Source organism: Haloferula rosea, from assembly GCF_016595525.1.
Classification (GTDB): domain Bacteria; phylum Verrucomicrobiota; class Verrucomicrobiia; order Verrucomicrobiales; family Akkermansiaceae; genus Haloferula; species Haloferula rosea.
Genome location: NZ_JAENII010000009.1, coordinates 57,672 through 173,014, shown reverse-complemented (window position 1 = coordinate 173,014; position 115,343 = coordinate 57,672). Strand labels below are relative to the sequence as shown.

Annotated in this window: 93 protein-coding genes and 1 pseudogene (2 of these 94 cut by a window edge); 22 read left to right on the top strand and 72 right to left on the bottom strand. The window is 59.8% G+C overall.

What is annotated here, in order from left to right; genetic code table 11:
- Positions 1-276 carry the final stretch of a hypothetical protein gene (locus JIN81_RS12720; RefSeq protein WP_200280158.1) on the top strand. The gene continues 570 nt to the left of window position 1, outside the view, so 276 of the gene's 846 nt are visible here — the last part of the coding sequence; its start codon lies off the left edge, out of view; its stop codon occupies positions 274-276.
- A gap of 145 nt (positions 277-421) precedes the next feature.
- Here JIN81_RS12720 and JIN81_RS12715 read toward each other — a convergent pair whose 3' ends face one another.
- From JIN81_RS12715 to JIN81_RS19585, 3 genes and pseudogenes are all read right to left on the bottom strand, one after another.
- Complete coding sequence (locus JIN81_RS12715) at positions 422-1,225, bottom strand: MBL fold metallo-hydrolase (RefSeq protein WP_200280155.1); 804 nt, start codon at positions 1,223-1,225, stop codon at positions 422-424.
- Between the two features lie 143 nt (positions 1,226-1,368).
- Positions 1,369-2,805, bottom strand: a complete 1,437-nt coding sequence (gene aspA / locus JIN81_RS12710; RefSeq protein WP_343217937.1) for an aspartate ammonia-lyase — start codon at positions 2,803-2,805, stop codon at positions 1,369-1,371.
- Positions 2,806-2,916: 111 nt separating this feature from the next.
- Positions 2,917-3,252 (bottom strand): annotated as a pseudogene (locus JIN81_RS19585) (cyclic nucleotide-binding domain-containing protein); the annotation flags it as partial.
- A gap of 320 nt (positions 3,253-3,572) precedes the next feature.
- Here JIN81_RS19585 and JIN81_RS12705 point away from each other — a divergent pair.
- From JIN81_RS12705 to JIN81_RS12680, 6 genes are all read left to right on the top strand, one after another.
- On the top strand, positions 3,573-4,487 hold the full coding sequence (locus JIN81_RS12705; RefSeq protein ID WP_200280149.1) for a helix-turn-helix domain-containing protein: 915 nt from the start codon (positions 3,573-3,575) through the stop codon (positions 4,485-4,487).
- Positions 4,488-4,547: 60 nt separating this feature from the next.
- On the top strand, positions 4,548-7,148 hold the full coding sequence (locus JIN81_RS12700; RefSeq protein ID WP_200280146.1) for a serine/threonine-protein kinase: 2,601 nt from the start codon (positions 4,548-4,550) through the stop codon (positions 7,146-7,148).
- A gap of 153 nt (positions 7,149-7,301) precedes the next feature.
- Positions 7,302-8,594 (top strand): serine--tRNA ligase, encoded by a 1,293-nt coding sequence (gene serS, locus JIN81_RS12695; RefSeq protein WP_200280143.1) that lies wholly within the window; start codon positions 7,302-7,304, stop codon positions 8,592-8,594.
- Positions 8,591-8,911: a hypothetical protein gene (locus tag JIN81_RS12690; protein WP_200280141.1), complete on the top strand. Its 321-nt coding sequence runs from the start codon at positions 8,591-8,593 to the stop codon at positions 8,909-8,911. The genes serS and JIN81_RS12690 overlap by 4 nt, the downstream gene beginning before the upstream one ends.
- Positions 8,912-9,050: 139 nt before the next feature.
- On the top strand, positions 9,051-10,493 hold the full coding sequence (locus JIN81_RS12685) for a hypothetical protein (RefSeq protein WP_200280138.1): 1,443 nt from the start codon (positions 9,051-9,053) through the stop codon (positions 10,491-10,493).
- Positions 10,490-11,779, top strand: a complete 1,290-nt coding sequence (locus JIN81_RS12680) for a hypothetical protein (RefSeq protein ID WP_200280135.1) — start codon at positions 10,490-10,492, stop codon at positions 11,777-11,779. The genes JIN81_RS12685 and JIN81_RS12680 overlap by 4 nt, the downstream gene beginning before the upstream one ends.
- A 21-nt stretch (positions 11,780-11,800) precedes the next feature.
- On the opposite strand, the gene JIN81_RS12675 is transcribed toward JIN81_RS12680, so the two are convergent.
- From JIN81_RS12675 to lepB, 6 genes are all read right to left on the bottom strand, one after another.
- On the bottom strand, positions 11,801-13,204 hold the full coding sequence (locus JIN81_RS12675; protein ID WP_234044856.1) for an exosortase/archaeosortase family protein: 1,404 nt from the start codon (positions 13,202-13,204) through the stop codon (positions 11,801-11,803).
- Positions 13,204-15,249, bottom strand: a complete 2,046-nt coding sequence (locus JIN81_RS12670; RefSeq protein WP_200280129.1) for a VIT and vWA domain-containing protein — start codon at positions 15,247-15,249, stop codon at positions 13,204-13,206. The genes JIN81_RS12675 and JIN81_RS12670 overlap by 1 nt, the downstream gene beginning before the upstream one ends.
- A 136-nt stretch (positions 15,250-15,385) precedes the next feature.
- Positions 15,386-16,171, bottom strand: a complete 786-nt coding sequence (gene rph, locus JIN81_RS12665; RefSeq protein WP_200280126.1) for a ribonuclease PH — start codon at positions 16,169-16,171, stop codon at positions 15,386-15,388.
- Between the two features lie 122 nt (positions 16,172-16,293).
- Positions 16,294-16,749 (bottom strand): hypothetical protein, encoded by a 456-nt coding sequence (locus JIN81_RS12660; protein ID WP_200280123.1) that lies wholly within the window; start codon positions 16,747-16,749, stop codon positions 16,294-16,296.
- A gap of 43 nt (positions 16,750-16,792) precedes the next feature.
- Positions 16,793-17,617: a phytoene/squalene synthase family protein gene (locus JIN81_RS12655; RefSeq protein WP_200280120.1), complete on the bottom strand. Its 825-nt coding sequence runs from the start codon at positions 17,615-17,617 to the stop codon at positions 16,793-16,795.
- A gap of 22 nt (positions 17,618-17,639) precedes the next feature.
- Positions 17,640-18,887 carry a signal peptidase I gene (lepB, locus tag JIN81_RS12650; RefSeq protein WP_200280117.1) on the bottom strand — a complete coding sequence of 416 codons (1,248 nt, stop codon included), beginning with the start codon at positions 18,885-18,887 and terminating at the stop codon, positions 17,640-17,642.
- Positions 18,888-18,962: 75 nt separating this feature from the next.
- On the opposite strand from lepB, the gene JIN81_RS12645 reads away from it, so the two are divergent.
- Entirely contained in the window at positions 18,963-19,340 is a 378-nt protein-coding gene (locus JIN81_RS12645; protein ID WP_200280114.1) for a hypothetical protein, read from the top strand.
- On the opposite strand, the gene JIN81_RS12640 is transcribed toward JIN81_RS12645, so the two are convergent.
- Positions 19,334-20,146, bottom strand: coding sequence for a hypothetical protein (locus JIN81_RS12640; RefSeq protein ID WP_200280111.1), 813 nt, complete (start codon positions 20,144-20,146; stop codon positions 19,334-19,336). The two genes, JIN81_RS12645 and JIN81_RS12640, sit on opposite strands and share 7 nt — an antisense overlap.
- A gap of 80 nt (positions 20,147-20,226) precedes the next feature.
- On the opposite strand from JIN81_RS12640, the gene miaB reads away from it, so the two are divergent.
- Positions 20,227-21,597 carry a tRNA (N6-isopentenyl adenosine(37)-C2)-methylthiotransferase MiaB gene (gene miaB, locus JIN81_RS12635; RefSeq protein ID WP_200280109.1) on the top strand — a complete coding sequence of 457 codons (1,371 nt, stop codon included), beginning with the start codon at positions 20,227-20,229 and terminating at the stop codon, positions 21,595-21,597.
- An 18-nt stretch (positions 21,598-21,615) separates the two neighbouring features.
- Here miaB and JIN81_RS12630 read toward each other — a convergent pair whose 3' ends face one another.
- Positions 21,616-23,901 carry a glycosyl hydrolase family 95 catalytic domain-containing protein gene (locus tag JIN81_RS12630; RefSeq protein ID WP_234044849.1) on the bottom strand — a complete coding sequence of 762 codons (2,286 nt, stop codon included), beginning with the start codon at positions 23,899-23,901 and terminating at the stop codon, positions 21,616-21,618.
- A 205-nt stretch (positions 23,902-24,106) separates the two neighbouring features.
- Here JIN81_RS12630 and JIN81_RS12625 point away from each other — a divergent pair, with 205 nt between their 5' ends.
- From JIN81_RS12625 to JIN81_RS12615, 3 genes are read left to right on the top strand one after another with little or no spacing between them, the layout of a single operon-like run.
- Complete coding sequence (locus tag JIN81_RS12625) at positions 24,107-25,735, top strand: sulfatase (RefSeq protein ID WP_234044848.1); 1,629 nt, start codon at positions 24,107-24,109, stop codon at positions 25,733-25,735.
- Complete coding sequence (locus JIN81_RS12620; RefSeq protein WP_200280101.1) at positions 25,732-27,243, top strand: sulfatase family protein; 1,512 nt, start codon at positions 25,732-25,734, stop codon at positions 27,241-27,243. The genes JIN81_RS12625 and JIN81_RS12620 overlap by 4 nt, the downstream gene beginning before the upstream one ends.
- 23 nt (positions 27,244-27,266) lie before the next feature.
- Complete coding sequence (locus JIN81_RS12615) at positions 27,267-29,708, top strand: DUF6288 domain-containing protein (protein WP_200280098.1); 2,442 nt, start codon at positions 27,267-27,269, stop codon at positions 29,706-29,708.
- Between the two features lie 94 nt (positions 29,709-29,802).
- Here the strand turns inward: JIN81_RS12615 and JIN81_RS12610 are convergent, their stop codons facing one another.
- Together JIN81_RS12610 and JIN81_RS12605 are read right to left on the bottom strand one after the other, a co-directional pair.
- Positions 29,803-30,960, bottom strand: a complete 1,158-nt coding sequence (locus tag JIN81_RS12610) for a M24 family metallopeptidase (protein ID WP_234044845.1) — start codon at positions 30,958-30,960, stop codon at positions 29,803-29,805.
- A gap of 77 nt (positions 30,961-31,037) precedes the next feature.
- The gene (locus JIN81_RS12605) at positions 31,038-32,033 is read right to left on the bottom strand and encodes a hypothetical protein (protein WP_200280092.1); all 996 of its coding nucleotides are present in this window, start codon (positions 32,031-32,033) and stop codon (positions 31,038-31,040) included.
- Between the two features lie 97 nt (positions 32,034-32,130).
- On the opposite strand from JIN81_RS12605, the gene JIN81_RS12600 reads away from it, so the two are divergent.
- Positions 32,131-32,742 (top strand): RNA polymerase sigma factor, encoded by a 612-nt coding sequence (locus tag JIN81_RS12600; protein ID WP_234044844.1) that lies wholly within the window; start codon positions 32,131-32,133, stop codon positions 32,740-32,742.
- Positions 32,739-34,823, top strand: a complete 2,085-nt coding sequence (locus tag JIN81_RS12595; RefSeq protein ID WP_200280086.1) for a serine/threonine protein kinase — start codon at positions 32,739-32,741, stop codon at positions 34,821-34,823. Before JIN81_RS12600 ends, JIN81_RS12595 begins: the two co-directional genes overlap by 4 nt.
- On the opposite strand, the gene JIN81_RS12590 is transcribed toward JIN81_RS12595, so the two are convergent.
- A complete protein-coding gene (locus JIN81_RS12590) occupies positions 34,791-37,346 on the bottom strand; it encodes a glycoside hydrolase family 2 TIM barrel-domain containing protein (RefSeq protein WP_200280083.1) in 2,556 nt (851 codons plus the stop codon). The genes JIN81_RS12595 and JIN81_RS12590 overlap by 33 nt on opposite strands.
- A 254-nt stretch (positions 37,347-37,600) precedes the next feature.
- On the opposite strand from JIN81_RS12590, the gene JIN81_RS12585 reads away from it, so the two are divergent.
- Both JIN81_RS12585 and JIN81_RS12580 read left to right on the top strand, forming a co-directional pair.
- Entirely contained in the window at positions 37,601-39,094 is a 1,494-nt protein-coding gene (locus tag JIN81_RS12585) for a sialate O-acetylesterase (RefSeq protein ID WP_200280080.1), read from the top strand.
- 20 nt (positions 39,095-39,114) lie between these two features.
- A complete protein-coding gene (locus JIN81_RS12580) occupies positions 39,115-40,290 on the top strand; it encodes an aminopeptidase (protein WP_200280077.1) in 1,176 nt (391 codons plus the stop codon).
- 18 nt (positions 40,291-40,308) lie between these two features.
- Here JIN81_RS12580 and JIN81_RS12575 read toward each other — a convergent pair whose 3' ends face one another.
- From JIN81_RS12575 to JIN81_RS12545, 7 genes are all read right to left on the bottom strand, one after another.
- Positions 40,309-43,662, bottom strand: a complete 3,354-nt coding sequence (locus JIN81_RS12575; protein ID WP_200280074.1) for a sialate O-acetylesterase — start codon at positions 43,660-43,662, stop codon at positions 40,309-40,311.
- Between the two features lie 71 nt (positions 43,663-43,733).
- A complete protein-coding gene (locus JIN81_RS12570) occupies positions 43,734-47,012 on the bottom strand; it encodes a sulfatase-like hydrolase/transferase (protein WP_200280071.1) in 3,279 nt (1,092 codons plus the stop codon).
- 206 nt (positions 47,013-47,218) lie between these two features.
- Complete coding sequence (locus JIN81_RS12565) at positions 47,219-49,474, bottom strand: LamG-like jellyroll fold domain-containing protein (RefSeq protein WP_200280068.1); 2,256 nt, start codon at positions 49,472-49,474, stop codon at positions 47,219-47,221.
- 250 nt (positions 49,475-49,724) lie between these two features.
- On the bottom strand, positions 49,725-51,203 hold the full coding sequence (locus JIN81_RS12560) for a DUF7133 domain-containing protein (RefSeq protein WP_200280065.1): 1,479 nt from the start codon (positions 51,201-51,203) through the stop codon (positions 49,725-49,727).
- Positions 51,200-53,452 (bottom strand): cytochrome c family protein, encoded by a 2,253-nt coding sequence (locus JIN81_RS12555; RefSeq protein WP_200280062.1) that lies wholly within the window; start codon positions 53,450-53,452, stop codon positions 51,200-51,202. The genes JIN81_RS12560 and JIN81_RS12555 overlap by 4 nt, the downstream gene beginning before the upstream one ends.
- Positions 53,453-53,567: 115 nt before the next feature.
- A complete protein-coding gene (locus tag JIN81_RS12550) occupies positions 53,568-54,278 on the bottom strand; it encodes a hypothetical protein (protein WP_200280059.1) in 711 nt (236 codons plus the stop codon).
- A 13-nt stretch (positions 54,279-54,291) separates the two neighbouring features.
- Positions 54,292-57,711, bottom strand: a complete 3,420-nt coding sequence (locus JIN81_RS12545; RefSeq protein WP_234044843.1) for a hypothetical protein — start codon at positions 57,709-57,711, stop codon at positions 54,292-54,294.
- 448 nt (positions 57,712-58,159) lie between these two features.
- On the opposite strand from JIN81_RS12545, the gene JIN81_RS12540 reads away from it, so the two are divergent.
- Positions 58,160-58,936 carry a VC0807 family protein gene (locus JIN81_RS12540; protein WP_200280054.1) on the top strand — a complete coding sequence of 259 codons (777 nt, stop codon included), beginning with the start codon at positions 58,160-58,162 and terminating at the stop codon, positions 58,934-58,936.
- 61 nt (positions 58,937-58,997) lie between these two features.
- On the opposite strand, the gene JIN81_RS12535 is transcribed toward JIN81_RS12540, so the two are convergent.
- Complete coding sequence (locus JIN81_RS12535; RefSeq protein WP_200280051.1) at positions 58,998-59,282, bottom strand: 4a-hydroxytetrahydrobiopterin dehydratase; 285 nt, start codon at positions 59,280-59,282, stop codon at positions 58,998-59,000.
- Positions 59,283-59,393: 111 nt separating this feature from the next.
- Here JIN81_RS12535 and JIN81_RS12530 point away from each other — a divergent pair, with 111 nt between their 5' ends.
- A complete protein-coding gene (locus JIN81_RS12530; RefSeq protein WP_200280048.1) occupies positions 59,394-59,834 on the top strand; it encodes a hypothetical protein in 441 nt (146 codons plus the stop codon).
- A gap of 69 nt (positions 59,835-59,903) precedes the next feature.
- Positions 59,904-60,575: a L,D-transpeptidase gene (locus JIN81_RS12525; RefSeq protein WP_200280045.1), complete on the top strand. Its 672-nt coding sequence runs from the start codon at positions 59,904-59,906 to the stop codon at positions 60,573-60,575.
- Positions 60,576-60,601: 26 nt separating this feature from the next.
- Here JIN81_RS12525 and JIN81_RS12520 read toward each other — a convergent pair whose 3' ends face one another.
- The 7 genes from JIN81_RS12520 to JIN81_RS12490 form a co-directional block, all read right to left on the bottom strand.
- Complete coding sequence (locus JIN81_RS12520) at positions 60,602-61,228, bottom strand: LysE family translocator (protein WP_200280042.1); 627 nt, start codon at positions 61,226-61,228, stop codon at positions 60,602-60,604.
- 12 nt (positions 61,229-61,240) lie between these two features.
- Entirely contained in the window at positions 61,241-61,549 is a 309-nt protein-coding gene (locus JIN81_RS12515; protein ID WP_234044841.1) for a c-type cytochrome, read from the bottom strand.
- 142 nt (positions 61,550-61,691) lie between these two features.
- Positions 61,692-62,162 (bottom strand): single-stranded DNA-binding protein, encoded by a 471-nt coding sequence (locus tag JIN81_RS12510; protein ID WP_200280038.1) that lies wholly within the window; start codon positions 62,160-62,162, stop codon positions 61,692-61,694.
- A gap of 73 nt (positions 62,163-62,235) precedes the next feature.
- The gene (rpsF, locus tag JIN81_RS12505; protein ID WP_200280036.1) at positions 62,236-62,520 is read right to left on the bottom strand and encodes a 30S ribosomal protein S6; all 285 of its coding nucleotides are present in this window, start codon (positions 62,518-62,520) and stop codon (positions 62,236-62,238) included.
- On the bottom strand, positions 62,471-63,106 hold the full coding sequence (pth, locus tag JIN81_RS12500) for an aminoacyl-tRNA hydrolase (RefSeq protein WP_200280034.1): 636 nt from the start codon (positions 63,104-63,106) through the stop codon (positions 62,471-62,473). Before pth ends, rpsF begins: the two co-directional genes overlap by 50 nt.
- 142 nt (positions 63,107-63,248) lie before the next feature.
- Entirely contained in the window at positions 63,249-63,890 is a 642-nt protein-coding gene (locus tag JIN81_RS12495; protein WP_200280032.1) for a 50S ribosomal protein L25, read from the bottom strand.
- A 170-nt stretch (positions 63,891-64,060) separates the two neighbouring features.
- Positions 64,061-64,990 (bottom strand): ribose-phosphate diphosphokinase, encoded by a 930-nt coding sequence (locus JIN81_RS12490; RefSeq protein WP_200280030.1) that lies wholly within the window; start codon positions 64,988-64,990, stop codon positions 64,061-64,063.
- Between the two features lie 63 nt (positions 64,991-65,053).
- Between JIN81_RS12490 and JIN81_RS12485 the strand changes: the two genes are divergently transcribed.
- Both JIN81_RS12485 and JIN81_RS12480 read left to right on the top strand, forming a co-directional pair.
- Positions 65,054-66,031, top strand: a complete 978-nt coding sequence (locus JIN81_RS12485) for an exosortase/archaeosortase family protein (RefSeq protein WP_200280028.1) — start codon at positions 65,054-65,056, stop codon at positions 66,029-66,031.
- Positions 66,032-66,035: 4 nt separating this feature from the next.
- Positions 66,036-66,770 carry an exosortase-associated EpsI family protein gene (locus tag JIN81_RS12480; RefSeq protein ID WP_200280025.1) on the top strand — a complete coding sequence of 245 codons (735 nt, stop codon included), beginning with the start codon at positions 66,036-66,038 and terminating at the stop codon, positions 66,768-66,770.
- 12 nt (positions 66,771-66,782) lie between these two features.
- On the opposite strand, the gene JIN81_RS12475 is transcribed toward JIN81_RS12480, so the two are convergent.
- The 3 genes from JIN81_RS12475 to JIN81_RS19660 form a co-directional block, all read right to left on the bottom strand.
- Positions 66,783-68,726: an O-antigen ligase family protein gene (locus JIN81_RS12475; RefSeq protein WP_200280023.1), complete on the bottom strand. Its 1,944-nt coding sequence runs from the start codon at positions 68,724-68,726 to the stop codon at positions 66,783-66,785.
- Positions 68,727-68,781: 55 nt separating this feature from the next.
- Complete coding sequence (locus JIN81_RS12470; RefSeq protein WP_200280021.1) at positions 68,782-70,188, bottom strand: sugar transferase; 1,407 nt, start codon at positions 70,186-70,188, stop codon at positions 68,782-68,784.
- A 77-nt stretch (positions 70,189-70,265) separates the two neighbouring features.
- Complete coding sequence (locus JIN81_RS19660; protein WP_425498590.1) at positions 70,266-71,285, bottom strand: glycosyltransferase family 4 protein; 1,020 nt, start codon at positions 71,283-71,285, stop codon at positions 70,266-70,268.
- Between the two features lie 288 nt (positions 71,286-71,573).
- Between JIN81_RS19660 and JIN81_RS12460 the strand changes: the two genes are divergently transcribed.
- The gene (locus JIN81_RS12460; protein ID WP_234044839.1) at positions 71,574-72,623 is read left to right on the top strand and encodes a hypothetical protein; all 1,050 of its coding nucleotides are present in this window, start codon (positions 71,574-71,576) and stop codon (positions 72,621-72,623) included.
- On the opposite strand, the gene JIN81_RS12455 is transcribed toward JIN81_RS12460, so the two are convergent.
- The 40 genes from JIN81_RS12455 to JIN81_RS12260 form a co-directional block, all read right to left on the bottom strand.
- On the bottom strand, positions 72,598-73,560 hold the full coding sequence (locus JIN81_RS12455) for a glycosyltransferase (RefSeq protein ID WP_200280011.1): 963 nt from the start codon (positions 73,558-73,560) through the stop codon (positions 72,598-72,600). The genes JIN81_RS12460 and JIN81_RS12455 overlap by 26 nt on opposite strands.
- A gap of 31 nt (positions 73,561-73,591) precedes the next feature.
- Positions 73,592-74,392 (bottom strand): glycosyltransferase family 2 protein, encoded by an 801-nt coding sequence (locus JIN81_RS12450; protein WP_200280009.1) that lies wholly within the window; start codon positions 74,390-74,392, stop codon positions 73,592-73,594.
- 143 nt (positions 74,393-74,535) lie between these two features.
- A complete protein-coding gene (locus tag JIN81_RS12445; protein WP_234044833.1) occupies positions 74,536-75,114 on the bottom strand; it encodes an alpha-1,2-fucosyltransferase in 579 nt (192 codons plus the stop codon).
- Between the two features lie 302 nt (positions 75,115-75,416).
- Positions 75,417-77,813: a hypothetical protein gene (locus JIN81_RS12440; RefSeq protein ID WP_200280003.1), complete on the bottom strand. Its 2,397-nt coding sequence runs from the start codon at positions 77,811-77,813 to the stop codon at positions 75,417-75,419.
- A gap of 38 nt (positions 77,814-77,851) precedes the next feature.
- The gene (locus tag JIN81_RS12435; protein WP_200280000.1) at positions 77,852-78,793 is read right to left on the bottom strand and encodes a glycosyltransferase; all 942 of its coding nucleotides are present in this window, start codon (positions 78,791-78,793) and stop codon (positions 77,852-77,854) included.
- A complete protein-coding gene (locus JIN81_RS12430) occupies positions 78,790-79,533 on the bottom strand; it encodes a class I SAM-dependent methyltransferase (protein ID WP_200279997.1) in 744 nt (247 codons plus the stop codon). The genes JIN81_RS12435 and JIN81_RS12430 overlap by 4 nt, the downstream gene beginning before the upstream one ends.
- A 10-nt stretch (positions 79,534-79,543) precedes the next feature.
- Positions 79,544-79,948, bottom strand: a complete 405-nt coding sequence (locus tag JIN81_RS19065; RefSeq protein ID WP_234044832.1) for a DUF268 domain-containing protein — start codon at positions 79,946-79,948, stop codon at positions 79,544-79,546.
- Positions 79,949-80,359: 411 nt separating this feature from the next.
- Complete coding sequence (locus JIN81_RS12420) at positions 80,360-81,208, bottom strand: hypothetical protein (RefSeq protein ID WP_200279991.1); 849 nt, start codon at positions 81,206-81,208, stop codon at positions 80,360-80,362.
- Between the two features lie 3 nt (positions 81,209-81,211).
- Positions 81,212-82,699 (bottom strand): MBOAT family O-acyltransferase, encoded by a 1,488-nt coding sequence (locus JIN81_RS12415; RefSeq protein ID WP_200279988.1) that lies wholly within the window; start codon positions 82,697-82,699, stop codon positions 81,212-81,214.
- A gap of 109 nt (positions 82,700-82,808) precedes the next feature.
- The gene (locus JIN81_RS12410) at positions 82,809-83,636 is read right to left on the bottom strand and encodes an O-fucosyltransferase family protein (RefSeq protein ID WP_200279985.1); all 828 of its coding nucleotides are present in this window, start codon (positions 83,634-83,636) and stop codon (positions 82,809-82,811) included.
- A gap of 235 nt (positions 83,637-83,871) precedes the next feature.
- Positions 83,872-84,714 (bottom strand): glycosyltransferase family 2 protein, encoded by an 843-nt coding sequence (locus tag JIN81_RS12405; RefSeq protein ID WP_200279982.1) that lies wholly within the window; start codon positions 84,712-84,714, stop codon positions 83,872-83,874.
- A complete protein-coding gene (locus tag JIN81_RS12400; RefSeq protein ID WP_234044830.1) occupies positions 84,714-87,086 on the bottom strand; it encodes a glycosyltransferase family 4 protein in 2,373 nt (790 codons plus the stop codon). Before JIN81_RS12400 ends, JIN81_RS12405 begins: the two co-directional genes overlap by 1 nt.
- Positions 87,079-88,221 (bottom strand): glycosyltransferase family 4 protein, encoded by a 1,143-nt coding sequence (locus JIN81_RS12395; protein WP_200279976.1) that lies wholly within the window; start codon positions 88,219-88,221, stop codon positions 87,079-87,081. Before JIN81_RS12395 ends, JIN81_RS12400 begins: the two co-directional genes overlap by 8 nt.
- 12 nt (positions 88,222-88,233) lie before the next feature.
- The gene (locus tag JIN81_RS12390) at positions 88,234-88,944 is read right to left on the bottom strand and encodes an FkbM family methyltransferase (RefSeq protein ID WP_200279973.1); all 711 of its coding nucleotides are present in this window, start codon (positions 88,942-88,944) and stop codon (positions 88,234-88,236) included.
- Positions 88,941-90,209 carry a glycosyltransferase family 4 protein gene (locus JIN81_RS12385; RefSeq protein ID WP_200279970.1) on the bottom strand — a complete coding sequence of 423 codons (1,269 nt, stop codon included), beginning with the start codon at positions 90,207-90,209 and terminating at the stop codon, positions 88,941-88,943. The genes JIN81_RS12390 and JIN81_RS12385 overlap by 4 nt, the downstream gene beginning before the upstream one ends.
- Positions 90,210-90,263: 54 nt before the next feature.
- A complete protein-coding gene (locus tag JIN81_RS19495; protein WP_325100885.1) occupies positions 90,264-90,860 on the bottom strand; it encodes an acyltransferase in 597 nt (198 codons plus the stop codon).
- Between the two features lie 43 nt (positions 90,861-90,903).
- On the bottom strand, positions 90,904-91,617 hold the full coding sequence (locus JIN81_RS12375; RefSeq protein WP_234044827.1) for an FkbM family methyltransferase: 714 nt from the start codon (positions 91,615-91,617) through the stop codon (positions 90,904-90,906).
- 64 nt (positions 91,618-91,681) lie between these two features.
- Positions 91,682-92,317, bottom strand: a complete 636-nt coding sequence (locus JIN81_RS12370; protein ID WP_200279964.1) for a class I SAM-dependent methyltransferase — start codon at positions 92,315-92,317, stop codon at positions 91,682-91,684.
- 9 nt (positions 92,318-92,326) lie between these two features.
- The gene (locus JIN81_RS12365; RefSeq protein WP_200279961.1) at positions 92,327-93,196 is read right to left on the bottom strand and encodes a sulfotransferase; all 870 of its coding nucleotides are present in this window, start codon (positions 93,194-93,196) and stop codon (positions 92,327-92,329) included.
- A gap of 4 nt (positions 93,197-93,200) precedes the next feature.
- On the bottom strand, positions 93,201-94,106 hold the full coding sequence (locus JIN81_RS12360; RefSeq protein ID WP_200279958.1) for a hypothetical protein: 906 nt from the start codon (positions 94,104-94,106) through the stop codon (positions 93,201-93,203).
- A gap of 16 nt (positions 94,107-94,122) precedes the next feature.
- The gene (locus JIN81_RS12355) at positions 94,123-94,857 is read right to left on the bottom strand and encodes a sulfotransferase family 2 domain-containing protein (RefSeq protein WP_234044865.1); all 735 of its coding nucleotides are present in this window, start codon (positions 94,855-94,857) and stop codon (positions 94,123-94,125) included.
- A 65-nt stretch (positions 94,858-94,922) separates the two neighbouring features.
- Positions 94,923-95,543, bottom strand: a complete 621-nt coding sequence (locus JIN81_RS12350; protein ID WP_200279952.1) for a class I SAM-dependent methyltransferase — start codon at positions 95,541-95,543, stop codon at positions 94,923-94,925.
- Between the two features lie 517 nt (positions 95,544-96,060).
- Complete coding sequence (locus JIN81_RS12345; protein ID WP_200279949.1) at positions 96,061-97,200, bottom strand: glycosyltransferase family 4 protein; 1,140 nt, start codon at positions 97,198-97,200, stop codon at positions 96,061-96,063.
- 42 nt (positions 97,201-97,242) lie between these two features.
- Entirely contained in the window at positions 97,243-98,157 is a 915-nt protein-coding gene (locus JIN81_RS12340; RefSeq protein ID WP_200279946.1) for a sulfotransferase family protein, read from the bottom strand.
- A 9-nt stretch (positions 98,158-98,166) separates the two neighbouring features.
- Positions 98,167-99,234 carry a polysaccharide pyruvyl transferase family protein gene (locus JIN81_RS12335; RefSeq protein ID WP_267908008.1) on the bottom strand — a complete coding sequence of 356 codons (1,068 nt, stop codon included), beginning with the start codon at positions 99,232-99,234 and terminating at the stop codon, positions 98,167-98,169.
- A 13-nt stretch (positions 99,235-99,247) separates the two neighbouring features.
- Complete coding sequence (locus JIN81_RS12330; protein WP_200279940.1) at positions 99,248-100,225, bottom strand: nitroreductase family protein; 978 nt, start codon at positions 100,223-100,225, stop codon at positions 99,248-99,250.
- Between the two features lie 34 nt (positions 100,226-100,259).
- A complete protein-coding gene (locus JIN81_RS12325; RefSeq protein ID WP_200279937.1) occupies positions 100,260-101,630 on the bottom strand; it encodes a glycosyltransferase family 4 protein in 1,371 nt (456 codons plus the stop codon).
- Positions 101,567-103,120 carry an oligosaccharide flippase family protein gene (locus JIN81_RS12320; RefSeq protein WP_200279934.1) on the bottom strand — a complete coding sequence of 518 codons (1,554 nt, stop codon included), beginning with the start codon at positions 103,118-103,120 and terminating at the stop codon, positions 101,567-101,569. The genes JIN81_RS12325 and JIN81_RS12320 overlap by 64 nt, the downstream gene beginning before the upstream one ends.
- 87 nt (positions 103,121-103,207) lie before the next feature.
- Complete coding sequence (locus JIN81_RS12315; RefSeq protein WP_200279931.1) at positions 103,208-104,809, bottom strand: hypothetical protein; 1,602 nt, start codon at positions 104,807-104,809, stop codon at positions 103,208-103,210.
- A gap of 84 nt (positions 104,810-104,893) precedes the next feature.
- Positions 104,894-106,030 carry a glycosyltransferase family 4 protein gene (locus JIN81_RS12310; RefSeq protein ID WP_200279929.1) on the bottom strand — a complete coding sequence of 379 codons (1,137 nt, stop codon included), beginning with the start codon at positions 106,028-106,030 and terminating at the stop codon, positions 104,894-104,896.
- A 122-nt stretch (positions 106,031-106,152) separates the two neighbouring features.
- On the bottom strand, positions 106,153-106,872 hold the full coding sequence (locus tag JIN81_RS12305; RefSeq protein WP_325100884.1) for a hypothetical protein: 720 nt from the start codon (positions 106,870-106,872) through the stop codon (positions 106,153-106,155).
- A gap of 159 nt (positions 106,873-107,031) precedes the next feature.
- Complete coding sequence (locus tag JIN81_RS12300; protein WP_200279923.1) at positions 107,032-107,988, bottom strand: hypothetical protein; 957 nt, start codon at positions 107,986-107,988, stop codon at positions 107,032-107,034.
- 161 nt (positions 107,989-108,149) lie between these two features.
- The gene (gene cysN / locus JIN81_RS12295; RefSeq protein ID WP_200279920.1) at positions 108,150-109,394 is read right to left on the bottom strand and encodes a sulfate adenylyltransferase subunit CysN; all 1,245 of its coding nucleotides are present in this window, start codon (positions 109,392-109,394) and stop codon (positions 108,150-108,152) included.
- A gap of 86 nt (positions 109,395-109,480) precedes the next feature.
- Complete coding sequence (cysD, locus tag JIN81_RS12290; protein ID WP_200279916.1) at positions 109,481-110,386, bottom strand: sulfate adenylyltransferase subunit CysD; 906 nt, start codon at positions 110,384-110,386, stop codon at positions 109,481-109,483.
- A 120-nt stretch (positions 110,387-110,506) separates the two neighbouring features.
- Positions 110,507-111,100 carry an adenylyl-sulfate kinase gene (cysC, locus tag JIN81_RS12285; RefSeq protein ID WP_200279913.1) on the bottom strand — a complete coding sequence of 198 codons (594 nt, stop codon included), beginning with the start codon at positions 111,098-111,100 and terminating at the stop codon, positions 110,507-110,509.
- 64 nt (positions 111,101-111,164) lie between these two features.
- Positions 111,165-111,926, bottom strand: a complete 762-nt coding sequence (locus tag JIN81_RS12280; protein WP_200279910.1) for a WecB/TagA/CpsF family glycosyltransferase — start codon at positions 111,924-111,926, stop codon at positions 111,165-111,167.
- A gap of 11 nt (positions 111,927-111,937) precedes the next feature.
- On the bottom strand, positions 111,938-113,017 hold the full coding sequence (locus JIN81_RS12275; protein ID WP_200279907.1) for an FAD synthase family protein: 1,080 nt from the start codon (positions 113,015-113,017) through the stop codon (positions 111,938-111,940).
- A 64-nt stretch (positions 113,018-113,081) separates the two neighbouring features.
- Positions 113,082-114,197 (bottom strand): GDP-mannose 4,6-dehydratase, encoded by a 1,116-nt coding sequence (gene gmd, locus JIN81_RS12270; RefSeq protein WP_200279904.1) that lies wholly within the window; start codon positions 114,195-114,197, stop codon positions 113,082-113,084.
- A 70-nt stretch (positions 114,198-114,267) separates the two neighbouring features.
- Entirely contained in the window at positions 114,268-115,206 is a 939-nt protein-coding gene (locus JIN81_RS12265; protein WP_200279901.1) for a GDP-L-fucose synthase family protein, read from the bottom strand.
- A 76-nt stretch (positions 115,207-115,282) separates the two neighbouring features.
- Positions 115,283-115,343: the end of a nucleotide sugar dehydrogenase gene (locus tag JIN81_RS12260; RefSeq protein ID WP_200279898.1), read on the bottom strand. It continues 1,244 nt past the right edge of the window; 61 of the gene's 1,305 nt are visible here — the last part of the coding sequence; its start codon lies off the right edge, out of view; it ends in the stop codon at positions 115,283-115,285.

The window sequence follows — 115,343 nt, the reverse complement described above, 5'->3', positions numbered from 1 at the left end:
TACAAAGCCCATTTAAAATATCCAACGCAGAAGAAGCGGATTTCCCTTGGCTACACGATTCCCCCAGAGGGTTCCGTGATTCAAGTCACGGGCCGTGAGAACTTCATGGATTTCCGCGAGACTTATGTTTGGCAGGAGTATCGATTCGATGGAACGCGTTTCGTATCTACCACCCATGAAGAACGGGATGGAGCCGGCCAATCCGCCCGCCCTCCGGTCCCGAAGCCGGATGGCAGCGAAACCCGCCAACCCGACTCGAAGGAACCTCCCCGATAGCGGGAGCCACCACCCCGACGAACCGAAGTGCGAAGGTTGCTCCGTAGCTGGAAATCTCCGGCGGGCATTGATGAGGTGATCCCCCGCATCCATGACCGGAACACACATCTCCCCCGATGATGGGGCGACCCCTAACAGTCGACCTTCACCCTCCGAACAACTCGTCGCTGGCAAAGGCGATGTCGCAGGGAGGCGCCGGGGTCTCGTGCCAGCCACTGGGTTCATCCTGGATGGCACAGGCGACATGAACACCGGGGCAGCTCACCGCATCAATCGCCACGTCGGGGGTGTTGCAATCGCGGCTGAGATGACCCAGCACCACGCGTTCCAAGCTGCCTGCGGCAAGCTCCGCCACCAGGGCCGCGGTCTGGGCGTTCGATAGGTGGCCGTGTCGTGAAGCGATTCGCTGCTTCGTCGACCAGGGGCGCCGCTGGTCGGCTTCGAGCAGGGCATCATCGTAGTTGGCTTCCACGAAGAGCACCTGGGTCTCGCGCAAACGCTCGAGGATGGCAGGCGTGACGTGACCGCTGTCACTGACGATCCCCAGCACCTGCTCGGCACGGCGAAATACGAAGCCGACCGGTTCGACCGCATCGTGCGGCACGAGAAAAGATTCGATCTCCACCTCCCCGATCTCGAAACGTCGACCGCTCTCAAAGATCCGCCAGTTCACAGCCCCGAGGTTCTCCGCCACCACCTGACGGGTCGCGGGTGTCGCATACACCGGCAGGTCGAAGTTCTTGAGGAACACGCGGAGACCACTGATGTGATCGCCGTGTTCGTGGGTGAGCAGGATGCCATCGAGCGAGTCGGGCGCAATCCCCATGGCTTCGAGGCGGAGGCGGATCTGCTTGGCGGACAACCCGGCATCGACGAGCAAGCGGGTGCCGCCGGCATCAATGACCGCCGCATTCCCCCCACTGCCGCTTCCAAGCACCGCCAAACGCATGCCCCGCACCATGCACTGTGCCGGCCCGGACGGAAAAGCCGAATCCGACCTGACACCCGGAATTCCCACGACTCATTGAAGCTCAACCGCAGCTCGGGGCTGCCAGCCACGGCAAACCACGACCGCCCCGTTTCCGCCCGCATTCACTCGTCGGGCTCCGTCACTCCATCGGGCATCAAGGGATTGGCCATCTTTTGCGGCTGCAGGAGATCATCGAGTTGCTCTTTCGTCATCCAGCCCTTCTCCATCGCCAGGTCATAGACGCTGCGACCGGTCTTCAGGGCTTCCTTGGCAATCGATGCCGACCGCTCGTATCCGAGCACCGGATTCAGCGCGGTGACGATCCCGATGGAGTTCTTCACGTAGTCGGCGCAACGCTCGCGGTTGGCGGTGATGCCGTCGATGCAGCGCGTCGACAGCGCGATGGCGGCATTCTTCAGCAGCATCAGCGTGCTGAGCAGGTTGTAGGCGATGATGGGCTCGGCCATGTTCAGCTCGAACTCGCTGGCCTCCGCCGCCATCGACACCGTGAGGTCGGATCCGATGATCTGGTAACAGATCTGGTTGACCACCTCCGGCATCACCGGATTAACCTTCCCCGGCATGATGGATGACCCCGGCTGAAGCGGTGGGAGGTTGATTTCATTCAGCCCGCAGCGGGGGCCCGACGACGCCCAGCGGAGGTCGTTACAGATCTTGGAAATTTGCAGCGCCGCGGTCTTGAGCGCCCCGCTCATGACGGCGAAGTCGGCGGCATCCTGAGTCGCCTCGACCAAGTTGCCCGCCAGTTCGAGCTCCACCCCACTGAACTCGGACAAGCGCTTGGTGCAGAGTTCGGCGTAGCCGGGAGGGCTATTCAGGCCGGTGCCGATGGCAGTCGCGCCCATGTTGATCACGCAGAGGTCACCGCTGGCGCGTTCGAGGCGCCGGATGCCATCGCCAACCATCACGGCATACGCGGAGAATTCCTGACCCAGCGTCATCGGCACGGCATCCTGGTTCTCCGTCCGCCCCATCTTGATCACATCATCGAATTCCACCGCCTTCGCCTCGAAGGACTTCCTCAACACCTTCAGGGCCGACAGGGTTTCCTTCAATGACGCCACCACCGCCAACTTCACCGCCGTGGGATAGGCATCGTTGGTCGACTGCGAGCAGTTCACATGGTCGTTCGGGTGGACGAACTCATACTCGCCCTTCCGATGACCAAGGATCTCGAGGGCGACATTCGCGATCACCTCGTTGGCATTCATGTTCGTCGAGGTGCCCGCGCCTCCCTGCACCACGTCGACGACGAAGTGCTGGTGGAATTCGCCCGCAATGATCCGGTCGCACGCTTGGACGATGGCCTTCGAAATTTCCGGATCCAGCGCACCCAGTTCCGCATTGGCGACCGCCGCCGCTTTCTTCACCAGCGCGAGCGCATTGACGAAATGCTGGTAGTGAGACAGCCGGATCCCGGAGAAGGGGAAGTTGTCCACCGCCCGTGAGGTCTGGATTCCGAAATAGTGACTGTTGGAGATCTCCCGATCACCCAGCGAATCGTGCTCACGACGGAAGCCCGTGACCTCGACCCGCATCTGCTCCGAGTTGGCGAAGCGCGACGTCGTCTCACGCAGGCGCGCGCCGATCCGCCGCGCCGCCCGGCTGACCATCCGGTAATAAACTTCGGGGTGGGCCTCGCGGAAGTCCATGACCACGTCGCGACCGATCGTCCAGATTTTCACCTCCCCCACCGCCACGCCGGAGACGCTGTGGGCCAGTTCATCCATCAGGATGCTTTCATTGATGATCGCACCCTCGCCGAGACAGCCGACCGAGACATGCCGTCCCGATAGTCCGCTGAGCAAGTCGACCTTTCCCTCCATGACGATCCCGAACCACCTTCGCGGCGCCGATTCGTGGAAAAGGTAGTCCCCGGCCTGGTAGACTTTCTGGCGGCCCAGGCCGACGAATGACTGAAGTTCCTCGACGCTGATGCCGATGTCCTTGGCGTACCGCTTGATGCGTTCCGGGGTGAGTTTCATGGGTTGTATGGGAAATGCGGCGCATTCGATCGCCCGCTCCACCGGAGATGCTCGCCACTCCTCACACTTAGCCATTCCGCGGATACTTCGACAGGGGAAATCATCCGATTTTCGGCATCCAGCGGACGATGAGGCAGGAGCACCCTGGACCAGGCCGCCCCCCATCCCGCTGCAGGAGCCCGGCAAGAGGCCCGACACCCCCACTTTCCTGCTAAAATCATCCGTTCCGTCCGCTGCAGCCGTCCATTTTCCAGCCGCGAATCGTCCTCCTCCGCAAAGTGTTGATCTTCCCAGTCACGGATCCTAGAGTTCAGCGCCCTATGACGAATGCGGTAAAAGGATTTGAGGCCAACCTCCACGAGCGGCTCAAAAGGTCGGACACCTTCAAGGTCTACCAAGAGGCCTTTCGCACAGCGACGGGACTGCCCCTCAGATTGGTCGGGGCCGACCCCGACAACTGGTGCCTCGACGACGAAGCGGTCAACCGCAGCCCCTTCTGCGAACACATCAACCTGTGCAAGAGCGCCTGCACCGCCTGCGTGGAAACCAACCGCACCCTCCTGACCCAAGCGGAAGCCACCGGCCCGAGCACCTGCCACTGCTTCGCCGGCCTCACCTCGACCGCCGTGCCCATCCGCATGGGAGCCACCACCGTCGGCTTCCTCCGCACCGGCCAGATCTTTTCCCGCATCCCCGGTGAAGACGACTTCGACAGCCTGCTGGGCAAGATCGGACGCAAGCAGCTCGACGCCGAGTCCGAGCAAGTCCTGCGCAAGGCCTACTTCCAGACCCGCACGATCGAGCCCGATCGCTACGCCAGCATGGTCACCCTGTTGGAGAGCTTCGCCCACCAACTCGGCAACCACGCCGAGTCCCTCGCCATCATCGAGGAAGGCAGCGAGCCCGCCGCGATCGCCAAGGCCCGGAAATACATCCATCAGGAACTCGATTCGCCGCTGCCACTCGGAGCCGTCGCACGGGTGGCCGGACTCAGTGAGTCGCATTTCTGCCGACTTTTCAAAGAAGCAACCGGCCTGACCCTGACCGACTACGTGAACCGTTGTCGCGTCGAGTGGGCGAAGAAGGAGTTGCTCAAACCAGACCAGCGTGTGTCGGAAATCGCTTTCCACGTAGGCTATCAATCGCTCTCGCAGTTCAACCGCTGCTTTGCGCGCATCGTGGGGTGCTCGCCCACCCGGTGGAGAAGCGAGCAAATTCAGGACGCGGCATCTTAGGGCATACGCGATTCTTCATTGCGTCACGCCGTCTGCCGCGTCACTTGTGTCTCCTAGTCCATGGCACAGGAACGTTACGAGATCAGGGAGAAACTCGGCCAAGGAGGCTTGGGCACCGTCCACGCCGCCTGGGACAAGAACCTGAACCGCGAAGTCGCCATCAAGCGCATTCGGCGTTCCCAGGACGACGACAAACTTGAGGACGAGGCGACTCGTCAAATGACTCAGGAAACAGGCGCCCTCGCCGCCCTCCAACATCCGCAGATCGTCACCATCTACGACGTCGGCAATGACGAGGAAGGCCCCTTCGTCGTCATGGAGTTGCTCAAGGGCGAAACCATCGACGCCATCGTCGAGAAGGCTCCGCTGACCACCGAGGATTTCCGCGAGTTCGCCCTCCAGGTCCAGGAAGGCCTCATCGCCGCGCAAGACCTCGGACTCGTCCACCGCGACCTGAAACCATCCAACGTGATGGTCAGCTGGCTCCCCTCGGGGAAATTCCAAGTCAAGCTGGTCGACTTCGGCCTCGCCAAGTTCGCACCGGAGCCCGAGGAGCAGACCGTCGACCAGAACGACTCCGTCTATGGGTCCATCTTCTTCATGGCCCCCGAGCAATTCGAGCGCGGCCCACTGGACGCACGCACCGACATGTATGCCATCGGCTGCGTCTACTACTACGCCCTGACCGGCATGACCCCGTTTCAGGGCGACACCGGTCCGCAGGTAATGGCTGCACATTTGCAACATCGTGTCGTTGCCCTTGCAGAGAGGCGCCCGGATGTCCCAAGCTGGCTCGCCGACTGGATCATGTGGCACATCAACCGCATGCCCGACGACCGGCCCGCCAACGCCCGCGAGGCATTACGAAACTTCATCGAACTCGATATCCCCAGCACACAAGCCATGAGCACTGGACCCACCGAGCCGGCCCCCGAGGCCCCGAAACGCCCCCGCCTCATCATCCCAGGCGCCGCCCCCTCAGAACCCCAGGCCGCCCAGCCCGCGCCGGCCCCGGCTCCCGCTGCGCAACCGGCACCCGCGCCGGCTCCAGCCGCCCAGCCGGTCCCCGTCGTGCCCACTCCGCCGGCACCCGCCGCCCAACCGGCACCCGCTCCGGCCCCGACTCCCGCACCTGCCGCCGAAGAGCGTCCCGAGCCGGTGCAAACCCAGACCGCCCCGCAACCCCTTTCTCCTCCGGCTGGCGCACCACCGAGTGTCCACACCACCGGTCAACAAGCACCCGCTGCCTCCGCTGAAACCGCACCCAACGCGCCACCTCCAGCCCCCGCAGTCGTGCCAGCCGCCCCGACCCCGGCACCGGCACCCGCTCCGGCGCCTGCTCCAGCCCCGGCACCCGCCCCAGCCGCCGTTCCCATTCCTGCAGCGCCAGCCCCGGCAGCCGTGGTTCCCACCGCCAAGGTGGCGAGCCCCGCGACTTCGACCGTCCAACTCGCCGGCCGTCCCGCTCCAGCATCCGGATCGACCATGGCCGCCCAGCCTCCCGCCGGAGCCACCCCTCCCGCGAGCGGCATCCAGACTCCCCAGGCCAAACAAGGCATGGGCAACGGCGCCAAGGTCGCGATCGCCAGTGTCCTCGGAGTCTTCGTCATCGGACTCGGCATCATGCTCGTCCAGATGATGAGCGGAAACAACCAAGCCGAGGTCTACAACGCACTCGTCGCCGAGGCCGCCAAGCCGGAGACCACCGAGATCGCCGTCGATTCCGAAAAGCTCAACATCCTCCTGAATTCGACCCGCGCCGGCAGCAACAAGAGCCGCGAGACGGTTTACAAGGCACTCTCCATCGCGAAGGCCACCGATGGCACCGACATCGACTCGAGGATCGCCGAGTTCGCCACCACCGAGACCCTGCCCGTCGACATCCGCGTGTCCCTGCTGAGCCGCGTCCTGCGCAAGCGCGCCAACCCGGCCATCAAACCCTACTTGCTCGACTTCGCCCGCAAGACCGATGACGAGCAGGCCGCCGCCGCCGCGCTCACCGCCGTCATCGAAGTGGGGGGTGAAGAAGAATTCGACGACTTCCTCGACGTCATTCAGTTCAGCCCCTCCGCCGCCGTCCGTCGCGCCGCAGAGAAGGCCACCGCCGAAGTCATCAAGGACTCCGACAAGAAAGAGCAGTTCGGGTCGACCCTCGCCACCGCATCCAAGAATGTGAACGATGACAACCGCCGGACCATGATCCGCCTCATGGGCTACACCGGCAGCAAGTCCGCCGAAGAAGTCATCACCGCCGCCCTCGAAGGCGACGACAACCTCGACAAGCTCGCCGCAATCGAAGCGCTCAAGAACTGGGCCGACGAGTCCATGTTCGAAACCCTGATGGAGTTCCTTGAAGAACAGACAGACGAGCAGCTCCGCCCGAAGGCCTTCGACGCCGGCTACCAGTTCCTGATGTCCGACGACCGTGAACTCGATGACCTGGACGCCGAGGACTACTGGAAAATGCTCGCCCGCCAGGCCAAGACCGAGCGCGAACAGAACACCATCATCGGTGGACTCGCCAAGAACGAGACCTCCGACTGGGCACTCGCCGTGATCGAATACTTCGCCGACGAATCCGAAAGCGACCGCGTGATCGACCGCGCCGAAAAGGCACTGAGCCACATCCGCGAGCGCCAGCGCGTCAAAGGCGACAACTGATCACCGCTTCCGGAACCTTTCCCACCCCGACTCCCTGCCCCCAGGAGTCGGGGTTTTTCGTGTCCACCCCGCCACCTCACCCGCCTCCGCCCGGCAAACATTCGATGTTCAAGGTTGGACCTTCGCGGTCCGATGTTCTAAAGCCCCCCCGCCATGCTCGACATCCGCGAGATCCGTGAAAACCCCGACGCCGTCCGTGAGCGCCTCAAGGCGCGCGGTGGCGACCATTGGACCCTCATCGACGAAGTCCTCGCCTGCGACGAATCCCGCCGCAAGGCCGAGACCGAAAAGCAGGCGCTGCAATCCCAGCGCAAACAGATTTCCAAGCAGATCGGCATGCTCAAGTCCAAGGGCGAGGACAGCTCGGCGGTCGAAGCCGAAGTGCGCGACATCAAAGGCAAGATCGAAGCACTCGATGCGGAAGGCGAAGCCGCCGGCACCCGCCAGTCCGACCTGCTGCTCAACATCCCGAATCTCCCCCACAGCGACTGCCCGGTCGGCGCCGACGAAACCGCCAATCCCGAAGTGCGCACCTGGGGTGAGAAGCCCGATATCTCCGAGCCCAAGGACCACCTCGATCTCGCGGAAGCGCTCGGCATCATTTCCATCGACGACGCCACCCGCATCGCCGGTTCCGGCTTCGCCGTCTACCGCGGCAAGGGAGCCCGTCTCGAACGCGCACTCATCTCCTTCCTGCTCGATCTCCAATCGGGTGAACATGGATACGAGGAAGTCAACGTGCCCCACGTCGTGCGCCGCGAGTGCATGGAGGGCACCGGCCAGCTGCCGAAGTTCGAGGACGACATGTATGGCACCGACGCCGGTGAAGACGGTCGCAACCAGATGTTCCTCGCGCCGACGGCCGAAGTCCCCGTCACCAACCTGTTCCGCGACACCCTGCTGTCGGAAGACAAGCTTCCCCAGCGCCTCTGCGCCCACACCCCCTGCTTCCGCCGGGAAGCCGGCAGCGCCGGGCGTGACAACCGCGGCATCATCCGCATGCACCAGTTCGACAAGGTCGAGCTCGTCCAGGTCGTCCATCCGGATACGTCATTTGCCGTACTTGAGGAACTGACCGGTCACGCCGAAGCCGCCCTGCAGAAACTCGGCCTCCACTACCGCACCATCGAACTGTGCACCGGCGACCTCGGGTTCTCCGCAGCCAAGACCTACGACATCGAAGTCTGGGCACCCGGGCAGGGGAAATACCTCGAGGTCTCAAGCTGCTCGTGCTTCGGCGACTACCAGGCACGCCGCATGAAGCTGCGCTTCAAGGACAGCGACGGGAAGAACCGCTTCTGCCACACGCTGAACGGCTCCGGCACCGCGCTTCCCCGCCTCTACGTCGCCCTGCTCGAGCAGTATCAGCAGCCCGATGGCTCGATCCGCATCCCGGAGGCACTCGTTCCCTACTTCGGCTCTGAAGAGATCAGCGCCGGACAATGAAGCGCCTCAAGGCCTTCACCAAGCCACTCGAATCCACCGTGATCGGGTGGCTGGTCTTCGCCTTCCTTCTTCCCTGCCTTGCCCTCTGGAACGGCACCGGTGGACTGGCCACGGGTGAGATCCACATCCGCGGTGCCGACGTCGTCGGCCTCCCTGCCCGACTCTACGGTGCAGGGATGATCTGCTTCGGGATTGGAACCCTCGCGCTGCCCCGCTTTCACGAGGAATACTCCACCTTCCACGCCACCCGCATACTGGCGGGTGGCATCCTCTTCGTCATCTTCCTCCTCGCAGGCACCATCAGCCTGTTCGCCTGAAGATCGCTCCGGCCCCTTCCCCGAAGGCATCTACCAGACCGAGAAGCCGCCTCACCGTCGGCCCGATTTCGACTCCAGACATCGCCGTGGACTGCCGGATTGACTTGGGAAACCACGACCTCAATAGTCACCTATCATCATGAAAGCTTGGAAATACTGGCTACCTCCATGCGTCGCTTTCGGGGTCGGCTTCCTGGCAACCCAGCAGTGGGCCAAGCATGACCAGCCGACCGGCAGCACCGCGGGCGGCAAGGACCTGCGACTCTACGGTCGTCCCTCGAAGCCCGAATCCTCCCCCGAACCCGACTTCGAGGATGCCGCGCCTTCGACGGGTGAGCTGTTAAAATCACCCTTCTCAGAGTCGCTGCCAGGCTTGATCCGGACGCTTTCCACGGAGCCAAACTCCGACTGGTTCCGCCTGACGGATGCCATGGTCGGCGCACTCAAGACCGACCAAGAAGCTGCGGTCGATGCGATCCCGCCGATTGCCGAACTCCCTTCACCTGCCATTGCGGCCCTTGCAGAAGCATTCGTGTCACATGGCGAAACCCTCCCACGCGAAGCCCTGCTGGAGCTGGCCCTCCTTCCCGTCACCCGCAACTTGTCCGATGCCCAAGGACAACTGCTTGATCAACTGGCCGAGATGAGCTGGCAGGATGGACTCGAAACCATCGAGGCCACCCTCGAAAAACTCGATTTCTCCGCCGCCCAGGCGTTCATGACCCACGCCACACGGCGCTGCCCGGACGAACACAGCCGGGCATGGGCCGAACTCATGATTGGCACCGGCCAGTTCCATCAGATCCTGAACATCCCTGCCGCTCAAGGAGACGACGCCCTGACCTGGCTGGATGGGCTGATGACCGACCATCCCGAAACGAGGCCATTCATCGAGGGATCCAGACAGTTCTGGCAGTCACGCTACGCCGCACCCATCGAAACCGATCTCAAGACCAGGCTCGATGCCCTGGTCCAGTCGAGTTCATCGAAAAAGGCACCGGAAGAAGTCCGAAGGGATGAGTTGCAGCAGTTACTCCGGGTCAAGGTGGAGGAAGTTCGTTCCGCATGGCTGGAAGAAGATCCTTCACCGCTGACCCTCGTCTCCAAGGGAGAGCTGAACATGGACGCACTCCTCGAAGCCCTTCCGCCCGACATCAACAAACTTCTCGAGGAAGAACCCATGGAGACCAAGCGCCACCTGTTCACCCACCTGGCTGCTGCGGACCCTCAAGCAGCCGTGGGCTGGCTCGCCGACCTGCCTGCCGAGGATGCCCACACCGTCATCATGACTGGCGCCAGCAACCTGGCTAGAGACCCCAAGCGCCTGATGGAACTCTTCAACGCCTACCCCTACAACCCGTCCCAAGGGCCACTCCAGCAACGCTTCATGCGCTGGACCGGCGCCACGCTCGGCGCCTACAGGACATACGGTGAATCCTATGCCGAGTGGTTGATCCAGTTGCCTACCAGCGTGGATCGGGACATGGGTCTCGGAGCCCTTTCCCACGACCTGCGCAGTCAGGATCCGGAATTGGCCACCCGCCTGTTCAAGGCGAAGAACTTCGTCCCTCCCGGAAAATGAGAACCGCCATCATCAGCCTGATCTGCCTGCTCGCCGGGGCCGCCCTCGCATGGATGGTTCGCCCTCAACCGACGTCCACCAGCCCGCAGGGGACGGCTGAAGCAGGACGAACCGCACAGAGCCCATCCAGCGGCACCGCCCGCGCCGACAGCAGACCCGTACCACTGAGCGAGCGCCTGAACATCGCCAAGCTTGCAGCGACCCGGAGCGGGCAGTGGAACGCCCTCGAAGCCCTCACCGACCTCGGACTCGAGGAAAGACATCAGGCGAGACTGGAACTACTACGTGAATGGTACGAGGAGGATCCCGCCGCGGCGCTCAGGGCCGCGATCGACACGATGGTCACCGAACAATTCTTCACCGGAAAAAGCCTGCTTTCCGCCTTCGACGAGGGCATCGCAAATGATCCCGAGACCTTCTTCAATCTTGTCCAGGGTGAGTCCTTCGGCCTGATGACCGGCACCGCCCGCCTGCATTGGATCCAGGTCGTCTCACAGAGCCAGCCGGGGGCCCTGATTGCCTACCTCCCCCAGCTTGGTGCCTTCGATACCGACATGGTCGCCAAGAAACTGCTGGGGCCGGACCATGTGAACCATCCCGATCGCCAAGCCTGGATTTCCGATCTGGCCTCCCTTCCGGACACTCCGGAGAACAAGCGTGTCTTCGAACAACTCGGTGCCGAGTTCGCCGATCAGTCATTCATCGATCTGATCAACGGTGCGAAAGCCTCTGAAGGTGGTCTCGCGAAGATCTACGAAAGTGCCATCATTGCCCGATTCAAGTCGTCCAACAGCCGGGACCAGGTATTCGACCAACTGCAACTCGTCCCCCCTTCCATGAGGTCCGAGGTGGTCGACGGAGCGATCAAGCAGATCGACAACAATCCACTGGCCTTCACCGCACTGATCGACAGCGTCATTCAGGCGGGCGACTGGGATCGCTACCACAAGGAATTGCCCTACCGGCTCCACAACCAGTTGGTCCACGCCAAGGATCCCATCGCCCTCGCCACCTGGGCCACCACCATCCCGGCCCAGCAACGATACGAGGACATCTATCGCGTCGGCATTCGCACCTACATCCACCACTCTCCCGATGAGGCACTGGAATGGATCGGAGATCTGCCGCCCGGCTGGCATCGTGACAACAGCCTGTCCGAATTCTCCCTGAGTTCGCTTCACGCCCGCAACAACGAGAAAGCCGCGCTGGATGCGATCGATCGGATTCAGAACCCGCGGATTCAGAAGGACGCACGATCCAACCATACCCGCTGGCAGAACCGGTAACGCCGCGATACGGGATTGCCCTCAGCGTTTCCCGAGGACTGCCACGGATCCGGAAGCGGGCATGAGCACGGTGGTCGCCGTCCACGGACCGTCTTCCGGGTGCAGCACCGCCTTCCAATACCAGGCGGAAGCATCAAGCGATGCCTCACCAGCGGAGCCGACATAGCGCTCGTGCACGTCCCATTGCCTGCCGTCCCGCCGCGCGGTCGAAGCACCCCACCAGCGGCCGTCGCCATCGAGGAAGACGGGCTCACTTTCCACACGATAGCCCGCAGCCCGAAGGCAGTCGCCACTCGGATGCATCATGCGCGTCGCCCGGTCCGTTCGCCGCATGATCACCTCCCCGTCGCCCCATTGAAACCGGGCGATCTGACCGGGAAACGAACGCGCGAAGCGGACCTCCATCGGCCCCAGTTGAAGCGGGACCAGCGGGATCCCATCCAAGGTCGCGGGCCACTGCACCTCCCCTTCGACCACTGCCTTCGGTGGATGCCTCCCCACCACCCGCGAGCCGCCAAGCACCAGCAGCATGGCCACGACAACCACAGCCGCGCGCCGACTCCATGGAAGCGGCCTCACCTGCGTGTCCTGCATTCCTCGGGCATCCAGCCGCGAAGCCAGCCCGAACAGGGCAGCCAACACCCCTCCGTGGACCACCAAACCGACGGCCGAATGCAGCGATTCCGGCCACTCCACCCGTCCGGACTCCGGGAGAAAGACTAAAGCGGCACGCACCCCATTGCCGATGACCACACAGACGACCGCCAAGGACATCAACCCCACCGTCTGCGTCCAACCCAGTCGCATCCGGGCTGCTAGAAAAGCAGCCACGAAGGACGCAGTCCACAGCATGCGAATCCCCGCGCACGGTGGGTCGATGCCCACCAAACGCCCGCCGTCGATCAACATCACCCCCGCCCGCTCGACCTCAATGCCCGCAACCGTCAGCAAGCCATGGGAAATCTCTGCCGCCACCACTCGCAGCGGGTAGCCTGCGTAGAAATCCAACGACGCCATGACCGGCATGGAAAGAACCAGCAGTGCCACCAAGCCGGCCTTTCCACGCTTCATCGACACCGAAAGCGAGATCACCGCCACCGCCAGCATCGCGATGGCCAGAGGATACCGGACGAGGTCGCTGTTCTGGATCACCCCGAGGACGAGGGCACCCAGCAGCAGTCGACAAGGATGAAGCTGGATGCGATTCGGGCCACCCCCACAAACGCCGAGCGCGCCGAGCACCACTGCCGCCACGAGGGCGATCACCCCCAGTGGCTCGTCGGACCCATCCATCGCCCGCCGCACATACCAACCCAGCACCGGGAGCAGCGTGATCAGAAACCCCACACCTGCCACAACCGAAACCCATCGAGGCGCCGGGTGGAGCCTTTCCTTCATCGACATCATCGAGATGGGGAAATGCATCAGCCCTGCACGCGATGGCGACGCATCAGCAGACCGATTGCCGTCACCAGGATCAAACCGATGGCCCCCGGCTCAGGAGCTGCGCCGGTGAGCCCTGAAGCACTCGCGCTCACACCAACCGACACCTGACCTCCGCCCAAGGCCGAGTTCCCTACACCCTGGGGCAGCGGCAAGGGCTGCTGGACCGACCGCAATTTCTCAAGCACCTCGCGCGGCGTTTCATCGACCGCGACAAATGAGGTGTAGTCCGTGAGCAATCCATAGGTGAGCCCCAGCGAAGTGATCTCCCGCTTCGATTCCTCGTCGACCCCACCACGGCGGCCGGACGAACCGACCATCGAATTGTCAGCCAGTACCCGGACCCGCTCCCTCGCCCACAGCGGCCGAAGCGCCGGGTTCTCAAGTCCCGACCCCGCCCCGGTCGACACCTCGAAAACCTGCTCATACGGCCCTCCCCCACCATGCCCCGTCACGATGATCCGACCCTTGGCATTCCCCTTCCACTTGCCGACGATCTCGATCGGGCGGTCGGCGAAAACATCCGGCACACTCTGCGGCTGGGTGTCATACGCCTTGAATCCCTCATAGCGGATCCGGATTCCCGTCAGGACCGGCGAGCTGATGTAGTCGCGGAATCGCTCAGCGGTCCGGCTCGCCTCGCCCGGCTGGAGAACGAAGAACGGCTCACCCATGCCCGCCCGGGCCATGCCCTCGATCAGCCACCGGTTGACCGAGCTGCCGATACCGAAGGCAAAGAGGTTCGCCTTGCCCCGTTCTCTGCGGATCAGGTCAAACGCCTCCCTCTCGATGTCGACGAATCCATCGGTGACCACCACGATGCTGCGCGACGTATCCTCATCCTGAGGCAAGGCGAGGGCACGCTTCAACGCCGGCAGCAACTCCGTGCCACCGCCACCCCGGGCCAATCCTGTTAGATCCGTGCCTCGACGGATGTTGTCCGCCGTGGCTGGCAGCGACTGCTTGGAAAGCATCCGGTTCTCGCCCGCGAACAGCATGACATTGAAGGTGTCGGTGGACTGCAGACCACCCAGCAGATCACGCATCAGCATCCTCGCCGTATCCAAGGGGAAGCCATTCATGCTGCCACTGACATCCAGCACGAAGACATACTCCCTAGCCGGCACCTGTTCGGGACGCACCCGTTCCGGTGGCTCCACGTTCAGAAGGAAGAAATTCTCCTCTTCCCCGCAATGCAGAAGCAACCCGCTCTCCACCTCGGAGTCCGCCAGCCTGTAACGAAGGACGAAATCGCGATTCGCAGCCTCCCCACTGGCGGGCAGTACCACCAGGGCGCGCTTTTCATCCTTGAAGGAAATCTCGGGTTGGTGACTTGCCGAGCTCAGCTTCTGAATCGGCAGCCCGCTCTGCAACTTGATCTTCGCCGCGAAGGTTGCCGGCGTATCCACCCCCTCTTCCAGATACGGGTTTCCCACCCACGTCTCCCTCGCCGTCGCTGCTCCCGAGTAGCGGGGCCCCACCACCGTCGGATAGACGAACTCATAGACCCGCTCGGTCGCCGTCAGCTTTTCGCTGAATGTTAGGGTGACCTTCACCTCGTCGCCGGGGAGGATGTTTGCCACGCTCATCCTGAAGACATTCGGGCGTTCCTGATCCAGGAGGGATGCCGTCTTGTTGGCGCGTTTCGCCTCCTCATAGACCTTCTTTGCCTCTTCCTTCTCCTTGATCTTCGCCACCACCCGGCGCTCACCGATCCGCATTTCCACCCCGTGGACCGCCGCCCGGGTACTCGCCGGGAATACATAGGTCGCCTCGATGGGGGTGTCCCCGGTGTTCGCATACGTTTGCTCCACCTTCACCTCGGCGATCACCCCCGAGATCCGCGCCTCCAAGTTCGTCGACTTCAGCGGGAAGCGCTCGGTGTTCTCTTCGCCGCCCGCGATCTCGAAGTGCGGTGCTTCCGACCGATCATCGTGGCCGGCAATGTCCTGCTGATTGGCGAAGCCCAGTGGGCAAAGGCTCAGCGCCAGGGCGCCGATGGTGGGATGAATCGGTAAGATGTGCATGGTGGAGGTGGTTGGAATTGACCCAACCTCCATCCGTCACGAGACAAGCTCATGAACCCACGGTGAAACCGCCGTGAAACATCCAGCCCCAAGGGCTCATGCTGGAGTCGCCCGATCCGACGACCCTCGCCCTCGGTCACTTCCCGAAGGATCCTGCCAAACTGGCAAGCGCATCACCGTCCGGCCGATCCGCTTCAAGGATCGCCGCCTTCTGCAGGGTGAAAAGCTCACTCGTTCCCTTCTTCGCGAGGTCCAGCATTGAAGTCATCTCCTCGCTGGTGAAGACGGCTTCCTCGCCGCTGCCCTGCACCTCCACGAACTCCCCGCGCTCGGTCATCACCGCATTGAAATCCACCGTCGCATCGCGGTCTTCCGGATAGTTGAGATCGAGGACAGGCTCGCCCTGATAGACACCCGTCGAGATCGCGGCCACCAGCTGCTTGAGCGGGAAATCGTTCAGCTTGCCCTCACCCATCAGGCGATTGAGTGCAATCGCCATCGCGACACACCCACCCGTGATCGATGCGGTCCGCGTGCCGCCATCCGCCTGCAGCACGTCACAGTCCACCCACACCGTGCGTTGGCCCAGCTTCTTCAAATCCACCACCGCACGCAGCGACCGCCCGATAAGGCGCTGGATCTCCGACGAGCGTCCGTCGAGCTTGCCACGCGAAATGTCACGCGCCTTCCGATCGTGCGTCGAGTAAGGGAGCATCGAGTATTCTGCCGTCACCCAACCGCCAGCGACCTTCTGATACTTCATCCAGCGTGGGACGTCATTTTCGATGGTCGCCGCACAAATCACCCGCGTGTTCCCGAACGACACCAACACCGAACCATCGGCATGGGGGGCGACTCCGGGAGCGAAGGAAACCGTGCGAAGCTGATCCAATTGGCGGCCATCTGGGCGGGTGATCGACATGCCGCGGAGTCAATGACAGCCCTGCCCAACATGCAAAGCCCAATCCTCATCCGGCACCCGAACGCCGACCGCAAACACCCCATTCCCGCATGAACGCCCTTACCCCATGCCGGGCAACAGGCTCAGGGAATGCGGAAAATCTTCTGGTTCTTCGGGTCGCGCGCCAGTTGCCCCGACTTGAAACCCTCCACATTGATCCGGTGGTGAGGTGGATACGGGCTCAGAACTTCGTTCGGATCGCTGGTCCGCTGCGCCACGGGATACTCGGTCGATTCCTGCTTCGGAGGCGGTGGCGCCCCTCCGGAACCACCCGCAGGCGGATTGTCCTCCGGTGCGGGAATGCCATAGCGGGCGTAATCCCGCTTGCGCACATGGTTCTCATGCACCGCCGCCGCGCCGGCACCCAGCGCTGCACCCGCCGCCGCACCCGCGATCACATCCTGTGAATCATCACCAAAAGCGGCACCCGCAGCCGCGCCGGCGACACCACCAATCAAGCCCGCCTGCTGTTGATAGGTCGTGCACGAGGCCATCCCCATGATTGCCAACCCCAAGGCTGCATACTGCTTCACATTCATCTGATTCTGAAACGCCTTTCAGGCGAACTTATTCATCAAAGCGTCACCGCGCGAGCAGGCGCTTGGAAAAAATCGTCATCTTTCTCGCCTTCGAGAGCCGATAGCGACGATCGAACACCCGGAAGCCATCCTTCCGCATCTTCTTCAAAAGCGTGTGGTAGATCTCACGCATGACCTCCGCAGCCACCAGCGAACTGCGATCGGTTTCCGGCAGCAGATCCTCCGCCTCCTTGAAATAGGCCTCCGCCCGGTCCGCCTGGTAGGCCATCATCGCGACAAAGCGCCCATCATAGACCTTACCGATGAGATCGCGCTCGGAATACTGGAACCGCGCGAAGTCCGCCAGCGGAAGATAGATCCTCACGCCATTGTCGAGGTCCTCGCCGACATCGCGCAGGATGTTCGTGATCTGCAGGGCGTGGCCAAGCGCCACCGCATACTTCTCGGTCGCCGGGTCCGTCGCTCCGAAGATGCGGATCGAAACGAGACCGACCGCACATGCGACCTTCCACGTGTACTTCGAAAGATCCTCCCACGTGCCGAAACGCTGCGGCCTCAGGTCCATCCGACAACCGTCGATCACCGCGACCAGCAGTTGCGTGGGAATCCCCAAGCGCTCCCTCAGCGCCAGCACGTCCTGCTGGAGGGCATCGGGGTTATCGAAACCGTGTTCCAGCCCGTGCTTCCACTCGCCCAGCGCCCGTTCGCGTTCCTCCTCGGGCACCTCGAGATCATCCGCGAGATCATCGATGACCCGGCAGTAGGCGTAGAAGATCACCGCATCGTCCCGCCGCTCTTTCGGCAGGATGTGAAGTGCGAACGCGAGGTTCGACTTCGCTTGGCGGGTGATGTCCGAAGCGTGACTCATGGATCAAGCGGAGAAAATTGGATCAGCGGATGAACCCCCAATGTCCGGTGCCGAACGGCCACAGCGAAAACCATCCCGGCCCCGCCAGATTGAACTCATGCACCGCACCCCAGTAGCGGGAATCCAATGAGTTGTTCGTATTGTCACCGAGGGCGGCATACTCACGCATGCCCACCTCATCGGAGTCCTTCAGCTTGAATACCGAACCCGGCTGCACCAACGGCGCCTTCCGAAACTTCTCGGCATTGCGCGCATCGGCCAGCACGTAACCCGGATGGGTCGGGCCACCGTATTCGCCCTCCCGCTCCATCACCCGTCGAATCCAGGGCTCTTGGGCGATCTTGCCGTTCACGATCAGGTTCGGCTCCTCGATCTGAAGTTCGTCGCCGGGCACGCCGCACAGCCGTTTGATGTAGTGCGAGCCTCCCGTCTGGTCGCGCAGCTCCCGGCTGGTGTCGCCACTGGTCGTGATCGCCCGCGTGTCGAAGACGAAGACCTCACCCCGCTTCGGCTTGCGGAAGTGGTAGGATATCTTGTCGACAAGTACGAGATCCCCCGTATCAATCCAGCCGTTGAAGATCGTCTCGCCCTGCTGGAACGAGGTCTTGAACCCGCCGTCGCGCATGAAGATCTTCGCCGACTCGTTCGATTCCGCCGGCACCTTGATGGTGCTGCCGTCCGTGAAGTCATACGCCGTGCGCGTGAACAGGAACCACGAAGCCGGCCTGCCGGGGGCATAGCCGGGGCGACGGCGCAGCTCCATGTCATTCTCCGCCACGTAGGTCAGGTGCCGGCGACCGTGCCAGATCAGATCGAAGGCCTGCCTGCCGATCCATGGCTTCTTCTGGTCGTCCGGAGCACGGTGGACGGTGATCCCGTTCAAGGTCGGCTGCATCGATCCCGTCGGGATCCGGAATGGCTGGAGCACATACGCACGTAGCCCGAGTGCCACCACCAGAGCCACGAAAAGCACCTCTACGTTCTCCTCCCACCACGTTTGCTGCAGGTGGGACGAAAGCGACTGCTCACAGGTGGCCCGAAGCTGTTTGCCCGCCTCTTCCGCTGCCTCGCGGTCCTTTTTCCGTACGGCATCACTCAGGTCGGCACGCCGGGACTCGATCTCGGCAATGCGATCGGGCTTCAGCAAATCGCGTTTGTAATGGATGAACTTTTTCGCCCCTTTCAGCAAATGCTTGGCCTCCTTCTTCCACTTGGGCTGGAAGTAGGAAAGGGGCCAGAAATCCATCACGTCGAACATGCGGCGGAGCATCGACCCCGATGGCCGACCATGCAAGCCTCGGAAATCCGGGATGGTCGCCCCCTGCGTGAGTGATATCTTCCAAAGATGATCCGGCTTGGAGAAGAGTACCGCGCTCAACTCGTCCTTTGCGCCCTGCAATGCGCCCTGATCGTCGGAGGCACCTTCCTCGTCGGCGCATTCGCGAAAGTCACCCTCAACATGGGCGTCAACAGCCGGGCGCTCCCGATGGCCTCGGTCCACTTTATCCGCTACTTCGGCATCTCTCTGCTGCTCATGCCACTCGCATGGACCATCTTCACCATTCTCGCTGAACGCTCGGAGCTCTGGTGGGCCACACGCCGCTTCACGCTCGCAACCGGCATCCTCCTGCTCTGCATTCTGGCCGCCTTCTTCTTCTGGGTGGTCCACACCGCAGCGGTGCAGCCCTACCAGGATATCGGGCCGATCCAGCCCGCCTATTGAGCCTTCTCCGGCGACTTCAGCGTTCGCCCGTCCGCCTTCAACCCGGTCATCCACCACTCGTGGGCCTTCACGAGCACCGGCCGCTGCACCAACTCGACAAACCTTCCCGGCCAGACAGAACTGTCTGCCGCCGTCCAGAATTCGGAAAAGGTCACGTCCACATCCGCCCCCCGCGTGCTCTCCAAGCCATCAATCGTGAACTGAAGGCGCCGCAGCAGACCACTCTCCTCATCGATCCACGCAATGAAGCGATCCTCCTCGGAAAACCCGAACCCCGGCGTCAATCGACCCTGCACGCGGAGGCAACGCTGCCCATCGAGGGACACCGGTGAGAGCACCGCCAGATCTCGCCCGTTCTCCGCCAGCCAGGACGAGCCGAAAAGGAATGCCGTGTAGGCATCCGCCACCAGCGCCGAGGCATCACGTCTCGGCTCATCCCCGATCGGCGTCCCATTGTAACTTACCTTCACGCCCTCCTTCGTCCGTTCCACGCGTTTGCTGCCACCGGGTCCACGGTGCTCTTGTATCACCACGGCCTGACGGGGCTTGTAGGTTTCCACGGAGGTCTTGCGGAAATCCGCATCCACCAGCTCCGGCTGCAGTCTCTTGACCACCCCGGTCCACTCGCCGGCATAGAACACCTCGACCACCCGGTAGCTCCCCACCGGGTCCCCATGCGCCGCAGCCGACCGGGCCAGGATGCCCGACGCCTCCCGCGCACCCGCTGTGGGCTTGCCCTCGCCGGGCACCGTCAGAGAGGAACATGACGCCAGTGCGACAACCAAAAGCGGAATCCACCATTTCATGTCTCCCCCATCGACCCGGACGGCGATTTCGAAAATTGAAATTTGATCATTGGGGATTTCCCCCTAGACCTTGCCGCCCGATGCCCAAGGTCCACATTCGCACCTACGGTTGCCAAATGAACGAGCGCGACTCCGAGCAGGTCGCCGAAATGTTCCGTGATGGCGGCTACACCGTGACGCCCACCGAGGCGGAGGCCGACGCCATTCTGATCAATACCTGCTCGGTGCGGGACCAGGCGGAGCAGAAGGCACTGGGCAAGATGGGCATCATGGGCCGCCACCGGAAGCAGAAGCCCCACGTCGTCTACGGCTTCATGGGCTGCATGGCCCAATCCCGCGGCGAAGAACTCTTCGAGCGCATCCCCCACCTCGATGTCGTCGTGGGCACCCAGAAATACCACAAGGTTTTCCAGTACGTGGACTCCATCCTCCAAGGCCGGCTCGAGCGCCGGATGGACGAGGTGGAGCTCTCCCTGACCGGCGAATCCGTCTGCGACCTCGAGGAGGAATCCGGCTCGCAGAACACCATCCGCGATCACACGCCTAAGGAGCACCAGGCCACCGCCTTCGTCTCCATCATGCAGGGCTGCAACATGCGCTGCTCATTCTGCATCGTCCCGGACACACGCGGCAAGGAGCGCGGCCGCCCCATCCCCGAAGTCGTCGAGGAGGTCGAGCGACTCGTCGATGGCGGTGTGAAGGAAGTCACCCTGCTCGGCCAGATCGTGAATCTCTACGGCCGCACGGAATTCGAAAAGGTCGACGGCAAATCCCCCTTCGTCCAGCTGCTCGAGGCCGTGCATGAGGTGAAAGGACTGGAGCGCATCCGCTTCACCTCACCCCACCCGATCGGCTACCGCGACGACCTCGTGGCCGCCTTCACCTATCTGCCGAAGCTCTGCTCGCACATCCACTTCCCGATGCAGAGTGGCTCCGACCGCATCCTCAAGGCGATGCGCCGGCCCTACAAGCACGCCAAGTTCGTGGAGATCTGCGAAAAGATGCGTGGCGCCCGTCCCGACCTCGCGATCACCACCGACATCATCGTCGGTTTCCCGACCGAGACCGAGGAGGACTTCCAGGCCACCGTCGATACCGTCAACCAACTGCAATTCGACAACGCCTTCGTGTTCCGCTACTCGAAACGCAAGGACACCCCGGCTGCCGAGATGGACGGCCAACTCCCCGAGCGCGTGAAGGAAGAGCGCAACCAGATCCTCCTCGATGCTGTCAACCGCATCGCCAAGGCCAAGAACGAGGCCGTCGTCGGCACGGTCCAGAAGGTCCTCTGCGAAGGTCCTTCCAAGAACAACAAGGAGACGCTCTCGGGGCGCACCAGCCAGAACAAGATCCTCATCTTCGAAGGTGACCCACACAAGCTGACCGGCGAGATCCTCGACATCCAAGTCAAGGAATCCACTGGCTTCACGCTCTACGGAGACGTCGTCTGAGCTCGGGTCCGCGCCCCGCTACTCCGGCTTCGCAGCCAGCTCACGGTATCCCTTTGGCAGACCGAAGCGGTGAACCGCTCCCCTCGCGCGAACCGGCGAGACTTCCATGGCCGGGCGCTCCGTCCCTTCCGGCCAGAACATCGCCATGCCGCCTTTCGGTGCGTCGATGCGATACACGCCCGGGCTCAGCTTGCTTACCTTCGTCCCCTCCGTGGTCACCCATGCGGCATCATTAAGCTGGGGCTCGACCTCCACCACACCACCGACCTCGGACTCCACCAGCACCCACTTCGTCGAGCCACCCCCACGCCGGGCAGAAACCAAAAACGCCCCCTCACCCCGCAGCTGAGAGAACTGCACGTCCGGCCACGTCCCCGGCACCGCGGGAAGGACGCGCAAGCGTCCCCCCCAACTCTGCAAGAGCATCTCCTGAATGGCCGTGGCCCCATGCAGCGGCGTCTCCATCACCGGCAGACCAATCTCGGAATACAGCGTGCTCGGCTTGAGGTACGACTTCAGCTGATTGAGATACGTCAGCGCCCCCTCACCATCTCCAAGCAGGGAAGACATGCAGGAAGCGCCGGTGAAGGCATAGCCCGCGATCCCGCGCCCGAAGCTGTGCCAGCGCTTCAGGCTCTTTTCGATGAGCTCCCGGTCTTTCTTGTCTTCAGGAGTCAGGGTCCTCAGCGGATAGATGGCCATCAGGTGGGACCAATGTCGGTGCCCGCCATTCAAGGGAGCATTCTTGCCGAGCATCCGCCCGGTCTCGTTGACATGCGTCGGGACCAGCTTCTCCTCGATCTCCCTCCACTTTGGAATCAGCGGTTCATCAGCCGCGGAAAGCCCGCGCTCATCGGCAATCTCAAGCAACCTGCCCACCCCCCACCTGAGGAGATCGAGGTCGTAGCTGCAGTCCTCCGCATTGCGGAACTCCGGGCTGTGCGTATTCGGGATGTGCAGAAGCCCGTCATCCTCCTCAACAAGGAAGTGGCAGTAGTAGTTCACCGCTCCGACAAGGAGCGGAAAGAGCACCCGGTCACGAAGTTCCGCATCCTGCCAGTATCGCACCTCAAGGTCCACATTGTGCAGACCCCAGAGGAGGTTCGCGCACTCCCGCCCGATGTTTCTGTCCATCGGTTCACGGCCACCCGGTTGTCCGGCGTGCCCCAGCAGATCCCACCCCGACACCGTCCGGCCGATCGCGTAGGAGTCCTCCCGATAAGGCTCCGCCACATTGAGCCTCAGGTTCGCCCGGTTGATGTCGAGCCGATGACTCAGGGCCGAAGCCATGCCTCGCCGGTTGGCCTGGTAGGTTCCCGAGTGCGACAGCTGCACGTTGAGGTTCCACCAGGTCGCGTTCCACGCCGTCGGCTGCAACCACGGGCCCTGGTTGTCGATGATCCACCCCTTGTCCCGGGTGGCGCAGGCCAGCTTGTACTGCTGGATCCAGTAAAAGGAGTCCCAGTAAGGGTCACCCGTCGAAACGAAGCTGGCCGGGTAGTAGTCGTGCCACCATGCCCGGTGGGCGTCGGTCCACGCACTCTGATCCGTCGCCGCAGCCGTCCTGACCGCCTTCACCGCCGCGGCTTCCGCTTCCTTCCCGGGAAAACTGTGCTGAACGCTCAGCCACAGCGACCTCTTACCGCCGTCATTCCTTTCGAGGTAGGCGACCGCCGTTTGCCCCCCCGCCCACAAATGCTGCACCGAAGTCCTCACTCCATCCGGAAGGGTTCCAGATACCGCATCGGGATTGGCAGGCTTCCTCAGTGACTTGGCCCGCACCGCCCTCGCACTGCGCGCCTTCTCAGGCACATACACGAACTTCGCATCGGCGAGCGAACCCGATGGCGTCATCTCGAACTTCATCACCGGCTCACGCGCATGCACCAGCGTCCGCCATGACAACTCCCCGCCCTTCGCTTCTACCGTTCCCCTCGCTTCCGCATTCCACAGATCCAGGCGTGCCTGACCACCCGTCATGTCTTCGGGCAACTCGACACGCAGATGACCAATGAAGTGTCTCCCCCGGTTCAACACCGCCACCCCCTTCTCGCTCAGGTCATCCTTCTCAAAAGGACGGTGGTCGTGCGCCGCTGAGCAACCCACATCCCAACGCAGGCTCCTCCGATTGATCTCGTACATCAGGGTCCCCTGTTCCCCGTTCCCGAGGAATGGTGCCTGATCCCACCGCTTGGGCATCGATCCCCAGACCAGATCATGCCGACCCAGCATCTCCGCCCAGCCGACCCGGTCGACCAGCGGGGCCGGCATCGCGGAGGCGGACGCAACGAAAACGGCGGCCATGGCCATCGCCACCACCTGACATCGGGCTCTTGGTCGGGTTTTCATCATAGGCATCCAGACAGATCAAACACCCCCGGAGAAGCAGGGCCAACCCCCGCCTTCCGAACTCCGCCCGAATTATCACATGGGGGATGAATCCCACGACTTGGGACACAAATTCTCGAGAATCTTCAAGTCCTTCAAAGATGAGTCAATCGGGTGGAATATGCCTTGCTATAAGGGAGTATGTTCATTCTGTCTGGTGTCGGTTTTCGTGCTCCCTTGCCGCCATGTCGGCCCTGAAGAGCACCACCCCGACCGCATCTCCCTACCCATCATGTGGCCTTCCTTCGACCTCCTTCGTCCGGCACTTGCACTGATCGCAGCGATCAGTTGCCTGCCTGCATCCGAGGTCACTGCGAGACCGCCCAACGTGCTGTTCATTTCCATCGATGACCTCAACGACTGGATCGAACCCCTCGGAGGCCACCCACAGGCAAAGACGCCCCACCTCAATCGATTGGCGAAGGAAGGCGTCAATTTCTCCAGGAACTACTGCCCGTCGCCCGGATGCAACCCGTCCCGATCCGCGGTGATGACCGGATACCACCCGACCACCTCGGGCATGTATTCCAACTATCAGGATTGGAGGAAGGCCATGCCGGATGCCGTGACCCTCGGCGAGTACTTCCGCAACCACGGCTACTTCTCAGCCGGCGCCGGCAAGATCTTCCACTATACCCAGGTCGCTCCGGAGTGCTGGGACGACTACTATCCGTCCATCGAGCAGCCGATGCCGGACTTCCACTATCCCAAACCCGGGACCACAGTAAGCATGCCGGGCTTCGACGGAATGTATGGCGACTTCGACTGGGCGCCCATCCCCCTCACGGACGAGGAGACCGGGGACGGCAAATGCGTCGACTGGGTCTCGAAACAACTGGCCCGCACTCACGACAAGCCCTTCTTTCTCGCCTGCGGAATCTACCGCCCGCACCTGCCATGGTACGTCCCCCGGTCCTATTTCGACCTCTACCCCTTGGAGTCCGTTCAGCTTCCGAAGATCCTGAAGGACGACGCCGACGACCTCGGCGACCGCGCGCATGACATCATCGCGCGCGGCGGCGGCTACCACGAGCATGTCATCGAGGCCGGCCAGTGGCGCGAGGCCGTGCAGGGATACCTCGCTTCCGTCACCTTTGCCGATGCCATGCTCGGCCGACTGCTGGACGCGCTCGAGAAAAGCCCGCATGCCGACAACACCATCGTGGTCGTCTGGTCAGACCACGGCTGGCAATTGGGTGAGAAGCAGCACTGGCGCAAGTTCGCCCTCTGGGAAAACGTCGCCCGCTGCGTCATGATGATCAAGGTCCCGCCCGGCACCACGGCCCTGCCCGAAGGCTCGAGGGCCGGAGGCGATTGCCAGCGGGTCACCTCGTTGATGGACATCTACCCGACACTGGTCGACCTTTGTTCGCTACCCGAAAAGAAGGATCTCGATGGAAACAGCCTCGTCCCGCTGCTTCGGGACCCGGCCCATCCTTGGGACCACCCGGCCATCACCACCTACGATCACTCCGAGTATTCCGTGCGCACCGAGAGGTGGCGGTACATCCGCTACATCGATGACTCCGAAGAACTCTACGACCACACAAGCGACCCCGAGGAGTGGCACAACCTCGCCGGCATGGAACAACACGCCGCCACCAAACGGAGACTTGCCGCCATGATTCCCAAGTCACCCGCACCCCTTCGTTCGGACACCCTCATCGAACTCCAACCGCACCACATTCCTCCGTATCAGTCGAAGAAGGACTACCAGAACCGGAAGAAGGCCAAATCCACCGAACCATGAGCATGGGCACATTCCACAAGACCGGTCGCATCCCGAACCTCATCCGGCAGGCACTCGCCTCACTCCTGATCCTTGCACCCGCACTGTCGGCCGCGAAGCCACCGAACATCATCATCTTCCTCGCCGATGACCTCGGCTACGGCGACCTAGGATGCTACGGCCACCCCATCATTCAGACCCCGCACCTCGACTCACTGGCAAACGAAGGGGTCCGGCTCACCGATTGCCACTCGGCGGGCACCGTCTGCTCGCCCTCACGCGCCGGACTGCTCACCGGACGCACACCCTACCGCAGCGGCTTCTACTCGATCGCCGGCCAGCCAAGGGGAAGCCACCTACTCAAAGAGGAAATCACCCTGCCCACCCTGCTCAAGCAGAAGGGCTACGACACCTGCTTCGTCGGCAAGTGGCACCTCGGCAAATTCACCGGCCAACCCGACCCGGGAGCCCACGGCTTCGACCACTGGTTCGCCACGGAAGTGAATGCCTTCGATGGCCCCGAAAGCCCGTCGAAGTTCGTCCGCAATGGCGACAAGGTCGGCGAGGTCAGCCAGTGGTATTGCGATGCCATCGTCAAGGAGGCCATCGACTGGATGGCGGCCCGCCCCGACCCGGAGAAACCCTTCTTCCTTCTCGTTTCCTACCACGAACCCCACACGCCCATCCTGCCCCCGGAGTCCTACTCGAAGCGCTACGATAATCCTCGTACTGACACCCTCGAGTCCGCCATCGACTACGGCCAGGTCCACCGCCCGCTTGGACGCCCGATCGAGGAAAACAAGAAATACTACTACGGCACGGTCACCCAGCTCGATGACTCGGTCGGCCGCCTGCTGGAGTCGCTCGAGGCCCAGGGCAAGACCGAGGAGAGCATCGTCGTCTTCACCAGCGACAACGGACCCGAAACCCCCGTTACCTTCGAAGAATCCGGCAATCAGTGGGAGGACCCGATCCGCGACCGCTGCTTCGGCACACCCGGACCCTGGCACGGCATGAAGCGCTACGTGCTGGAAGGCGGCCACCGCGTGCCCGGCATCGTCCGCTGGCCCGGTGAGATCGAAGCCGGAAGCATCTCGAAGGAACTCGTCAATGGCACCGACTGGCTCCCGACCTTCTGCCACGCGGTGGGAGTCGACGCTCCGAGCGACCGCATCATCGATGGCGTCAACGCCCTGCCCGCCCTGAAAGGCCGGGAAGTCGAACGCCCCATCCCCGCCTGCTGGATGTATCCGGCCAACTACGATTCCCGCTACCTTCCCAACATGGCCATGCGGGATGGCGATCAGGTCCTCATCGGATGGTTTGCGCCCAAGGGAGACAAGCAGGCCACCTCCGAGTGGATCCGCTCGACCAAGCTCGAACGCTTCACCCTCTATGATCTTGGGATCGATCGCTCGCAGGCCTACGAACTCAACGACAAGCTCCCCGACGAACTCAAGCGGATGAAATCCAAGATGAATACCCTCTGGAGCAGCATCCAGAAGGAAGCGCCCGACTGGGCGAACTGAAGCCTCAAGAAACAAGCCACACCATGAACCCAACCCCATCCCAGCGGGCACTCCGATCGATGCCCGCCATCGCCTGCCTCGTCATGCTCTGCCTTGGCGCATGGCTGCACGCCGCTCCCGCCATCGAAACGACCCCAGAGCCACCCGACCTGACCGCCGGTGGAAAACGGGATCAGCACCACGACTGGAACCTCGGCCCGACCGGCGCTCGCGGATGGATCCATGCCCACCAGGTCGACACCTCCCGATCACGCCAGATCCTGATCACCGCCGTCGCACCGAATTCACCTGCCTCCAAGGTCCTCAAGAAGGGCGATGTCATCCTCGGCACCTTCGGCAAGCCCTTCGACTCCGACGCACGCACGGCCTTCGGCAAGGCCATCTCCGCAGCTGAGGCCGAGACCGGCGAACTTCCCATCACACGCTGGAGGGCTGGCGCCGTGGAGGAGGTGAAGATCACCCTGCCCGTGCTGGGCACCTACTCGGCCACCGCTCCCTACGACTGTCCCAAGTCCAAGGCCATCTTCGAGCGCGGATGCGAAGCGCTCGCCAAGCAGATGCGCTCCTCCAACAAACGCGGCAACGCCATCATTCGTTCGTTGAACGCCCTCGCCCTGCTCGCCAGCGGAGAAGAGAAATACATGGACCTCGTCGCGGAAGAGGCCAAGTGGGCGGCCAACTACAAGATCACCGAACTGAAGGGTTTCCAATCATGGTACTACGGCTATGCCAACCTCCTGCTCACCGAGTACTACCTCGCCACCGGTGACCGTTCGGTCCTGCCCGGCATCAAGCGCATCACCCTCGAGATCGCGAATGGCCAGAGCATCGTCGGCACCTGGGGCCACACCTTCGCCCGCAAGTCGGATCACATCCTGATGGGCTACGGCGCCATGAATGCCCCCGCCCTCAGTCTGACCATGTCCCTCGTCCTCGCCAAGGAGGCAGGAGTGTCCGATCCCGCTCTCGATCGCGCGATTCAGAAGAGCCACCTCATCCTCTCCTTCTACTCGGGCAAGGGTGCCATTCCGTATGGCGATCACGAACCGTGGGTCGAGACGCACGACGACAACGGCAAGTGCAGCGCCGCGGCAGTGATGTTCGATTTGATGGGCGACAAGAAGCACACCGCCTTCTTCTCCCGGATGGCCACGGCTTCGCACAATGCCGAACGCGACGGTGGGCACACCGGCAACTACCTCAACATCCTGTGGGCTCTTCCCGGTGTCTCCCGCCTCGGCCCCCATGCCACCGGCGCATGGATGGAGGAATTCGGCTGGTACCTGGACCTCGCAAGGCGCCACGACGGCACCTACCTCTATCAGGGAAACCCCGGACGGACGAAGAAGGACAACTCCTTCGCCGGCTGGGACAGCACGGGTGCCTACCTGTTGAGCTACGCCTTGCATCGTAGGTCGCTCCGCCTGACCGGCAAGAAGCCGAGCTGCATCCCCCCCGCCGATGAATCCGAGGCCACCCTCGTCATCGCCGCAGGAAAAGACTGGAGCCGCCGCGACGGCATGAAGCGCTACAAGCGCTATGACGTCGAGACCCTCACCCAGGGACTTGGAAGCTGGTCACCCACACTCCGCCTGCGCTGCGCCAAGGAGCTGGCATCGCGAAAGGCGGACGTGGTTCCGCAGTTGATCACCATGCTCGAGTCCGGCACCTACGAGGAACAACTGGGGGCCTGCGCGGCGATCCGGAAGTTCGGAGCTCGCGCAAGTTCAGCAGTCCCTCTGCTGCGTAAGAAACTGAAGTCGGATGACATGTGGTTGCGGATTCAGGCCGCTGAGGCCCTGGCTGCCGTCGGCCCCGCCGGAAGGGTCGCCATTCCTGACCTGCTGAAGCTCGCATCGGGGCAGTCGAAGGATGACCCGCGCAACATGACCCAGCGCTACCTCGCCTTCTCGCTCTTCCAGAAACCCATGGCCGGCAGATCCACCGGCATGATCTCGAAGTCACTCGATGGAATCGATCGGGACGACCTCCAGGATGCGGTCGAGGCCATCCTCCAGAATCAGGACGGCCGCGCACGCGGAACCATCACCAGCATCTTCAACAACCTCACTTACGAGGAAATTGAACCGCTCCTGCCTGCCATCTACGAGGCCGTCGAGAAGCAGGCGCCGAGCGGCATCATGTTCGGCGACCTCATTCGCCTCAACGGCCTGAACTACCTCGCCAAGCATCACATCAAGGAAGGCATTCCCCTGTGCCTGAAAGTGCTCGAACCCGGACGCTGGGGGCTGGCGCGCCGATGGGCACCATGCCTGAAAGCCCTCCAACTCTACGGCAAGGAAGCCCAATCCCAGCTTCCCGAACTGCGGAAAATCGAGCAGATGCTCGTCGACAAGAACAAGGGCAAGGCGACCCCTGACAAGAACCTGGCGCTGGTCCGGGAAACGATCACCAAGATCGAGAACGCCGACCATTCACCCAAACTCCGAAGCCTGCCCAGGTGATCCTGGTCATTGCGGGCGGAAGGTCCTCGACGCATCGAGGGTCTGCGCACGCGACACCGCCCGGACCATCACGGCTCCGATCGAAAAGAGGATCTCAGGCGATCTGCCACTTGTAGGGAGCCCTTGAGATCAGCTCGTTGCCGCCCGGCACGAGGTGGACCATGTCCTCAATCCGCACACCGCCGAGACCCCGGTAATACAACCCGGGTTCGGTGGTCACCACCATCCCCTTCTTGAATCGCCAGTCCGCCTTGGCGTGCAGCACCGGGCTCTCATGAACCTGCAACCCGATCCCATGCCCCAAGGCGTGGAAGAACCCCTTCAGATCATTGCTGTCCTTCGTCGTCTCGTAACCTTCCTTGGCGAAGAAGTCTTCCACCGCCCGGTGGACCTTCCCGCCCGAAGCACCCGGCTTGATCATCTCCAGCGACAGCGCATGGGCCTTCTTGACCGTCCGCACCAGGCGCTTCTGCTCGTCGCTTGCCTCCCCCTTGAGAAAGGTGCGCGTCATGTCCCCCCAGTAGCCATCAGCGGGTCGACGCGGGAAGATGTCGACCACGATCAACTCGCCCGGCCGGATCGGACCATGGCCGGCATTGTGACAGTCGACCGCCTGATCTCCCGGAGCCGTGATCGTATGAAGCGCGATGGCTCCCTTCTCCATCGATGCCTGGGCGATGAGTTCACGCAAACGCTCCGCCGTCAGCGTGCGCCCCTGATGAACGAGCCTGCCGCGCCGCACCTTCGATTCGGCAAGGGCCTTTGAGACCGCCCGGAATCCGGCTGCGCTCGCCTGGTTGCCCTTCCGCAGCGCTTCCACTTCCTCCGCAGTCTTGATCACCCGCTCGGGGAACACCCCTTCATCGCCCGCCACCTCGATCTTCAGCCCCGCATCCTTCAACTCGAAGGCCAACCCTGCCGGAAAGCGGGAACTCACACGGAAGGTCCGGATGCCATGAAGCTTGGCCAGATGCCGGATCAACTGAGGAATGCTTGGTGCTTTGCCCTTCGGCACCTTGAACCGCCGGGCAGCGCCTTTCCGAATCTCGGAGAGCAGCAGAATCTCATCAAAGGCCGACTCCTTCACCATCCGCCCGAACTCCATGTCCGGTGCCACGCCAAACCTCTTTTTCCCGATCGAAAATGCCAGGTAGGGATCGAAGGCATCAAACCGACTCAGGTAGAGCATGTCCGGATCGCCGGAATCAGAATGGAAGAGAACGGAGACGGGCTGGCGGGAACGTTTCGGCATGGGGAGATCGTCGTAGCACAAAAACACCGGTGTCTCAATCGAGACACCGGTTCGTGAATTCAAGATGCAGCAACCATTCAATCACGCCGGCGGCGAAGCAGGCCGAAGAGACCCAAACCGCCCAAGAGAGCCACCGATGGTTCAGGGACGCCCTGCACGGAAAAGCTGATTCCACGGGAACTGGCACCACCATAGGCGCCGTCCACAATGGAAAGACGTCCTCCATTCGTGTTTTCGTCGTATCCGAAACGATCAGGCCCGGTAGCCGTTGAAGAACCTTCCTCAAACACCCACCCCACCGTGTACTCAGTGTCGTCATCCACAGTCACAGGGCTGGCAAACTCAAAGGTCACGAAATCCGCACCGGTGATCAGGCCAACCAGAGAGAAGACCTCTTGGACCTGAAGGACCATGCCGGTATCGACCAAGTAGTTCGTGCCGTCATCCGCGGTGTTGTGTCCGGTGCCATTCGCCCACTCGGTTGCTCCTCCCGTCGCGATGAACACAGTCATGGTGTCACCGGCCTCAAAGGTCTGATTCCCATTCTTGGCCAAGGTCACCGAGGTGATGTCAAATGTTCCACTCGGGGATGTCCCAAGGGTGAAGCTGTCTGCCCGACCATGGTTGCTGTTGACGTCCTCATCGAGCATGTTCGAGTTGATCGCTCCGGCAATGGAGTTGTGGATAACATTGGTCGTTGGCGCAGCGCCCACGATCAATGCAGCACTTGCGTTGGTTGCCAGCACCATTGCGAGTCCTGCGGTGGCCAGGTAGGGGGTCAATGTTGGTTTCATATCGTTTCGTAGCTCAGTTTCCGTGCTGACCCGCGAGACGCCTTTCGGGCGATCGCGAATATCGGCAAGCAATGGATTCAGTAGGGGGTAGACATTCATTCTCCGCCGACAGGTGATCTCCAGAGCCAGCTCCAAACGGAACAACTTGAGATCAACAACTCGACCTTCAAGCACTGTGCGAACCCAGGAGACAAATTGGGACAGACACATGAAAAATTTATGAACTCCCGGACCGAGACGGCCTGATTGAATCATCAAAGACACTGAAAACAGCTTCAACCGACTTCTCCAACCATACCTTCGTCGGGCAGAACCCGCGCACGCCAATCCCAAATCCCCTCGCCATCTGGCCCGGCAACCGCTAGCAAAGGCAGGAATGAGCGAGCGAGATGCCACCATGCACACCCTGATCCGGCGGGCTTGCAACCCGCAGGATGAAGGCGCGTGGAGGGATTTCGTCGAACAATACCGACGGTTCATTCTCTACATTCTCCAGGAGATGAATGTCGCGACGGACGAGATCGAAGACCTCAGCCAGCAGATCCTCGTTACCCTGACCCGTGATTTGCCGGGCTACGACCGGAGCAAAGGCCGATTCCGCAGTTGGCTGAGCGCCGTCATCCGGCACGCCGCGCTTTCCCACCTGTCGAAGCAGCGCTACCGCAAGAAACGGATGGCCGACTACATCGAGGACCGCGAGGTCGATTGGCTCAATGGCCGCGATGCCTCCGAGATCACCCAGATGATCGAGGACGAGTGGGCCGGATACATCGGCAAGCTGGCCATGGACCGCGTGCGCCCCGCTTTCCGGGGCAATGCCATGGAAGCTTACGAGCTCTTCCTTGATGGACACTCCGCGGCCGAGATCGCCAGCATCACGAAGCTCACGGTCTCCTCCGTTTACACTCTGCGAAAGCGCGTCAAGAGGCGCCTCTATCTCGAGATCCGCGCCATCACCGCTGAACTCGAGCCGCCCGCCGCAGGATGAAACCCGATACCTCCCGGCGTCTCAGCGACCCGCGGCTGGTCGCTGCCTACCACGAAGCCAACCAACTCGACGAGGCCGCCATCGAGGCCATCTGCCCGCTCTACCTCGAGCTCTCGGAAACGGAGACCCGCTACCGTGAGGAATCGTTTCTGGCCCGAGGCGGATCCAAGGAAGTCTCCAAGGTCTTCGACAGCCGGACCAAGAAGTGGCTCGCGCTGGCCAGACCCCGCCCCGACCTCGGACCCGAGCACCTTGACCGCTTCGTGCATGAGGCATGGCTGACGTCTTCCCTCGTCCACCCGAACATCATCAACATCTACGATGCGGGAGTGGATGCCGAGGGCAGGCCCTACTTTACCATGGACCTGAAGTCCGACAGGACGCTTGCCAGTCATGTGGTTCCAGGCCGGGCCCCGGCAAACTGGCAGCCCGCCAACGATCGGGAGTTGCTCGAGATCTTCGTGAAGATCTGCCATGCTCTGGCCTACGCCCATTCCCGCAGCACCCTCCATCTCGACCTCAAGCCCGAGAACATCCAGGTCGACCGATTCGGTGAGGTTCTGGTCTGCGACTGGGGAATGGGCAAACGCATCGGTGAGGAAACCACTTGGGACATCGGCCCCGTCACCCCCGAGATCGCCGACCGGGTTGGGCTTACCCTCAGCGGGGAAATCAAGGGCACCCCCGGGTTCATGGCACCCGAGCAGGCCGATCCCGACGAGGTGAAGGACGAACGGACCGACGTCTTCGCGCTCGGCTGCATCCTCTACACCATCCTCACCAAGGTCCCGGTTTTCACCGCTGATTCGGCCGAGGAAATCCTCTCGCAGACCTGCAAGGGTGAGATCATCCCGCCCTTGGTGCGCTGCCCGGACCGCAAGATCCCACCCAGCCTCGACGCCGTCGTGATGAAGGCCGTCGCTCTTGATCCGAACGACCGCTACCAGAGCGTCGATGAACTGAGACAGGAAATTTCACGCTACCTCACCGGCTACACCACCACCGCCGAGAACCCCGGATTCCGTCGCGAAATCGTAAGCTTCGTGCAGCGCAACCAACTCGCCTCCGCAGTCTCGGTGGTCGCCCTGATCGGCCTGACCGTCATCAGCGTCCTTTTCATCCAGGGCGTCCAGAGACATCGGGAACTCGCATCCTTGGAACGCAAGCGAGCCGAAGAACTTCGCACGAAGGCACAATCCTTGGAGGAAACCGCCGAGAACCTGACCGCGCAGATCGACTCCCTCGATGGCGCACGGGTGAAACTCGCGGAGGACCTGGCGAGTTCCTGCATGGATCTCAACCACAGCTTTCTCCGTGGCACCGCTCCCCTGGAAACCCATCAACAGGTTTCACAGCTTGCGGACGTGGCCATGGCGATGAATCCCGAGAGCCTGACCACCCAGCGCCTCCAGTTCAGGCTGGCCTGTCACGAGATGAACTTCGCGGCCGCGAACGCACTGCTCCCCGTCGTCGGTGAGCATGTTCCGCCGAATCAGGCATGGATTGCCCAGCGCTTCAAGGACTACGAATTCAACCGGAACTCACGTCCCGACACCGACGTCCTGATCTCGTTCATGAAGATTGTGGATGAGAAGACAAGGCCCACGCGCGAGGACACCGAGCCCTCGGCCTTCATCGACACGATGCTTGCCTACGACGTGCTTGCCCGTAGCGACCCGGGAAACTACGGGCCGGTCATCCAGACATTCCTCAAGTTCATCAATCCCGGCTGGAACCCCGAGGGGTTCATCTACAACCAGGAGGATGCCTCACTCACCGTACGCTTCGAGCCACCCTTCCGCTTCGACACCTATGATCAGGCCTTTTCGGTACTCCGTCACCTCAACCTCAAGTCGCTCCGGCTCGAGAGCAACGGCCCGGTCGATCTCCTCAGCCTCGACGGATTGATGATCCAGTCACTCGACCTGCGGGCATGCCCCCTCGATCTGACACGGACCGTCAACCTGCCGGAACTCCTCGAGCTTCGTGTCGAAGCCGGGCAAATCACCTCCAGCGAACTGCGGGCGAAGATCCGGTCGGACAAACCGCTATCGATTGTCGAGCACACGATCGGCAGCTGACAGCTCGGACGGAGCGCTTGGCTCTTCCACCGCAATCCTCACCTGTTCGGTCGCCATTCCCTCAGCGGAGGCACGCAGGATGATCTCCCCCGATTCCCCCGTCGCAGCAACGATCGCCAGCGCGAGCCCGTTGAATGAAGTCACGGTGCTGCCTTGGAAATCTTCATGGCTCAGTGGATCCCCACTGCCAACCCCAACCAGGCGACCGGGCCCTTCGACCTGCAACCCGACCGATACCGCCGCCTTCGGCACGAAGTTCCCGTGTTCATCTTCAATGCGGATGGTCACGTAGGAAAGTTGACGGTCCTCGAAACTCAGGACCGATCGATCCGCCGAAAGATTCATTCTTGATGGTTCCGCAGCCGTGGTGGTGCGCGACACCGCGACCTCCTTGCCGTCCTTCACCGCCACCGCCTTCAGTTCGCCGGCTTGATAAGGCACCATCCATTGCAGGTGCATGTCCTGATCCGCGGTGAACTCACGCCGTCCCAGTGACTCGCCATTGAGGAACAGCTCTACGCTGTCACAGTTCGAATAGCACCAGACCGGGATCTCGACGCCCTCCTTGCCCGGCCATGTCCAGTGCGGGAGAAGATGCACCATCGGTTCATCCGTCCACTGACTCTGATAAAAGTAGTAGGTATCCTTCGGAAAGTTGCAAATGTCGATGATCCCGAAGTTCCCGATCACCCTGGGCCAGCCGCCGGATTCACCGAGGTAGTCGAACCCCGTCCATCGGAACTCGCCACCCACGAAGGGAAGGTCCCTTGTCAGACGCCAGGAATCCCGCGAACTGATCCTCACTCCGGCATTGTCGTAGGACGACTCGTAGCGGGGATGGGTTTCAGGAAAGACCTCCTCCTCGGTCAGGTGGGCCGGTTGATGCTCCGGCTCGCGATAGCGTGAGCGGGTCCGGTATTCACCGCGGGTCTGCAGGGAATGCGGCACCTCGGAGGCATAGATGAAGCGCTCGGGAAAGCGCTCGTGGTCCTCCTCATACTGGAAGCAGGACCCTCCCCCGCCATTGTAGCCGACCAGATCGAGCAGGCCCGCGAACCCACTCTCGTTGGCCCCGGCGATGAAGTTGCACCCGACCGTCATCGGCCGACTTGGATCCAGATCATGGCACAAAGCCTTCAGCCACTTCAGCGTGTCGAGCTCACCGTGCTTCTGCGCCTCAGGCACCTCGTTGCCGACGCTCCACATGATGACCGAGGGGTGGTTCCGGTCCCGCTTGATGTGGTCCGTCAAATCACGCTCGGCCCAATCATCGAAGAGTCTGTTGTAGCCATACTTCGCCTTCCCCTTGTTGGACTTGCTGGAAACCAGCTTGCCATCTTCGAACGCCCATCCCCGGCGCCACTCGTCGAAGGTTTCATTGACCACCAGGAAACCAAGCTTGTCACAAAGGTGCAGGAGCTCCGGGCTCGATGGATTGTGGGCGGTCCGGATGGCATTGCAGCCCATCTCCTTCAACATCAGCAGACGACGCTCGAGCGCATCATCCCACAACGCCGCACCCAGCGGGCCCAGATCGTGGTGGTTGCACACCCCACGCATGATGATGCCTTCTCCATTGAGAATCACACCACGGTCAGGATCAAACTTCACCTCACGAACTCCCAGCGGCGAGACATACCGGTCGATCAGCCGCTCGCCCTGACGTAGCTCGGTTCGAACCTGATAGAGATTCGGAGCATCCGGCGACCACAGACGGGGATGTTTCAGGACCAGCTGCTGGGAGATCTCCCGCCGCTCGCCGGCACTGAGTTCGACCGACGACGAGACGCTTCCGCGCGCCGTGCCTTCAGCGTCGATCACGGTCTGCACGAGCTCGAACCCGCGACCTTCTTCATGTCCGTTGACCACCGCCGTTTGGATCACCACATCCGCACGCTCCTTTGCCACCTTCGGAGTGGTGACCCGGGTGCCCCAACGTTCCACGCGCAAGAGATCCGTGGAGGTCAGCCACACGTGCCGGTAGATCCCCGAACCCGTGTACCACCGGGATGCCGGTTGCAGCGAGTTGTCGACCCTCACGGCGAGCAGATTCTCTTTTCCGAAATCCAAATGCTCGGTGAGATCAAAACCGAAGCCAAGGTAGCCGTAGGGTCGTTTGCCAAGCAGGTGCCCATTGATCCAGACCTCCCCATTCATGTGGATGCCGTCGAAATCGATGAAGATCCTTCGCCCCTCATCTCCCTCCGGAACATGAAACACCTTGCGATACCATCCCGTCCCGCATGGCAGGTATCCGCCGGACGGCCCACTCGGGTTGTCCTTGTCGAAGGGCCCTTCGATGCTCCAGTCGTGCGGCAAGTCCACGCGACGCCAGGCCGAGTCATCAAACCCCGGTTGCGCCCCCCCCTTCGGGTCCCCTTTCAAGAAGAGCCAGCCTTCGTCGAAGTTCAGACGTTCCCGCCCCGATGCCTCAGCCGCCATGAGGTCAGCTCCGAACAGGGCCACACACGTCATGACCAGACCGGCCCACACGGGTTTGATACGTTGAAAATGCTTCCTCATGAGTTCCTGTGATGGGCTCCTGCCACGGGCTTCCTTCTGAAGTTCTCCTTCGCCTCCCGGTAGGGTCAAACACCAGCCAGATTCCACCTCTCGTTCAATAGGTGTGGTTGTCATGCGTAGGGATTCGGGACACCTAAATCATAGAATTCATCAATAAGTTCATTTCAGGCGCATCACGGTCGATATTGCTTGTTCCCCCTTCCCTGATTCCCTTTACCGGGGCCCTTGAATCCGCGAATTCCATCATCAAAACCATGAGCACCAGAACCTTCTCCCTCGTCCTCGGGGTCCTCGCCAACCTGCTGCTCACCGGCCATGCCGAGCCAGAGAAGAAAGCCCCGAAACCAAGTTTGAAGGTCGCCGGCATTTTCGCGGACCACATGGTCCTGCAGCAACAAGCCAAGGCGCCCATCTGGGGAACCGCGACGGCCAAGGCAGAAGTCACCATCACCACCTCCTGGAATCAGGAAACAACGACCACCACCACAGGCCATGACGGCCGCTGGAAGACCACCCTCGACACCCCTTCCGCAGGAGGGCCGTTCCAAATCCAAATCACATCCGGCTCTTCGAAAATCCAGCTCAAGAATGTCCTCATCGGGGAAGTCTGGATCTGCTCGGGACAGTCGAACATGCAGTGGAAGATGAGGGGGTTCGGGCTCGATCACTGGAAGGATGACGTTGCGAAAGCGAAGCATCCCGGGATCCGCTTCTGCCAGGTCCCTCAGGTCCTCGCTCTTGAGACTCAGGACGACATGCGCGCCAACTGGTCGGCATGCACCCCGCAGACCGTACTGAATTTCAGCGCCGTGGCCTACTTCTTCGGATCGCGACTTCACCAGGAACTGGATGTTCCGATCGGTCTGATCTCGACCAACTGGGGCGGCTCCTCTGCAGAAGCATGGATCAGCCCGGAGAAACTCGGCCGCGAGTTCCCCGAGTTCGACAAGACGCTCGCCGGCTACCCGGCCATCGCCGAGTCGTCAGGAGCCCTGTACGCGGGTAAAAAGGGCGTTCCAAAGGGCCTCAACCAGCGGAGTCCCGCCGTTCTCTACAACTCCATGATCCACCCCCTGATCCCCTACGCCTTCCGTGGAGTCATCTGGTATCAGGGAGAATCAAACGTCCGCAACCCATCACAATACGCCCGCCTCTTCCCCGCCCTCATCGAGGACTGGCGCACGCGTTGGGGAGCCGGCGACTTCCCGTTCTACTTCGTCCAGATCGCCCCGTTCCACTACAAACAGGAGCCCATCCCCGTCGCCTTCCTCAGGGAGGCACAAATGAAGACACTCTCGCTTCCCAGAACGGGCATGGCCGTGACGATGGATGTCGGGGATGCCACCAACATCCACCCGAAGAAGAAGAAGCCCGTCGCCGAGCGGCTTGCCCTCATGGCCTTGGCGAGGGACTACGGTCGCTCCGACCTCGTCGACTCCGGCCCGCTCTATCAGGACCACGAAGTCCAGGCAGGGTCGATCCGGATCAAGTGCACCGGAACCGGCAGCGGACTGGCCAGCTCCGACGGAGAGCCATTGAGCCACTTCACCATCGCCGGCAAGGACCGCAAATTCGTTCCGGCCGAAGCCACGATCGATGGCGACACCCTCATCGTCTCAAGCGACAAGGTCCGCACTCCCGTCGCCGTCCGCTTCGCGTGGGGAAATGCCGACGCCCCGAACTTTGCCAACAAGGAAGGCCTTCCCGCATCTTCCTTCCGGACCGACGCCTGGCCGATCCAACCCTGAGCCTCCTCCAACCTCCCCTCATGCTCACCCAACTTCACCTCGACCGCTGGGCCGACGTCCTCGTCCGTCACGCCACGGACATTCGACCGGGCAAGATCGTGCGCATCACCGCACAGCCCGCCGCCACCCCCTTGTTGGAAGCCGTCCATCGCCGGGTGCTCCAAGCCGGAGGCATGCCCATCGTGAACTGCAGGCCCGAGTCGCTCAACGAAGCCTTCTTCGAGCTCGCCAAACCCGATCAACTGGATTGGGAAAACCCCGTCACCCGGCTCGAGACCGAAATCGTGGATGCCACCATCAACCTCGGTGCCAGCACGAACCTTCGGGCCATGGACAAGTTCGACCCCGCCATTACCCAGCGGGCCGCGCGGGCCAACCAGAAGAGCCGCGAGTTGTTCTTCAAGCGGGCCGCCGCCGCGGATGACCCGGGGTTGGCTGCAGAGCACACGCCACTCCTCTGGTCCACCACCCTGTTCCCGACCGATGCCTATGCGCAGGACGCCGGCATGAGCCTGCGCGACTACCAGCAATTCGTCATCCGTGCTTGCCAGCTGAATCAGCAGGACCCGGTGGGCTTCTGGCAGGATCTCGATCGCTGGCAATGCCAACTGGCCGAAGAGTTGATGACCGGACGCTCCTTGCACTTCCAGACTCCCGCCGGCACCGACCTCACCGTCGACATCAGCGGGATGCGTTGGCTTTCAAGCCCGGGGCGGAAGAACTTCCCCGACGGAGAAGTCTACTCCGGGCCCAACCTCGATGCTCCCAACGGAGGAGCCGAGGGCGTCGTGTTCTTCGACAAACGATGCGTCTATCAAGGCCATGCCGTACGCAACGCCCGCATCGTCATGGAGAGCGGCCGGGCCACCGAAGTGACTGCCGACGAGGGTGAGGACTTCCTCATTGCCATGCTCGATCAGGACGATGGTGCCCGCCGGATCGGCGAAGTCGCATTCGGCACGAATCGTGCCATCAACAAGCCGACCGGCCAGATCCTCTTCGACGAGAAGATGGGTGGTTCCTTCCACCTTGCCTTCGGCGCCGGCTATCCCGAAACCGGCAATCACAACAAGAGCGCCCTGCACTGGGACCTGATCGCCAGCCTGACCGGAGGCTCACGCGTCACCCTCGACGGACGCCCCCTCTGCATCGATGGAGAGTTCGTGACGATGCCTCCTGAAGTTCCCTGGCTCTGAATGGCTCACGCCCCCGGATCAAGGCTCCGAGACCCTCAAGCGGACGAACAACCGACCGTTGACCCCCTCGCTGGAGGGAATCAATACAGGCATCGAGGACCCGCTCGTGATCGAGGCAAAAGCCGGATCACTCCAAGTCACCAAATCGGGCGAAAGTAGTACTTCGTAGAGCACCCCCTCCCGGCCGTTGTTGAAATCATAAACAAAATCCGCACCTGCCGGGGTCAGGGTCGGCAGACCGGAAACATCCGACACCAACGGATCAAGCATCAGTGCGTATTCCATCAGGTTCGCCACGCCATCGAGATCCGGATCGCCCGTCTCCGTCTCATCATCACCCGGACTCCATGCCATGCCCGAACGCCATGTGTAGTAGCCGGTCTGGATGCCGGTGACCGTGATGGTCACGGTCGCACTGCCGGAAGTCAGCGCCCCGTCCGAGCACTCGTAGGTGAAGCTGTCCGTGCCGGCGAATCCGCTGTGCGGGATGTAGCTGAAGGATCCGTCAGGCTGCAGACTCAGGGTGCCGTCACTGACATCCGAAAGCAGCGTTGCCGTGAGGACATCCCGGTTGAGGTCGATGTCGTTGGCCAGCACTCCGACCGCGCCGACATTCAGCGTGCCATTCTGGGCCACCTCGTAGTCATCGTCGATGCTCTGGGGCGCCTCAGCTCCGAGGCCCGGCAACGGAAACGAATCGGTCCTGAATGGGGTGGCGGGGAGGCCGTCACCATTCTCGAGGGTCGTCAGTGCGTTGGGCACCGGGATCCAGGCATACCGGACCTCCACGGGATCCGGCACCGAGGTCGAACTGATGGTCAACTGATTCCCACTCACGGAAATGCTATCCGCCTCATGAAAGGTCGGGTTGCTCCCCGGACCCGCGATCTGGAAAAGCCCGGCCGACACGTCCGAGTTCAGCCCCGATCCATTCGCGAAGGTGATCGTCACCTCATCTCCCGCGATCGACATCGAATCAAACCGGGGGCCATCGGCCACGATGGATTCACCGAGTTGGTACTTCCGCGCAAGCAGGGACAAACGGATGCCAATCGGCTCCTTGTCCGTCGGGTGGATGTTGCCGAAGGTTCCGGTGTCGATGGTCACCGCGACATGCCCATTCGGAATCGTCTCCAACCGGGCTTGAGCTTCACGGAACCATGGCCAATTCGCGGCGGAGTTTCCATTCGTGTCATAGGAAGGAAGCTGCACACCGAGGAAAGGAAGGTCTCCCTGGCCAAACCTCTCGCGGTACTCCGTCACCATGTCCGGCAGGGAGAACCCGTACTGGGCGGCATTGATCGCCGTGCCCGCATTCGCCTCCCCCTGGTACCAGATGAAGCCGGAGATCCCCATGCAACGGATCGGATGAACCATCTTGTTATACAGGATGTTCGGCCGGGTCCGCATGAAGATGTCATCATTCGTCGATGACCAGCCGTTTGCGGTGAGACCGGCGATGCCCTCCTCATTCGTCGTGTAGGGCGCCGGCAATCGCGTCGAGGTCGTCTGGCCGTTCCGGTACTCACTGATGCTTTGATACAGCTGCATCATCTCCGCAAAATAGGGCTGCCGCTCGGTCATCTCGAGGGGCATCCACCCTTCGATGGAACTGCTCCCCCAGGCGGCCCAGACAATCCCCACCGGGACTCCCGTGGCAGCATTCAACTGATGCGCGAACACCGAACCCACCGCCGTCCAGGAGCCCGCCGTGGAGTTGTCCAACCAATTCATTCCAGCCTCCTCCTCTTCGTCCAGCGACCCATCCTGATCGATCTTCAGGCAGCGGATGTTGTCATTGGCGATGATGTCATTCTCGTAGGCCGTGTGCCACGCCGCCATCTGATTGAGGGTATAGACCATGTTCGATTGGCCGAAACAAAACCAGACGTCCCCGACCAGCACGTCGTTGACGGTGACCGTCTCCCCGCCGCTGGTAACGGCCAACTCGTAAGGGCCACCGCTCGCCAACGCCGGAAGCTCGATCTTCCAGTCGCCATTGGCGTCAGAGGTCCCGACCGCGTTGGTCCCATTGATGCTGACCGACACCGAAGTCGACGGAAGCCCCTCCCCCCAGATGTTGATGGGCTTGTCCCGCTGCAGGATCATCCTGTCCTGGAAGGGTGAGCCCAGCGTGAGGATCACGGGAGCCGTGCCCGTGGGCACACCGATCACGAAGTGATTCATGCTCCGGGAAGAAGTGTTGTGGGAAACCTGATCGATGGAGATCCGACCTCCATTCGACGCTTCCAGATGTCCGAACGCCGTCGCCGATCCGCCGACCTGATCATAGGTGAAGAAGAAACCGTAATCTTCGTTCTCATCGAGCTCAATGGGGAGCGCCAGCTCGAAGGTGATGAATTCGTCTGCCGCATAGGTTCCATTCAAGGTGAACTCCTCGGTGTGGATCGGGGTGACCGTGGTCCCTCCGTAGTAGTTGGGGCTGGTATCGATGTGTCCGGTTCCCGAGTTCCACTGGGCCTCGGTTCCCTTGAACACATGCAGGGTCATCGTGTCGTTCACGAATGACTGGGCCACGCTTTTCTGGATGGTCACCGCGCGCATCTCAAAAGCAGAGCCACTGCCATCGCCCAGCGAGAACAACTGGCCACGCGCATGATTGGAGTTCGCCGCATACGTGAACAGGTTGGTCCCCGTGGCACCCAAAGCCTTCGTGGCAAGGATATCCGCGGTCGGAGCTGAAGCCGAGGCCGTGACGGTCCCACTCGGAGTGACCTCCGATCCCTGCACGAAAAAAACGACCCTTCTCGACCCTGACGTGCCATGACTCGTGGTGGTGATGGAAATGCGTCCGCCACCGCTGCCCGCCTCCCGATGACGGAAGCGGTCCTCCGTGCCGCCACCCTGATCGTAGGTCATGAAAAATCCGAAGTCCGAGTCCTCATTGACGACGATCGGAGTCGCGAGTTGGAAGGTCACGTAATGGTTGTCCGTGATTGCCGTGTTGAGATTGAACGACTCGGTATGAATCAAGGTAACCTCCGTATCGACGAGGTAGTCACTCCCATCCGTCGCCGTGGAGTGACCGGTCCCGGCGTTCCACTCGCTCTCCGTTCCCTCGAAGATCCTCAGCGTCAGGGTGTCGTTGACGTAGGTCTGCGTCTGGCTCTTCTTCACCGTGATCGCCGTGATCTCGTACGCCGATCCTCCTCCGTCAGGCAGATTGAAAAGCTGGCCACGCGCATGATTCGCATTGGCATCCTCATCGAACAACGCGGTATCAGTGCCGCCCGAGGGGGAAGACGAGATCAGATCAACGGTGGGCGCCGAGGCAGATGTGCTTACGGTCCCGGCAAATACGGGACTGGCCACCGCGACGATGGCGGCAACGAGTTTCTTGGAATCAATCATGAACGTGGGTCGGTATGTTTATCACTGGAGACGGGAAAAATATCGAAGGGTTCCTTCTTTTGGGCCGGCCATCATTCCGTGAGGGCACGAAGAAAGATCTTCTTGTGATTTCGAGGCAGAAGACTGTCCGACGGAAGATACCATGAACCTTGGATCTGCCCCTGAGAATTGGTCGATCGGGTATCGATCAAACCCGGAGGGTCGTCATGCCAATGAATGAGGTCCGTGCTGTACTGCGTGCTCGCTGACTGCCCCGGGGTGAAGGGAAGGACATACCTTGCCCGGATCGCGCCAGCCCCCTTCGCAATACGCACAGCCCCGGCGCCGGAACCGCCGACCTGCCAGTGGGGACGGCTGACCTCGACGACTTGAGTTTCCACCTCGTAGCCCCAGAAACGGAGTGGTGAAACCTGGGTGCCCAAGTCGAAAAGAAGCACGGTCGACCCCACCACCACCTGTCCCGACCCGGACACCGGATCTAGGCTCATCGTACACTCAGCCCTGTCGGCAGGCATGTCCTCCGCGGCCAGTGTGGTGCTCGCAGCCGCGACACCACCATGACTCACCACGAGGTCCCTGGTGGTTGCATGGATCCGGACGGAGAGACACAACGAAGGGTCATTGGTACCACCCAACAGGAGCGAAGCGGCTCCTCCCGAGGGAAACTGCATCGTCCAGCTGAACACCGCGTTCTCATTCACGCCGGAGCTGAACGGAAGGTAGTTGAAGCAACTGCCCGTTCCGCTTGGATTCAAGCGGTATCCATTCTCGGCACCGCCGCCATCAGGGACTCCGATCTGGAAAGCAGTTGCGGCCAGATTCGTCTGGGTAAAGAACTCGTCATCCGGTTTGAAATACCGCGAATCCGATACCTCGTGCGTTCCCTCCACGAGTGGAATGAGACGGGCAAGGATGTCGGGCTCGGATCCGGATAGATCCGTCGTCTCATACGGGTCGATGGCAAGATCGAACAGCTCGTAGGTTGGCGGGCTGCCATTGTTCGCGCGGTCGCGCACAAGCTTCCAATCACCTGACCGCACTGCCCGCCAGCGCCGGTTCAGCCCGTTGCTGGTCTCACGAAAGCTCCAGTAATGGTAATCGCGGTGCTGCAGGTCACTTTCCAAACCACCCTGAAGGACGGGAAGGATTGAGCGCCCGGTGACCTGAGTGGGAGTGGCGGCTCCGCCGATGTCGGCAAAAGTCGGCAGCAGGTCAGCAAAAGTCCCGATCACCCCACTCGTCGTGTTCGGACTGATCGTCCCCGGCCACCAGGCGATGAACGGCGAGCGGATCCCACCCTCGTAGGTGTCCTTCTTCGCACCGCGGAGGTCGAAGTAGCCGGGCTTCAGATGTTCTTCCGTGAGGAAAATGGCGCTGTCGCCCGACTCCCCATTGTCCGAGGAAAAGATCACCAGGGTTTTGTTTTCGATCCCGAGCTCGACAAGCTTGTCCATGATCCGCCCGGTATCGCGATCGGTGACCGACATCATGGAGGCATGGGTGTGCGCCTCATACTCCGGCAAACCCGGATGGGTGGTCGACTCGCCGAAAGGCATGCCGGGATAAACTTCATTGATCAGGGTCTGATCGAGATCCGTGGGGTCGTAAACCAAGCCATCCTCATCGGTGAGGGCGGCAAGAGTCGCGGCCGGGTAGTTGTGGGCGTGCGGTGGCGTCCACGCACAGTAGAGGAAGAACGGCTTGTCGGCGTTGTCCTCGATGAACTGCAGCCCCTCAGCCACCACGACATCATGCGAAGCGACATTTCCAAATGGATCATCCCAGTCCTGGAGAGCCACATTGGGATTGTCCGCACCCGGAACGTAGAGGGAATCGCCCGGGCCCAGTTGATCCGTGTTGAAATAGATCCTCTGGTCGTTCTTCCACAGATACTTCGGAAACGCATCGTGAGCCTGCACCTGGCCAAGATAGCCACAGAAGAAGTCAAACCCCTGATTCCAAGGAGCACCCGTCGTGGTGGGACCACCCAACCCCCATTTGCCGACACAGCCGGTGACGTAGCCCACCTGCTGCAGGACCTCACCGATCGTCACCCGTTCGGCAGCAAGTGGAACCTGATAGCCGCTTCCGTCACCATTGTTGTACCGATCCTGCGACCGGCGGGAGTCCTGACCGGTCATCAGGCAGGAGCGACAGGAATGACAAACCGGACTCGCTGTGTAGTAATCGGTGAAAAGCATGCCCTGCGTCGCCATCGTATCCACGCGGGGCGTCTTCAAGCTCGCCTGCCCGTATGCCCCCACCTGGCGAACGTCGGCATCGTCGATCATGATGAAGATGATGTTGGGCTGACCGGTGGGCAGATCGGAGCCGTCGGTAGGGTCCGTGCCAAGGCGGAGCTCCATCCCATCCGCCACTCCGTCGTGGTCCGAGTCCTTCAGCATCGGGTCCGTCCCGGTGTCTGCGGTCGATACAAAGGTGCCCGTTCCGGATTCGGCACCATCCCGCAGTGAATCATCATCGCTGTCCGGATCAAGAGGGTCCGTTGGGCCGGCAAGCTCGACATCATCATCGAGCCCATCCTTGTCGCTGTCGCGTTCGTTCGGATCAGTTCCCGCGGTCTCCTCGGCCTCGTTGTTGACTCCGTCACCATCAGGGTCACCCGTTCCAATCTCGTCCAGATCCTTGAAGTGCAGCTCTTCCCAGATGTCAGAAAGCCCGTCGTTGTCGGTGTCGGCATCAATGGGATGGCCACTGATGAGATAACGAATGTGTCGACTGGAAACTCGGTGATCACTTGTCGTGATGGAGATCCGGCCGCCGGTGCTTCCCTCGTTGTATCTGAAGAAATCGGGACTCGTTCCTCCTTCGCCATCCGTCGATTCATCATAGGTCATGAGAAACCCGAAGTCGGAGTCCTCGTTGACGATCACCGGTGTGGCGAACTCGAACGTTACATACTCACCATCGTTGATCGTTCCATTGAGGGTAAATGCTTCGGTGTGAATCGGGGTCACGGTCGCATCAACGTAGTAGTTGCTGCCGTCGGTGGCCGTATCGTGACCGGTCCCGGAGTCCCACTGCGCCTGCGTGCCTTCGAAGACCCTCATCGTGAGGGTATCATTGGAAAACGTTTGGTTGCCATGCTTGTTCACGGTGATCGCCGTGATTTCGTATCCACCCGCCACGCCATCAGGCAGACTGAACAACTGTCCGCGGGCGTGATCTTCGCTCCGGTCCTCATCAAAGAGGTTCGTCCAGATGCCCCCGGAGTCATTCGATGACAAGATGTCATCGCCCGGTGCCGTCGACGACACGGTGACATCGGCAGAGGACGGCTGGACCGCAGTCATCGTGACGATGACCGGGATGACGACTTGGGGTTTCATGGTTTTCGCTGGGTTCGGGAGGGAAACACTACGCCATCATCCTGTCGGCGCGATGGAATGATGATGGGGAAGATTGGGCTCACATTCATGGCCATGGAGGGAACGATCTCTGGTCCGGGACCACCCACACGGACCGAAAGCGTCCTGCCCATAAACGGGCAGGACGCTGAAAAGGCCGGAAGTTGGACGCCCTCCGTAGCGCAGGATCATGGGGTTTCCACTCGATAAAACTCAGCGGGACCGAAGCCTTCGAAGGTGATGCTCCCATCTCCATTGATGTCCGTATCAATCGTTCCCACATTGGTCGGGAAGCCATCGGCAAGGTCCGCTGAAGCCTGGACATCGTAGCTGAACTCCGGTGCCCCCTTGATGACGAGGGTCACCATGGGCGGCGTCGAATCATCGACGGAAATCGAGACGATGCTCGGCGGAGCCGGTGGAGCAAGCACGGTCACGGAGACATCACGGGTCACGCCGTCCACATTGATCGTGTAGGTGGTGTCTGCCGTCGGGCTGAATGACATGGTGTAGACTCCTCCGGCTGCGCCTCCGTCAACGGGCGTGCCATTGATGGTGACGACGGATGCCTGATCCGAGGTTTTCCAAGTCAACAACACCGAGTCACCCGAAGTGATCTCCGCGGTATCGGAAATGAACCCGAGAAGCGGGTCTGCCGCGGACAGGAAGGCCGTGCCGTGGGCGGCAATCTGAACGTCCGACAGAGCCGCATCAAAAATCGCCGTTTCATCGATGAATCCCACATGGCTCTGGGAACCGAGATTCTTGTTCGAGCAAAGAACCCATTCGCCGAAGTTTGCAGGAAATACCGGCAGCGCCACAGGTGATCCATAAGGCTGTCCATTGACATAAAAGCGGACTTCCTGGTCGTCGGTGCCCGGATCCGCGTCGGGATCGGCATCATAAACCATGTGAATCAGGCAGCTTGTCTGCGGCAGCACCGCATTGACGTCCGTCACACTGACCGCCGAACCACTGATGAAGGTGGTGAAGCCACCATTGCCATAGTAGAGGATCGAGCGACCCACGCCGCCACTTCCATCATTCGCCATGGCAAGCAGGTTGCGAAGTGCTCCCCCTTCGAAGCTGTCCACGTTGATGACTGATGCGAAAGTGAACGAGTCGCTCATTTCCGAAGCCGCCGGCACTGTGATCGCCCCGGTCAGATCGGATCGGGCGGCCAACTGCATCCCACCCGGGCTTTCACCTTGGACGATGGCCCCCACGAGACCGCTCGTATGATTTCCATTGCCGGAGGAATCCAGCAGGAACCCGGTACCCGCCGCCTCTTCGAACCGATAGTAGAAGAGTGGTGAATCTCCCTTGATTGCGGTGCTGAACGCATTGTCGGATGGCTCCGCGGAGGGATCCACCACGAGCACTTCCACATTCGCGGTTCCATCGGGGAATCCGGATTTGGTGGAGGTCACCACGTAGTCGAAGGCGCTGGTCGGAGAATCGGTCACCGACACCTCCCCGTCTCCGGCCACCGGATCACCATTCGTGATGCCGTCGTCGAGCGCGACCAGGTCCACCGAACCACTCGGAATCGTCAAGATCGCGGTGTCGACACTTGGATCAAAGGTGATGTCGAGATCCACCGAGTTGCCCAACTCGATCAGAGTGTCCGAGGCCACGATGGACGGAGCGGAAGGCGCACCGGAAACGACGCCTTGGATGAAGTAGTTCAGGTCACGTGTGGTTGAAGATCCATTCGCTCCCGTTCCCAGACCGGCATCACTCGGGTTGGTATTCAACAAGGTGCCGGCAGGATTACCGGAAGCATTGAGGTCCGCATTGAAAGCGATCGTGACGTCCGCTCCGAGACCTGTGACATCATCGAGGACATACTGCATGAAAAAGCCATAGGCCTTGTCATCGTCCAGTTGGAGTTCGCCCGGATCGAACGCAAAACTCAGCAGGCTGTTGCCATTGAACGAGGTGCCGGCCGGAACCTCAAAAGAGCCGCTGAAGACCACGGTCCCCGATGTGCCACCCGTTTTGGTGCGCCAATCGGACCCGTCGTCCGTATCGTTCGCCTGATCCGCGGCAGTCGCCCCTGTGCCGACAAACTCAAAGACGGTGAGCAACAGATCACCATCCGGCCGGATGGCCGTGCCAGCACCGCCGGCAAGCGCCACGCTGAGCCCCGAAATGTCGTAGGTGGCTCCCGGTGCCGAATTGATGACGAAGGATTGCCCACGGCCACGGGTCCCCTCTGTGTTGGCGGCGTCGGCATTGCGGTAGCCGAAAGTCGCCTGGCTGGACCCTCCGCCGCTGCCCGCCTCATCCCCCCGAGCGAGGAGAATGTCCGTCGTGGGAATGTCAGGGATCTGGCTCATGGTGGCGGCATGAGTGATTCCGTAGGTCGAGAGCAGGAGGCTTGCGCTCAAGCCGGTCAGCAATGCCCGGTTTCGAATCGGGATGGAATGGTAAGTCTTCATTGGTTCTTTTTTTGGGATCAAGGCAGAGGACAATTCCCCTGACATGGCTCTCCGGAATGGCATCGGTCAGACCGGAGGCCATGGGTTCCAGATTACAGAGCCCTGATCGCTGGGAGATTGGGACAGTTGGCCCGTTGTTTTTTGCGGTGGACTGCGGCCCACCCCGGAATGCGGCGCCTGAAACCTCCCATTTGCCCCGAAAAATGCCCCAGCACCCCCTGCTCAACCGCAGCGCTCCGCTGGATGCCCCCTACTCCAATGGGAGCTCGTTCAGGGTGTAGTAGGCATCGCGGTGAAGCGGTTCCTCTCCTTCGCCGGACCTGATGGCGGCGACGTCGAACTCATGGACGTGACCCTTGACCATCCCATCGACCCGCAGCCGCACCTCAAGTCCATCGTCCGACACCTCCGCCGAGCGAACGACCGGAGTCGTCTGGTCCACCTCGGGACTCCCGTAGCCGGACTGGTAAATGTGGGTGAAGGTGCCGAGAACGTAGCTGGCCGGGTCGGCGCCAAGCGCTCGATCGACTGGTTTGGTGAAGGACAGCTGGAATCCATCCGACCTCACCTGGATTTCCTTCAACTCGAATGGGGTCTTGCCCGTCCAGTCGATGCGCTCCAGCAGGTTCTCCTCGGATCCACGGACGGGCCACCCGCGGTTCGTCCCGCCCGTGAGAAGTTGGCCGCCCGGGGTGAAATGGCAATTGAGGATGCCGGTCGAGAGCCCCTCCCGAAACGGATAACACGCGCCCTGCCAGACTCCGTTGACCTCCTCCATGGTAGCCCTCATGACGACACTCAGCGTGTATTCACCAATGAAGATCTGGCCGCCGAAGGGGCCGAATTTTCCATCCGTCTCATCGATCACGAATCCGGAAATCGACCGCCCCATCCGCCGGAATGGAAACACCACGGCGTAGGGGACGAGTTCCTTCACGCGCTCGCGCTCGATCTCAAGCCGCGACGGGCTGTTGGGGACCACGGGGGTTGGCCCCATGTTCGGAGCCAGTTCATACCAGTTGTAGCTCACCGGGTGGCCCATGAAGCCACCGGGCTTCAGATGCTTCAACGAGCACGCTCCATTCCACGGTCCTTGGCTCTCCGCGTAGATCATGGCTCCCTTCCCATTCGGTCCCACACCCAGAGGACTCCTGAGCCCGCTGCACACTGGGATGGCCTCGCCATCGGGCGTGATCTTCAGCGCCCATCCCCGGAAGGGGGCCCATGAATGGTAGGACTTCGACAACCCGAGCGTGATCCAGATGTTGCCGTCGGGATCGGGATCCGAGCCCATGGCATACTCGTGATAATTCGCGAAGCCCCAATCATCGCTCACCGTGTCGTATTGGTCCGCCCGGTCATCCCCGTCGGTGTCGGTCAATCGGGTGAGCTCCGCAGCCTGGGTGGCATAGAGCGATCCATCCTTCCAACTGAGCCCGAGCAACTCGTCCATTCCTGCCGCGAACCGATGGAAGACCGGCTCGGGACGAGCCTCGGATAGCCCGTCGATGAGGAAGACGTCACCCCGCCGCGTGCCGACGGCCACCCTTCCATCTGGCAGGGTCGCGAAGCACCCCGCTTCGACGAAGAGCGGCTCGGGAATCCGAATCCGCGTGATCTTGTAATACTCCGCCTCACGCTCCCCGGTGCCCCAGCTGGAGCCAAGCGATTCGGCAAAAGAAGACAGACTGCAAAGCGCCAGCAAAGCGGAAAACATGTAGGCTCTCATGGCGAAATAAATCGATAGGTGATCCCAAGGCTCTTCAATTCCACGAGGGGAACCAACAATTCACTCTGTCCGGCAGACTTTCTCAGCAGGCCGTCCGAGGACAGCTGCAACTCCAGCCGTTCACCCAGACGGAAAACGCGCTTGCCGGATTCACCGGCCCGCAACTTGCCCGCCGCCACGCGGAAATACAAAGCCTCCGGCGCATCACGGTCGAAGCGAAGCTCTCGTGTCAGCGAAGGCCCGTCCGCATCGTCCAAAAACTGATCGTCGATCTGCAGCCCCGAGAAGGAGTAACGGAAGGTCGGACGCTGAGCTTCATCGAGGGCGTATCCCTGAAACTGGAACCCCTCTGCCTTCACGGCCTCTTCCAGCACCGGCCACGGCGCTTCCAGCGATGCGAGCGTCGCAAAGGCGGGGCCCACCGGAAACCTCAGCACATCCTTGCCGCCCTCGTGGACATTGCCCGATCCCTGACCCCGCCACACGCCTGACATCTCGGCAAACGGGCCCGCCCAGATTGACCCTAGCCGGCACTGCGCCGCATCGAATGCCAGGTTGACGCCCTCGGGATAACCCACACCGATCCCCCGTTTGCCAATCCCCCGGTACTGACGCCGCAGCATTACCGCTTCTCCATGCTGCGGGCCGTAGTGGATCGGCTCAGGCCTGATGCCCGACGGGATGCGCGCTCCCCTCCCGGCCTGAAGGTATTCCCAGATCGCATCGATCTGTTTGCCACTGTCCCCATCCAGAATCTCCGGCCTCACCGGTTTCCCACCCGGCCAGAAGTTCGGCATGATGGTGGTCTCATGAAACTCCTGCGGGTTTCGCAGGTAGAGGTGGAACCAGTTCTCCGTGAGGCGATCCGCCATCGAGTTCAGATCGATCGCATTCAAGGTGGTGGTCGAGTCACCATTGAAGGTATGGCAGGCAACGCAGGAGAGATACTTGTCCCCGACCAGGGCATGACCTGATTCACGAGCCTTCTTCCGGTCGGTCACCCGCTCGAACTCGGCCTTGGGAAGTTCATCGTTCTCCGAAAGCAGTTCGAACAGGCGCTGGGTGTTCCGATAGCCGAATGCCGGCATCCTCGCATGGAGGTAGGGCCGATGAATGCGATCCCCCGCCAGGATCCGGCGCAGAGCCTGGGGCTTCAACTTCGCTCCGACATCCGTGAGGTCAGGAGGAATCCGGGCCTGCTCGCCGAGGTTCAGATTCTCGGTCGTGAAGTACGGATCACGTGCCGCGGAAGGTCCACCGATGTAATCCCTCTGGTGGCACGCGATGCAATTGAGACGAGCCATTTCGACAAGCACCTCCTCCGCCGGGTCAAGCTTCCGGTCCAGGGCATCCAGCGCGGCGGAGATCCATCCCTGCTGTTCCTCGGACAAGGGATACTGCGCCGTCGTGCACGACTTCCCGGAATCCAGATCCTTCAAGGCGGCAGCACCGGACTGGCTTGGTTCGTGGCACTGGGCACATTGAAGCGAATCGAACCAACGCTTCCCCGCCCCGGTGGGCTCACGATCCGACGCCACCGTCCGCCGAGGATTCGCGTCCCGAAGGAGGTAACTCGCCAGATGCTCCGCCTCCGCATGCGTGAGAGCAAACTTCGGCATCCGCCCGCCCGGCCTCACCGCCAGTGGATCCTCCAGAAATGCCACCAGACTCGCGATGGTGAATTTTTCACCCAACCGATGAAGCGGCACCGAGCCCTCGATGGCCTCGTCTTCCGGAGCATGGCAGGCCACACAGCCGATCTTGTGGAAGAGCCCGGCTCCTCGTTTCACGGAATCCGGGGCCGGTTCGGTGGCGGGTTCGGGCGCAGGTCCCTTGATGCCAAGAATGTGATCGACGAGCAGATCGGCCACCTTCCCGCGTTCCGCTTCAGCCACCTTTCCCAGCATCGAGGGCATGGTCGTTCCCGGCTTGGCCTCGTGGGGAGACAGGATGAATTCCTTCAGATACCCGGGATCGATGCGGGCTCCGGCATCCGCCAGATCAGGGGCTCCTCTGGAAACCGAAATCCCATCGTGGCACCGCGTGCAGTTGAGCTCCGAAAGAAGCACCCTTCCCGCAAGCACCGGATCAAGATCCTCATGGGCTCCTGCTACGATCGGGCTCGCTGACAACTCGAAGAGTCCCGCGCCACCGCAGCCAAGCCACATCAAACCCGCCATCAGGTGCCTCATCCGCCCACCAGTCCTGAAGTTCGGATGACCGGCGGCTTGGGAAATGGGAATGGTCATCGACTTGATTTCTGGCTGATTTTCCGTGGCAACCACCACTTCCACTACGCAACTAGTAGATGACCTCCGGGGAAGTCAGCCATCGCATCGTCCTCCGCAGATCGATGGAGGGAATTCACGAGCGATCTCGCATGAGCAACTTGTCGTCAAAGCCACGCAAGGTCAAACGCTTGGTCCGCGGGTCCAGATAGACGACCTGCAACGAGCGGGTCTTTTCATGGCTGGTCCAATATCCGGTGCTCAAGCGGTTCCACACCCCCCCTTCGTGGTGCTGCGCCACGTAGGGAAACCGGCCGTCTTCCCTGACACCACCGATTTCGTCCATCACCTTGACCGCACCCGGACCGACTTCGATCGGGCGGGCTCCCAGCGCGAACCTCAGTCGACTTGGACTCAGATTGACAAAGCGGAAGGCACCCGCGGGAAAGGCCTTCGCTTCGTCCGGAAGCACCAGGCACCGATACACTTTCCCCTCCTTCTCGCCGGACGGAACGAGCAGCAGCAGGAACTGCGAACCAGACGATGGGAGCTTCGCCTCGGCCATCGCATTCAGAACCGGCTTGCCGTCATCGGTCGTTCCCATCTCCCCGAGGCGCACGGTATTCCCCGTCAGGAGCAGGTTGGTCTGCTCGGAGGAAAGGCGACGACTCAAAGCCACATCCTCACGATTCGCCAGAGTCGGATCACCACTCACCACGACATCACGGGGAGCCTGAGGCACCATTTCAAAGCACAGGGTCCGAACCTTGATGGCACGGCCCTTGTCCTGGGCATGCAGCCAGGGGAGACAAACGAATGCTGCGACAAGGAACTGGAGGATTCTCATGAGGAGGAAGGATTCAAACTTCATTGCGGGTCAACCAGCGGAAAGAGACCACCTGATAGCGGCGACCGAAACGGGCATTGACCGAGTCTGGGGCCGGGACGACCTCCGGATTGTCCGAAGAGTCGACGAATTCCGGCACCCGCTGGACGATGGCTTCACACCATGCCTCAGCCTTCGAACCGTCCTGCCCGGCCGTGCCGTAGCTGCGAATGCGCAGCGTGTCGCTGTGCGTGGTGAGGAAGGCTCCGATCTGATGCAGCACATCTCCCTGGAGCAGCTCCGCCGGCGAGCCTTCAGCCGTATTGCCCTCGAGGGCAGCCGTGTTCGCCACGGTGTCCGTGAGAAGGATGGGATCTCCGTCCTCGAGTGAGAACAACTGGGCCTCCTGATTGGCTTCATCGATGGCCGTCTGCAACAAACCGCGGACCGCATGCAGGTCGGTGGAGGATCCCGGGCGACGATTGACGAACTCCCCGAGAGTCAGAATAGGAGCTTCATCTTCCTGACCCCGCTTCTTGATCTCATCCACGATCTTGCGCGCCAGGACTTCGATCTGGTTGTCGTCGAGTCGATGCATCCCGACCCATCTTGAGGCTCGAGCGGCTTCCAGACCGCCATTGCCCGCACCGCCACCCACGGCGAGTGCCTCGTCGTTCTGGCTGACAGCCGGAATGATCCGCCCGAAGGGCGTTTGGTCATCGGAGCTTCGCTCACCGCCTTCACGGGTCGGAATCTCGCGGCCCTTGAGACCAGACAACACCGCCTTCCAAGCCTCGACGCTGGTCGAGTTGACATTGAACACACCGCGCACCAACTGATGGGACGCCACACGCAGACCCCGCTCGGACGGGTCGCCTCCCTCGATCCGCGCCAAGGCATCCCCGTCAGTCATGCCGCCGGGCTTGTGGAAGATCATGCGGGGATTCAGGGGGGATTCGCCATCGACGAAGGAGGCCGCATCCACAGGCGCATCCTGCGACAGGGAGGAGAAATAGAAGCTGTCCCACAGACGCCAGTTGAGCCCGTAGCTATGGTCGAACATCCGGCTCTGCATCACCCGGTCGGACGGGATCAAGGGGTGGGCATGGGAATTCCCCACCGGATAGTTGAAGTGCGGGAGGGCATTCGAAGCGAGGATATTGGCACTCTGGAACTGTGCGATGGAAACCATCGGTTCGCGCGGCAGACTGAACATTGTTGCCGCGGTGAGCCCATACTGACTGGTCTGCCCCGGACCAAAGAACCCCCGCGTCCCCGTGGCGATGTCGACGTCGACCATCGGGAACGAATTCGAGCCGAAGACTTCAAGGAAGCTCATCTCATAGCTCTGGGCCGAGTAGGGCGCCTGGCTCTCGTCGACGGTGAGGTTCGCCGTCGCCGGGTTGCCGAAGAGCCAGCCCTTGGTCGGATGGAGTAGATCGCGGGTGGGCTTGGCCGTCAGGCTCAGGACCGCAAACGGGCTTTTCCCACCAGGTCCCCTGGCGGATTCCGCCTGATAAGCCTCCGCCGCGATGATGTCGTGCTCGATGATCTTCGGTTCGCCCTCGCGGTAGAGTTTGTGGAAATCATCCACCTCGATGGTCATGTCCTGGATGACCTTCCGGGTATCCGTCATCCGCGCGTCCTGAGTCATCAGGGAAAGTTTCATCGAGAAGGAACGGTCACGGTCATCGTCAGCGGACTCGTTCGTGTCAGGGTTGTCATTGTCCAGCAATCGAGCCCGCACACGGAATCCATCACTGGAACGAAGCGCCACCCAGTGCCAGTCGTTCCGGTTGTTCATCCTCCGCTCGAAGCTGTAGAGGCTCGAGGGATTCCGGTAGCTCTGGAAGCGGGACAAGTGGTCAAAGCGGAACCCACCGGTGCGGTTCCACCCGCCGGTATATTCCACCCCGTTCCCACCTGCCTGAATCTTGTTCTTGGCGTCATTGGAACCGGTGATGATGAAATCGTTCTTCACCTGCCCCCATGTCTCCGATGCCGTGACATTCGCCGTGAACACCCGGGTCTCGCCGGGTTCAAGGACCACATCCCCGCCCGGACGCGAGCCGGCACCACCGCCCACGAGACGGACAAAGAACTCGGTGATCGCATCCTCCTTGCCTCCGCCCCAGATGTACCGGGAAAGCGGCCACCAGTACTCCGTGTTGTCGGTGGACACATTGCGCACCTCCGTCCACGCACCCCGGCCTTCCTTCTTCTGGAACCGGAAACCGACGGGAATCTTGTCGAAATACAGCTTCAGCTCGGAGAACTCGACCGGGACGTTGTACGGATTCCACATCGTCACCACCGGCTCGAAGACCAGCCATGGCGAGTAGTGGGTCCGGTTCTGATCCTGCTGGGCGTACTTGTTCTGATACTGGTTGCGCAGGTCATGGGTCACCAGGGAGAACACAATGTCGACCTTGGCGACGACCGGGGTCAGGACCGCGCGCTTCGGGGCGGAGTTGCTCCGATTGATCTCCGTGAAGCTGCGGAGATCTGAGTCGAGGTTGATCGGGCTTTCCCCTCCTCCCGCGGCGTCCACCCGCTGGTGGAGGTTGTAGTAGTCCGCCAGATGGTCCCACCAGGGTTCCGCCCCGGTGCGGGCATCCAGCACCCGCTGATCCTTGAGGGAAGAGCTGGTGAAGTTCTCGAACTCGGTGGTCAGGTCACGCCGGAGTCCGCCCTGGGCCGCATCCGCCAGCACCCCGAGCGGGTAAGGACTCAGGTGATGGAAGGATTGGCGACCTCCATCGCTGGATGCGCTTGCAAGCGAGAAAGTCGAGGTCGTGAGCGCCCGCTGCCGCAGATCACGGTCCCCTTCGAGTTCCCCGACGAAATCCAATGACGCCAAACCGCTCTCATCAGGAGAGAACAAAGAAGCGAACCGCTCCGCCGCACCATCGGGTACGTCTCCCGCTCCCGGCTGCACGTGGGCCTTCACATCTTCCTGAAGCGCGGCCCAGGCAAATCCCTCATTGCCGTCCTCGCTGTCGATACCGACCACGCCACCACGCACTTCCACATCATCGCTCCCCTCCGCGGAGCCCTCCCCGACGAGCAACACCGAGTTGCTCGGGCCCTGGACCGGAAAATCGAGATCGAGCCTCCTGCCCGGTTCCTGATCGTCGCTCAGCAGCCAGCCTTGAAACCGGGAGCCTTTCTCGCTCGCGTAGTCCGGCACGGAAGCATTGGTGGTGGGGTCCCATGTCCAGGACTCCCAGACTCCCGCCACATGAGGTTCCGCAGGCGTCTCTGAGATCATGGACGCCGGAGCCGCCGCACTCTGGTCCGGACCGAGGGTTTTCTGGATCTCGCCAAGGGCGATCATCAATCCGAGTCGCGCATTCGCCTTCGCCTGGGTCATGGCCTCCGACCTACCGGAATTGCGGATGCTCACGGAGCTCAGGGAAAGCAAGCCGATCGCAAGCAGGGACAATAAAACCATCAAGCTGATGGTGATCACCAAGGCAAAACCATGACGCTGCCCGATCCGACGGCATCGAGAAATGGAAATTCTGGATTTCATAGGGTTTTCCAAACGAATTGAGAATGCAAAGTGTCTACGTTGTAAAGCATATCGATTTTGGAGACCTTAACACCTGAAGTTGATTTTTGCGACATCCCTATGCCCTCGAGAGGCCACCTGGCCTTTGCAATGGCGATGATTTGAACAAGCTCAGGCCTCCTACCCTCATAGCAAGAAGGTGCTGGAGCCCTACCCATTGGGACACAAACCTCACAAAAATCGGATTCGCGCCCGGATCGGAAACATTCGGGCGATTCCCGCCCCCGTCCCAACCCGGCGACCCGCCCCCTCCCCCTTCCCCGACTTGGGGATTTTCCTTTCCGTATCCAGGCTCCCCCGCCAAAACCGCCCGGACTTTTCCTCCACCATGGCCGACCCGAAAACCCACCAGGAACACCCGCTCGCCAATATCCTGATCAATGTGCTCATCCCCGTGATGGTGCTCAGCTACCTGAGCAAGGATCCGGCACTGCAGGAGCAGATGGGAAAAGACGCCAAACTCTGGCACATCGGACCAATCAAGGCCTTGGGGGTCGCACTCGCCCTACCGCTCGGCTACGGCGTCTGGCACTTCGTCAAGACGCGCAAATTCAACTTCTTTTCCGGTCTCGGTCTCTTTTCAGTCCTGCTGACCGGCTGCCTGACCCTCTACCTCTGGAACAAGGATGGCACCGTCAAGGAACACGCCGGCATCCTCTTCGGCCTGAAGGAGGCCGCCATCCCGCTCGCCCTCGGCTTCGCCGTGTTCTTTTCGAGGCGAAGTGCCACACCACTGCTCAACGTCTTCCTCTACAACGACTCGCTTTTCGATATCCCGAAGATCGAGAAACAGGTCGAGGCGAAGAACGGAAACGCCGCCTACCAGAAGCTTCTCGACCAGGCCAACGCCCTGTTCGCCGGTTCGTTCTTCCTGAGCTCCGCGCTCAACCTGCTCCTGGCGCTCTTCTTCTTCCACGGCTTCGACCGCACCGCCAACGACGCACTGGAAGTCTACAATGGCATCATCGGCAAGCTCACCGGATGGGGCTTCGCCGTCATTGGAATCCCCTTGCTCGGCATCCTCTTCCTGACCCTGCAGCGACTTCTCAAAGGGCTCCGCGAGATCACCGGCTACAAGGACGACGAACTGCTTCTGCCCAGGTAGAAATCGGCGACCCTCCCAGACCGGAGCCATCGCCTGGAGTCGGTGGCGATTCCTCCGTGCCTCATCCCGCCAGATGATTGATCCGCTGTGCCATCTCGGCATCGGACTCCGTCAAACCACCTGCATCATGGGTGGTCAGCACCGCCGTCACCCGGCGGTAGCGGATGTCGATGTCCGGGTGATGCCCCGCCTTCTCAGCCACATCTGCGAGCAGGTTGACGAAGTCGACGCCTTCCATGAAATCGTCAAACTCGAAGGTCCGGGTCATTCGGCGCTCATCGATATCCCACTCGGGGAACCGCTTCGACAACTCTTCTCGTTCGGATGGATCAAGTAGTTCGGACATCAGTTTTTTCAGGGGTTTGACTCCACCTTGCCCCCTCCTGCCGAACCATGGCAAGAGGCTTTCGAATATCCACCTGATTGCACTTCCGTCGCGAACGGCTATGTTTCCCCCATGCGCCTCATCGCTGCTGCCCTTGCACTGCTTCTGGTCGCCTGCGCTCCATCGACCCCACAGTCGCGGATCGAGGCCAACCCGGCCGCCTTCGCCGGACTCACGGAACGCCAGAAAGGAATGGTTCAGCAAGGCCAGATCGAGGAAGGCATGTCCCCTCAGGCCGTCTTCATCGCATGGGGCAAGCCCAGCCGCGACTACATGGGCTCAGACGGCAAGACGCCGACACGCGTCTGGGACTACGCCGGTTCCCAACCGGTTTACTCGACCCGATACTATGGCGGCATCGGCTACGGGGGATACCGCGGCTATCGAGGCTATCGCGGTCGGGGCTACAACTACGGCTACGGGGTTTCCCCGCAGGTCACCTACGTGCCGTATCGGAAGGCCACCGTCTGGTTCCGGAATGACCGCGTGACCAAATGGGAGCGGGTGCAGTAGCGAAAGCCCTCCAGCATCACAGCGCCAGCTTGCTGATCCGCCGGTTGTGAGCTATGCCCCACCACCGACATGAGACGCTCTGCCCTACTTCTCCTCGCTGCCGCTGCACTCGCCTTGCAAAGCTGCAAGGTGCCGGTTGCCACTGGAACCGGAGTCGCCGTCTATCAAGCCTATGATCGGCCCACCAAGCTCCCCAGCAATCCATCCAAGGTCCGGGTCAAGGTCTCGACATCCCGCCAGCGCGTCTACGTCATGGAAGGAGACATCCCGCTACTGGTCATGCCCGTCTCCGTCGGCACCGCCAGCACGCCCACACCGAAAGGCAACTTCCGCATCTATCGCAAGGAACACTACCGCCGTGCCAACGACCACGGCATCGCCTACTCCGGGAGCAAGGCCAAGCGCATCTACATCGACAATCGCCCGTCCGGATGGTCATTCAAGGGGACGCCCACGCCCTACTGGTGCGAATTCAAGTCGAACTACGGCTTCCACACCGGGTGGGTGAAGCACACGCCATGCACCAACGGCTGCATCCGCATGCATGAGAACCTTGCCCCGAAGTTCTTCCGCCTCGTCTCCACCGGCACCCCCGTGAGCATCGCGAGCACCCAGCCGGAAGACGCCAAATACGGAAACATCCCGCTGCCACCGGATGCCGGTCCATTACCCGACTACTCGCTGCAGTACTACTTGGGCGACGACTACTTCACCCGCCACAAGACGCCGGAGTACCAGTAAACGCCTCCCAGAGGTCGGACGCATTTTCATGTCCGAACCCCAAGAATCATCAGCACGCCCAGGGCGGCGAGAACCAAGGCAAACACCAGATCGAGCACCGGCTGCGCCTTCAGATAAGCTCCGCGCACCGGTCGCCACTGCAGCACCCAGGCCCACCCGATCCACAAAACCAGGCCTTCCACCACGATGATCGTCCACAGCCCCGCCGGCCACCAACCCGGACGCGGTCCCTGCAGAAAGGGAGCGGTCACCGCTGCAAGAAACACGGCAACTTTCGGATTCAGCAGATTGCACAGCAGCCCCCTCCGATACGCCGAACCGTGAGCAGGAAGTTCCGCCTTCTCCTCCTTCGCTCCGGAATACCAGCGCACGAAGACTTCCATGAAAAGCCGCCACGCCAACCACAGCAAATACCCGGCGGCCAAGACGGACAACGTGGTTCTGACCCATGGACTTCGATCGAAAAGAATCGCCGCACCGCCGACCGCCACCGCCGCGTGCAGCGACAATCCCGTGGCAATACCCGCCGCCATCCGCGCGCCTTGCCTCGCCCCCTCCGCGAGCGAAGTCCGCGTCAGCAGCAGCATGTCAGGCCCGGGGCTGAACTGCCCCAGCGCCATCACCCCTGCAAAGGCCAGCAAATCCAGAACCATGGAACGTCCGGCTCAAGGAGACACTTCGCGCGCCGCAAGGATGTATGCGGTCACCGCCTCCTCATCCGCCGCTGAAATGCCCGCATTCCAAGCCATGCCAGGTACCACCACATGCCAATCCTCTCCAGAGACCGCCGAGGGCATCATCGCCTCATGGCAACGGGTGCACTGCGACATGTAAACCGTATGGCCACGCTCCAAAGTCGTCAGATCCACCTTCCCAGCCGTCGCCATGGCCTGATCCGGGACAGGTGGCTTCCGCGTCGTCGCACAGCTTGTCACCATCACCCCGACCAACCACAACAGTCCGAATTTCCTCATTCCCATGATCTAGCGCTTCCGCCCGAGACAAGCAAGTTCACGCCGCAGTGCCTTTCTTGGAAGTGACTCACCAGACACCAACCGCATCCCGGCATCCCCACGCCCAAGAAGAAAGGCCGCTCATCGAGCGGCCTCCATCAAATCAGAACGGAATGTCGTCCGCCTCATCGTCCATGTCACCCGGAGGTGCCGCCGAACCACCCTTCGGTGGTGCGGACGAGGACTGATCTCCCGCAGAGGGTGCCGACGAGCGGGCGCCTCCACCTCCGCCACCGCCCTTGCCGTCCGGCAGGAACTGGACGTTCTCTCCGACGACCTTCAGCTTGGTGCGCTTCTGACCGCTTTGCTTGTCTTCCCACGAATCGAGCTGCAGGCGACCTTCCACGAAGACACCCCGCCCTTTGCCGAGGTATTTCTGGGCGTTCTCCGCCGTGCTTCCCCAGACCGTGACATCCACGAAAGTCACCTCGTCGCTCCAGTTGCCGTTTCCATCGGAGACCCGACGGTTCACCGCCATGCCGAGATCCGCCACGGCGGTCCCTTTAGGAGTGTAACGGAGTTCGGGATCTCGCGTGAGATTCCCCATCAGGATCACTTTGTTGACGCTGGCCATGGCGAGGATCAGTGTGGGATTGAAGGAGGTGGCAAGTCAAGCTGAAAAGCTGTTCGGGAGAACAGCAGGTCATTCAGCGAGTCTGGTAGTGCTGAAGATGCACGTGATCGTTGAGCTTCAGACGGGACTGAATCTTCTCGATCGCAGCCGAATCGGCTTCAAAGAGGTAATTGACGTAGTGACCCCCATCGAGGTGCTTGGCCGGGTAGGCGAACTGGCGACGGCCAAGTTGCTGAACTTCATCGAGCTTTCCGCCCTCAGCTTCGATTTCTTTTCCGACAGAGCTGATGAGATCTTCGATGCTTCCATCAATCCCCTTCGTGTTGAGGATGATCAGGCCTTCGTAATTGCGAGTCATGGTCTTGGTTTTCCGGTGCTGGACTAGGTGCATTGTAGCGGTTTGCGGCAGCCGCAAACCCTTGGGAGTGCGCAAGCTGCACGGCAGCCTCCGCCCTTGCAAGCGTGTTTTCAAGGGTCTCGCGCTCCTCCTCCCGAAAGGTCCCCAGAACGTGTCCCGTCATCCCCCCGGGCGCCGATCCACCAATCCCGATCTTCAGCCTCGGAAACCCATCAGTCCCGAGATGTTCGATCATCGATTTGATGCCGTTGTGCCCCCCGGCACTCCCCTTCTCCCGCAGACGCAAGCGACCCAGAGGAAGGGCCGCATCGTCATACAACACCAGCACGTTCTCCGGTTGCCACTTGTGGAAAGCCATCACCTGGCGCACCGATCGCCCGCTCAAATTCATGAACGTCTGCGGCTTCAGCAGCAGCCGCCCATCCGGCAACTTCGCCAGGTGGCCCTGCCACCGCGGGCGGGATTCGAAGCCCACCCCCTCGGAAGCAGCCAGTCGGTCCAGCGCCATGAACCCGACATTGTGGCGCGTGTTTTCGTATTTTTTCCCGGGGTTCCCGAGGCCGACGATCAAGGAAATGGATGCCACGCCCGACGCTCATCCCACCGCCTGAAAGATTCAATGGCCAAATCCGGCCACACCCGCGCATAACCACCCCCTTCGGAGGCCGAGGCACAAAAAAGCCCCGGCCTGTCGAAGCAGGTCCGGGGCTTGGAAAAAAAACAATCGCTCAGGCTTCAGCAGGAGCTTCCGCAGCTGCCTCAGCGGCAGGAGCATCGGCAGCACCTTCAGAAGCCTCTTCGCTGATCGCGGCGGCAGGCTTGCCGACGTGGCCGATCACCACCTCGTCATTCAGTGCAGCAACGACACCATCAGGAAGAGTCACGTCACCAATGTGGAGCGACTCACCTTCATCGAGATTCGAAACATCGAACTCAAGGATCTCTGGGAGGCTGGTCACCGAGCAGCGCACATCGAGAGTGTGAAGCATTTGCTCGAGGATGCCACCGGCCTTCACGCCCTTGGCCTCACCCACGAGGTGAACCGGCACGCTGGCGTTGAGCTCGGTCTTGTTGTCCACAGCGAGGAAATCGGCGTGAAGCGGCTCGCCGGTCATCGGGTCGTGTTGCACGTCCTGAAGGAAAGCAAGATTGGAGCCCTCACCCTGCACATCGAGGTTCACGAGGATGTTCTCCGATTCACTTTCGCCCATCATTTCGTGGAACGCCTTGGCATCCACCTTGAGGTTCTTGTTTTCGGCACCGCGGCCGTAAATCACGGACGGCAGCCAGCCTTCGCGGCGCATTTGTTTGAGCAGTCCGGAGCCGGTTCGGGCGCGGGACTCGGCTTTCAGTGTGTGCTTCTTGGCCATAACGAAATCGGAGTGGTGTGGTTGGAAAAACCCGCGCGCTTACAACGGCGGGGGGCGGGGAATAGCGGGGGAATCGCCGAATGTCAAAAATTTGTTCACCCCCACGGCAATCGGAGGCGCCTCCAAGGCCCTCGACCCCGGGGCATCGTCGGAGATCCGGGCGCTTCAGATCAGCTGACGTCAAACAGGGAGGTCACCGACTGCCCGCCGGCGATCCGGCGAATCGCCTCTGCCAACAGCGGGGCCACACTGCAGACGTGCACCTTGTCGCCAGCCGCCTGAGGGACCGAATCGGTGGTGATCACCTCCTCGATGGCTGAATTCTTGATCCGCTCCCGTCCAAGATCGCCCAGAACGGCGTGAGAAACGCCGGCATAGATCCGCTTTGCTCCATTCTTGTGAAGAATTTCCGCTGCCGCGCACAGCGTCCCGGCGGTTTCCGTCATGTCATCGACCAGCATGACGTCCTTCCCCTCGACTTCACCGATGACATTCATCGCCTCCACCTTCGTGGCACTCACCCGGTGCTTCGCCACAATCGCCAGGTCCGAGCCGATCGCGTCCGCATACGCGCGCGCCATCTTCACGCCACCGACGTCGGGGGAAACCACCACCAGATTCGAGGGATCCGGCACCTTTTCCCGAATGTAGCCGATCAGAGCAGGTTTCGCGTAGAGGTGATCGACCGGGATATCGAAGAATCCCTGAATCTGCGGAGCGTGCAGGTCCATCGCCAGGACCCGGTCCACGCCGGACGAAGTCAGCAGGTTTGCCACCAACTTGGCGGTGATCGGCACCCGAGGCTGATCCTTCCGGTCCTGCCGTGCGTAGCCGAAGAACGGCATCACCGCCGTGATCCGACCAGCCGACGCGCGCCGCGCCGCATCCACCATGATCAGGAGCTCCATCACATTGTGGTTCGTCGGTGGGCACGAGGGCTGGATGATGAAAATATCCGCTCCCCGGATGTTTTCGTTGATTTTAACGAATGTCTCGCCATCTGGGAATGCAGTGACCCGCACGTCCGCGAGCCTGGTTCCCAGTTCCGTAGCAATATTCTCGGCGAGAGAGCGATGGGCGGTTCCACTGATCAGCTTCATAGGTGCGGCAGGCCGATTGTTGACACCCCTGACCCGATCGGCAACCCTTCAAACCGCAGAAGCATGGAAGAACGCAATTCCCCTCGCCCACAGATCTCGCAGCAGCCGCCCCCATGGACCGGCGTGCTGATCATTGGGCTGATGATTGCCGGCTTCTATTTCCTCATTCCCGGTTTCGGGGGCCAGCAGCATCTCTCATCGCCTCACTGGCTGAAGCGTTCGTGGAACGAAGAGAACGATTTCGAGCATGGGATTCTCGTGCCTATCATTTGCTTCGCCTTGTTGGCTTGGAAATGGGGAACCCTCAGGACCCTTGCCTCCAAGGTGACGGCGCCGCAGAAATCACAGTGGGTTGGTTTGATAATCGCCGTCTTGGGGTCGCTGTTCTTCGTGCTCGCCTACCGCACGGGGCAAGCCCGGCTCGCCATTGGAGGCCTACCCATGATTCTATGGGGGTCCACTTGGTTTTTGTGGGGATGGCCGATCGCGCGACTGACGTTTTTTCCACTCTTCCTTCTGTGGCTCGCCATCCCCGTCCCCCAATTCCAGCATGCCACATACAAACTGCAAATGCTGTCGACCAAACTCGCCGAGATCGGATGCGGTTGGCTCGGAGTCGAAACCGAAGTTCGGGGAACACAGATCTTCTCCGTCGATTCGAAGTGGGAACCGCTGAAAATTGACGAGGGTTGTGGAGGGATCCGCTCACTGATGGCCCTCATTCTCATTTCATCGGTCTGGGCCTATCTCGCCAAAATGCCCCTGTGGAAAAAGCTCGTCCTGATGCTTTCCGCATTCCCACTCGCGATCATCGGGAACATGTTCCGGCTCACCTCGATCTTCGTGATCGCCGAATACGGAGATCCTGACTTCGCCAAGGACACCTGGCACGATTGGTCGGGTCTGGTCATCTTCTACCCCATTTCCTTGCTGCTTCTGCTCGCCGTTCACTCAATCCTCGAAGGCGGCATTCCAAAACTGAGGAAACTCAAGCAGACGACTGTCACAGTCACCGAGCCCACGACCACGTCCAACACGTGACACCATGAAACGACTCCTCCTTCTCGGCCTTCTGCTCGGAGGCACCATGTCGCTCATTTTCGTGCTCCCGGAATTCCGCCAGACCGACAGCGCCCTCAAGATGTCGATTCCCACCTACATGGGTTCCTGGCAGACCGAGTCCTATCCTCCATCCAAAGCGGAACTGGATACCTTGGCGGCAGATACCGAGTTCTCGAAGGCGAAGTGCGGGCTTCGGCGGGTCGAAGAAATGTCCTACATCACCGGCGCTGCCCCCATCGACATTGCTGACCTGTCGATTGTCCTTTCCGGCCACGATCTCGCAAACTCCATCCACAGACCGGAACGCTGCATGCAGGCCCAGGGTCACCGGGACCTCGTCACCCAGCCCTCTGAAATCACACTGGATGATGGTAGGACCGTTCCCCTGATGCGCATCATCTCGAAACGCGATCAACGAATCCGGACATCCGATGGAGAAAAGGTGATCACCGTCGACTACCTCACCTACTACTTCTTCATCGGACATGACAGGGTGACCGCCAGTCACCTCCAGCGCACCCTGATGGACATCACCGATCGCGTCGCCAAGGGAGAGGCCCAACGATGGGCATACATCAGCACCACCATGGCATTCGTTCCATCCGACGAACGAGGCCTCGGCGACCCTCCTGATCAGGCCATGGCGGACAAAAAAATACGCCAGCTCCTGAAGGAACTGGCGTCAAATAATGTGAACTGGGGCAGAATCTCATCCTAACCGCGTGTCTGCCTAGTCCGAGCTCGGAGCAACCGGCGTGACTTGCGCACCCTCCAGGAAGTCGATAACCGCATCCAGGCTCTTTCGAAGCATCTTGCTGTCTTCATACGCCCACTGACTCTGGACATCTGATTCATCAAGTAACTCCCGAGCTCGAAGGAACTCATGAAGCGCCTCACCCGCCCTACGATCCTCCTGCCACCTGCGCTGCCATGTCTGGTAAAGATGCTGCGCCAGGCACAAACGAGCACGAAAACCTCCCTCCAGCCCTCCTTGGAGTTCGATCGCTTTCGCCAGCGCGGACTCCGCTTCCGGCGCGCTTCCCAAGTCCGACAACGCGTTCCCTAGATTCACCTGCAAACCCGGGTGAAACGGGTGGGCCGCCGACGCTTCTTGATAAGCCTCAACCGCCCTGCTGTTCCAAGCATTGCGCTCGCCAACTGAAACGTTTGGATTACTTGAGGACATCCTGCACAGGCGGGCAATCTCCTCTTGGACACGATAACCCGGCCACCACTTCGCCGCCTTTTCTAGCTGTATCATCGATACTGATGAATCCCCACGATTTCCCGGATCGGACGCATAGAGAACCGGCCAAACGGAAACCAGGGTCATCGTAGCTCGAAGTCCGAACCATCCGAGGGACGCTGCAAGGACGAACATCAACCCGGCCGGAAGGAATCTTGATCGTGTGCTCGCTTCAGGCTTCGCAGCGGGCAGAAGCATGGCAAGACCGAACACAACCCCAAGTACCATTGTCGACGGCAGCAGATGGAACACGAAGCTGACATTCGACTGGAGTAACATGAACGACCCAGCCGCCAAGACCCCCGACGCAATCGCATCATGCCCCCCGAGTCGCTCAGGCTCACCTAGCCCAAGGAACAACTGGAGAAGACTCTTCCAGAGCATTCCGCCCACAGCAGCAAGCACGAGCACGGCACCGACAAGACCATAGTCGGTAACAGTCTGTGCCAATTCATTGTGGACGAAACTCTCATTCTCTACCCCCCTACCGAGTTCCTCGAGTTGCCAAGCATGATTTCGTCGCCACGAGAACGCCCGACTGCCTCCTCCCACCATGGGGTCGGACTTCGCCACCTTGGTAGCGAGCTTGATCCACTCAAGCCGTCCGTTGTCAGCCATGGCTGAAAATGAGCGGGCATCCATCGCCTGACCGCGTGAATCCAAAGCTTTCCCCATCACCAGCCAGCCTCCGAAGACAACCGCCAGCACCATGATAGGGAGCGCCAGCAAAAAAACCACCGCTCCACGGGACTTCTTCCTCCATGACAGGACCCCGGCAGAGGCGACGAGCACGAAGGCCCCAACACCGAAAGCAAGGGATCCACCTCGTGAGCCCGACACCGGAATCAAGATGAGCGCCCCAAGGAAAGTCGCTGCATATAGTAGTTTGAATACCCTTGCATCCGGCCCAAACAATGCCCTTGCGAGGCACAATAGACCGACGCCGCCGACGAAATTAGAGAAGTAGTTGTAGTGCCCAAAGAATCCGGTCGGAGCCGAAGCTGGCTTGCTTTCGTACGGCCAGAGGAACTCAGGGTGGGCAACCTGAACCAACGCAACGAAAATGTTCGCGAGTGCGGTCAGTGAGAGGACCAGATAGATACTCTTCAAATGCCCCTGCTCTTCCCCACTACTCGAAACAACCCAAGCACATCCGAGAAGAGCTAGAGCGAGCATTGCATCAGATCGGGCAGCGTCCAGCACAGGCGAGAATCCGGCACGCAATATGATATAGCCTATTGCTGAAATCAATGCGATGGGCAGGAAACGTCCTCGGCGCCAATCATTCTTAAGGAGACCGCTTGCCAACAGAGCACCCGAAAGGGCCAGTAGAGCAGGACCCCAGCTCCACGCTTCGGTTTGCGCACCGAATACAACCCCAAGAAAGAGGGCGACACCGAGAAAGACTGACGGCAAGAAATTCATCATTCATTCCATGGCATGTCTTCAACCGCCATGTTGGCCGCCCCTGGCCGATCTACCACTATTTGGCACCATGACCGAATAGCACGGCAGGAATCGTCTTGAGCAGCAACTTGATATCCAACCAAAAGGACCAATTGTCGATGTAGCGCAGGTCCATATCAACCCAATCCTCAAAACTTGTAATCTTGTTTCTGCCTCCAGCTTGCCATTCGCAGGTGATACCCGGCTTAACACTTAGCCTACGGCGATGCTCGGACTTCACGAATGCATCGACCTCATACAATGGTAATGGCCGAGGGCCAACCAGGCTCATATCTCCCTTCACCACATTCAACAGTTGGGGCAACTCGTCGATACTGAGTTTTCTAAGCAAAGCTCCGAACCTGAAGACTCGCGGATCATGATCAAGTTTGAAGACCGGACCATCCATTTGGTTCCCATGTTCTTTCTTGATCTCGTCGAGAAGTTGATCGGCATTCGGGACCATGGTCCGAAACTTCCACATCTTGAAAGGTTTACCGTAACGACCAGCCCGAAGCTGACAGAAGAAGGCAGGCGCTCCGGGGCTCGACAATTTGATTCCAACCCAGGCGAAAGCCCAGAGCACGGAGGTCAGGATAATAAGCAGCGCCGCCGTAACTCGATCGAATACCGCCTTGAGCGCAAGCTCCCACGACAGGTCAGGAGCTGATCGAAGCACAAGCATAGGCTTGTCACCCATCAGGTCAAACGTAGGCCTCGCGATCTGGGTCCTCATGAAGGAAGCCGCAATCCAAGCCTCAACCCCCTGAATTTCACACGCTTCCACACATTCTGCCACCTTAGCAAAACCCGTCTCATCAGCGGCGAAAACGACCCTCTCAACCGATTCCTGCTTAAGCAGGTCATACAGTTCACCGACCTCGCTCGAAGCAATGTCAAACCTCCCCACCACCTTGAAGCCCTGCCGGACATCGGGATCCAGTTCCGCAAGGAATTCCTCGGTGGAAACCTCGCTGCCTGCTACAACCACACGCTCCTTTGACTCATCCCTGACCCTGTGGGAGGCGAGATACCCATGCACTGCCCGCTCGCGTGCCAGAAGGAACAGAAACACCAACAATCCGCCGACACCCAGAACTAGCCGGCTTTCACTCGGAAGCTGGCCGAAGATCGCCAACCCTCCCAGAATCACGCCGACAAAGAACAGCGCTCGAATCAGCTGCGAAATCGAGTTCCCGATTTTTTTGGCGCGTAGCCGACGGTAGAATCCGAGAAACTCAAGAATTAATGGCGTGAAAGGCACCGCCACATAGAGCACCCAAGCCATCTGGGACAAGCCACCTGCATCGATCCATTGCTGACCCATGAGCAGTCGAAGAGGCCCACGCAGTAGGTCTGCCGAATAAAAGGCAAACCAAACCAAGGCCGCATCAACAATCTGTAAGCTCTGGATGGAGAAGGCTTCCTTTCGACCAATTGACATGTTAAAAGTTCTGCCTGCGGTGTAAGCACTTGAGCGGAGCGGGGCAAACCCCGATTCCGTCAATCGGTTCCTTTTGCTTAAGAGGAGCATTTCGACCAAGTGATGACCTTCGCGGCCACTTGGTCCGAATGCAGCTGATCTCCCCAGCGTCTGCTGATCGTGGCGGGGCAACGCGTCCCGTGTTCCCATTCGGCAAGCTCCCGGGTCAAAGCCCTTCCGAGTTCCTCCGCACCGAGCTTCGGGGCAAGCGTGCCGCTTCCGCCACAGGTGAACCAGCGGAGGCTGGGAAGACAGGGGCTTCGCGATCCAACGATGGTTGCCCCACAACAAAGTGCTTCGGCAGCGGAGATATGAAAGCTTTCGAAGGCCGACGTCACAAGGAGCACCCTCGATTCCTTCATGACTTCGACGAGCTCTTCATGAGCGACAACGCCGCTAAGCTCGACGCGTTCCCGGATCGCCGGAGGCAACGCACGATGCCATTCCTCCAACTCCGTTGTTGGTTCACCAACGATGACGAAGCGATATTCTTTCCGCCGCCTAGAGGCGGCTTCAATCACCCGCATAAGCAGATCAGGTCGCTTCTGTGCGGCGTCGGACCAGCGCCCCACCGCAACCACTTGGCAGGATTTCTGTGGTTGCCCGTCCTCGTAAGTGCAGTCTGGTGAAACGGGATGGGGCAGAAGAAATAGTCTCCGCACCAACTCTTCCCGACCAAAGGCCCGGACATAGCGCCGGTATCGTGCCAGCGCACCGGGTGAAACCGCGGCGATGCCGTCTCCCAGGGCAAACTGATCGAGTCTTCGAAGGTCAAGGCTCACAATGCCCCAACTTAGGGCTCTCAGCACCTGAAGCACCACGCCAGGGACTCTGAGCACCCCCCATCGTCCCCCCACCCTCCAGCGCTCGGTGAACCACTCCCGAGCTCCACAGAGCGGACTCACAAGGCCCCCACTGTCCTGACTTAGCACCACCTTGATTCCCGCGACTCGAACAGCCTCGACGATAGGAGTGAACTCAGGCCTGCCCCAAGCATACAGGACCACTCCATCGAGTCCATGCGAGATCCACCAGCTAGGGCACCTCAGCTGTCGCATCGACGCCCTGATCACCGGAGCGCCATCCGTCCTGCGGCTTTCGCCGAGCAACACCACTCTGGAATCGATCCCGAGCCGCCTGAAGCCGGAACAGAGCAAACCGGAGTCCCTTGAGAAGAAGCCCGCGTCCCCCTCGAAATCCTTAGGTGTGCAGGTCCACCAACGCTCAGCTCTTGTCATCGGAAGGCTGGAAGAGTAAGGGAGACCATGTGGTTGAGAGCGGCGGTATTGTCCCTGATGCTGGTTGCACTCACCATCGCTTCAGCAATTTGTTGGAACCATCGTTTTGTGCCGCTTGAGAACGCGGCATTTCACCCGCTCAGGCATATCGAGGCAACTCAGGCATCCCCGCTCCATCGGTTCGTCGTCGATGCGAGAAGCCTTGAACTGCCCCGCCTGCCCGGCAGTTCTCCGATCAACCATGCCATCAACCTGCCGGTCGGTTCCACCACCAGGTTTCTTCATTCAAGAATCTCGATCGAGGCAATCGATCTCGTTGTCGGGTCGAAGCGCTGGGAGAGCGGTCGAGTGCTGATCATGTTTCATGACAAAACCGACCGGTTGATGTCCACCATTCCTTTGGGCAGCGCCGAGTTCGACCAAAGATTTGACGGCCTCGAACTTGTCGCCGAGTTCCCCGACCACGCTGCCGAGGCGAAGCTTGTGTTTCAGAACCTCGGATCTTCCGGGCTCCTGCGCATCGACGAGCTCATCATCACCCCGGTGATCGAAAGCAGATGGTGGACGATCGGACGGTGGGTTGTGGCAGCGGGATGGTTCGGGTGGTTCTTCGTCCTCTCCGGGCGGGAAACGAACTCGTGGCTCAGGCGTTTGCTTGCAGCCGGGGTTGTCCTATACCTCGCTGCCTCCCTTGCGTTCCCCGGACCGTGGAAACCCCATCGTGCCATCGGGCAGGGCTTTCAACTAGCTCCCACCCGCGGCGAGCTTGCCTTCGAAGCCGGCAGTGCGAGCCTGGAATCGATCCCCGCACCAATCGACAAGATCGATCGTGGAGACACCCTCATCGTCCGGCTGAAGCACCGCCTTCGATCCATTCGTCCCGTCCTGCATGCCGGCCTGTTCGTAGTCATCACTCTGGGCTTGGCGTCACTCGTTGGAATGCCGGGCGGCGGTCGCTTGGCCATCGCGCTGGCCATCGCCATTGAAGGGAGTCAGGTGGCCTATGGCTTCAAGTGGGAACTCTCAGACTTCTGGGATCTCGCCTTCAACCTTCTTGGGGTGGCCATTGGACTAGCCTTTTTCAGTAGGACGCTGCAACCGGTGATGCAAAAGCTACTCGCCACGGATCGAATCATACCCGAGCGCCGTCGCGGATAGGCAATTCCTGTGAGGGCTGATTCCTCCATGGACCCAAACGCCCGCACAGACCGTCAACAATCGCCTCCCTGACAAGCGGTAGCCGGTGTGGTCCGTCGAAGCGCCATGCCGCGAGGGAATAACATGCCGCCATGAGCAGGCTTCCGCCCAGCCACGATTGCCGCTTCTTCAACCAAACCATGTTGCGAATCTTGTAGTAGAGCTTCCAATCAGCCAGCCCGCGCTCGTAGAAGAAATGCTTGCCGAGAAAGCTCCAGTGGACAGGGTCCTTCGGCCCCGGGTGGTCGAGAATGCATCCACGCACCAGTTCGAAGCCGAACCCTGCTTTTCGGATTCGCCAAGGATACTCTTCGTCCTCACCGCGAATGAACAGATCGCCATTGACCGGTCCAACCTGACTCCAGACCTCTCTCGGGATCAGGGCACCCGTCCATGAGGCCCTGCTCCTGCAGCGGTCACTCTCGGGGACCTCATGATCCTCGTTGACCAGCCTCCAGCCGTCGGCCACCTCGACCCACATGGGCCATGTCAGACTTCCTGACTCCGGATCTACCTGGAGCGCGTGTCTCACGACATGGGGTCTCCATTCGCCGGCAATCAGAGATTCCAGAGCCTTGCATCGGGGCCAGGAGTCATCATCAAGAATCCAAACAGCATCGGCCCCGAGCCCGAAGGCTTCATCCATGGCGACCCTGATCGCTCCAGCATTGCCGAGGTTCCCTCCGGTCGCGATGATGCGAACCGCGGACCAACCGAGCCCACTCAGTGCCTCGACACTCCCATCGGAGGAACCGTTGTCGGCCACGACCACCATGTCGGGAGGGCGTGACTGGCTGCGCAGTCGCCTGACGCATTCAAGCGCCAGCTCCCGCCGATTGTAACTTGCGAATACTGCTGCGAACTTCACTCCACCGTCGGGGTTTGACCCTGGTTTCATCCCTGCTCTCGCTGCCGGTCCGAACCGGCAATCAGTGAACAAGCTTCAGAACGCCCTTCCACACCCTTGCCACAACCCAAAGTATCCCGTCCATCAGGCCGTTCAGATAGGGATCCTGAAACAGGGAGACTCCATACGCTCTTCGGATGGCCCGCGATTCCACATGCTGACGTTCCGCCGCCATGATCCGATCCATCTCCCGCGTTCTGCCGAGATGCCGCTGGGATGCGTTGTCCCCGTGCATACGGAAATCCGCCACTTTTACTGGAACATGCCGAAGCTCCAGTCCTGCGTTGGCGAGGCGGGCATAGAATTCCCCATCCATTACGTATCTGAAGTCCTCTCTCAGCCGAAAGCCCGCATCGATCACGCTCGAGCGTCGCAGGAATGCTGCGGTGGATCCGATGAGACACTCGTGATGGATGTGGGCGAAGTTCGACCATCGTGCTGCCGAGACGCTCCTCAGATGCCTCCCGGAAGCGTCGATGAAATCCCAATCACCATAACAGACATCCGCGGACGAGGAAGCCAGGAAGCCGAGCAGTTCGGCAAGCACCCCGTCCTTGAGACGATCGTCAGCATTGAGCCACATCACCCAGTCCCCCTTCGCCCTCCCAAATCCTTTGTTGATCGCATGGGAGATCCCTCGATCGGGTTCGCAAAGCCATTCCACCCCGGGAAAGCGGGCGGCAATTTCCTCACTCTCATCGCTCGATCCCCCATCGAGAACGAGATGCTCCAATGAAACGTCCCGTTGCGATGCAACACTGCTCAGGCAGTCTTCAAGAAACTGCCCGTGGTTCAGGCTGGGTGTGACAATGGAAAAGTGCATCGATCGAGATTCCGGTTGCATCGACGGGTCCGCGGGAAATTGAAGCTGTCCTGAAGTATCAATGTTCCGGCTTGGAGAGGTGACGGGCGGCACGCTCTCTCGAGCCCGCAGACCCGATTTTCGTAAAGGGCAGGCTCTTCGACCTACGACGACCCGGAACGCACCGGCATCAACTGCCAACCCTCAAGCAGCTTTTCCTCGATCGGAGCGTGGATTCCGCGCTCAAACCACACGTCGGGCATCAGGACCTGCTGTCCCGGTTTGGTTCCAAGCCACGCCCCCCACCACGAGAACGTGCTGTTCGCGATAATGTGGTGTGAAGCCAGACTCATCAGATGAAGATCCACCAACGGAGCGAACGGATCCGAGTGCTCATTCACCGAGACGTCCCGGCCATTGAACACGCCGGAACACCATACCGGGTCATCAGAAAACACATGAAACCGAGCCCCCCTGACCGACTCCCGAATCCGGTTCATCGCGCGCAGGTAGTAGTCGTGATCGAGCCGGGCAACGTCGCGATTTCCCACGTAGTCGGATCTCCTCACGTGCACTGCCACCGAAGAGGGTTCCCTCAGACGATCCGCAAGTGCCTCGAATCCGGTCTCAAGCCCAAGACCATCAGTTGCTAATTCCCTTCGCAGCACGGGGTCGATGGCGGAAAAATAGAGAGGACTCTGGAAAAAGCCGAGAACGACGCAGTTTCCGGGAGAGTCCAGCAACCTCCGATCAAAGGAATGATCCTCCGATGGCTCCCGCACGATGGGCTGGCCGAGAAACTCCCAGTGATGCCTTCCGCAAACCTTGTTGAGCACCCTCGATCCGAGGGAAAACGGCCGGACAACTTTTGCTTTCCCCTCAACCACTCCGGGTAGTCGACGAAAAGACTCAACGAATGGCCATGTCCGGCCATTGAACCAAGACCCATCCATTAGGAGAGGCACGTTGTATTTCTCAGCCAGTACGCGGCCAAAGGCATACTGAAAAAGATTGTTCCCCAAACGCCCCAACATCACGACGCGTATCATGTCACGCTTGGAATGGGTCGACTCGGGCACACTCCTACTCGCCCACGGAGAACCACCCAAAGGGTTCCCAAGAGCATGAGCATGATCGAGCCTCCCGTGATCTTGAGGCCCAGCAATCTAAGAGGAGGACGGTAACGCATGCGGACCGTCATCCCCGCCACCTTGGGCTCGAGTTCCATCAGCATGCTCGCATCCTCGGCACGAAGCACCGGACGCCATGACGACGTCTCGCTGGATCGGTATTCCCAGCCCTCCGCTTGATTCTCGGCAATACGAACCCACTTCGACCCAGCAGGCACCTCTAGCTCCCGTGTGTTTTGTTTTCCGCTTGTCTCACGCACTGGCAAGAAACTGCGGCCTTCCCCCGCCAAAAAACCGTCCTTCTGCGAGTCCGTCCGAAACGCGACATACCGCGGCAAGGCCAACGTATTGGCATAGAGTTCCATCGAGGGACTGCTCCATACCTCACGCCATTCCAAGGGAACGTCAGGATTGCCGGGCCATGTGAGGAGATGGGAGACCCCGAAACGGCCCAACTTCTTCGCGTCTCCGGGAGTTTCATTGGGAAGGATCATGCCATCCGGCACCACACTCCCATAGCCCGTGATCGCCTCGATCCCATAGGGCGAAAGTGTGTTCGGAAGAAAAGGAGTCCGAGACATGTGCTCGGTGGGATGAATCAGCACCGTCACCCTGCCGTCACGATCGACATGCTCCCGAAGCGCCGCTACCTCAGGCGTTACGGGAAACAGTGGATACTCGCCGGGATCAGACCATGTGATCCACCGCGTAGCAAAGCAGGTGACCTCAAGCAGTATTGCCGAAAACAACATGACTGATCCAGTCCTCCGTCGACCCAAGGACTTGCTCGCTGTCCACCCAAGTCCCCAAAGTCCCAATGCCAATAGTGTCAGCGGGACCCACTGCTGCGGACTCCAGATAAAGAGGTCGCCGATGAAATTGCTGACCCTCATCTCCATCCAGGCATGAGCACCACCGAACGAGCTATCTCCACCAATAGCCATCACACGGTCCTGCAACGAAGCGAGGAAATCTCCACCAAACCACGCCATCCCCGCACTCCCAATCAGCCATCCCGCTGCCAACACTCCACTCGTCCACGCGGCAACTACGCACAGCCTTCTCCGTGCCTCGTCGCTCGATCGACTCATATAGCCTGCGAAGGCCATCGTTGCACCCAACAGAAACAAGAGAAACAAGCGCTGGTAGAGAAAACGTACCGCTGGGGTCAGCGGCAGCAACAAGCCGACAAGAATCAGTGAACGCTCCAAGGTTCCCGTCTGCCGCCGGCCGATCGCCAGAAATCCGATCAGTGTTGGTAGAAACCCAATGTAGGCGACAAAGAACAGGTTACTCTTGAAGAGCTTGAGCACATCCATTGAGTCGCATCGCCCGAGTACCGAGGGGAAGACTTGGAAGGGATAGGCTGCGAGATTGAACAGCGGTTGGAGCAATCCTTGGGGATAGATGCTGTCATCGGCATGGCCATGGAGCCCCGTGTGCAAGCCCAGTTCGTTGCTCGTCATCAGTGCATCCGTGCATGGGATCAGCATCAGTGCGGCAAGCCCCGAACCTAAAAGACCCCAGACGGCATAACGCCCCAGCAAGGATACTTGGTTCACCCAGTTGCGACGACTCACCTTCCATCCTTCCCAAGCTTCGCTTCCCCAGCAGACAACCACCGCGAGCGCTACGATCGCGACATGTTGTAGGGTCCCGCCAAGGAACGCCAATGCGATGAACACTGGCACCACCCCCCAACTCCACCGCTTGCCGGCACGATATTGATCGATAGACCAAATAATGAGCGGAGCCCAACAAAACGGACCCAGCGCGAAACGGTGGTTGATCCAGGTCACGAACTGCGAGTTCGCGGCGTAAATGAGCCCCCCGGCAACACTCCAAAGGGTGTTCGTGCCCCGTCCACGCAGGAGCAGGACCATGCCAAAGGCTGCGATCAGCACCTGCCCCATCAGACCGAGATGCCACGCCGTCCAGAAATCAAACCATCGATGGAGCTGCATCGTCCAGTCGTCGAACAATGCCATGGTGTCGGCGTAGAGAGCAGTTCCTCCGTAGGTCAAGTCGCTCCAACCCACCCAACCCTCATTCTTATAGCTCTCTGCGGCGAAAATTCGGTACTCCAACAGTACCGTAATGTTGTCCGCCACGAAATGATTCTTCGCGACTCCCGGTTCACCGTCACCCCGCCATGGCTGCATCATCTCATTGGCGAGGTCGAGCGGAGCCATAACCTTTCCGCCAGCCCACCAAGGCGAGAACCAGGCAAGCACGACCGCCAGACAGATCGCCAGACAGACTCCTGTCTGAAGTGCAGGGTGCCCTCCCTTGGTCTTGGTGGTTTCCATCATGTTTGGCGTTTGAAAGCGGGATGACTACAAGCCACATCCTACTTGCTGCGACGGATGGTGAGTCGCTCGAGCTCCAGAAGGCGCAGGTTGATACTGTTGAGAATCAGCCCGACACTTAGCGAGATCATCGAAAGAACCATAAGAGCCGCCGCTAGAATCGCGCTGGGAACGTGATCCACATAGTGGCCCGGATTGGTGAAGTAGTCATGAGTCGGCAGATAGCCCACGGCAAGACCCAGAATCGCCATGATCAACCCCATCGCACCAAACAAGGTGAGCGGCTTATATGACTTGAGGATCAGGAATAATCGCAGAAGAACGAGTGATCCATCCGACCAGGTATTGAGTTTGGAGAAGCTGCCTTCAGGCCGCGTGGAATAGGGTGCGGGAACCTCGCGGATGACCTGTCCACGATACAGCGCCTGCAAGGTCATCTCGGTTTCGACATCGAAGCCCTTTGTCGTGATCGGAATGTGGCGGATGGAATCCCGGCTGAACGCCCGGTAGCCGGAGAAGATGTCCGTCACCTTGGACCCGAACACCCGGTTGATAATGGCGCAGACCATCCGATTACCCGCTAGGTGCATGGGCCGGAAAGACCCATCGCCATGATTCGTGAGCCGTGACGCCACGGTCATGTCGGCATCTCCAAGCAGGATGGGTTCCAGCAACTTGTGCACATGCGAGGCATCATAGGTGTCATCACCATCGACCATGATGACCACGTCTTCCTCAAGTTGCTCGAACATGGTTGCCACCACAAACCCTTTCCCTTGGCGTTTCTCACGACGAACGATGACTCCCGGGAGTGCGGCTGCTTCCGCCGTGCCATCCGTGCAGTTGTTGTCATACACGTAGATCCTCGCATCCGGAAGCTCCCGTTGGAAGTCCTCAACAACCTTCCGAATCGTGAGTGCCTCCTGATAGCAGGGGATGGCCACAGCAATGGATTGGCTCATGGCCTGTTTTTCGGATTTCATGATGCAGCGTCTTGATGGACGATGAGGATGGACTGCCCCACCGGCGGTCGGATAAAGCGCTCGATCTGGGAAACAAGGGGGACGATCCAGCGATCAAAGATCCGAATCTGGGTGTCGCTCTGACCTTCCATCTTTCCCATCTTCGCATTCCACCACCACCCCCAGATTCCGATGAAGTTGTAATACCGCATGAACCCAATCTTTAGCTTGGCGGCGACCGCCAGTTGGCGAGAGTACCGCTTGCTGTATCTGCGATAGTGCCCCAATCGCTTGTCGGTGGGACCAAATGCCCATGGCCCCGCAGGAACAAGCACAACAAGAAAACCACCGGGAGCAAGCCTGCCTTTCAAAGCCATCAGAACCGCACGATCATCCTCGATGTGTTCGAGCACGTTCATCAGAATGATGGTGTCAAAGCGCTCCTCTGAATCCAGCAAACTCCCCAACGACTCCACCGTGCCTCGGATTGGAATGACTCCCTGCAGGTCGTGGGTCTTCTCGACCAATTGACGGAAGCAACCTGCATTGGGTTCCAAGCTGGTCACACTGCGGCCATTGCTGGCAAGCTGCGGAGTGAAATTCCCGATCCCTCCTCCAACCTCCAGCACCCTGCCCCCAAGGAAAGGTTCAACCATTCGGAACTGCCAATCGCGGTAGTTGACTGCCCTCTCCATCTGCCGCAGATCCTCTGCATAGAATGGATCGGTCTCGACTGAGTTGTCGACTTCGTCGCTTTTCATCGATCGTAGCTCAGGGAGCTGAGACCCGCTTTCGAGCCGCGATAATGCCAACCCCAGCGTGGCAGCCGAAGTGGTTCGACACCCCGGCCTTATCGCAGAGCGCCGGAGAAAGCAGTCGGTTGTCATCATCCAACACCACGAATCGTTCGACCTCCCAACCCTCCTCAAACCACCCCAGAAAGGTGGCAGCCGCAAAGACGCGATGAGCATTGAACTCGACACGTTGCGGACCGATAGGAGTCGATAGATAAAGCACTCCGCCCGGTTTCACCATCTCCTTCAACCGGTCAAGGCCCTTCAGATATCCCTTCGGATCGATGGGGTCACCGTACCGACCCAGTCCGAAGTGCTCAATGGTATGGAGACAAGAAAGCGATTCACACGTCTCTCGCCACTCTGCCGGCAAATCACTCATCAAATCCAGGTGATGAAATAGAACCCCCGGAATCGCACCGGGAGCTGGCCGAATGTCAATGACCTCAACCTCACGGAAGACAGCCAAGTGAGTCACGAATCCGTCGATCCGCGAACCTACATCCACATGTTTGGATGGGTCAGCTTCAAGGATCCACCGAGCGACTGTCACATCCTGAAGTAAGTATGCACCAAATCCCCCACTTGCCTCTTCCTTCTCCGTGAGAATCGGAAGCTCTTTCCCCCACGCAAAATCCTGCCCAAGCCCCCCCGAACGGAAGCGTAGCCTATCCTCCAGATACACCGGCCAGCTACGAATCGCAGTGCGGAGCCTGCGAACCCTTAGACCTGACTCACGGAGAATTGATCGAAGGGCCAGGAACATCATATCTCATTCGGACCGGAACTGACATCATCGCGCCTGCCCCGGACTGCTTTCAAACTCGGCAAGCAGGCAGCGGAGCGTGGCGGTCGCACTTTCGCGGTCCATGTGCACACCATCGGTTAGTTTGACGGCACCCTCGGGCAAGCCTCTCGAAAGATCCCAGAATCGCACATCAGCGGTTCGGGCGAGGGCTCTCGGCACCTCGACATTAGGCGCTCCTTCCGGTGCACCTGGCGGAAGGATCACAATTTCCACAACCATCCCCCTAACTTTCAGGCGCGATATCACATCAACCAGCTCAAGCACGAGTTCGACTTCGTCCGGATCTAGGTCTGCGGACGAAACAGGCACAACAGGGGAGCTGACGACTGGTAGAGGCATGCTCTCTGTGGTGTCAAAAGCTCCGACCCGGCTCTCGAGTAGCGCACTGTAGAAGAAGGCTGAGGGTCGGGCCGCTGCACTCAGGAGCGGGAAACGACGTCCCATTGAAAACCAGACGCCATCGAGCGCCTTGGCAACTTCGGATGGAGGCGCTCCCGCAGATTTGTAGAGCGTGTTGCCTTCGACGATCAGAAGCGGAGCACCGGGCAGTCGACCACGATCGATCGCCCGTAGGGCATCGGCCGCACTGCCTCCATCGCAACCGAGATTCGCCACCCCCTCAAACCCGTTGCTCTCATCCGGCAGCCTGCCGGTCAGCGAAGATCCCAGCAGCATGACTCGAGGTTCGATCTTGATTCCAGCCTGAATCCGGCCAATCGAGGAAAAAAAGTTCGACTCGTTCTTACCGGGCCGTCCATCCGCACGCCAGAGCGCGTAGCCCTGGATCGAGAACAGGATTGCCGCTGTGAACAGCAAGCTCGCGAGATATCGCATGGCTCAGAATTGAAAGTAGATGAAACCGCGGGGCGCACCAGGGTTCGTAACGATGAGAAAGAGCATTAGCGCGTGGATGCCGCCCTCGAAGGCAGGGCTCTTGAATCGGGCAGCGACCATCGGCTTGTGCTCGTCGAGCCAACCCCACGCGTGATAGGCGACTACCCAGCTTCCGTAGAAGATAAGGGAAAAAGGCGGAGGCCCCGAAAAGCCCATATTGCCGGATCCCACTCCCTTGAAGAAGGCGAAGATACTTGCCATGTCGGGCATCATGAAGGTCAGCCACAGGAAAGTGACGACGTTGAAGGTTACCGCCCAGCCAAACACCTTGGGAATCACCCGGGCTTGGGTCGTCGACGTTCCGGTCCGTCCCGCACGGCGCAGCCAGGCGCGTTCAATGGCGAGGCAGACGCCGTGCAAGGTTCCCCACAACGCAAACTTCCACGCTGCCCCGTGCCAGATCCCACCGAGAAACATCACGAGAAACAGGTTGAAATAGGTTCGCCCCGAACCCTTCCGGTTTCCGCCCAAGGGAATGTAAAGATAATCGCGGAGCCATGATGACAAAGACATGTGCCAACGCCGCCAAAACTCTGTGATGCTCGTCGAGAGATAGGGAAACCGAAAGTTCTCGGGCAGTCGATAACCGAACATGGCACCAAGACCGATCGCGATCAACGAATAGCCCGCGAAATCCGCAAAGATCTGGAGTGAGTAGCCATACAGCAAACTCAACAGCACAATCGGTCCGAACCGCTCGAGTGAAAGCCCCAGCGACGACAACCGAACGGTATGTTCCGCGAGGTTGTCGGCAACGAAGATCTTGAGGAAGTAGCCCAAGATGAGACATCGACGCACCGTCCGCCAGTCGACGTCGCCGAAGCACTTCGCCCCGATCTGATCGACGAACTCGTGGGCCTTGACGATGGGACCCGCGACGAGCTGGGGAAAAAAGGAAATGTAGAAACTGGCGTCCCGAACCGCTCCGATTCTCCCCGATCCACGTCTCCCGAGGTGCTCGGCCGTCGTGTCGCTTACGTCGCCCCTCCACACGTCCACCACCAAGCTGATTCCCTGGAACGTGTAAAAAGAGATCCCGACCGGAAGCGGGATGTCCGAGAGCCAATCGACCACCCCGTCCGAGACGAGTCCGTCCGGCAGCGAGGAAACGAGGAATCCGGCATACTTGAAGGCAGCTAGCAGGCCAAGATTCAGCATCACGGTGGCGAAGAGCCAACGCTTCGCCCGGCACTGTCCAGCGGAACCGACGGCCTTCCACGACAGGATGCGCTCCACCGCAAGCGCGTTCAGCAGGCAGGAGAACCCGAGCAACGCAAGCAAACGCGGGTTCTCCCAAGCATAGAAGACAGCGCTTCCTGCAAGTAGGACGGACACCTGCCAGACCCGCCGAGCCCTCCAACCTACGGGAACGTAGTAGAGGGCGAGGACCAGCCCCAGCAGAATCAGGAACTCCCAGCTGTTGAAAAGCATGATGCCTATTGTTGCTTGCAACCTCGATTGAGGCCTTCGACGGGCTTTGGAGTGTCGTTAACCATCGACGCTAACTGTGGTGACGCTCATCGTCCGCTCCAAAACCACTTCAGTCCGGACCACCCACGGACCGAACTGCCGAAACCATCGATCCTTCAGCAATGCTTCCATCCGATTCTGCAAGAATCCATTGATCGGACTCCGGGTAGGCATGCCAAAAGTCCCGCGGACACACCCTGATTCCCTTCGACATGAGGGCCGGCTTGTACGAAAACGAACTTTTGCTCGTGATCAGAAGATCCGAGTGAACCATGTGCAGAAAGGATTCCTCGGCAGACATCTCGAGGCAGAGGCGAAGGTTCTCGAATCCGGAGAAGTCGGCAAAGTCCTCGGCCTGTCCTTGGGAGAAGAGAAATATCTCGATCGGCCTCTGGGTCTTGAGGTTGGCGAGCACATTTCCCAGCACCTTGCGGAAGTAGTCGTTGTCCTGCCACCGGAGCTGGTGATTGGAGTTGCCCTCGAGTTGTCCTTGGACGATGTCGCCGCGGCGCACGTGGACCGCGATGGAGAAACTGTCGGGGGAATACTGGACTCGATCATTCTGCCTCGCCTTGGCCTGGTGGAACTTTCTCCGAAGATCATCCATCACTCCGATATGATCCTTGTAAGGCTGGTTCGCATGCAGTTGGAACACGACCTTCCCATCGCTGTAGGACGAAATGATCCTTCGGATGAGGTCAAGATCCTCCCCGTTCGCTTCGCGGAAGGGCGGGAGTTTCACGATCCGGTATCCTTTGCCTGATACCAGTGCCTCAACCCCAACTTCATCCTCTCCGAAGCCGAGGAACCGCTCCCACCGGGGAGACGTAAAACTCCAATGGGCAAAGCGAAGTCCGAACTGCTTCGCCCACCAATAGCCTGCGATCCAATTCGCCATTTGGTGCCCGATCCCGGCACCCCGACTCGGAACCGCACCCATGTGATTATCGGGATGACCGCCGACAGCTCGCCCACCTTTCAATCGGTGATGCCAATACGACCTGAACGTCAGCGGATACCATCGGGATCTTCGGATCCCCTGCCGAACAGGACCCCATGTATGCTTCCGGAGTTGCTTGGCGATCTCTTTGAGACTCATGTGAACCGACGCCTTCCTTTCAATAACCTCCACCTCATCGCCCCAGGATCACCTTGACATAAGGACTGAGGGTCCTCAACAGCCACTTGGAACCTGAATTTCTACGGTTGAACACCAGCCACTCCCTGAACGGGAGTCCTTTGGGACTGCACAGGATTTGCAGCCTCCGGAGGCGACCGAGACTGCGATCGCGCCAGCTGCCCGTCATCGGATTCCGGTCGCATGACCCGAGGAAACCAGGGCTCTGCAAAACTTCGACCCCGTTCTTGGAAGCTTGATAGCCATAATCGAAATCGCCCATGCCATGAGTGTATGTGCTGTGCAACATCCCCAATTCCTTGAATACAGCTCGGGGAACAAGTACCGCATTGCCATTGAAGGTGTCACACCGCTCCGGAGACCCGGTGGGATGTACAAGCCCTTCTCCCATTCGAATCCCTCCATAGGTCGGTCGGCCTTCCCTGCCATCGTGGATCGCTGCTACGGCGATAACGCGGGCCTCCGCCGAGCGCACCATGCAAAGCAGCATGGAAATTGCATCGGGTTCTAGCAAGGTGTCGTCATTTGCCAGGAGGTAGAACTCCGGATCCTCTTCGGCTGCGATGCTCCAAGCGAGCCGCATGCCCCCGCACCAATAAAGCGCACCATTGCCCACGATGATTCGGGCATCGGGGAACTCGAGCCTCACTGCTTCACTTGTCCCATCGTCGGAGCCATCGTCCACGAGGAACACACTGAGGCGGCAGCCCGGAGAAAGCCTCTGGCCTGCCAGCCGTCGGAGACACAGAAGCGTCTGATCCCTGCGATTGTGACAGGTCATAAGCACGGCGATCTGACCGAGAGCCTCTGAATCCGCAGCGTGGTGGCTTGCACTCATTAGTCCTTCATTGCCACATCGGCGACGATCTTCTCAAAGGCATCCTTCCAGCTTTCCGGACACGCATTTCTGACGAGCCATTCATGACCCTGCCTGCCCATCAGTTTCCGGCCTTCCCGACCCATGTTCTCGAGAAGGATCACGTCCTCAGCCAGCTTCCGGTGATCGCCGGGATCATGAAGAAAACCGGTCACTTCTGGCACCACGGTCTCCTCGAGCCCGCCCGAGCGCGCTGCAAGCACCGGTCGACCTTGCTCGTATGCCTCGTAGACAATCAGGCCGAGAGGCTCCCACCAGATCGAAGGGGCGATCAGGGCCCTTGCTCCGGCAATTAGGCGATCCTTGGCCTCCCCGTCGACGAAACCGATGCAATGGATCGTGCGGTTGTTCAAGGTCAGTTTGTGGAGCTTGGCCTCCTCCGGGCCCGAGCCGGCAATCAGAAGCGGCGGGCAGCTTGTGCCCAGGCGGTCAGCAAGCAGCCGCCAGGCCTCGAGCAGGACGGCAATCCCTTTCTCCGGAACAAGCCGACCAATGTAGAGATAGTAGTCACCCTCGGAATCGCTCGGCTCGATCCCCCTCGAATGCCAGCAGTGTCGCAGCCCGGTGACACGATCTGGGGGCACCCCCGCCTCAACGAATTTCCTCGCCATGAAATCGGACACCGTGACCCATCTTCGAATGGCCTCCAGTCCCCCTTTTCGTCTCAACCGGCGAAAGTGCCAACCCAGTAATGCCGTCTTGATGATGGAGCCTTCCCACGCACCGTGAAGGATCTCGGGCCACGTATTACCTCTCAGCGCATCATCCCTTACCGCTCCCTGAAACCATAGGGTTCCCGAAATACTGAAAGGCCTGAAATTGTGGGCGAACTGGATGACCGGAACACCCAACGACTGGGCCTCGAAGTAGAGGCCGAGGGAGGCAACCGGGATGACGTTGTGAAACACGAGCACGTCGGGACGGTGTTCGATCACCGCTTCCCGCAGGATGCGCCGGGTGTGAGGGTTGTCCCACATTCGGGTCGCCTGGACGAGCCGGTTCGGCTTTCCTCGCCCGACCCAGGCACGACTGTGGAATCGAAGGTCATGGATCTCGAACCTTTCGCTGCACAGGCGGACCATCTCGTTGACCCAGACCTCCTCCCCTCCGCGGTCGAGATACTGATTGAAAACCTGAATGATTCTCCACTTTGCCTTCCGCTGGGTAGCTTCGCTGGGAGCAGCCACTTGCGAGGCACCGTTGCCGACCACCCGTCGAATCTCCGAGGCCACTCGCTCGAGAAACCGACTGGGAAGGTATCGTTGCTGATAGAAGCTCTGTGAACACTTGGCCGTGTCCCTTCTGTCGTCGCGACGTTGCTCCCACGTCTCGATCGCCCGGCTGAAGCCTGCAATGTCCCTGACCGGGCAGAGAGTCGACTGGTCGCAACCTTTGAGGAGCGAGGGAATCCCACGCCATTGGGTCGTCACCACCGGCAACCCTGAGCCGAGGGCCTCGATCAAGACCAACGGAAAGGCTTCCGAAGCGTAGTGGGTCGGGAAGAAGAACAGATCCGCACGATGATAGGCCGCCCATTTCTCGTCGCCTGTGAGTTGGCCCACGACCTCGACCATGTCCGAAACTTCACATTCCTCGATCAGGGCCTCGGCCTCAGCCTCAAATTCGGGAGAAAACCACGCCCCAACCAATCTGAAGCGATAGCGCTCACGCGCACCTCTCTCGGCAAGATGCGCTGCGGTCCGGATGACCTCGAGAACCCCCTTCCCCTCCTGCAGACTACCAACAAACAGGACTTCGAACCGGTCCGATACGCACTGCCGGGCTTCGGGCGGATTGGGAACGTCGACCCCGTAGGGACACCACAAGCCGCGACGTGCTTCGAACAGGACCCGGGGCGACGGGGTTTCGTCGGCAACTTCAAGGCTGAGGTCAGCACGATGATAGACACGGGATGCCATCCACCGCCGGAGCGCGGACGTGGATACCCAGTCCGCCAGTCCACCCGCGTGATAGATGAAAACGGTCGATCCCGCATGACGACGAGTCAGACTCAGATAGATGAAGTCCCGAATGAAGGGAACCCACTGTGGACTGGCCGGGGGATAGAACAGGACTGATCCCGGGTTGGCACGCAGCCAGCCGCGCGTCCTTCGGATCAGGTGGAGGAGGTGCATGACCTTGCCGAGACGGAAGTGACCGATCACCTCCATCGAACCCGAATAGGCCATCCTCAGCGTACACACCCGGAATCCCTGCCAATGGTGCTTGAACAGCATGCGCGTGGCGATCGCCTGACCATGCCAGGGTGGCGGCAGCTGCCCCACAATCAGCATGGCTGGACGCCCATCCTCATCTTTTCCCGCGTCACGCATGACCTGCCTCCTTGATTCCTGAAACCTCGAGGGCTTCCATGATCCCGTCGGCAAACCGACGAATCATGCCTGAAAGGTGATGCTGCTCTGCGGACTCAAGGGCAGCCGCCGAGAGTTTCTCAACCTTTTCGGGTCGAGAGAGCAGGTCGATGACGGCACGGGCGTAAGTCCCACTGTCCTCGCCACAATCCACCTTGAGCCCGTTAACTCCGCTCTTCAGATAGTCAATCTCCGGGCTATGGTTGGGATAGTCCGTGGTAACCATCGGCACGCCGAAGAGAAAGGTGTCAACCACCACCAGACCCACAAGGCCAGGCATCAGAAGCAACTCGGACAACTCCCAATACACCGCCTTCTCCCGGTCACGAAGTGGGCCCAGATGATGAATCCAAGGATGGCTTACCGAAGCCTGCTTGATCATGTCGGCTTGGGGGCCGTCGCCCATCACCAACAGATGAAAATCCGGGATCGCTTCCTTTATCTGCTTCGCAGCAGCAAGGAGAAAGGGAATCCGCTTCCGATCGTACAGCGCGCCCGCATAGAGTGCCACCGGCCCGTCCCCGATTCCAAGCTTTGCCCTGGCCGTCACGAGATCTGCTTCAGAAACCTCGGCCCGTACCGACTTGATGGTCGCCGTATCAACCGTGTTCCCGACCACCGTGATCCGCCCGGGATCAAATCCGAGAGCACCAACCACTTCCGCACTCAGATCGTTGTAGGCGAACCACCAGTCGACGCGTCGGGAAAGAAGCGCCTTGATCCGCTCGGAAACGCTATTGGGATTCTCCGCCTGAAAATTCCTACCATGTCCCCAATAGGCAAAGACCGGGCGACGTGCGAATCTCGAGGTGAGCCAAAGAAGGTGACAACGCAAATATTTTATCTCCTGGGGCACGATGATCAGACGACTGCCGGCGCAAGCCCCGGCAAGTGCATGCCAGGCAAAGGGGCCAAACCGTCGGATATCGACCCCTGTCGCCCATGGCAGCGGTGTCGTAATCATCCTCGAGTCGCTCTTGCGGCCATAGACCAGAGCGAGGCTTAGCCCGCGATCCAATAGACTGGCTCGAAGTCCTTCGAAGAAGGCCACCCGGTAGTGGGGCAGGTGCTCCTGAATGATGACGACGTCAGCCATGCGCGTTCCGACTCAGGAATGACTATCACTTCGGACAAAAAGCACTTCATGCCCGCGCTCCGATGTCCATGCGATCGAAAACCCCCGCGCCTCCAAAGCCTTGATCGCATTCCTGGTATCATCGAGGTCGAAGGAAGACATCCAATGGTGGAACTCGATCAACAGCACGTGGACCCGGCTGAGTCGATCAGGATCACGACACAGGTCCTCGATCACCGGATACTCAGCACCCTCGATATCCATCTTCAGCACGTCGACACGATCATGCCCCAGATCGTCCATGATCGATCCGAGGCAACGGACCGGCGCCATGATGCACTCACCGGATGTCGTGTCGGAAGGACGACAGCTTGCAGACACGAAGTCAGGGTTCGAAGGGAGCCACAGCTCGATGTCGCCGTCCTCATCGGCCAAGCCATAAGGGTGAAGGACGAATCGGGGCTCTCGCACATTTTGCTCAGCCCAAGCGAGGGATTTCGGGGTCGGATCGAATCCGTGGACGCGACAGCCACTTTCGGCAATCAGTTCCAGATCCCAAGAAGCATTCTCTCCGATGCCGAAGGAGTAGACAACGGACTCGGCCGTCACCCAAGTGGCGGGGACCGCCCATCCCTCATAGCGGCTGCCATGATAGGTCAGGGGGACCTTGATTGACGGACGGAGATAGAGATCGCGGCCGAGCAAGTGCTTAACAGCCAACTTAATGCGGGAAACGGCACTCATGTCAAAATTTCAGCTTCGTAGGCATCCGCAATGCGATCCCCGAGTCGCTCCCAACTGAGCTCAACCGAACGGGCGATGGCACCCTTGCTCAGTCTCGTCAACTCTCCCGAATCCTCCATCAATCTGAGGATTGAGGAACGAAACGAGCGGATGCTGGACTCCGGATCCCTGAGCGGGACCTTCACTCCGCAGTTCTCGTCAACCGCCGTGCCCATCCCGCAGGCGTCATGACAGAGCACCGGCAACCCGGAAGCGAGTGCTTCAAGCACCACATGGGGCGTGCCCTCCTTGATCGCCGTGTGGACAAACAGGTGCGAATCCGCCATCCGACCGCTGACGAGGTGGTGGTCGATCCGACCATGCCAGACGACGCGCTCTCCAAGGCCAAGATCTCGGGCAAGCGCCTCGCAGCGGCTGCGCTCGGGACCGTCCCCAACGACATGAAGGATCGGGGCCGCATCGCCGTCGATTCCTGCGATCGCCCGCAACAGAAGTGGAATGCCCTTCCGGTCTTCGACCAGCCCACACCAGATCAGCCGAAGCGCTTCACCGGCAATGGGCTTCCTCGGGACCGCTTGGGGGTCCGGGGTGGATCCCGTTTCAATCATGGTCTCCGCCTCGAATCCCCAAACATCCTCGACCATCCGCCGGTCCTCCTCGGTCACTGCCCAGATCTTGGCGGCGTGGGCAGCGGTCCGGCGGGAACGGGAAGGAAGTCGCATCTGCATCCCGTTGAGGAGATTACGCGTTATATGACGATAGATGCCGGCTTTCCCGAACTGGGAGAAGAATCTCCATGGCGTCATCACCGCCCCGTTGATCGGTCCCCAGAAGAATGGAACACCGAGCTTCCAAAGCTCTCCAGGCTCGCGATAGCCGATGATGGTGAGATGATGCACAAGGTCGAAAGGCTGATCCTCATGAAGCATTCTGGCGGCTTCAAGAGCAAGCTTCTGCCAGCGCCGATAAGCTGCGTAATAGAGAAACCAGAGTCCCTTGCGGGAATGCCAGTCGTGGACACGGATCGTCTTCGGGTCGGGCGGAACATGGACCAGGGTGAGCCCCTCGATCCCCTCCGGGTTCTCCTCCCGCCACCGCTGCCAATCGGCTTGAGCCGGGAGCTCCGACGACAGGTCTCCGGTCACCACTGTCACGTCGTGACGCCTTGCAAGCTGCCGGGCAATGTTCCATCCCACCGCTGACTCGCTGCCCCGATAGGGAGAGCAGTAATACGCGGAAAGAAGGATCCTGAGTCGTCTGCTCATTGAGCCTGAAAGAAAGCTTGCGTCACATCGGATGGCGGGGATCACCGACCCTCATCATGCATCTCTGCCATGTCGCCAGCGCTCCGGGAGTGGGCGGTTCGTGGCCGGGTTCCCTGCCGCCAAGTGCGCCTGCGGGACATCACGGGAGACCACGGCACCCGCGGCAACAACTGCTCCATCACCGATCGTCACTCCCTTAAGAATGATCGCCCGGGTACCGATGAAGCATCCTTCCCCGATCGATATGGGCCTCGAACTCGCAGCGACATCATTCGACCACGAGCCATCCGGGAGTGGTGTGTGAAAGTCGGTGTCACAGATCAGGGCATCAGCCCCGACAAGGGTGTTCCGGCCCACCCTCACGGACGTGGCGACCGAAATGCACACCCCACTGAGGCCCACTCCGTCCTCAATCTCCAGCCTCGCCCCGGAAACCAGAACCGATAGGGACGTTCTTTTCCGGCCGATCACAGGATTCGAGCGCACCGAAGTGTTGATTCGCACGTCCTTACCAAGCTTCATGACGCCACCAGGCACGCATCGGATGAGTGGCCATCCGTTCATCACGACGCTCGGATGGACCTGCGCCCGCCTCATCTTCGCATACCATCGATACAGCGGCCGTCGGATCGCTGCGATCAGAACCAACATATGGGAAGGCCGTATCATCCAAGAAAAGGATCCGGGCATCGGGTCAGGCCGAAACCCCGGACCGGACCCGCTTAAGCACCGCGTTGTGCCGGGTTTGTTCGACCAGCTTGAAGCCGGCCTGCTCGATGAGAGGGATCAGTTCATGGTCTTCCTCGTCGTGCTCGACAACGACGATCCGGGTCTTGGCCAGAGTTTCCGCCGCGCCTTTCACCACCTGCAAGTCAAACCCTTCGACATCAATTGAAAGCACAGCAATTTCCTCGACATCAAGGCCCTGCACAATCAAGTCGAGGGGCAGGACAGGCATGAGTTCGGTCCCACTGAAATCCTTTGCCTTGAGTCCTTCGCTTTGAAAACCGCTCAGGACGTGAGAGGTCGCATGCTGAAATTCCAATACCTTCGTTTCGTCCCCACACCCGATGGCGAGCTGGATGTCACGGGAACGGAAGATACGGTGCAGCAGCACCAGCTTTCGATTCGGCTCTATAATCAGACCGCTGAATCCCTCACGATAAAGACGATAGGTATTGCTCAGCTTCGTAGGATGATTTGCTCCTACATCGATGTAGAAGCTACTTTCTATGTTATCCTCCCCAAGAATTCTGGAAATAATGCGATCTTCTCCCGTCTGTGCATAGCTCTCGCGCACTCCAAAAAGTGAATCGATGGCAGCCACCCACCAGGACTTGAGTAAACGCGTCACTGGAAAACGGTCGCGAAGGAATATTTTGAGCTTTGTTATCATTGGAAATGCCATTCGGCGGCTCGATATTGAAAAGCCATGTCGAACTCTCCCTGATGGGCTTGAAGCGGGACAAGCCTCAGCACTTTCTGGCTACGACCAGATAGCTACCATAAGCGGAGAGTAACGGAAAATATTGGCCAAGGTATCGAGTTGCTTTTCCCGATCCGTAGAGCCGGACCTTTGAGAAACCATGGAGCATCAATCGCTTCTTGAGAAGAGATGGGAAATGCTGGGTAAGGTGGGCAACACCAAAAACCGATCCACCCTTCATTCTCATCTTCAATGAATGGGGGTTCGGTGTCGTCATCAGCAGAGTTCCGCCAATCCTCAGAACACGTTGAAACTCACACAGTGTGGGATCCACGTCCGAAGGGTAAAGATGCTCGAGAAACTCCCCTGCAATGATGCCATCAAATGCGAGATCATCAGCAGGAATCTCCAATGTTAATCCTTCAATCCCACCCGCGTAGCATGCAGGCAGCTTGGCAAGTCGATCACCGACGCAATCAAGACCAAACAGTTCAGTACCTGCACGAACGCGGCACAATTCCTCACCACCACGCCCCTCCGCGCAACCGACATCCAGAATTTTCAGACTGCCCTGCGGCAGATGAGCCGCGAATTGCCTGTAGCGCTCGAGTGAGAAACTGTCCTCAAGTGCGATGGCCTGTTCGGCGTTTCCTTGTCGATACTTTTGATTTTTTGTGTCCATGTTGAGATCCTACTCTTCAGGCGCAGTTTCCTTTTTCAGGGTTCGATCAGCAATCTGCCTCACGTGCCCCAATGAACGTCGATCGAAGAAGCGGCGCAGCGGATGGATCGCAAATCGCAGGGGACGGGTGATCGAAAGGCAGTGATCAAGGGTTCGACAAGCAGAGTCATCGAGTCGAGCCCGCTTCTCAAGGTCGCGGTTCTGGAACTCGCGGGTGACCTCGCTCAGCCAATTGCAGTTCCCAGCAACCTCAGCAAAGTGACTCGAATCGTCAGGCCAGATCCCCAAATCGGGAACCTCAAGGAATCCGCAGATATCCGAAAGTGCCTCCGGCAGATCATCATATTCGATCTCAAGCCGCTCCGACACGGCGAGCCTTGTAAATGCCGCCTCGTAACTCTGTCGAAAGATGGCGTAGCGAAAGGGTTTCCGATTCCGGACGCCATAACTGAATCGACTTTGTGATTCGAAGACATTGTGGGGGTGACGCCGCAGAATCACTACTTTCGCATCCAGATCCTCAAGGACCTGATGCATCCCAATAGTACGGACCGTCTTCCAGATCACACAGTTCAACTGTCGCGGATCGCGCCCGACGGCACCAGCCGTCGCCTCCGCCAGTTGATTGAGGACATCCCGATCATTCCCCGTCATGCAGGACTCGATCTCGGAGAACTTCAGCGGAGTTGGCACAAAAGTGCTGCCAAGATAGATGGCGGCCAACCGGCGAGGATCCGTTCTTTCGTGTTTCTTCAGGTATCCGAGCACTTGGGGGAAAGAAGATTCAGGCATGCTGAGTACGCCCTTACGGCGATCCAACATGGCGGTGAGGACAGTGCTCCCGCTACGAGGTTCGGAAATAACGAAAGCGTGCTGCATCTGCCTAGGTGGAAGATCGAAGCCGTGAGCGGACCCTACGGAAACAGTTGATCGGTATCTGCAGAGCGGGCGTTGCCGCAGCCGCTAGGCTGGCCCTCATTCTCCACAATTCACCACGCCCGAGCGGGATGCCCGGCTGATACCGAATTCGAACCGCTTCACGTCCGGCGGTGTTCGCCAGTTCACGAATCTGGTCCATATGATCCGCCCACATTCGCCCAGGGAAATGGAGTGCCGCGGCGGGGTCGGCCTGAAGATCATAGACGATGCCCCTCCGGCTTCGTTTGAGATCATCCGGATGATAATAATCCAAATCCGGATAGAGAAACGCCATCATCTCCTGATCCGTGCTATATCGATGGTCCGGGGTGTAGAGTTCTTCGCTGAAGAGCCTCGCCAACCGATCCATTGGAAAGTTGACAGACAGATGGTAGAAGCCGGAGTTCACCCGCCTCGGAATCTTCTCACGAACCCATTTGGCGTCATCGTTAACCCCGAAATACCATGACCAGGATTCGGTGGAGAAGGTGTTCGGAGCTGATTCAGAAACCAGGTTCTCGACTGGCCTGAGCCACACGATGTCCGAGTCGAAATAGAAGAAGGGCGGTGGAATCGCCACCGCGAGTTGAAGCTTCGAAAAGTAGCCGCCACGATCAAAGAGCGGAATGAGCTCCGGATATCCCGAACAAGCTGACATCAGAGCTTCCTTCCGGTCGTCGGGACCCATGAGCTGGACCTCCATTTCTTCGGCAGCCTCGAGAAGCAGTCTCTCATCCTCACCGCGCAGACTACCATCGGAGTGGATCTCAAGAACATGGGATTCACGAAAGTGACGGGCAAACGAGGAGACCGCATGTACGGCGATCTCCATGGCACCACGATGAACGAGGGTGACTGCTTTGGCTTTCATGCCGAATCCCGGAAGATTACACATCGGGGACCTCCTCCAAGTCGTAGCCGAAAAGCCTGAAACAGCTCGCATATCGCTCCCGGATCAATTCTACCGCACCCGGGTTCTCCGCGAGAAGCCCAGAACTCCGTTTGGTCGGATTCTCGCGATTCGCCTGCCACTCAGGGAGCCCTGCCCACACAAGAAACTCAGGAAATGCCTCGGAAAAGCGCTCCAGTTGGATGATGCGGTCGAGTCTCACTTCTCCCTGCTCCACTGGCACGAACGTCCGTTGGCATCTGAAATGCGCATCCGATGCGAAATCGGGAAGTCGGCTGATAATCTGCAGAAACTCAAGAAGCGTCATGTCGTTGCGGAACATTGGCCTCCCAGTTAGACTGTTGTAGCGCAGAAAGCCGGCACTCGGACCAGGAGCCGAACCCGCTCCAACGATCTTATCACGATAGCAGGAAACGATCCGCTCGTACGGATTGCGGACCACCGTAAACGTTCGGTAGCCCGACTCAACCAGATCGCGCGCTTCCCTCTGCGTAACTCGGGGGAACTGAAAATGTTGTACATGATCGTGAGTTAGTTGACTCGGCCGCCGCTCTGGGTAGCCATGTTCAATCAGGTAACGTCGTACTGTTGATGAAGCAGCCTTCGGAACTACATAATAAAGAAGTTTGAGGGACTCGCAAATGAAGGGCCTTGGTGCACGCCGCTCCCATGACTTACTCACCGCCTCAGCAAGCAGTCTTAATTTGTCCATACGCATCAAACTAGAGAAATCCATAGGCACTTACGCCCCAGAGAAAAGGGCTCGGTTACGTTGCATCACTTGCATTTGCGGAAGAAAAACTGAGTTCCTTCTATCCATAAAAGTTTCACAGATTCATTCCAACCGAACTCATCGACAGCACGCTTTACTCCTCCTTCCCACCAACTACCAGGGCCATAGTCATCGCCAGTGATTACCCCTCCAACCTTCACTTTTTCCAGCGAGAGTTCGAGATCCCCCTTGACTCCTTCATACGTATGATCGCCGTCAATATAGACAAAATCCAGGCTGTTGTTTTCAAGCTCTCCGAGAGCAATCCTCGACTCATTTCTATGAACTTCTAAGCGCCCTTTGGTGATACCATCTTTGAAACGCTCACAGACTTCAGAGTATCGTTCGTCCATCGTATTCTGGTCGACTCGATTACCATACCACGATGACCCATACTCCTCAGATTCGAAACACTTCCAAGGATCGATAAGGTGAAGCTTTTTGGGCTTTGCAACTGACAATATTGCGTCGCTGAAATCACCGATGTGGACCCCTATTTCCGCACCAACGCCTCTTTTGGGAAGGTCTGAAAGTGCACGCAACCGAGCCCCTCCTAGCCCCAATACCGCTGCAACAGATGGAGCGAAAGGGATCTTTAGCAATGAGCGTTTTAACACAGTATTCATTTGGATAATTGGAGGGATTTGTGGTTAGTTTCTTCTTCGTTGTTAGTTCTTACCTTGACAAAGAGATTGTAGTTTTCCGCTATAAACCAAAACATTATCAAGACCTGCTGATATATTGACAGAGCGACAAATGCCAAGATCGGGATAAACACTGACCTTTATCCACGACTACTGGTTGAAAGCGGCTTTTCGAACCATTTGCTCCAAAGAGATTTCCCATACCTGATACTCCACATTTCCACCAGATGGTAAAACACAACCGACACCGGAAGCGCTTCGGATAAGGAACAAGTAAATCGAGAAAAATACTTAATGAGTGGTGGAAAATGCTTATAAAAATCAATCTTGGACAAGAGCTGATGAGATAGGCTTATGATCGGCTGATGGAGCAAATATAGGCTGTAACTGATAACTCCTGAAAATCTTAAGAAGCGCCCACAAAAATGCCTCAAATCGCGTCTTGTGCTCCATTTTCATGAGGCATCGGCTCCGATGAGCGCACTCCGGTTCAGCCGATTCACGTGGCTGAGGGCGCAAGCATTTCGCCATAGATGCGAAGGAAGGAACGGGCCGTCAGAGTTGGATCGAAACGCTCCCGGTCCTTCTGAAGCCTGCTCATGCCGAGCCGTTGGACCTGTTCGAAATCGCCCATCAACCGTGTCATCGCCGAAGCAAGCTGGGGCGCATCGAGCGGGTCAACCTTGAGGCCGTTGACCCCATCGAGAATGTAGTCACGAAGTCCTCCATGATTGCTGGCAATGACCGGGAGACCCATCACACGGGCTTCCTTGACGACCGTTGGCCCGGTGTCCGCACGTGTCGGGACCACCAGACCCCATGCCTTTTTCATCTCAGGAATCGTTCGGCTCCAAGGCAACGTTCCGAGCCAAGTGATACCGGGTAGTCCGGCTGCTTCTCCTTCGGCCCGAAGGGGCCCGTCACCAAGGACCCGAAGCTCCCACTTCCGATCAGGAATGAGCTGCAAGGCATCGATGAGCAGATCAAATCCTTTTCGCCGTTCGAGCCCCCCCGAGAAGAGCAAGACCGGTTTCTCCGGATCAGGAGTCCACTCGGCTTCGAGGAACTTGGGATGAGCCCCATAATCCACCACGTCGGGCATGGTCTTCACACCCAACTTCACCACCTGCTCGGCGCTCCATGATGATTCGCAAGTGATCCTGGTGGCGGATCGAACTCGCAAGGGCTCCAGTCGTGAAGCGACCCGCAAATGCAGTGGTAGTTTCGCCACCTTGGAGAAGGCGGTGAGACAACCTTGAACCGAGAGAAGTGAAGGCCCCTCGAAGATGCCCGGGACCACCCCGAATGGCTTCTCCGTGCCCCAGGCATGGACAAGGTCTGGCTCAAGTTCGGCGATCACCCGACGAAATCGCTTGGCGGCCCAGAGGTTCGCCATGAGGAAATCAATCCTCGCATTGAATCCGGCGAGCGTGATGAAGCGCTGCCTGCCGATTCTCACGTCCTCGTCCGAACCTCGACGGGCCTTCGTTCGAATCCAGGTAATCTCGAAAGGGTGCTCGAGAGCTTCGAAGCGGTCGGCCAACTGGGGAAGCCAAGTGGCGGCATGACCGCCCCCGCGACCCGATGCCTGTCCGGCCAACGCGTCGACCGCGATGTCCGCAAAGATTGCTACTTTCATGGGTGAATGAAGTGTCGTTCCTTCGGAATCAAATCAACCCATTCAATCGATTCGCCAGGGTGGGTTCACTCCCAGGAGATCCGCAAGTTCCTGCTTTTCTTTCCGGTACAGCTCACAAAGGCGGTTCGCCTCCTCTTCGCCAATCGACGGCTTACGTAGGAGGCGCTTGGACGCTGCTTTGTTGAGTCCGGACCGAAGAGAGCCGGGTAGGATCCGCTTGAAGCTCTTGGGCAGAAGTGAGCCTTTGAGGCGATTGAAGGCATTGAAGGCACTTCGATTCACGGGAATTCCTGAAACATTGCGTCTCTCACTTGAATCGAATGCCGCCGAGTCATCGATATCAAGAAACCTGCAGATCGCGGCGAGAACCTCAGCCGTCCTGCTGGCAAAATCCTCGTAAAAGAAGACGGCAATCCGGGAGGAATCAAATGCTTCGAAATAGGGAGCCAGCTGACGTGCGTAGAATCCCATCGAAGCATAGTGGTACGGGAGCCCTGCCCCTTCTGCAATCCGGCTCGGTTCAAGGTTCAGCGCCTCCCTGAACGAGACGTCCTCGGCATCCTCCCGCCGCATATGAAGATAGCTGGAATAGGCACGCTCCACCGGATTCCTGAGGATCGCGATCACCTTGGTGTCTGGATACAGTTCGGAAATTCTGGCGGCCGTTCCCTCAAGATACAAGTAGGCTGGACTCGCCTCGCCAGTCAGCTGTGATGGCAGCGCTTGATCGAAAAGCGCTTCATACTCCGCCATACTACGAGGCATGGTCTCACGGTAAATCCGCATGATCTCGTCCCCTCTTGGTCCGTAGCCACGGTAGTCGGGAGGGCCCTCAGGATAAGCGAGATACCTGGCCTCCTTCAGCTTTGATATGCAGACCTCGGAGTGCTGACCAAGGTACTGGGCCAAGGATGTCGTCCCGGATTTGGCGGCACCGATGATGATGAAGTCAGGCATATTTGGCAATTAGGGTGCAATCGAAGCCTGGAGGAACTGCCGTGACTCCTCGGAGAAGGGGGAGGACACCACCGACGCGTTCTGGAGCGAAGAACCGAGCGCCAGATCAAGGTCAAGATCCCTCACGCTCTCCCCTTGGGGAAACAACCGGTCCATGCAGTCCAGGCCTTCCAATGTCGTGATCGCCTTGTCGCGGGTTTGAGGCAGCAGTTTCATGACAAACGGCTTCCGGAACTTCACCGCATAGAGCAGTCCGTGAAGCGTCGCAGTGACCACCGCGGATGCATTGCGGTAGAGGTCAACCCATTGAAATGGGGTGAGCCGATCATAGCGTTGGTCGACGAGAAGCGCCGGGCTGGCCGCCGACACGAGCTTCAGGCCGTTGTCTCGGGCCCAGCGATGAACCGCCTCATTGTCATCTCTCGAGGTCAGGGCGTTGCCATACACGAGGACATAGGGTTCCGACGGGGCATCGGGCCATTCGATCCGGGGGTCGCCCCGGAGCCAGGTGGGATCAGCCACCAGAACGGGAGTTCCTCCCCCACATCCCCGGGCGATCTCCAGCGTCTTCCGGTCCCTAACACCAATCGCCTCGAATCGCTGGATGCCCTCGCGGACGTAGGTCGGCACTTTTCCGGTATCTGCCGGCCCGCAACTCGCGGCATAGCTGACGAACCGGACGCCATCCTGCACTGGGTGCTGTCCGAAGAAGCAGGGGTCCGCACCATACTGGGGCGATGAGTAATCCCACACCACGTCACTACCCACCACCACGGAGTCGAAGGCCTTCCAGTCGACCGCCTCAGGTCGAGTGGTGAACTCCGCCGATGTCAGGCCGGCAACCACCTCGCGGAATGGCCGCGCCTTGCTCCTCCTCCGAAATGCGGTTCGGATCCCCTTCGGGGTCAAGCGCATCGACGAAAACGGATTTTCCCAACGGTGATGGGTGCGGTTCTGGTAGTTGATGATTTCCGCTTCGTGCCCAAGCTCGCGGATCATTTCCCTCAGGTGAAACGCCTGAAGAAAGCCACCATAGTTCGGTCCCCTATGAAAAGTCAGAATGCCAATTCTCCTCATCCGTCCAGTTCTCTCACAGGTTCCACGTGGTGACGTCCGAAGCCGCCCGTCTCGCGGAGACGGGCACCCGACAGCCCTCCTTGGGATAACCACATCCGATGAGCATGATCACCCTCTCATGCTCGGGCAAATCGGCGTCCACCCGAAGCGACCGATCCGTTTCATTCCGGACCGACCAGTTCAGTGCGACCGCTCCCAACCCTGCTGCCTGAAGCGCCAGGAGCAGCAGCATCGAGAACATGCCGCCGTCAATCCAGCCCTGATACCGCTCAACCGTTCCCGTGAAGTAGCGGAGATCCGAAGTAACCACGAGAACCATCGGCACCTTGTGGCCGAAGCCGCGGTTGCCCGACTGGTGAGACAGCACCTTCTGCGCCGAATGCCCTGCAAACACATGCACTCTGGCCGTCTGACGATTGCAGACCGACGGCGCGCGCAGAGCAAGCTCGATGCAGCTCAGAATCTTGTCTTGGGAGGGAATACGCTCGGGATCGAAATCTCTGACACTGGCGCGTCCGCGGACCACCCGCTCGAAGGCGCCGGCATCGACGCGCTGGCATGGCTCGAACGGACGGATCCCACCCTCCCGCTCAGGTGCATTCGCCCACATATGCCGATCCTCATCCCGGAGGATTTCCGAGACATCGAAGCCGATGCTCCTATGACGGTCGTCATACTCGCGCAGGGTCGCACGAGCAGCCTCGATCTGACCGCCAACACAGACTCCGGCGAAGGGATGCTGTTCAAGCGATTGCAGCGAACGCACGAGGCCACGGACGACATCCTGTCCAAATCCCGGACGGAAGTCCGGCATGCAAAGCCCCTTCTCGATCACGTGGTATTGGCGGACGATATCGCTTTCGATCCGGGCCACGGCCAACTCGGGCCCGAGTTTCTTTGGAGAAATCGAAACGATGAACCGCTTCGCATCCTGATAGCACTCGTGATAATAGCGCAATCTCGCCCGAACTGACTTGATGAACGATTTCATGGCGCGACTGACTGTAACCGGACTCGTAGGGAATTCAGGACTCGGCACCTCGCGAAGCCTTCTCCGAATCGAGCAATCTCCGATAGCTCGCTGCGACCCGGCCTGCATGCATGTGCTTCACCGCCCAGGCAGAAATTCCCGCGGGGTCGCGGTGGCCACCATGCCAGGCCCGCGCTTCCATCAGTGCAGCATCACGGAGCGCCTCGGGACTGGGACCCGAGCTCAGAGTTCCGCGATGGTCCTCGGCAAACCAGGAAGGACCCGGAAGCGCCGCCGAGTCACAGGCAACAAGGCTACAACCACAACCCATCGCTTCCGCTCCTGCGATCAAGAAACTCTCATACGAAGAGACACACAAATAGATATGGGCAGTCTGAAAGGCTTCGAGAAGCTCGGCATTCGGAGCGAGTCCGTGCAGACGGACTCGCTGCCTTGCCGAAACCTCCAGCGATGCGTGCCAGCTCTCCATCTCCGGAACAAGTTTCCCAAACACCCGGAACTCGAAAGCAGGGTCGGCCGCCAAAAGTAAATCAATGGTCCGAATCAGCAGATCCGGCCTTTTCTGCGGCCGGTCGAACCACCTTCCGACGGTCACGAAAGTGACCTTCCCGGAGAACGACTTCGTTCCTTGTAGCTTGAACCTGGAATGAATCGGATGCGGAATCAGGTGAACGCGCTGGGCCGCGGCATCCTCACCGTATCGCCGGAGAAATTGGCGCAATCTATCCACTGCTGATGGGGTGACTCCGCCAATGACGTCAGCCAGTGCCAGATGAGCGGCAAGTCGCTGATGCGTACCCCGCCACGTCTGCATACCGCTTTTCACAACTGCAGCGAGGGAGCACATGATCCGTGGAACGCCCCCCTTGAGAGAATGATGCATCCCGGAGCGGGCCCAGAAGTCTCGTGGGCCGGACTGAAAATCGAGGATGCCGGTACTGTCCACATTGAGACCCACCGGCAGTCCAGCCTTTTTGGCCGCGATCAGAATTGGGCCATAGGAAGGTTTGAGCGCGTTGTAGAACACGACCCCCCGATCCACGTTCTCGGACCACCAAGCAGGAGACTCCAACTGCTTCCTGCTGGCGCGCGTGATACTCGGAAGATCATTCTCCCGAGGTGAGCCCAACAGGATTGATCGGCAATCGAAGCCGTTCTCGCGATAGCCCTGTGCGACCAGTCCGGCATCACGATTCCCGTAGACATCACAACCCCGGAAGTCCCTCGGGCTGCAAGTTGCCCACTTCTCTCCGCTATTTTCAGGACTTTGATTGCTCATTGACCTAAGGTCTAGCTGACCATGGCCGGAAGGTTTCGGGTTGGTTTCGAGACGACACCCGGTCAGGCGCTGCCGGCCACTTCCTGAACCAAGGCAGTCCGCGAGACCTTGCGCAGCGCCAGCCAAGCGACCGACGTCGCAACGACCCACAGCACCCCCGAGCAGACAACCTGTGAGAGGCTCGGGAGAAGCAAATCCTTTCCAAAGAACTGCCACGCTTTACCCAATGGCTCCGAAGAGTCCAGGAATTGGCCGATGATCACTACCACGACCACCGCTCCCACGGCAGCCAGCATGCCGGCGTTGGCGAAGTCACTCAAGGCGTAGCGGCAGTTGCGAGCACCCCGCAACAACCCGTAGATCCCGTAAAGAATCGGCTGGAGCGCAAAGACCGCAGCGAGTCCTGTCATTCCGAAGAACCGGTAACCCAGAGACGCGGTCACGACAACGAGCACGACGTTGAACACCGCGAATGGGATGGATTTGCCCATGTTGCCTGAAATCTGAAGGAGAGACTGATAGGTTGAGGCGATCGTTGCGACCACGACGAGAACGGCAAACCATGCTGTCACTTCGTCACCTGCGTAATATTCGGGACCCGCGAGGATCGTCACCACGGTCCGGTTGCCGAGCATGACAAGACCTGCGCCTGCCATTGCCACCGCGGAGGCCAGAATGAGGCTTCTTCGATGCTTCAGCTGGAACAGCTCCTTCCGACCTGCCACATGGAGGTTGATCAACTCGGGAAGGAAGGCATGGTTGATCCTGACTGCCAGGGATTTGAGCATGCCCGAGAGGCGGCTGCTGAAGGTATAGAGTGGAACGGTCTGCAATCCGGCCGCTCGCGCAAGAATCAGCACCGGCAGCGTATTGAGAAAGGTGTCCTTGAATCCAACCACCGCCACATTCAGGCTGAAGCCGAACAGCTCCTTGAAATGAGCCTTGGTCACGCCCGCGCGGTCAAGCCTCGGTCGGATCGGGCTGGTGGCGATGAGCACCCGGTAGTAGATGAAGGCGAAAGCCTGGGCCGCGGCTGTTCCATAAACATAGGAGACGAGCCCGTGGCCACCGCGCAACATCAGGAAGAATACGATCAGCTGCATCCATGGGGCGATGCCTTGGCAGATCGGGACCCAGTGGAAACGCTCCTGCGCGGTAAGAAGCCCCGGAACTCCGCGAAGTGGAAAGTTCAGCGACGTGCAAAGGATCGATCCGATGAACAGGATCAGAGCGTCGTCGGTCAGATGGCCTGGAACATTGAAGAGGTGGACGAAAACCGGAGTGAGGCAAACTCCAACCAGAACCGTCAATCCCCCTAAAGCCCATAGGGCAATCTGGGTCGCCGTCCACCAGATGTTGATCTGGGCCGGACTCTTGGCAACCACCGCATCGGCGATCTTTCGCCCCGTGGAGTTTCCGACCCCAAGGTCCATCCACATCAGGTAGGCCACCATCGCATTGACCGACGCCCAAAGCCCGATCTCCTCCTTGTCCAGATAGTGAACCGCCACCGGGATTGAAAGAAGGCCGAAGCACGAGGTCGAGATGAAGGCAAACATCGAAGCCCCCAGGTTTCGACCTGCCTTGCTGTGCCTCAGCCGCTTGATCAAGCTCATTGGATCGGTTTTGAGGGGCTAATTCACAATTTCGAGAGGCCTTTACCTCGCAGCTAGCTTCACCAACCGTGGCGTGCCCACCCCGTCTCAGCGTCTGCTCATGGCCGGAGCAGGCAGGCGGTTGCCAGGGCCTGCCCTCCTTACTGTGCCCGACTCATCCTCAGCGGAAGGCTGAGTGGCACTCGGCAGAAGGGCCTCCTGGGCCCTGATGTTCCAGAGCATCTTGAGGAAGCCAGCTGCGATGATGTAGCGGGGAAACTCGAAACGATAGTCACCGAAGACCAGCATCGCATAGAATGGATAGATCAGGAAGGGGACACAGGCATACAACACGAAGCCCCATTCCGGTCGTCCCCGGAAGAACTGGATGTGTTTCCATGCATGTCGGAAAAACACCCCAAGAACCACGAGGGCGAGAAACAGGCCGATGTAGCCAGAGGAACGGATGGTCTGGACGTGGAAGCCGTGGTAGCTGCCTCGCCTCATCAGGACTTCTTGCATATCGAGACCGAATGCTCGTCGGTTATCGCCATAAGCGGAATCAATCATGGCATCCATTTCGTCCTTCCGGATGCCAAAGCCGTCTCCCAGCCATTTGTTGAAAATGTAGCGGTCGGTGGTCAGCGCCAGCATCCACATCTCCACCCGCCAGTCAGTACTCTTCTCGGCCCCTTGCTTGATTTTCTCGTCGACTAAGCCGGGAATTGGGATGACCGACAGAATCCGGTTGAATGAGTTCGGAAGCCGTTCCGTGCCGATGAAAAGCAGCATGCAGATTCCCAGAACGGCGATGGCGCTACAAACCACGACATCCGCCACCTTTCGCCGGATCAAGGAGCACACAATGAAATAGACCGCCAACAGGCCCATGGCAGAACGGTATCCGCTGATCGCGATCGCCGCCATCGCCACCATGAAGAGTGAGAAGGGAAGGAAGTTGAAGGGATTCAGAACACTGAGCGGTCGCCAGATCGTCAACACGGCGCGCCCAAGGCTTCTACCGGCATTTTTTCCTTCCGTCGTCCGGCCCTCGGCCACGTCCGCCCCTGCCCCCGTGTTCGCCGCAGTGAACGAAAAGCCCGAATAAAACTGGATCCCCACGGCGGCAATCGCAGGCACGAAGGTCCCCAGCAACACAGTGAAACCATCGAAGCAGGCGCAAGCAATCATCACGATCATGGCGGTTCGGAACATGCGAATGTCGGTTTTCACCATGGATAGAAGGACGTAGCAGACAATGGCGGCACCATGGGTGAAGTAGGGTTTGCCTCCCACCGTGCCCCCGGCGCCGCCCAGGATGGAGAAACCAGCCGGGTTCCGCATGTAGGCCTGCGCCAGAACCACGATGTGAATGAAAATCACGAGGTCCAGTATGCTCCACCGCCAAGTGAATTCCCCGGTTCTCCGAGTCGCGAGGCGGAGGAAGAATATTCCACCGGTAATCATCATCGCGATCCACCACGGGGCAGGCGATCCGGGCAGGAAGTTCAATCCACCGTTGAGTGAAACCCCAGCGGGAATCAGCAGCCACACGTGTTTCCCGAGGGCGAGCACGAAGACCACCGCCAGTCCTCCGACCATCCAAGCGATCGCCTCGGTCTGCGCCGTGGCCGCCGCAACCCCGAGGTACAAGGCGAAGCACGCCGCCAGAAAGACGACGAAGAACACGCGGATCTTGGTGGAGTCCATAGGTGTGAAGCAAGACGGGTGACCGAGAGTCCGATCATCGGATCACGGTCGGGCGGAACACGTCAAAAAACGCGGCCCGGAACGCTAGTCGACAGATGCCGCGGAGGGAAGGATGTTCGCGTAAACCTCACCAAGATTCCGGGAAATCCTTTCGAAGTTGAGCATGCGTCGGCAACGTTGCTGATCGGTCCGCCCCATCGCCAGCGAGCCTTCAAGGCTGCTGGTGATTTGGAGAATTTTTCCAATCATTCCCTCACGATTCCCGGCCTGAAGAAGATATCCGGAGCGGCCGTCCACCACATAGTCGGTCTGCCCTCCCGTAGGGGTGGTGATCACAGGGATGCCCCCGACCCGAGCCTCCTTCACTACGTTTGGTGCCGTGTCGGCCCGGGTTGGATGCACCAAGCACCATGTGCGCCGCATCCAATCGGACACCTCCGAACGAGGACGATGTCCGAGAAAACGAACGTTCGCGGACATTTTGGATTCCATCCGTCGGAGCGGACCGTCACCGAGTAGCACCAATTCAACGTGGCGCAGCCGTCGGTCGCGGAACACCTCAAGCAGAAGGTCGACTCCTTTCAACCTCGACAGAGTGCCAACAAACAAAACGAGGGGATTCGATGCAGGCTGCCTTCGTAGATCAAAGAACTCCGATGCCACGCCGTATTCAAGCCTCTGAATCAAGGCTTGGGGCGCCAGACGCTGCAGTTTTTCCCGGCCCCACGACGACTCCACTGTCAGGTTCATGATCCGGCTCATAACATGCCGCTCACCTTTCGCCTGGACCCGCATCAACAATGGCTGAGCGACGGCCCGACAACATTCGGTAAGGATGCCCTGCATCGAAAGAACGGATTTGCCCGGCCAATCGACTGCCAAATGGCCATATCCTTCCTCGGTCCCCCAAGCGTGAACGAGATCCGGCTGGATGCGTTTCAAACAGGCCAACAACTCTCGTCTCTCGTGCCGGAACCGACTCAGCATCTGAATTCCAAGACTTCCACGAGGTAGAATGTGAAAGGTTTGCCCATTCTCCTCGATCACCCGGATTTCGCTCACTTCCTTGCTGCAGGTGAGCCAGTGGATCTCGAAGTCGGAATGTCGTTGCAGCAGCCGGGAGATCCGCGGCAACCACGTGGCATGATGGCCGGGTGCTTCGCACCCGCCCAATGCGGCAAGGCTGCCGACGGGATAGGGCGCAGGAAGGGCCAGTTTCATGCAATTTCACGGATTCAAAATTGCCCTTTTGCTTGCAACCCGGCAGACCGACTTCGGAGGTCCGAGTTCGCGAGGCAACATCGGGAAACCTGTGAATCTTTGAGAGAGCGAGGGCCATTTCCTCAGGCCGGGAAGTCAGCACCAATTCGTCGACAAGCCTCCCGAGCGAGGAAGACGGCACGACCAAGCGTGCGATTCTTGCGCCTGAAGGTGTCGACCTCTTTCCCAAAGCCCGGACCGAGAGTTCCTTGCTCAGCCCTCCACGACTCAAGGGCACATCGATAGAGTTCAGTATCGAAACGGTTCACTTCCTCAATCACCTGCCGCACACCGGGATCGAGCGGTTGCCGATCTCCACGTCCGACCTTGCGCCGAATGTACCACGGTGTCTTCCAACCCATCCGTCCGGAAAGCGACAGGAGTGTTTCATCGAAGTCAGAAGTCAGCACACATCCGTGAGTCCGAGTCCTGAGAACCTCCAGCGCCGTTGCCAAGGTGCTGTGATCCACCTCGGCTTGATCGAAGTCTTCCACGCCTGCCAGCATTCGGACCATTCCATTCCGCAGCTCACCCGAGAGACCGGACAAAGCATAGTCACCGAGGCTCATAGTCCGCGCCGCTTCGTGCAGGTAATGCGACGCATCGGCCTTGGCGTGTTCGTGGTGAGAGCGGATTCGACCAACCGGATCGCGTAGGCACACCAAGTAACGGACGTCCGGAAGCACCTGATGAAACCGGGCACTCAGGTGACCCAGGACCAACTTCACCTGGGCGTTGGATCCGGTCATGCGCTCGATCAGGTCACTCGGGAGAGGGCCTTCCGAGTCATGGCGAATGACCACCTCTCTTGGATGGTATTGATGAGTGAGGATTTTGTGAAAAGTTGTTCCTGCGGTCTTCGGTATATGCAGAAAGACAAGAGCAGACATCTTACGGATCGGCGACTCAGGCACCAGTTTCCCTATCCTCGTGGCTCCGCGGAGAGGCTTCCCCCCATCCGGTCATCGCACCCTACCATCGAGCAGTGCAGTCCAGATACCGGTTTTACCGATCCGATCGACCCGAATCAGCAGACGCTTCGTCGGCTCGAATTCGCAATCCAGACGGACCGTCGGGTCCTCGTCGGCGTCCACCTCTTTGGAAACCACGGTGACGCCGCGTGCCTCGACTTCGAACTTGGCTCTCCCGCCCCGATTCGCCGCGAAACCTTTGGCCTCCAACTTGGAAACGGGTTGCGGAAAATTCAACTCGAAAGCCACTGGTGCCAAGGCAACGAAAAGCTGGCCTTCTCCGTCATCAATCTCTTCGAACCGAGCACGCATTTTCTCATGCAATTTCTCGTAGCCCTCGCCACCGATCCGACCGAGATAGGTCGCACGTCCCATGGGTGTGATCCGTCCATCCACGAGGTTGATCCACTCCACGCGCCCCATCGCTGCCTTCTCCGCTTTCTGACTCGATCTGGCCGCCGCAATTCCGGCGTCCATCGACAGAGTCTCCCTCATCCGCTTGGCCGATAGGGCCTCGTCGATCTTACCGTCTTTGGTCAGTTCGCTTTCCTCCTTGGCAAGGGCTGCGTTCATTTTGTCAGCAAGATCGACCAGCGACTTCGCGTGGATCTGGACGATGGTGGCCCGTGCGGCCGAGAATTTGGTGCGCATCGAACGCAGCTGGCGCCCCACGCTATGCGGCAGTTCTGGCAACGCGGCCGCGTCTTGTTTGACGGCGTTGATCTCGTCACGAACCGGCAAAACCTGCTCAAGGTCCCCACCCGCCTTCACCTTCTGCATGTGCCGCTCCAACGCACCAAGGTAGCTCGCCGTCAGCTTCTCAAGTGCGGCATCACGTTCCTGATTGACCGCATCATAGCGGGTCATGAAGGAGTCCTGCAACTTACCGAGATCGGAGGCAGTCACTGCGAGGATCAGCATCAGAGATATCAGTAGTGAGTTCCTCATGCCTAGGAATAGATCGCAAACTCCTCAGGATTGCAAAGGGAAGGAGTGAGGAAGGCGAAGAGGGATAAGTTGAAGGAGGCCGGAAACCCGGTGTTCTGGTAGCCGGTTGTATCCCGGTAATTTTTCCTAGCGGGTAGGATTGTCCGCTCTCCTTTTGAGCCTCAGACAATCATCCCCGCCGCCACGGTTTCGTTCGTGCCGGGGTCGATGAGGATGAAGGAACCGGTGTGACGGTTGCGGCGGTAGCGGTCGTGGATGACGGGGCTGGCGGTGCGCAGGGTGATGCGACCGATGTCATTCATCGCGAAACCATCGATCCCTTCCACTTTGTGCAGGGTGTTGATGTCGACGTGGTATTTCACCTCTTTCACCACCGCCTGCATTTCGCGGGTGGTTTGACGAAGGATGAGCTTGGCGCGGTGACCCATCGGCTTGTTCGAAAACCAGCAGATCATTGCTTCCAGGTCTTGGCCCACCTCGGGGGGATTGTTCGCTTTGACGATCATGTCACCCCGCGAGATATCGATCTCGTCGTTCAGGGTGATGGTCACGCTCTGGGGGGCAAAGGCCTCGTCGAGGCTGCCTTCGGCAGTGTGGATCTCCTTGATGGTCGATCTGAAACCTGACGGTAGCGCGGTGACTTCATCGCCTGGCTTGAAGACTCCACCGGCGACCCGACCTGCGAATCCGCGGAAGTCATGCCACTCATCACTCTGTGGGCGAATCACCCACTGGACCGGGAAGCGGGCATCAACATGGTTCTCTTCTCCCCCGACATAGACGTTCTCGAGATGGTAAAGGAGGGACGAACCCTGGAACCATGGCATCGCTTCGGATTTGTCGACGACGTTGTCGCCATTCAGCGCTGAAATCGGAATCGGGGTGATGTCTACGATGTTGTCCAGTCGGGATGCGAACTCCTGGTAGTCGCTGACGATCTTGTCATAGACCTCCTGCGAATAATCGACGAGGTCCATCTTGTTGACGGCCACCACGACGTGCTGGATGCGCAGCAGGTTGGCAATGAAGCTGTGTCGCTTGGTCTGCTCGATCACGCCCTTGCGCGCATCGACGAGGATAATGGCGAGGTTGGCGGTGGAGGCGCCGGTCACCATGTTGCGGGTGTACTGGATGTGCCCCGGTGTATCGGCGATGATGAACTTGCGCTTGGGTGTCGCGAAGTAGCGGTAGGCGACATCGATGGTGATGCCCTGCTCGCGCTCAGCCTTGAGACCGTCGGTCAGAAGGGCAAGGTTGACGTTCTCGTCACCGCGACGGCGTGAGCTCTCTTCCACGGCTTCCATCTGATCCTCGAAGATCGATTTGGAATCATAGAGAAGGCGGCCAATGAGGGTGGATTTGCCGTCGTCGACGGAACCGGCGGTTGTGAAACGAAGAAGGTCCATGGTGATTGCCCGCTGAGCGGGAGTGCCAAGTGTGAAGTGAAAAGTGGAAAGTGCCTGAGTTGGTGGATGAAGGGCGGAGGCTGGCTTCAGAAATAACCTTCTTTCTTACGGTCCTCCATGGAGGTTTCCGAACGTTTGTCATCGGCACGATTGCCACGTTCGGTCTGGCGGGCGGCGGCGACTTCCTCGATGATCTTGTCCATGGTATCGGCGTCGGATTCGACGGCGCCGGTGATGGTGGCATCGCCCATGGTACGGAAGCGGATCCTCCGGTTCACCACTTCTTCGCCTTCGCGGGGTTGGACGAACTCACTGACCGCCAGGATGGTGTTGTTCCGAACGATGGTGTCGCGCTCGTGGGCGTAGTAGAGACTGGGAAGAACGATGCCCTCACGCTTCATGTACATCCAGATGTCCATCTCAGTGAAGTTGGACAGTGGGAAGACGCGGAAATTTTCGCCGGGTTGCATGCGGCCGTTGAAGAGGTTCCAAAGTTCGGGGCGTTGGTTCTTCGGATCCCACTGACCGAAGTCGTCGCGATGGGAGAAGAAGCGCTCTTTGGCCCGGGCCTTTTCTTCATCGCGCCGGCCTCCGCCGAGCACGGCGTCGAACTTGTGTTCCTCGATGGTGTCGAGGAGTGTCGTCGTCTGGAGGCGGTTGCGTGAGGCATCGGCTCCGGTTTCTTCTACAACCCTGCCGTCATCGATGGACTTCTGGACCGATCCGATCACGAGCCGGGCACCCATCTTTTCGGCAAACTCGTCGCGATACTCGATGGTCTCCGGGAAGTTGTGCCCGGTATCGACGTGGACCAACGGGAAAGGAAGCTTGGAAGGATGGAACGCCTTCCTTGCGAGCCACGCCATCACGATGGAGTCCTTACCCGCGGAGAAGAGAAGTCCTGGATTCTGGAACTGGGCGGCCGTTTCACGCAGGATGAAGATCGCCTCAGCTTCAAGCTGGTCGAGGTGGGAAAGTTGGTAGTTGGGCATGGGAAACCGTGGTTGCAGAACTTTGGCTTTCCCTTGTCAGAAAGCCGGACGGCGCGGAGGAAACACTCTTGCTCGCGACTTTGGCAAGAATTAATTACTTAATTGGGTGACTTGGTAATGTTAAGACGCAATCCCTTTGTTCCGAAGGAACTCCAGCACTTCAAAGGTCGAGTCTTGGACGCTTAGATTCTCGGTATCGAGGATCAGGTCGGGTTCCTGGGGTTCCTCGAAGCTGCTGTCCTTGCCGGTAAACTGCTTTACCTCGCCGGCCGCGGCCTTGGCGTAGAGCCCCTTCGGATCCCGCGCTTCGCAGGTGGCGTAGTCGGCCTTCACGTAGATCTCGGCGAAATCGTCCTCGAGAATACCGCGAGCGAGGTCGCGGAGGTGACCGCGGGGCGTGATCAAGGAGCAGAGCACGATCACCCCGTTGTCAGCCAGCACTTTGGCAAGTTCGGCGGTGCGCCGGATGTTCTCAAGCCGGTCTTCGTCGCTGAAGCCGAGATTGTTGTTGAGACCGGTCCTCAGGTTGTCGCCATCCAAGCGGACGACAAATCGCCCTTTGTCATGAAGGACGTGCTCAAGGGCGTTGGCGATGGTGGACTTGCCTGAGCCCGAGAGGCCGCAGAGCCAGAGTACGCAGCCTTTTTGCTTCAGAAGGACTTCTTTCGAGTGCCGTGGAAGCGTCGTGCTGGGATGAATGTGTGTCGCTGACATGGTCGGAAATGGGGGTAGGAAATCTGGCTCGGTGGCAGGTCGACGTCGCAGACCGACGGACGGATCACCGAGCCCGTGCGTGGTCCCATAGAGAATACCACACGAACAGGCTGTTGTGGACGAGATAGCGCTTGAAGAGGCGGCGGGGTTCCGCTGCGAGGCGGTACGCCCATTCCAGCCCGGCCTTCTGAATGACTGCCGGAGCTTGGGACACCTCACCTGCGTGAAACGCAAATGCCGCACCGATCCCGAAATAGACCCCCGCCGGCAGCCGATCCTTGTGACGGGCGATCCAGTCCTCCTGCTTGGGGCACCCCAAACCGACCCAGATCAGGTTGGCTCCGGACTCGACGATTTTCGCACAAATCCGCTCGAACTCATCTTCCGGCCACTCACCGAATGGCGGTGAGTAGCTGCCGGCGATCGTCGCTTCGGGAAACTGTTCGTCGAGGTTGGTTTGGAGGCTCTCGAGAGTCGACTCCTTGCCGCCGAGGAGAAAATGCTTCAAGTCATCGTGACGCTCAGACGCCTTGATCGTTTCCAGCATCAACGTCGGCCCGTAAACACGGTCTTCGAGTTGATCGGATTCAGGAAGTTGGAGATTCAGCGACCAGACGAGGGGCATGCCGTCGGGCACGATCAGGTCGAAACGCTCCATCGTCGCCCTGAAGCTGCGCTCGTGTCGGCTCATGGCCGCGACGTGCGTATTGGCGGCTTCGACCGCGTAGGCCTGAGAACCGCATCGTGCCTTCTCGAAAATCCAGGTCACCGCCCCTTGGTAGTCGGTGCAGGCCAGTGGCAGCCCGATGACACGAACGGTCTTCATTCCAACAGAAGTCAGCGGATGAAGGGCTCGATGGCCTGAACGTTCTCATTCTCGCCGACCGCACGATCCCGATCGGTCGCCGATGCGAAAAGATACAAGGCATAACCTCCATAGCCGCCGCCACAGTACTTGTGACTGATCGAGTTTGCGACAGGTTCCAGACGATCCATCCCTTCGTCCAACTGGGTTTGGTGGTACAAGGCCACGGCCTGACCAAGCTTATCCAGATCGGATTCCATCACCGCGGTCCGAGCCAAGCGGCCGGATTCCGCGATGCGGTCGTAATCCCGTGGAACACCCACCACGCCGGGAGTGTCATGCTGCTTGCCCGTCCAGAGGATCGCCATCTTTCCTCGCAGGAAGTCCCCACTTTGTTTGAAATCAAGGGACGGTTTTTCGCCCGATCGCCACACGCAAAGTCCGGTTTCCCGGATCACCGCCGGATCCTGCCAACCCACACCGAGATCAATCTCGGATTCGATACCACAGCGACCGTTCAGCAATGCCCAGGCACCGCTCCCCCCGAGACCGGACTGCTTTTCGTAGCTCCAATCCCGAAGCGAAACCATGGGCGAGATCGCGCAATTCACCACGAACTCCCCCGGGCGCGAAAACCTCGGCACATCCAGCCAACCGCCAGCGAAGTCGACACGGAGTGGCGCCTCGGTAGGAGCCTGCACCCAGCGCACGATGGACGACGTGGACACCGGCTGGAAACGCGGAGGCGTTTTTGGAAGACGCACATAGCGGGCACCGACCTCCGCGCAGAGAGCACGCTTCAGATCGGCATACTGATCATCTTCCGTGACGGCGAGGATGTCCGGACGAATCGCAAGGAAATGCTCCTTGAAGTCCAGGCCTTCCTCGTGGCTGTCTCCGATCACCACGGCATCCACGACCCGCATGCCATCAAGCAGCGCCTTCTTGTGCTCGTCGGGAATCGACGGTTTGCGGCGTTTGTGGATCCACAAGACCTCTTCCGAGGCGAACGACACCGTCAGATGATCACCCAAGGCTCTCGCCTCCTCGAAAAACTGGAGATGGCCTCCATGCACGATGTCATAGCAGCCACTGACGAAAACCTTGGTCATTGAATGATGGGGAGTTGGTCGCTCGAAGCGTCCGGATTCACCTGAAATGAGAACGGAATGATGATCACTCCTTTGAGACCGCCACGTGATGACCGTGTGCTTTGAGCAACGCATGGCGACGCGCGACCTCCAGATCGGACGCAACCATCTCGGAACACATTTCCTCGACGGTGATCTCAGGCACCCAACCCAGCTTCTCCTTGGCCTTGGTGGGATCACCCAGAAGTGTTTCAACTTCCGCAGGGCGGAAATACCGCGGATCCACACGCACGATCACATCACCCACTGAAACCTCGGGAGCGAGATCCGCATTTACGGCAGTTACCGTAGCAATCTCATCCACACCGGATCCACTGAACTCAAGGGAGATTCCCGCTTCAGTGGCGGAAAGCTTCACGAACTCACGCACCGAAATCTGAGTGCCGGTAGCGATCACGAAATCATCGGGTTTCTCCTGCTGCAGCATCATCCACTGCATCCGGACGTAGTCTTTCGCATGGCCCCAGTCGCGAAGGGCATCCATGTTGCCCAGGTAGAGGCAATCCTCCAAACCTTGGGCGATATTGGCCACACCTCGGGTGATCTTGCGGGTCACGAATGTCTCTCCACGGCGCGGGGACTCGTGATTGAACAGGATGCCATTGCAGGCATACATGCCGTAGGATTCCCGGTAATTCACGGTGATCCAGTATGCATACATCTTCGCCACCGCATAAGGCGACCGGGGATAGAAGGGAGTGGTTTCCTTCTGGGGGATCTCCTGGACCAAGCCATACAACTCGGAGGTCGACGCCTGATAGAATCGGGTCTTCTTTTCCAGCCCAAGGAAGCGAATTGCCTCCAACAGGCGAAGGGTACCGATCGCATCCACATCCGCCGTATATTCCGGGGCCTCGAATGAAACCGCGACGTGGGACTGAGCACCCAGGTTGTAAACCTCATCCGGTTCGACCTCGCGCAGAATCCGCGTCAGATTCGATGTATCCGTCAGGTCGCCGTAGTGGAGCTTGAACCGGGCATTCTCGACGTGGGGATCCTCGTAGATGTGATCCACACGCTGCGTATTGAACAGCGAGGCTCTCCGCTTGATACCGTGAACCTCGTAGCCCTTCTCAAGGAGGAACTCCGCCAGATAGGAACCATCCTGACCGGTGATTCCCGTAATGAGTGCTTTCTTCATGTTTTTTTTGGGGGGGTGCCGGACACGACCGGCATTGGTATGAGTGTAAACGGCCGAAACCGAAAATCGGTCAGAGGCGTGCGTTCCCTCCGGCCAAAGAGGCCTGAAAATCCCGGTAAGCCTCAGCCAGACCCTCTTCGAATCCGATCTTCGGCTCCCAACCGGTGCCCTTGAGGCGGGAAACATCCATGAGCTTCCGGGGCGTGCCATCCGGCTTGCTTGGGTCCGTCAGGATTTCGCCCTGATACCCGACTGTCCGAGCGACCCATTGGGCAAGTTCGAGGATTGTAACATCCTCACCCACTCCCACATTCACCCAGTCCGGTGGGTTATCGAGTTCGAGCAGATGAAAGCACGCTTCCGCGAGATCCTTGGTGTGCAGGAATTCGCGGCGGGGAGTGCCCGTTCCCCAGATCGTCACGCTTTCGGCTCCTGACTCCTTGGCTTCGTGAAAGCGGCGGATCAGCGCCGGGATCACATGCGAGTTTTCCGGATGGTAGTTGTCCCCGGGCCCGTAGAGATTGGTGGGCATCGCCGAATGGTAGAGCAACCCGTGCTGGGCACGATAGTGCTGGCACAATTTGAGGCCTGCAATTTTGGCAATCGCGTAGGCTTCGTTCGTGACCTCGAGTGGACTCGTCAGGAGGCAATCTTCAGGCATTGGCTGAGGTGCCAGCTTGGGATAGATGCAAGACGACCCGAGGAAGAGCACCCGCTCGACACCAGCCCGGCGGCTTCCTTCCACCAGATTAGAAGCGATGGCGAGATTCTCGTAAATGAAATCGGCGGGATAGGTTGAATTCGCATGAATCCCGCCAACCTTGGCGGCGGCAATCACCACGATCTCAGGCTGCTCTTCCTCCAGAAACGAAAAGGTCGCTGTCTGGTCGCAGAGATCAACTCGATCGCGGCCCGCCGTCAGAATATCAAATCCTCCGCGAAGCCCGGCTTCCCGCACCAAAGCGGAACCCACCATGCCGCGGTGACCTGAGATATAGATTTTTTTCATCGGACCTTACTCTCGGAGGATTGTTGTCTTGCCTGCGCGACTAGATGGTTTCAACGACCACGTGGACTCGCCCGGATCAGGATTTCACCACCAGACCTTCCGGGGTCACGACCGAAGCCATGGCATTCCGCGTGTCG

Bases quoted from the DNA above. Each gene is read 5' to 3' on its own strand.
- JIN81_RS12715 (WP_200280155.1), bottom strand. From the start codon at position 1,225: ATGCGTTTGGCGGTGCTTGGAAGCGGCAGTGGGGGGAATGCGGCGGTC.
- aspA (WP_343217937.1), bottom strand. From the start codon at position 2,805: ATGCGGGTCGAGGTCACGGGCTTCCGTCGTGAGCACGATTCGCTGGGT.
- JIN81_RS12705 (WP_200280149.1), top strand. From the start codon at position 3,573: ATGACGAATGCGGTAAAAGGATTTGAGGCCAACCTCCACGAGCGGCTC.
- JIN81_RS12700 (WP_200280146.1), top strand. From the start codon at position 4,548: ATGGCACAGGAACGTTACGAGATCAGGGAGAAACTCGGCCAAGGAGGC.
- serS (WP_200280143.1), top strand. From the start codon at position 7,302: ATGCTCGACATCCGCGAGATCCGTGAAAACCCCGACGCCGTCCGTGAG.
- JIN81_RS12690 (WP_200280141.1), top strand. From the start codon at position 8,591: ATGAAGCGCCTCAAGGCCTTCACCAAGCCACTCGAATCCACCGTGATC.
- JIN81_RS12685 (WP_200280138.1), top strand. From the start codon at position 9,051: ATGAAAGCTTGGAAATACTGGCTACCTCCATGCGTCGCTTTCGGGGTC.
- JIN81_RS12680 (WP_200280135.1), top strand. From the start codon at position 10,490: ATGAGAACCGCCATCATCAGCCTGATCTGCCTGCTCGCCGGGGCCGCC.
- JIN81_RS12675 (WP_234044856.1), bottom strand. From the start codon at position 13,204: ATGCATTTCCCCATCTCGATGATGTCGATGAAGGAAAGGCTCCACCCG.
- JIN81_RS12670 (WP_200280129.1), bottom strand. From the start codon at position 15,249: ATGCACATCTTACCGATTCATCCCACCATCGGCGCCCTGGCGCTGAGC.
- rph (WP_200280126.1), bottom strand. From the start codon at position 16,171: ATGTCGATCACCCGCCCAGATGGCCGCCAATTGGATCAGCTTCGCACG.
- JIN81_RS12660 (WP_200280123.1), bottom strand. From the start codon at position 16,749: ATGAATGTGAAGCAGTATGCAGCCTTGGGGTTGGCAATCATGGGGATG.
- JIN81_RS12655 (WP_200280120.1), bottom strand. From the start codon at position 17,617: ATGAGTCACGCTTCGGACATCACCCGCCAAGCGAAGTCGAACCTCGCG.
- lepB (WP_200280117.1), bottom strand. From the start codon at position 18,887: ATGCTCCGCCGCATGTTCGACGTGATGGATTTCTGGCCCCTTTCCTAC.
- JIN81_RS12645 (WP_200280114.1), top strand. From the start codon at position 18,963: ATGATCCGGCTTGGAGAAGAGTACCGCGCTCAACTCGTCCTTTGCGCC.
- JIN81_RS12640 (WP_200280111.1), bottom strand. From the start codon at position 20,146: ATGAAATGGTGGATTCCGCTTTTGGTTGTCGCACTGGCGTCATGTTCC.
- miaB (WP_200280109.1), top strand. From the start codon at position 20,227: ATGCCCAAGGTCCACATTCGCACCTACGGTTGCCAAATGAACGAGCGC.
- JIN81_RS12630 (WP_234044849.1), bottom strand. From the start codon at position 23,901: ATGGCCGCCGTTTTCGTTGCGTCCGCCTCCGCGATGCCGGCCCCGCTG.
- JIN81_RS12625 (WP_234044848.1), top strand. From the start codon at position 24,107: ATGCCTTGCTATAAGGGAGTATGTTCATTCTGTCTGGTGTCGGTTTTC.
- JIN81_RS12620 (WP_200280101.1), top strand. From the start codon at position 25,732: ATGAGCATGGGCACATTCCACAAGACCGGTCGCATCCCGAACCTCATC.
- JIN81_RS12615 (WP_200280098.1), top strand. From the start codon at position 27,267: ATGAACCCAACCCCATCCCAGCGGGCACTCCGATCGATGCCCGCCATC.
- JIN81_RS12610 (WP_234044845.1), bottom strand. From the start codon at position 30,960: ATGCCGAAACGTTCCCGCCAGCCCGTCTCCGTTCTCTTCCATTCTGAT.
- JIN81_RS12600 (WP_234044844.1), top strand. From the start codon at position 32,131: ATGAGCGAGCGAGATGCCACCATGCACACCCTGATCCGGCGGGCTTGC.
- JIN81_RS12595 (WP_200280086.1), top strand. From the start codon at position 32,739: ATGAAACCCGATACCTCCCGGCGTCTCAGCGACCCGCGGCTGGTCGCT.
- JIN81_RS12590 (WP_200280083.1), bottom strand. From the start codon at position 37,346: ATGAGGAAGCATTTTCAACGTATCAAACCCGTGTGGGCCGGTCTGGTC.
- JIN81_RS12585 (WP_200280080.1), top strand. From the start codon at position 37,601: ATGAGCACCAGAACCTTCTCCCTCGTCCTCGGGGTCCTCGCCAACCTG.
- JIN81_RS12580 (WP_200280077.1), top strand. From the start codon at position 39,115: ATGCTCACCCAACTTCACCTCGACCGCTGGGCCGACGTCCTCGTCCGT.
- JIN81_RS12575 (WP_200280074.1), bottom strand. From the start codon at position 43,662: ATGATTGATTCCAAGAAACTCGTTGCCGCCATCGTCGCGGTGGCCAGT.
- JIN81_RS12570 (WP_200280071.1), bottom strand. From the start codon at position 47,012: ATGAAACCCCAAGTCGTCATCCCGGTCATCGTCACGATGACTGCGGTC.
- JIN81_RS12565 (WP_200280068.1), bottom strand. From the start codon at position 49,474: ATGAAGACTTACCATTCCATCCCGATTCGAAACCGGGCATTGCTGACC.
- JIN81_RS12560 (WP_200280065.1), bottom strand. From the start codon at position 51,203: ATGAGAGCCTACATGTTTTCCGCTTTGCTGGCGCTTTGCAGTCTGTCT.
- JIN81_RS12555 (WP_200280062.1), bottom strand. From the start codon at position 53,452: ATGACCATTCCCATTTCCCAAGCCGCCGGTCATCCGAACTTCAGGACT.
- JIN81_RS12550 (WP_200280059.1), bottom strand. From the start codon at position 54,278: ATGAGAATCCTCCAGTTCCTTGTCGCAGCATTCGTTTGTCTCCCCTGG.
- JIN81_RS12545 (WP_234044843.1), bottom strand. From the start codon at position 57,711: ATGGTTTTATTGTCCCTGCTTGCGATCGGCTTGCTTTCCCTGAGCTCC.
- JIN81_RS12540 (WP_200280054.1), top strand. From the start codon at position 58,160: ATGGCCGACCCGAAAACCCACCAGGAACACCCGCTCGCCAATATCCTG.
- JIN81_RS12535 (WP_200280051.1), bottom strand. From the start codon at position 59,282: ATGTCCGAACTACTTGATCCATCCGAACGAGAAGAGTTGTCGAAGCGG.
- JIN81_RS12530 (WP_200280048.1), top strand. From the start codon at position 59,394: ATGCGCCTCATCGCTGCTGCCCTTGCACTGCTTCTGGTCGCCTGCGCT.
- JIN81_RS12525 (WP_200280045.1), top strand. From the start codon at position 59,904: ATGAGACGCTCTGCCCTACTTCTCCTCGCTGCCGCTGCACTCGCCTTG.
- JIN81_RS12520 (WP_200280042.1), bottom strand. From the start codon at position 61,228: ATGGTTCTGGATTTGCTGGCCTTTGCAGGGGTGATGGCGCTGGGGCAG.
- JIN81_RS12515 (WP_234044841.1), bottom strand. From the start codon at position 61,549: ATGAGGAAATTCGGACTGTTGTGGTTGGTCGGGGTGATGGTGACAAGC.
- JIN81_RS12510 (WP_200280038.1), bottom strand. From the start codon at position 62,162: ATGGCCAGCGTCAACAAAGTGATCCTGATGGGGAATCTCACGCGAGAT.
- rpsF (WP_200280036.1), bottom strand. From the start codon at position 62,520: ATGACTCGCAATTACGAAGGCCTGATCATCCTCAACACGAAGGGGATT.
- JIN81_RS12495 (WP_200280032.1), bottom strand. From the start codon at position 63,890: ATGGCCAAGAAGCACACACTGAAAGCCGAGTCCCGCGCCCGAACCGGC.
- JIN81_RS12490 (WP_200280030.1), bottom strand. From the start codon at position 64,990: ATGAAGCTGATCAGTGGAACCGCCCATCGCTCTCTCGCCGAGAATATT.
- JIN81_RS12485 (WP_200280028.1), top strand. From the start codon at position 65,054: ATGGAAGAACGCAATTCCCCTCGCCCACAGATCTCGCAGCAGCCGCCC.
- JIN81_RS12480 (WP_200280025.1), top strand. From the start codon at position 66,036: ATGAAACGACTCCTCCTTCTCGGCCTTCTGCTCGGAGGCACCATGTCG.
- JIN81_RS12475 (WP_200280023.1), bottom strand. From the start codon at position 68,726: ATGATGAATTTCTTGCCGTCAGTCTTTCTCGGTGTCGCCCTCTTTCTT.
- JIN81_RS12470 (WP_200280021.1), bottom strand. From the start codon at position 70,188: ATGTCAATTGGTCGAAAGGAAGCCTTCTCCATCCAGAGCTTACAGATT.
- JIN81_RS19660 (WP_425498590.1), bottom strand. From the start codon at position 71,285: ATGCGACAGCTGAGGTGCCCTAGCTGGTGGATCTCGCATGGACTCGAT.
- JIN81_RS12455 (WP_200280011.1), bottom strand. From the start codon at position 73,560: ATGAAACCAGGGTCAAACCCCGACGGTGGAGTGAAGTTCGCAGCAGTA.
- JIN81_RS12450 (WP_200280009.1), bottom strand. From the start codon at position 74,392: ATGCACTTTTCCATTGTCACACCCAGCCTGAACCACGGGCAGTTTCTT.
- JIN81_RS12440 (WP_200280003.1), bottom strand. From the start codon at position 77,813: ATGATGGAAACCACCAAGACCAAGGGAGGGCACCCTGCACTTCAGACA.
- JIN81_RS12435 (WP_200280000.1), bottom strand. From the start codon at position 78,793: ATGAAATCCGAAAAACAGGCCATGAGCCAATCCATTGCTGTGGCCATC.
- JIN81_RS12430 (WP_200279997.1), bottom strand. From the start codon at position 79,533: ATGAAAAGCGACGAAGTCGACAACTCAGTCGAGACCGATCCATTCTAT.
- JIN81_RS19065 (WP_234044832.1), bottom strand. From the start codon at position 79,948: ATGAGTGATTTGCCGGCAGAGTGGCGAGAGACGTGTGAATCGCTTTCT.
- JIN81_RS12420 (WP_200279991.1), bottom strand. From the start codon at position 81,208: ATGCGATATCTCGCGAGCTTGCTGTTCACAGCGGCAATCCTGTTCTCG.
- JIN81_RS12415 (WP_200279988.1), bottom strand. From the start codon at position 82,699: ATGCTTTTCAACAGCTGGGAGTTCCTGATTCTGCTGGGGCTGGTCCTC.
- JIN81_RS12410 (WP_200279985.1), bottom strand. From the start codon at position 83,636: ATGGCGAATTGGATCGCAGGCTATTGGTGGGCGAAGCAGTTCGGACTT.
- JIN81_RS12405 (WP_200279982.1), bottom strand. From the start codon at position 84,714: ATGAGTGCAAGCCACCACGCTGCGGATTCAGAGGCTCTCGGTCAGATC.
- JIN81_RS12400 (WP_234044830.1), bottom strand. From the start codon at position 87,086: ATGCGTGACGCGGGAAAAGATGAGGATGGGCGTCCAGCCATGCTGATT.
- JIN81_RS12395 (WP_200279976.1), bottom strand. From the start codon at position 88,221: ATGGCTGACGTCGTCATCATTCAGGAGCACCTGCCCCACTACCGGGTG.
- JIN81_RS12390 (WP_200279973.1), bottom strand. From the start codon at position 88,944: ATGAGTGCCGTTTCCCGCATTAAGTTGGCTGTTAAGCACTTGCTCGGC.
- JIN81_RS12385 (WP_200279970.1), bottom strand. From the start codon at position 90,209: ATGAGCAGACGACTCAGGATCCTTCTTTCCGCGTATTACTGCTCTCCC.
- JIN81_RS19495 (WP_325100885.1), bottom strand. From the start codon at position 90,860: ATGTTGGTTCTGATCGCAGCGATCCGACGGCCGCTGTATCGATGGTAT.
- JIN81_RS12375 (WP_234044827.1), bottom strand. From the start codon at position 91,617: ATGGCATTTCCAATGATAACAAAGCTCAAAATATTCCTTCGCGACCGT.
- JIN81_RS12370 (WP_200279964.1), bottom strand. From the start codon at position 92,317: ATGGACACAAAAAATCAAAAGTATCGACAAGGAAACGCCGAACAGGCC.
- JIN81_RS12365 (WP_200279961.1), bottom strand. From the start codon at position 93,196: ATGCAGCACGCTTTCGTTATTTCCGAACCTCGTAGCGGGAGCACTGTC.
- JIN81_RS12360 (WP_200279958.1), bottom strand. From the start codon at position 94,106: ATGAAAGCCAAAGCAGTCACCCTCGTTCATCGTGGTGCCATGGAGATC.
- JIN81_RS12355 (WP_234044865.1), bottom strand. From the start codon at position 94,857: ATGGACAAATTAAGACTGCTTGCTGAGGCGGTGAGTAAGTCATGGGAG.
- JIN81_RS12350 (WP_200279952.1), bottom strand. From the start codon at position 95,543: ATGAATACTGTGTTAAAACGCTCATTGCTAAAGATCCCTTTCGCTCCA.
- JIN81_RS12345 (WP_200279949.1), bottom strand. From the start codon at position 97,200: ATGAAAGTAGCAATCTTTGCGGACATCGCGGTCGACGCGTTGGCCGGA.
- JIN81_RS12340 (WP_200279946.1), bottom strand. From the start codon at position 98,157: ATGCCTGACTTCATCATCATCGGTGCCGCCAAATCCGGGACGACATCC.
- JIN81_RS12335 (WP_267908008.1), bottom strand. From the start codon at position 99,234: ATGAGGAGAATTGGCATTCTGACTTTTCATAGGGGACCGAACTATGGT.
- JIN81_RS12330 (WP_200279940.1), bottom strand. From the start codon at position 100,225: ATGAAATCGTTCATCAAGTCAGTTCGGGCGAGATTGCGCTATTATCAC.
- JIN81_RS12320 (WP_200279934.1), bottom strand. From the start codon at position 103,120: ATGAGCTTGATCAAGCGGCTGAGGCACAGCAAGGCAGGTCGAAACCTG.
- JIN81_RS12315 (WP_200279931.1), bottom strand. From the start codon at position 104,809: ATGGACTCCACCAAGATCCGCGTGTTCTTCGTCGTCTTTCTGGCGGCG.
- JIN81_RS12310 (WP_200279929.1), bottom strand. From the start codon at position 106,030: ATGAAACTGGCCCTTCCTGCGCCCTATCCCGTCGGCAGCCTTGCCGCA.
- JIN81_RS12300 (WP_200279923.1), bottom strand. From the start codon at position 107,988: ATGAGGAACTCACTACTGATATCTCTGATGCTGATCCTCGCAGTGACT.
- cysN (WP_200279920.1), bottom strand. From the start codon at position 109,394: ATGGACCTTCTTCGTTTCACAACCGCCGGTTCCGTCGACGACGGCAAA.
- cysD (WP_200279916.1), bottom strand. From the start codon at position 110,386: ATGCCCAACTACCAACTTTCCCACCTCGACCAGCTTGAAGCTGAGGCG.
- cysC (WP_200279913.1), bottom strand. From the start codon at position 111,100: ATGTCAGCGACACACATTCATCCCAGCACGACGCTTCCACGGCACTCG.
- JIN81_RS12280 (WP_200279910.1), bottom strand. From the start codon at position 111,926: ATGAAGACCGTTCGTGTCATCGGGCTGCCACTGGCCTGCACCGACTAC.
- JIN81_RS12275 (WP_200279907.1), bottom strand. From the start codon at position 113,017: ATGACCAAGGTTTTCGTCAGTGGCTGCTATGACATCGTGCATGGAGGC.
- gmd (WP_200279904.1), bottom strand. From the start codon at position 114,197: ATGAAGAAAGCACTCATTACGGGAATCACCGGTCAGGATGGTTCCTAT.
- JIN81_RS12265 (WP_200279901.1), bottom strand. From the start codon at position 115,206: ATGAAAAAAATCTATATCTCAGGTCACCGCGGCATGGTGGGTTCCGCT.